At 53.3% G+C, this 114528-nt stretch carries 117 protein-coding genes, 3 tRNA genes, 1 other RNA gene and 1 other annotated feature (2 of these 122 running past the window's edge); of the genes, 45 read left to right on the top strand and 76 right to left on the bottom strand.

Going from position 1 to position 114528, the window contains the following annotated elements:
• Both NHG65_RS11850 and NHG65_RS11845 read right to left on the bottom strand, forming a co-directional pair.
• On the bottom strand, positions 1–52 hold the beginning of the coding sequence (locus NHG65_RS11850; RefSeq protein WP_499183367.1) for a prolyl oligopeptidase family serine peptidase. It extends 2039 nt beyond the left edge of the window; 52 of the gene's 2091 nt are visible here — the first part of the coding sequence; the start codon lies at positions 50–52; the stop codon falls past the left edge of the window.
• A gap of 164 nt (positions 53–216) precedes the next feature.
• Complete coding sequence (locus tag NHG65_RS11845) at positions 217–780, bottom strand: helix-turn-helix domain-containing protein (RefSeq protein ID WP_099061843.1); 564 nt, start codon at positions 778–780, stop codon at positions 217–219.
• 113 nt (positions 781–893) lie between these two features.
• On the opposite strand from NHG65_RS11845, the gene NHG65_RS11840 reads away from it, so the two are divergent.
• From NHG65_RS11840 to NHG65_RS11830, 3 genes are all read left to right on the top strand, one after another.
• The gene (locus NHG65_RS11840) at positions 894–2075 is read left to right on the top strand and encodes a benzoate/H(+) symporter BenE family transporter (RefSeq protein ID WP_261426743.1); all 1182 of its coding nucleotides are present in this window, start codon (positions 894–896) and stop codon (positions 2073–2075) included.
• Positions 2076–2191: 116 nt separating this feature from the next.
• Positions 2192–2671 carry an MEKHLA domain-containing protein gene (locus NHG65_RS11835; RefSeq protein WP_499183366.1) on the top strand — a complete coding sequence of 160 codons (480 nt, stop codon included), beginning with the start codon at positions 2192–2194 and terminating at the stop codon, positions 2669–2671.
• 70 nt (positions 2672–2741) lie between these two features.
• Positions 2742–3242 (top strand): cupin domain-containing protein, encoded by a 501-nt coding sequence (locus NHG65_RS11830; protein WP_207977080.1) that lies wholly within the window; start codon positions 2742–2744, stop codon positions 3240–3242.
• Here NHG65_RS11830 and NHG65_RS11825 read toward each other — a convergent pair.
• Positions 3207–4061 carry an aminoglycoside phosphotransferase family protein gene (locus tag NHG65_RS11825; protein ID WP_499183365.1) on the bottom strand — a complete coding sequence of 285 codons (855 nt, stop codon included), beginning with the start codon at positions 4059–4061 and terminating at the stop codon, positions 3207–3209. The two genes, NHG65_RS11830 and NHG65_RS11825, sit on opposite strands and share 36 nt — an antisense overlap.
• Positions 4062–4204: 143 nt before the next feature.
• Here NHG65_RS11825 and NHG65_RS11820 point away from each other — a divergent pair, with 143 nt between their 5' ends.
• Entirely contained in the window at positions 4205–4582 is a 378-nt protein-coding gene (locus tag NHG65_RS11820; protein WP_099061838.1) for a RidA family protein, read from the top strand.
• A 114-nt stretch (positions 4583–4696) separates the two neighbouring features.
• A complete protein-coding gene (locus NHG65_RS11815; RefSeq protein ID WP_176979215.1) occupies positions 4697–4966 on the top strand; it encodes a hypothetical protein in 270 nt (89 codons plus the stop codon).
• Here NHG65_RS11815 and NHG65_RS11810 read toward each other — a convergent pair.
• Positions 4963–5358, bottom strand: a complete 396-nt coding sequence (locus tag NHG65_RS11810; protein ID WP_099061836.1) for a nuclear transport factor 2 family protein — start codon at positions 5356–5358, stop codon at positions 4963–4965. The genes NHG65_RS11815 and NHG65_RS11810 overlap by 4 nt on opposite strands.
• 233 nt (positions 5359–5591) lie before the next feature.
• Here NHG65_RS11810 and NHG65_RS11805 point away from each other — a divergent pair, with 233 nt between their 5' ends.
• The 4 genes from NHG65_RS11805 (at position 5592) to gstA (ending at position 8408) form a co-directional block, all read left to right on the top strand.
• The gene (locus tag NHG65_RS11805) at positions 5592–6257 is read left to right on the top strand and encodes an HD domain-containing protein (RefSeq protein ID WP_099061835.1); all 666 of its coding nucleotides are present in this window, start codon (positions 5592–5594) and stop codon (positions 6255–6257) included.
• Between the two features lie 97 nt (positions 6258–6354).
• Positions 6355–6621 (top strand): DUF3811 domain-containing protein, encoded by a 267-nt coding sequence (gene yjbD, locus NHG65_RS11800; RefSeq protein ID WP_085116604.1) that lies wholly within the window; start codon positions 6355–6357, stop codon positions 6619–6621.
• Between the two features lie 204 nt (positions 6622–6825).
• Positions 6826–7710: a 4-hydroxy-tetrahydrodipicolinate synthase gene (gene dapA / locus NHG65_RS11795; RefSeq protein ID WP_129934808.1), complete on the top strand. Its 885-nt coding sequence runs from the start codon at positions 6826–6828 to the stop codon at positions 7708–7710.
• Positions 7711–7802: 92 nt separating this feature from the next.
• Entirely contained in the window at positions 7803–8408 is a 606-nt protein-coding gene (gene gstA, locus NHG65_RS11790) for a glutathione transferase GstA (protein ID WP_112347504.1), read from the top strand.
• Between the two features lie 51 nt (positions 8409–8459).
• On the opposite strand, the gene pdxY is transcribed toward gstA, so the two are convergent.
• The 5 genes from pdxY to anmK all read right to left on the bottom strand — a co-directional run bounded on the left by pdxY (position 8460) and on the right by anmK (position 13010).
• Positions 8460–9320 (bottom strand): pyridoxal kinase PdxY, encoded by an 861-nt coding sequence (gene pdxY / locus NHG65_RS11785; RefSeq protein ID WP_207977082.1) that lies wholly within the window; start codon positions 9318–9320, stop codon positions 8460–8462.
• A gap of 65 nt (positions 9321–9385) precedes the next feature.
• Positions 9386–10660: a tyrosine--tRNA ligase gene (gene tyrS / locus NHG65_RS11780; RefSeq protein ID WP_261284452.1), complete on the bottom strand. Its 1275-nt coding sequence runs from the start codon at positions 10658–10660 to the stop codon at positions 9386–9388.
• Positions 10661–10799: 139 nt separating this feature from the next.
• Positions 10800–11453 carry a pyridoxamine 5'-phosphate oxidase gene (pdxH, locus tag NHG65_RS11775; RefSeq protein WP_099061829.1) on the bottom strand — a complete coding sequence of 218 codons (654 nt, stop codon included), beginning with the start codon at positions 11451–11453 and terminating at the stop codon, positions 10800–10802.
• An 87-nt stretch (positions 11454–11540) separates the two neighbouring features.
• Complete coding sequence (locus tag NHG65_RS11770; protein ID WP_099061828.1) at positions 11541–11843, bottom strand: MliC family protein; 303 nt, start codon at positions 11841–11843, stop codon at positions 11541–11543.
• Between the two features lie 45 nt (positions 11844–11888).
• Positions 11889–13010 (bottom strand): anhydro-N-acetylmuramic acid kinase, encoded by a 1122-nt coding sequence (anmK, locus tag NHG65_RS11765; RefSeq protein ID WP_499183364.1) that lies wholly within the window; start codon positions 13008–13010, stop codon positions 11889–11891.
• A 367-nt stretch (positions 13011–13377) separates the two neighbouring features.
• On the opposite strand from anmK, the gene NHG65_RS11760 reads away from it, so the two are divergent.
• Positions 13378–13842 (top strand): outer membrane lipoprotein, encoded by a 465-nt coding sequence (locus tag NHG65_RS11760; RefSeq protein ID WP_099062075.1) that lies wholly within the window; start codon positions 13378–13380, stop codon positions 13840–13842.
• 86 nt (positions 13843–13928) lie between these two features.
• On the opposite strand, the gene slyA is transcribed toward NHG65_RS11760, so the two are convergent.
• Positions 13929–14363 carry a transcriptional regulator SlyA gene (gene slyA, locus NHG65_RS11755; protein WP_099061826.1) on the bottom strand — a complete coding sequence of 145 codons (435 nt, stop codon included), beginning with the start codon at positions 14361–14363 and terminating at the stop codon, positions 13929–13931.
• A gap of 180 nt (positions 14364–14543) precedes the next feature.
• Between slyA and NHG65_RS11750 the strand changes: the two genes are divergently transcribed.
• Genes NHG65_RS11750 through NHG65_RS11740 form a run of 3 tightly spaced genes read left to right on the top strand, consistent with a single transcriptional unit; the run spans position 14544 to position 17684 of the window.
• Positions 14544–14780, top strand: a complete 237-nt coding sequence (locus NHG65_RS11750) for a DUF1656 domain-containing protein (protein ID WP_170925021.1) — start codon at positions 14544–14546, stop codon at positions 14778–14780.
• A 3-nt stretch (positions 14781–14783) separates the two neighbouring features.
• Positions 14784–15641 carry an efflux RND transporter periplasmic adaptor subunit gene (locus NHG65_RS11745; RefSeq protein ID WP_099061825.1) on the top strand — a complete coding sequence of 286 codons (858 nt, stop codon included), beginning with the start codon at positions 14784–14786 and terminating at the stop codon, positions 15639–15641.
• Positions 15642–15650: 9 nt separating this feature from the next.
• Positions 15651–17684 (top strand): FUSC family protein, encoded by a 2034-nt coding sequence (locus NHG65_RS11740; RefSeq protein ID WP_099061824.1) that lies wholly within the window; start codon positions 15651–15653, stop codon positions 17682–17684.
• A 9-nt stretch (positions 17685–17693) separates the two neighbouring features.
• Here NHG65_RS11740 and sodC read toward each other — a convergent pair whose 3' ends face one another.
• Positions 17694–18215: a superoxide dismutase [Cu-Zn] SodC gene (gene sodC / locus NHG65_RS11735; protein ID WP_261417586.1), complete on the bottom strand. Its 522-nt coding sequence runs from the start codon at positions 18213–18215 to the stop codon at positions 17694–17696.
• A 240-nt stretch (positions 18216–18455) separates the two neighbouring features.
• On the opposite strand from sodC, the gene NHG65_RS11730 reads away from it, so the two are divergent.
• Positions 18456–20303, top strand: coding sequence for a polyurethane esterase (locus NHG65_RS11730; protein WP_499183363.1), 1848 nt, complete (start codon positions 18456–18458; stop codon positions 20301–20303).
• Positions 20304–20343: 40 nt separating this feature from the next.
• Here NHG65_RS11730 and NHG65_RS11725 read toward each other — a convergent pair whose 3' ends face one another.
• The 3 genes from NHG65_RS11725 to NHG65_RS11715 form a co-directional block, all read right to left on the bottom strand.
• A complete protein-coding gene (locus NHG65_RS11725) occupies positions 20344–21240 on the bottom strand; it encodes an aldo/keto reductase (RefSeq protein WP_099065742.1) in 897 nt (298 codons plus the stop codon).
• Positions 21241–21339: 99 nt separating this feature from the next.
• Positions 21340–21579, bottom strand: a complete 240-nt coding sequence (locus tag NHG65_RS11720; protein WP_099065741.1) for a DUF1289 domain-containing protein — start codon at positions 21577–21579, stop codon at positions 21340–21342.
• A 21-nt stretch (positions 21580–21600) separates the two neighbouring features.
• Complete coding sequence (locus NHG65_RS11715) at positions 21601–22530, bottom strand: LysR substrate-binding domain-containing protein (protein WP_198642483.1); 930 nt, start codon at positions 22528–22530, stop codon at positions 21601–21603.
• 141 nt (positions 22531–22671) lie between these two features.
• On the opposite strand from NHG65_RS11715, the gene NHG65_RS11710 reads away from it, so the two are divergent.
• From NHG65_RS11710 to NHG65_RS11695, 4 genes are all read left to right on the top strand, one after another.
• Entirely contained in the window at positions 22672–23313 is a 642-nt protein-coding gene (locus NHG65_RS11710) for an NAD(P)-dependent oxidoreductase (RefSeq protein ID WP_112347518.1), read from the top strand.
• Positions 23314–23460: 147 nt separating this feature from the next.
• Entirely contained in the window at positions 23461–25098 is a 1638-nt protein-coding gene (eptA, locus tag NHG65_RS11705; RefSeq protein ID WP_099065738.1) for a phosphoethanolamine transferase EptA, read from the top strand.
• 103 nt (positions 25099–25201) lie between these two features.
• Positions 25202–25822, top strand: coding sequence for a TetR/AcrR family transcriptional regulator (locus NHG65_RS11700; RefSeq protein WP_112347520.1), 621 nt, complete (start codon positions 25202–25204; stop codon positions 25820–25822).
• An 86-nt stretch (positions 25823–25908) separates the two neighbouring features.
• Positions 25909–27006, top strand: coding sequence for an alkene reductase (locus NHG65_RS11695; RefSeq protein WP_099065736.1), 1098 nt, complete (start codon positions 25909–25911; stop codon positions 27004–27006).
• Between the two features lie 67 nt (positions 27007–27073).
• Here NHG65_RS11695 and idi read toward each other — a convergent pair whose 3' ends face one another.
• Entirely contained in the window at positions 27074–27613 is a 540-nt protein-coding gene (gene idi, locus NHG65_RS11690; protein ID WP_112347521.1) for an isopentenyl-diphosphate Delta-isomerase, read from the bottom strand.
• Between the two features lie 338 nt (positions 27614–27951).
• Here idi and gloA point away from each other — a divergent pair, with 338 nt between their 5' ends.
• Positions 27952–28359, top strand: coding sequence for a lactoylglutathione lyase (gene gloA, locus NHG65_RS11685; protein ID WP_099065734.1), 408 nt, complete (start codon positions 27952–27954; stop codon positions 28357–28359).
• 78 nt (positions 28360–28437) lie between these two features.
• Positions 28438–29118 carry a ribonuclease T gene (gene rnt / locus NHG65_RS11680; RefSeq protein WP_085116582.1) on the top strand — a complete coding sequence of 227 codons (681 nt, stop codon included), beginning with the start codon at positions 28438–28440 and terminating at the stop codon, positions 29116–29118.
• Positions 29119–29190: 72 nt separating this feature from the next.
• Here the strand turns inward: rnt and NHG65_RS11675 are convergent, their stop codons facing one another.
• Entirely contained in the window at positions 29191–29538 is a 348-nt protein-coding gene (locus NHG65_RS11675) for a Grx4 family monothiol glutaredoxin (RefSeq protein ID WP_099065646.1), read from the bottom strand.
• A 415-nt stretch (positions 29539–29953) separates the two neighbouring features.
• On the opposite strand from NHG65_RS11675, the gene NHG65_RS11670 reads away from it, so the two are divergent.
• Positions 29954–30775: a C40 family peptidase gene (locus tag NHG65_RS11670; RefSeq protein ID WP_099065645.1), complete on the top strand. Its 822-nt coding sequence runs from the start codon at positions 29954–29956 to the stop codon at positions 30773–30775.
• A 192-nt stretch (positions 30776–30967) separates the two neighbouring features.
• Entirely contained in the window at positions 30968–31546 is a 579-nt protein-coding gene (gene sodB / locus NHG65_RS11665; protein ID WP_085116580.1) for a superoxide dismutase [Fe], read from the top strand.
• Between the two features lie 56 nt (positions 31547–31602).
• On the opposite strand, the gene cydH is transcribed toward sodB, so the two are convergent.
• Positions 31603–31692, bottom strand: coding sequence for a cytochrome bd-I oxidase subunit CydH (cydH, locus tag NHG65_RS11660; RefSeq protein WP_004943739.1), 90 nt, complete (start codon positions 31690–31692; stop codon positions 31603–31605).
• Positions 31693–32015: 323 nt separating this feature from the next.
• On the opposite strand from cydH, the gene purR reads away from it, so the two are divergent.
• Positions 32016–33041 carry an HTH-type transcriptional repressor PurR gene (purR, locus tag NHG65_RS11655; protein WP_207977091.1) on the top strand — a complete coding sequence of 342 codons (1026 nt, stop codon included), beginning with the start codon at positions 32016–32018 and terminating at the stop codon, positions 33039–33041.
• Here purR and punR read toward each other — a convergent pair.
• Positions 33038–33982 carry a DNA-binding transcriptional activator PunR gene (gene punR / locus NHG65_RS11650; RefSeq protein WP_099065643.1) on the bottom strand — a complete coding sequence of 315 codons (945 nt, stop codon included), beginning with the start codon at positions 33980–33982 and terminating at the stop codon, positions 33038–33040. The two genes, purR and punR, sit on opposite strands and share 4 nt — an antisense overlap.
• Before the next feature lie 123 nt (positions 33983–34105).
• Between punR and punC the strand changes: the two genes are divergently transcribed.
• Positions 34106–35314 (top strand): purine nucleoside transporter PunC, encoded by a 1209-nt coding sequence (gene punC, locus NHG65_RS11645; RefSeq protein ID WP_499183362.1) that lies wholly within the window; start codon positions 34106–34108, stop codon positions 35312–35314.
• A 340-nt stretch (positions 35315–35654) separates the two neighbouring features.
• Positions 35655–36806, top strand: coding sequence for a cyclopropane fatty acyl phospholipid synthase (cfa, locus tag NHG65_RS11640; RefSeq protein ID WP_099065641.1), 1152 nt, complete (start codon positions 35655–35657; stop codon positions 36804–36806).
• A gap of 81 nt (positions 36807–36887) precedes the next feature.
• Here the strand turns inward: cfa and NHG65_RS11635 are convergent, their stop codons facing one another.
• Both NHG65_RS11635 and NHG65_RS11630 read right to left on the bottom strand, forming a co-directional pair.
• Positions 36888–37184, bottom strand: coding sequence for an I78 family peptidase inhibitor (locus NHG65_RS11635; protein WP_170925020.1), 297 nt, complete (start codon positions 37182–37184; stop codon positions 36888–36890).
• A 29-nt stretch (positions 37185–37213) separates the two neighbouring features.
• Positions 37214–37864 carry a riboflavin synthase subunit alpha gene (locus tag NHG65_RS11630; RefSeq protein WP_413501958.1) on the bottom strand — a complete coding sequence of 217 codons (651 nt, stop codon included), beginning with the start codon at positions 37862–37864 and terminating at the stop codon, positions 37214–37216.
• Positions 37865–38106: 242 nt separating this feature from the next.
• Between NHG65_RS11630 and NHG65_RS11625 the strand changes: the two genes are divergently transcribed.
• From NHG65_RS11625 to NHG65_RS11595, 7 genes are all read left to right on the top strand, one after another.
• Positions 38107–39483: an MATE family efflux transporter gene (locus NHG65_RS11625; protein WP_207977097.1), complete on the top strand. Its 1377-nt coding sequence runs from the start codon at positions 38107–38109 to the stop codon at positions 39481–39483.
• A 193-nt stretch (positions 39484–39676) separates the two neighbouring features.
• A tRNA-Val gene (locus NHG65_RS11620) sits at positions 39677–39753 on the top strand.
• Positions 39754–39774: 21 nt separating this feature from the next.
• Positions 39775–39851: transfer RNA gene (locus NHG65_RS11615), tRNA-Val, on the top strand.
• Positions 39852–39872: 21 nt separating this feature from the next.
• Positions 39873–39949, top strand: a tRNA-Val gene (locus NHG65_RS11610).
• A gap of 141 nt (positions 39950–40090) precedes the next feature.
• Positions 40091–40396, top strand: coding sequence for a cupin domain-containing protein (locus tag NHG65_RS11605; RefSeq protein ID WP_499183361.1), 306 nt, complete (start codon positions 40091–40093; stop codon positions 40394–40396).
• Between the two features lie 403 nt (positions 40397–40799).
• Positions 40800–42212, top strand: coding sequence for a pyruvate kinase PykF (gene pykF, locus NHG65_RS11600; RefSeq protein WP_207977099.1), 1413 nt, complete (start codon positions 40800–40802; stop codon positions 42210–42212).
• A gap of 308 nt (positions 42213–42520) precedes the next feature.
• The gene (locus NHG65_RS11595; protein WP_005165631.1) at positions 42521–42757 is read left to right on the top strand and encodes a major outer membrane lipoprotein; all 237 of its coding nucleotides are present in this window, start codon (positions 42521–42523) and stop codon (positions 42755–42757) included.
• 144 nt (positions 42758–42901) lie between these two features.
• Here NHG65_RS11595 and NHG65_RS11590 read toward each other — a convergent pair whose 3' ends face one another.
• The 7 genes from NHG65_RS11590 to sufA form a co-directional block, all read right to left on the bottom strand.
• The gene (locus NHG65_RS11590) at positions 42902–43915 is read right to left on the bottom strand and encodes a L,D-transpeptidase family protein (RefSeq protein WP_099065637.1); all 1014 of its coding nucleotides are present in this window, start codon (positions 43913–43915) and stop codon (positions 42902–42904) included.
• Positions 43916–44209: 294 nt separating this feature from the next.
• On the bottom strand, positions 44210–44623 hold the full coding sequence (gene sufE / locus NHG65_RS11585) for a cysteine desulfuration protein SufE (RefSeq protein WP_499183360.1): 414 nt from the start codon (positions 44621–44623) through the stop codon (positions 44210–44212).
• A 91-nt stretch (positions 44624–44714) separates the two neighbouring features.
• Positions 44715–45935, bottom strand: coding sequence for a cysteine desulfurase SufS (gene sufS / locus NHG65_RS11580; RefSeq protein ID WP_275881044.1), 1221 nt, complete (start codon positions 45933–45935; stop codon positions 44715–44717).
• Positions 45932–47218 (bottom strand): Fe-S cluster assembly protein SufD, encoded by a 1287-nt coding sequence (sufD, locus tag NHG65_RS11575; protein ID WP_413476891.1) that lies wholly within the window; start codon positions 47216–47218, stop codon positions 45932–45934. Before sufD ends, sufS begins: the two co-directional genes overlap by 4 nt.
• Positions 47193–47939 (bottom strand): Fe-S cluster assembly ATPase SufC, encoded by a 747-nt coding sequence (gene sufC / locus NHG65_RS11570; protein WP_207977107.1) that lies wholly within the window; start codon positions 47937–47939, stop codon positions 47193–47195. Before sufC ends, sufD begins: the two co-directional genes overlap by 26 nt.
• 42 nt (positions 47940–47981) lie before the next feature.
• Positions 47982–49478, bottom strand: coding sequence for a Fe-S cluster assembly protein SufB (gene sufB, locus NHG65_RS11565; RefSeq protein WP_085116564.1), 1497 nt, complete (start codon positions 49476–49478; stop codon positions 47982–47984).
• A gap of 14 nt (positions 49479–49492) precedes the next feature.
• Positions 49493–49864, bottom strand: a complete 372-nt coding sequence (gene sufA / locus NHG65_RS11560) for a Fe-S cluster assembly scaffold SufA (protein ID WP_085116563.1) — start codon at positions 49862–49864, stop codon at positions 49493–49495.
• A gap of 555 nt (positions 49865–50419) precedes the next feature.
• Here sufA and NHG65_RS11555 point away from each other — a divergent pair.
• The gene (locus NHG65_RS11555; RefSeq protein WP_085116573.1) at positions 50420–50824 is read left to right on the top strand and encodes a hypothetical protein; all 405 of its coding nucleotides are present in this window, start codon (positions 50420–50422) and stop codon (positions 50822–50824) included.
• A gap of 54 nt (positions 50825–50878) precedes the next feature.
• Here NHG65_RS11555 and menI read toward each other — a convergent pair whose 3' ends face one another.
• A complete protein-coding gene (gene menI / locus NHG65_RS11550; RefSeq protein WP_085116562.1) occupies positions 50879–51295 on the bottom strand; it encodes a 1,4-dihydroxy-2-naphthoyl-CoA hydrolase in 417 nt (138 codons plus the stop codon).
• A complete protein-coding gene (gene ydiJ, locus NHG65_RS11545) occupies positions 51292–54348 on the bottom strand; it encodes a D-2-hydroxyglutarate dehydrogenase YdiJ (RefSeq protein WP_099065632.1) in 3057 nt (1018 codons plus the stop codon). The genes menI and ydiJ overlap by 4 nt, the downstream gene beginning before the upstream one ends.
• A gap of 252 nt (positions 54349–54600) precedes the next feature.
• Here ydiJ and ydiK point away from each other — a divergent pair, with 252 nt between their 5' ends.
• Both ydiK and rprA read left to right on the top strand, forming a co-directional pair.
• On the top strand, positions 54601–55701 hold the full coding sequence (gene ydiK, locus NHG65_RS11540) for an AI-2E family transporter YdiK (RefSeq protein WP_099065631.1): 1101 nt from the start codon (positions 54601–54603) through the stop codon (positions 55699–55701).
• Between the two features lie 248 nt (positions 55702–55949).
• Positions 55950–56060: antisense sRNA RprA (gene rprA, locus NHG65_RS11535), an RNA gene on the top strand.
• Between the two features lie 112 nt (positions 56061–56172).
• On the opposite strand, the gene ppsA is transcribed toward rprA, so the two are convergent.
• Complete coding sequence (gene ppsA, locus NHG65_RS11530) at positions 56173–58551, bottom strand: phosphoenolpyruvate synthase (protein WP_099065558.1); 2379 nt, start codon at positions 58549–58551, stop codon at positions 56173–56175.
• Positions 58552–59085: 534 nt separating this feature from the next.
• On the opposite strand from ppsA, the gene ppsR reads away from it, so the two are divergent.
• The 9 genes from ppsR (at position 59086) to NHG65_RS11485 (ending at position 67978) form a co-directional block, all read left to right on the top strand.
• On the top strand, positions 59086–59907 hold the full coding sequence (ppsR, locus tag NHG65_RS11525; protein ID WP_085116558.1) for a posphoenolpyruvate synthetase regulatory kinase/phosphorylase PpsR: 822 nt from the start codon (positions 59086–59088) through the stop codon (positions 59905–59907).
• Positions 59908–60104: 197 nt separating this feature from the next.
• On the top strand, positions 60105–61151 hold the full coding sequence (locus NHG65_RS11520) for a 3-deoxy-7-phosphoheptulonate synthase (RefSeq protein ID WP_135316322.1): 1047 nt from the start codon (positions 60105–60107) through the stop codon (positions 61149–61151).
• Positions 61152–61255: 104 nt separating this feature from the next.
• Positions 61256–61741: a glutathione peroxidase gene (locus NHG65_RS11515; RefSeq protein ID WP_099065557.1), complete on the top strand. Its 486-nt coding sequence runs from the start codon at positions 61256–61258 to the stop codon at positions 61739–61741.
• A 162-nt stretch (positions 61742–61903) separates the two neighbouring features.
• A complete protein-coding gene (hemP, locus tag NHG65_RS11510) occupies positions 61904–62095 on the top strand; it encodes a hemin uptake protein HemP (RefSeq protein ID WP_369804786.1) in 192 nt (63 codons plus the stop codon).
• 94 nt (positions 62096–62189) lie between these two features.
• Positions 62190–64271, top strand: coding sequence for a TonB-dependent hemoglobin/transferrin/lactoferrin family receptor (locus tag NHG65_RS11505; RefSeq protein WP_283603108.1), 2082 nt, complete (start codon positions 62190–62192; stop codon positions 64269–64271).
• A gap of 63 nt (positions 64272–64334) precedes the next feature.
• A complete protein-coding gene (locus NHG65_RS11500; RefSeq protein ID WP_283603107.1) occupies positions 64335–65369 on the top strand; it encodes a hemin-degrading factor in 1035 nt (344 codons plus the stop codon).
• Positions 65366–66196, top strand: coding sequence for a heme/hemin ABC transporter substrate-binding protein (locus NHG65_RS11495; protein ID WP_283603105.1), 831 nt, complete (start codon positions 65366–65368; stop codon positions 66194–66196). The genes NHG65_RS11500 and NHG65_RS11495 overlap by 4 nt, the downstream gene beginning before the upstream one ends.
• Positions 66196–67200 (top strand): FecCD family ABC transporter permease, encoded by a 1005-nt coding sequence (locus tag NHG65_RS11490; protein ID WP_099065552.1) that lies wholly within the window; start codon positions 66196–66198, stop codon positions 67198–67200. The genes NHG65_RS11495 and NHG65_RS11490 overlap by 1 nt, the downstream gene beginning before the upstream one ends.
• Entirely contained in the window at positions 67193–67978 is a 786-nt protein-coding gene (locus NHG65_RS11485) for a heme ABC transporter ATP-binding protein (RefSeq protein WP_099065551.1), read from the top strand. The genes NHG65_RS11490 and NHG65_RS11485 overlap by 8 nt, the downstream gene beginning before the upstream one ends.
• Positions 67979–68025: 47 nt before the next feature.
• On the opposite strand, the gene NHG65_RS11480 is transcribed toward NHG65_RS11485, so the two are convergent.
• From NHG65_RS11480 to NHG65_RS11320, 33 genes are all read right to left on the bottom strand, one after another.
• The gene (locus NHG65_RS11480) at positions 68026–69468 is read right to left on the bottom strand and encodes a protein adenylyltransferase SelO (protein WP_099065550.1); all 1443 of its coding nucleotides are present in this window, start codon (positions 69466–69468) and stop codon (positions 68026–68028) included.
• Positions 69469–69720: 252 nt separating this feature from the next.
• On the bottom strand, positions 69721–70458 hold the full coding sequence (locus NHG65_RS11475; protein ID WP_099065549.1) for an EAL domain-containing protein: 738 nt from the start codon (positions 70456–70458) through the stop codon (positions 69721–69723).
• Positions 70459–71011: 553 nt separating this feature from the next.
• Positions 71012–72025 (bottom strand): lipoate--protein ligase, encoded by a 1014-nt coding sequence (gene lplA / locus NHG65_RS11470; protein WP_219016042.1) that lies wholly within the window; start codon positions 72023–72025, stop codon positions 71012–71014.
• A gap of 57 nt (positions 72026–72082) precedes the next feature.
• Positions 72083–72547: an NlpC/P60 family protein gene (locus tag NHG65_RS11465; RefSeq protein ID WP_099065547.1), complete on the bottom strand. Its 465-nt coding sequence runs from the start codon at positions 72545–72547 to the stop codon at positions 72083–72085.
• 172 nt (positions 72548–72719) lie between these two features.
• Positions 72720–73112 (bottom strand): 4-amino-4-deoxy-L-arabinose-phosphoundecaprenol flippase subunit ArnF, encoded by a 393-nt coding sequence (arnF, locus tag NHG65_RS11460; RefSeq protein ID WP_112347550.1) that lies wholly within the window; start codon positions 73110–73112, stop codon positions 72720–72722.
• Positions 73109–73456 (bottom strand): 4-amino-4-deoxy-L-arabinose-phosphoundecaprenol flippase subunit ArnE, encoded by a 348-nt coding sequence (arnE, locus tag NHG65_RS11455; RefSeq protein ID WP_099065545.1) that lies wholly within the window; start codon positions 73454–73456, stop codon positions 73109–73111. Before arnE ends, arnF begins: the two co-directional genes overlap by 4 nt.
• Positions 73453–75120, bottom strand: coding sequence for a lipid IV(A) 4-amino-4-deoxy-L-arabinosyltransferase (gene arnT, locus NHG65_RS11450; protein ID WP_499183359.1), 1668 nt, complete (start codon positions 75118–75120; stop codon positions 73453–73455). Before arnT ends, arnE begins: the two co-directional genes overlap by 4 nt.
• Positions 75117–76022 (bottom strand): 4-deoxy-4-formamido-L-arabinose-phosphoundecaprenol deformylase, encoded by a 906-nt coding sequence (gene arnD, locus NHG65_RS11445; protein WP_219016039.1) that lies wholly within the window; start codon positions 76020–76022, stop codon positions 75117–75119. The genes arnT and arnD overlap by 4 nt, the downstream gene beginning before the upstream one ends.
• On the bottom strand, positions 76019–78001 hold the full coding sequence (arnA, locus tag NHG65_RS11440) for a bifunctional UDP-4-amino-4-deoxy-L-arabinose formyltransferase/UDP-glucuronic acid oxidase ArnA (RefSeq protein ID WP_261426776.1): 1983 nt from the start codon (positions 77999–78001) through the stop codon (positions 76019–76021). Before arnA ends, arnD begins: the two co-directional genes overlap by 4 nt.
• A complete protein-coding gene (gene arnC / locus NHG65_RS11435; RefSeq protein WP_099065541.1) occupies positions 78001–78981 on the bottom strand; it encodes an undecaprenyl-phosphate 4-deoxy-4-formamido-L-arabinose transferase in 981 nt (326 codons plus the stop codon). Before arnC ends, arnA begins: the two co-directional genes overlap by 1 nt.
• A complete protein-coding gene (gene arnB / locus NHG65_RS11430; RefSeq protein ID WP_099065540.1) occupies positions 78968–80122 on the bottom strand; it encodes a UDP-4-amino-4-deoxy-L-arabinose aminotransferase in 1155 nt (384 codons plus the stop codon). The genes arnC and arnB overlap by 14 nt, the downstream gene beginning before the upstream one ends.
• Positions 80123–80522: 400 nt before the next feature.
• Entirely contained in the window at positions 80523–81278 is a 756-nt protein-coding gene (gene btuD, locus NHG65_RS11425; RefSeq protein ID WP_099065539.1) for a vitamin B12 ABC transporter ATP-binding protein BtuD, read from the bottom strand.
• 23 nt (positions 81279–81301) lie between these two features.
• The gene (locus tag NHG65_RS11420; protein ID WP_112347556.1) at positions 81302–81853 is read right to left on the bottom strand and encodes a glutathione peroxidase; all 552 of its coding nucleotides are present in this window, start codon (positions 81851–81853) and stop codon (positions 81302–81304) included.
• 41 nt (positions 81854–81894) lie between these two features.
• Entirely contained in the window at positions 81895–82902 is a 1008-nt protein-coding gene (btuC, locus tag NHG65_RS11415) for a vitamin B12 ABC transporter permease BtuC (RefSeq protein ID WP_099065537.1), read from the bottom strand.
• 175 nt (positions 82903–83077) lie between these two features.
• Positions 83078–83518: a DUF2502 domain-containing protein gene (locus tag NHG65_RS11410; protein ID WP_207977130.1), complete on the bottom strand. Its 441-nt coding sequence runs from the start codon at positions 83516–83518 to the stop codon at positions 83078–83080.
• A 451-nt stretch (positions 83519–83969) separates the two neighbouring features.
• Positions 83970–84098, bottom strand: coding sequence for a hypothetical protein (locus NHG65_RS11405; RefSeq protein WP_255409048.1), 129 nt, complete (start codon positions 84096–84098; stop codon positions 83970–83972).
• A 5-nt stretch (positions 84099–84103) separates the two neighbouring features.
• Positions 84104–84400 carry an integration host factor subunit alpha gene (gene ihfA / locus NHG65_RS11400; RefSeq protein ID WP_004943604.1) on the bottom strand — a complete coding sequence of 99 codons (297 nt, stop codon included), beginning with the start codon at positions 84398–84400 and terminating at the stop codon, positions 84104–84106.
• Between the two features lie 4 nt (positions 84401–84404).
• Positions 84405–86792 carry a phenylalanine--tRNA ligase subunit beta gene (gene pheT / locus NHG65_RS11395; protein WP_207977132.1) on the bottom strand — a complete coding sequence of 796 codons (2388 nt, stop codon included), beginning with the start codon at positions 86790–86792 and terminating at the stop codon, positions 84405–84407.
• Positions 86793–86806: 14 nt separating this feature from the next.
• Positions 86807–87790, bottom strand: a complete 984-nt coding sequence (gene pheS, locus NHG65_RS11390) for a phenylalanine--tRNA ligase subunit alpha (RefSeq protein ID WP_085116449.1) — start codon at positions 87788–87790, stop codon at positions 86807–86809.
• Positions 87791–87912: 122 nt separating this feature from the next.
• Positions 87913–88035: a sequence feature (Phe leader region), on the bottom strand.
• Positions 87987–88031 carry a pheST operon leader peptide PheM gene (pheM, locus tag NHG65_RS11385; RefSeq protein ID WP_106120997.1) on the bottom strand — a complete coding sequence of 15 codons (45 nt, stop codon included), beginning with the start codon at positions 88029–88031 and terminating at the stop codon, positions 87987–87989. (Overlaps the previous feature by 45 nt.)
• Before the next feature lie 115 nt (positions 88036–88150).
• Positions 88151–88507 (bottom strand): 50S ribosomal protein L20, encoded by a 357-nt coding sequence (rplT, locus tag NHG65_RS11380; RefSeq protein ID WP_004943595.1) that lies wholly within the window; start codon positions 88505–88507, stop codon positions 88151–88153.
• A gap of 43 nt (positions 88508–88550) precedes the next feature.
• Positions 88551–88748, bottom strand: coding sequence for a 50S ribosomal protein L35 (gene rpmI / locus NHG65_RS11375; RefSeq protein WP_085116448.1), 198 nt, complete (start codon positions 88746–88748; stop codon positions 88551–88553).
• Positions 88749–88846: 98 nt separating this feature from the next.
• Positions 88847–89398, bottom strand: a complete 552-nt coding sequence (infC, locus tag NHG65_RS11370) for a translation initiation factor IF-3 (protein ID WP_013812633.1) — start codon at positions 89396–89398, stop codon at positions 88847–88849.
• Between the two features lie 3 nt (positions 89399–89401).
• The gene (thrS, locus tag NHG65_RS11365) at positions 89402–91330 is read right to left on the bottom strand and encodes a threonine--tRNA ligase (RefSeq protein ID WP_112347559.1); all 1929 of its coding nucleotides are present in this window, start codon (positions 91328–91330) and stop codon (positions 89402–89404) included.
• Positions 91331–91612: 282 nt separating this feature from the next.
• Positions 91613–93565: a phage tailspike protein gene (locus NHG65_RS11360; RefSeq protein WP_499183358.1), complete on the bottom strand. Its 1953-nt coding sequence runs from the start codon at positions 93563–93565 to the stop codon at positions 91613–91615.
• 253 nt (positions 93566–93818) lie between these two features.
• Positions 93819–96452: an SGNH/GDSL hydrolase family protein gene (locus NHG65_RS11355; protein ID WP_499183357.1), complete on the bottom strand. Its 2634-nt coding sequence runs from the start codon at positions 96450–96452 to the stop codon at positions 93819–93821.
• Entirely contained in the window at positions 96453–98948 is a 2496-nt protein-coding gene (locus NHG65_RS11350) for a host specificity factor TipJ family phage tail protein (RefSeq protein WP_499183356.1), read from the bottom strand.
• Positions 98896–99327 carry an NlpC/P60 family protein gene (locus tag NHG65_RS11345; protein WP_490633971.1) on the bottom strand — a complete coding sequence of 144 codons (432 nt, stop codon included), beginning with the start codon at positions 99325–99327 and terminating at the stop codon, positions 98896–98898. Before NHG65_RS11345 ends, NHG65_RS11350 begins: the two co-directional genes overlap by 53 nt.
• Positions 99320–99790, bottom strand: coding sequence for a DUF1833 family protein (locus NHG65_RS11340; RefSeq protein WP_490633972.1), 471 nt, complete (start codon positions 99788–99790; stop codon positions 99320–99322). Before NHG65_RS11340 ends, NHG65_RS11345 begins: the two co-directional genes overlap by 8 nt.
• Positions 99791–100258: a hypothetical protein gene (locus NHG65_RS11335; protein ID WP_490633973.1), complete on the bottom strand. Its 468-nt coding sequence runs from the start codon at positions 100256–100258 to the stop codon at positions 99791–99793.
• Positions 100259–100312: 54 nt separating this feature from the next.
• Complete coding sequence (locus NHG65_RS11330; protein ID WP_499183355.1) at positions 100313–103486, bottom strand: tail protein (tape measure); 3174 nt, start codon at positions 103484–103486, stop codon at positions 100313–100315.
• Between the two features lie 64 nt (positions 103487–103550).
• Positions 103551–104690 carry a hypothetical protein gene (locus tag NHG65_RS11325; protein ID WP_499183354.1) on the bottom strand — a complete coding sequence of 380 codons (1140 nt, stop codon included), beginning with the start codon at positions 104688–104690 and terminating at the stop codon, positions 103551–103553.
• Between the two features lie 94 nt (positions 104691–104784).
• A complete protein-coding gene (locus tag NHG65_RS11320) occupies positions 104785–105126 on the bottom strand; it encodes a type II toxin-antitoxin system antitoxin (protein WP_499183353.1) in 342 nt (113 codons plus the stop codon).
• A gap of 82 nt (positions 105127–105208) precedes the next feature.
• Between NHG65_RS11320 and NHG65_RS11315 the strand changes: the two genes are divergently transcribed.
• Positions 105209–106099 carry a phage antirepressor N-terminal domain-containing protein gene (locus NHG65_RS11315; RefSeq protein WP_499183352.1) on the top strand — a complete coding sequence of 297 codons (891 nt, stop codon included), beginning with the start codon at positions 105209–105211 and terminating at the stop codon, positions 106097–106099.
• Between the two features lie 73 nt (positions 106100–106172).
• Here the strand turns inward: NHG65_RS11315 and NHG65_RS11310 are convergent, their stop codons facing one another.
• The 13 genes in view from NHG65_RS11310 to NHG65_RS11250 are tightly spaced (at most 52 nt apart) and all read right to left on the bottom strand, a layout consistent with a single transcriptional unit that may run on beyond the window.
• Positions 106173–106847, bottom strand: a complete 675-nt coding sequence (locus NHG65_RS11310) for a DUF6246 family protein (protein WP_499183351.1) — start codon at positions 106845–106847, stop codon at positions 106173–106175.
• A gap of 52 nt (positions 106848–106899) precedes the next feature.
• Entirely contained in the window at positions 106900–107652 is a 753-nt protein-coding gene (locus NHG65_RS11305) for a phage tail tube protein (RefSeq protein WP_499183350.1), read from the bottom strand.
• Positions 107653–107677: 25 nt separating this feature from the next.
• Positions 107678–108061: a phage tail termination protein gene (locus tag NHG65_RS11300; protein ID WP_499183349.1), complete on the bottom strand. Its 384-nt coding sequence runs from the start codon at positions 108059–108061 to the stop codon at positions 107678–107680.
• Positions 108058–108426, bottom strand: coding sequence for an HK97 gp10 family phage protein (locus NHG65_RS11295; RefSeq protein WP_499183348.1), 369 nt, complete (start codon positions 108424–108426; stop codon positions 108058–108060). Before NHG65_RS11295 ends, NHG65_RS11300 begins: the two co-directional genes overlap by 4 nt.
• 1 nt (position 108427) lies before the next feature.
• On the bottom strand, positions 108428–108778 hold the full coding sequence (locus tag NHG65_RS11290; RefSeq protein WP_499183347.1) for a hypothetical protein: 351 nt from the start codon (positions 108776–108778) through the stop codon (positions 108428–108430).
• A complete protein-coding gene (locus NHG65_RS11285; RefSeq protein ID WP_499183346.1) occupies positions 108775–109086 on the bottom strand; it encodes a hypothetical protein in 312 nt (103 codons plus the stop codon). Before NHG65_RS11285 ends, NHG65_RS11290 begins: the two co-directional genes overlap by 4 nt.
• Complete coding sequence (locus NHG65_RS11280; RefSeq protein ID WP_499183345.1) at positions 109086–109466, bottom strand: DUF7370 family protein; 381 nt, start codon at positions 109464–109466, stop codon at positions 109086–109088. The genes NHG65_RS11285 and NHG65_RS11280 overlap by 1 nt, the downstream gene beginning before the upstream one ends.
• 2 nt (positions 109467–109468) lie before the next feature.
• Positions 109469–109798 (bottom strand): hypothetical protein, encoded by a 330-nt coding sequence (locus tag NHG65_RS11275; RefSeq protein WP_499183344.1) that lies wholly within the window; start codon positions 109796–109798, stop codon positions 109469–109471.
• 35 nt (positions 109799–109833) lie between these two features.
• On the bottom strand, positions 109834–110865 hold the full coding sequence (locus tag NHG65_RS11270; RefSeq protein ID WP_499183343.1) for a major capsid protein: 1032 nt from the start codon (positions 110863–110865) through the stop codon (positions 109834–109836).
• 11 nt (positions 110866–110876) lie between these two features.
• Complete coding sequence (locus tag NHG65_RS11265) at positions 110877–111311, bottom strand: hypothetical protein (RefSeq protein ID WP_499183342.1); 435 nt, start codon at positions 111309–111311, stop codon at positions 110877–110879.
• Positions 111311–112684 carry a DUF2213 domain-containing protein gene (locus tag NHG65_RS11260; protein ID WP_499183341.1) on the bottom strand — a complete coding sequence of 458 codons (1374 nt, stop codon included), beginning with the start codon at positions 112682–112684 and terminating at the stop codon, positions 111311–111313. The genes NHG65_RS11265 and NHG65_RS11260 overlap by 1 nt, the downstream gene beginning before the upstream one ends.
• 40 nt (positions 112685–112724) lie before the next feature.
• Positions 112725–113747, bottom strand: coding sequence for a phage minor head protein (locus NHG65_RS11255; RefSeq protein ID WP_499183340.1), 1023 nt, complete (start codon positions 113745–113747; stop codon positions 112725–112727).
• A protein-coding gene (locus NHG65_RS11250; RefSeq protein WP_499183339.1) for an anti-CBASS protein Acb1 family protein crosses the window boundary here: on the bottom strand, positions 113692–114528 show its 3' portion. It continues 579 nt past the right edge of the window; 837 of the gene's 1416 nt are visible here — the last part of the coding sequence; the start codon falls outside the window, past its right edge; the stop codon is at positions 113692–113694. Before NHG65_RS11250 ends, NHG65_RS11255 begins: the two co-directional genes overlap by 56 nt.

Here is a 114528-nt window from a genome sequence, read left to right as displayed (position 1 = left end):
CGCCGCCTTCTGCCGCCATCGCCAGGCGGATACTGTTAGGTAATGAAGTCATTGCGAATACGGCTCCTGCGGTTTGTGCGCTGAGTTTAAGAAACTGGCGTCGATTGCGGTGGGTGATTGGCAAAATCAAGCTCCCTTTGATAGTTAATAAGAATCATTTTCAATAAAGTAGGCGTTTGGTGAGGCGGAGTCAAAGCCTGCGCCAACATCGTTAAGTCAAAATTTAGGGTAGTGGATCAAATCGTGAATACGCACCGTCTGTTGGCTGGCATTACGGTAGGCATGGGGCCGATCGGCCTGAAAGCGCATCGCCTCACCGTGGGTCAGGTGGTGCCACTCGCCGTCTACCGCCAGTTCCAGCTCACCGCTGATGACAATCACATGCTCAATCACGCCCGGCTCGTGGGCCGAAGATTCGCTTAGCGCGCCCGGCGCCAGATCGATAACGAACAGGTCAAAACCCAGTTGCCGATCGAATGGGAACAACGGCACCACCCGCATATCGGCATTGTATTGATTGAACACCGGAGCATCGCCATAGCGATGCAGTGTGGCCTGCTGTTGCAGCGGCGAGATCTCCAGAAAGGCAGAAAAAGCCACGTTAAAACCGGTAGCGATTTTCCACAAGGTAGCCACCGTCGGGCTGGACTCCCCCCGTTCGATCTGCCCCAGCATCGCCTTGCTGACACCGGTGTTTTCGGCCGCCTGCGCCAGGCTCCAGCCGCGCTGCATGCGTAGCGATCGAAGCGTTTGTGCCAGATGGCCAGACAATTCCTGCATATTTATCTCCCCTGATAATGCGGCTGATTATAGCCACTTGTGCGCTATAACGCACGGTGCTATGCTCGCCGTTCATCGTGCGTTATAACGCACAACCGTTGCCGGAGTGTGCCATGCGCCCTGCTATCTCTTTACGTCATCTGTCCCTGCCTGCCGTCATGGCTGGCTTTGTTGCGGTATTGGTCGGCTACACCAGTTCTGCCGCGATTATCTTTCAGGCTGCCGCCGCGGCCGGCGCCACGCCGTTGCAGATCGGCGGCTGGTTGAGCATGTTGGGGCTGGGGATGGGCATTACCTCGCTCGGGCTGTCGCTGTATTACCGTACGCCCATTCTGACGGCCTGGTCGACCCCCGGTGCCGCCCTGCTGGTCACCAGCCTGCCCGGCACGCCGATTAACGAAGCGATTGGCGTATTCATCTTCGCCTCCGGGCTGATCCTGCTATGCGGCGTAACCGGGCTGTTCGCCCGGCTGATGGATTATATTCCGCAGGCCATTTCGGCGGCGATGCTGGCGGGGATCCTGCTGCGCTTTGGCCTGGATGCTTTTGCCTCGCTACAGGTCAATTTCGTGCTCAGTGCCGGAATGGGCCTGGTGTATCTGGTGACACGGCGCTATCTGGCGCGTTATGCGATTGTGCTGACGCTGCTGGCCGGGCTGGCGATTGCGGCATTGCAGGGTAATATTCATCTTTCACAGCAACCACTGGCGTTCGCCGTACCGGAATTTATTACGCCGCATTTTAGCTGGTCGACACTGCTGGGCATTGGCGTACCCTTCTTTGTGGTCACCATGGCATCACAAAACGCCCCCGGCATCGCCACGTTAAAGGCGGCCGGCTACAGCGTCCCGACTTCGCCACTGATTAGCTGGACGGCGCTGATGGCGCTCCTGCTGGCGCCGTTCGGTGGCTTCTCGGTGTGTATCGCCGCCATTACCGCGGCTATCTGTATGGGGCCGGACGTGCATCCCAATCCACAACGCCGCTATATGGCTGCCGTCGCCGCCGGGGTATTTTATCTGCTGGCCGGCGTGTTCGGCGGCGTTATCGGTATGTTGTTCAGTGCATTACCCGTCGCCTTGATCCACACCATTGCCGGGCTGGCCCTGCTGGGCACTATCGCCGGTAGTCTGCAACGCGCACTGCAGGATGAAAAACAGCGCGACGCCGCGCTGATCGCCTTCCTGATCACCGCGTCCGGCGTGACGCTGCTCGGCGTCGGCTCTGCTTTTTGGGGAATTATTGGCGGCGCGGTTGCCCATATCATCCTGTCGCTGCCGCAGCGGGCAAAATAGCCCCAAACTGCGTTTAAGTCTCGGTTCACCCGGCAATATGTTCCCCCTTCGGCGATCTTCTGCTTAACTGAGAGGGGGAACGATTGTTGCCCCTCGGGACCGTTAAGGGAGCCTTTATGCCATCTTCCGCGCAGATTGACCTGATTCAACAGATAGATGTCGCGTACCAACACTGGACTGGCGAAGGCCTGCCCGGCCCACAGGCGGCTACCGTCGAACGCTTCCCCTGGCTACATCAGCAGGCCCCCTACAGCCTGCTGGCTCACACCGGCGGCGGTGACCCGGTGTTTATCTATGCCAACCACTGTGCTCACCAGTGCTTTGGCTATTCCTTCGATGAGTTTATCGCGTTGCCTTCGCGGTTAAGTGCATCCCCGGCGGACCGCGCAGAGCGCCAGCAATTACTGGATACGGTGACTCGGCAAGGTATTGCTCAAGGCTATCGCGGCCTGCGAGTCGATAAATTCGGTGACACCTTTACTATTTATGATTGCGAGGTGTGGCAGATCCCAAATGGAGGTCAGGCCGCGCTGTTCTGGCCACAACCCAAACGCCGACCGGGCTGGTATAACCACCCGGAACATGCAAATCGATAAAGGCTGGAGGCCGTGCTGCTGCCGGTTTCGCCATTGTTAACGATTAAGTGACAATGTCACGAGGATAGTCATGAATGACCCTGCCGCGCTGCTTGCCCAGCGCCTGATCCGTAACTTCGAACAGGTTGAAAAAACGCACGATTCCCGCCCGCCGCTGTATGACAGCATAGGTGCCCGTTTGGGTACCGGCACTGCCGCCAGCAAGCTGGGGGCTTCCATCGATATCGTGGCACCGGGCATGCGTTCCTGCCCTTATCACTTTCACTATGCACAGGAAGAAATGTTTATCGTACTGGAGGGAACCGGCACTTTACGGGTGGCTGGCGAACACCTGCCAATTAAAAGCGGTGACATGATTTTTATCCCGCCGGGGCCGGAATACCCACATCAGATCATCAACAGTTCTGACGCGCCGTTGAAATACCTCTCCATCAGCACCCGCGAACAGCCAGAACTGGTGGAATATCCGGACTCAGGCAAGTTTCAGGCGACGGCGCTGCATGAGGGTGAACCGGTGCGCTATGTGCAACGTCCTTCAGCCTCGCTCGATTATTGGCAGGATGAACCCTGAGTCCCCTTCCGGTAGCGGGAGGTCCAACGCGCGTGCGGCCTGTTCTGCGACACGGAAATCGATATCCGCTGCCTCTCCATCCTCCATAAACCAGGCCGCGGACAACCCGGCCCAGGCGAGGATCCACTGCAGCAGACGCTGGCGATCCAGCCCGGCCAGTTGGCAGACTTGCTCTACCCGGCGGAGAAAAATATCGGGGTCGGTAGCAATACCGTAATTGGGGTTACAGAAGATATTGGCGTAGTCGAAGGCGCGTTCGCCATACAGACGTTTAGGGTCGATCACCAACCAGCCGCGCTCGCCGAAGTCCAACACGTTGTCATGGTGAATGTCGCCATGCAGCACGCTCAGTTCACGCGGACTGGTCAGCAGCTCCGCCGCCACCGTGGCACTGAGACGCAGCATGCCGCCGTGCGCCTGCGCCGCCGGCCACAGCGAGTTAAACCACTGATCTAAAGGGATCAGCTCCGGCAAAGGCTGAGCGCGCGGCGCATGCAGACGGGCAATCACCTGACACAGGATCGCCGTCGCCTGCCGATCGTCGCCGTCTCGCACCATCTGCGGCAGTGAGAGGCCACCTTGCGCGCGCTCCAGCAAAATACCGTCGTCATGCCAGGCCAACACTCGCGCAGCGCCTTCGCCCTGCCACCAGCACATCAGTAGTCCGCCGAACTTCTCTTCCTGTTCGCGGGCAATTTTCAGCATGGCGGCGCCCCCCTGATAGCGTACCGGCATCAGCAGGCTGCTGTGAGTTTCAAATGCCGGGCCGTCGGGCTGCAACTGCCAACGTTGCATATAGGGAATTAAGACCTGATTCATTACCCTGAAACGTCCTTCACAGTTATAAATGAATGTTAGTGATATTATTTAAAAGCAATAAGTCTCGGCGTACTTCCGATGTTCACCACTCCATCCTAACCAAGTTTGTTTACTTTTTTAATTAATCTCTCGGGGTTTTTACCATGACATCATTAAAGCGCATTAATTATCCGCAATTGCCGACGCCGGGCGGACCCTATGTCCATGCGGTGCGCCATGGGGATACGCTGTATATTTCCGGACTGACGGCATTTGCCACCGAGGCTCAGGGGCAAAGCACGGCGCAACAGGCGCAGGCGATTATTGAGCAGTTGGCGACTATTGCCGCCGACGAAGGGACCAATCTCAAGGCGCTGATTAAAATAACGGTGTTTTTAACCGATATCGGCGATCTGCAGGCCGTACGACCGGTGCTGTTTGATTATTTTGATGGGGCGCTACCGGCCTGTTCACTGGTCGCGGTCAGCGCATTGTTCTCACCGCAGGTCAGCGTTGAGATCGAAGCCGTCCTGGCGTTATAAGATAAGGGCGCTATAGCCCGCCCTATGAAAACCGACCCGGCGCACGTTTGTCTTTACCACCTTCAGGAGACTTCTGTTAATTTATCCTAAGAAATTTATTACCGACGAGACGTTATGCAACAAAAGCCGGTTATGCACGAAGCCAGACAGTTAAAGCGCCTCAACGCCGCCACGCGACGGCAATCCCATATGTACAAGTGGATTGCCTTTATCGCGGCGATGGACGCGGTGCTGGTGTTTTTTTATGACCGGGATATGCGCAACATTACCTTTTCAGGCGCTGTCACACTGGTATGCGGCTATTTGTGGATCCGCGATCGCAACAAGGCACGCGCTTACCGACGGGAGTACGATCGCAAATTTGGCAAACACAGCGGCCTTTAGCCCTGCATGGCTTCCAGCACTTTTGCACTGTCAACGATTTGCACAAACTTGATGATTTTTCCGGCGCGCAACTGATAAATATGTGCAAAGGATGCGGTGAATGATTTGCCGGTCGCGCCATAGGTGCCATGGTAGAAGCCCTGGGCGATGACGTTCTCACCGGCATCATAGAAGTGATCGACTTCGGCGCGATAACCCTGCCATTCCGTTCCCAGGCGCTGATGAACATTTTTGAAGATCGCCTCTGGGCCAATATAGGTGCCAGCGTAGGGAAAGCCTGCGGCTTCGGTCCATTGCGCGTCTGGCGCCAATGCCGCCAGCAGGTTGCGGCCATTCTCTTCGGCACTGCCGCCTTCATAGGTAGCGCGTACGATTTCAAGATTCGTTGACATGGCTTTTCTCCAGTTGCATAAGCGGGATACTCCGGCCAACCCCACGGACACAGGCTTACACCAAGCGGGGATGACCGGAATAGGGACATTCTAGGTTGCTTATTCCGGTATAAAAACCGCGATTACGGCAATAGTCTGTTGCAATACAGTAAACAATCCTTTTACAGATCTGTCATAACCGCCTCATCGTCGGCTGCTATGATTTTAGGTTTGCCACCCATAAGGAGCATAGCGTGCATTTTTCAACCCTGGCACAGGAATTGCTGCAGCCGTTTTCACCTCATCAAGAATTGGCCCAGGCACTGTTGCCACTGACTCTCGATTCCGATGACGGCTCACATGACGTGGCTCATTTGCACCGCGTGTGGAAAAATACTCACACTATCAGCCAGCAGGAAGGCGGTAACCGCCGCGTGCTCTGTGCGGCCGTGCTGTTACATGATTGTGTGGCGGTGGAAAAGAACTCGCCACAGCGCCATCTGGCCTCACGCATGGCGGCGGAAAAAGCCACCCTGATGTTGACGCAACTGGGCTGGGAGCCGCAGGAGATCGCCAAAACCGCCCATGCTATCGAGGCCCACAGTTTCTCCGCCGCCATTACCCCGGAAACGCTGGAAGCCAAAATACTTCAGGATGCCGACCGCCTGGACGCCATCGGCATGATTGGCGTGGCGCGCTGTTTCTATATTGGCGGGCGTATGCGCAGCGCATTGTACGATGCTGCCGATCCGCTGGCACAGCAGCGCCAATATGACGACAAGCGTTTTTGTCTGGATCACTTCGAAACCAAACTGTTCAAGTTGCAGGAAGGTTTTCAAACCGCGACCGGCAAGAAAATGGCGCTGGAACGCACCGAGCGCATGCGGCGTTTTCTCAGCGAGTTGCAGGAAGAGATGTGACAAGCTGGCTCTCTCGGCATTTAGGTTACGGCAGCGGCATCTTCGGGCCTTTAATTGCTGTACACTGGTTGTCATCTTCACTGACCAGGCTACAACAATGAAAAAACTGACGCTGAAAGACATGACAGAAAGCGAGCAACGTGAAGTTAAAACCGAGCTGGATAAAGCACGCAAAAACCTCGGCCGTGCATTAACCAACGCCGAAAATAACAAGATCAAAGATGAAGTGGTGGCACGCATTACTGCCGCCCGAGCGAAAATTGAAAAAGCCACCCGGGCCGAGCGTAAAGCCAATCGCATCCAGCCCACCGGTGAAACCTTCAACTGGACGGCCTCGATGAACAGCACCCGCCGCCCCCGCTAAGACCGCCAGAAAACCCTGCCAAGGCGGGGTTTTTTATTTCCCTTTTTTATTAGCCAAACTCATCTGCACGACTTAATCATGAATAACCATGTTATCAAGCGGTTGTAAATTGACAGCCTCATGCAGAATATTCATTATCAGCGCATCATCTCCTCGCTTGTTTTCTTATCTGGCTTCTTATTGCTCGCACTGAAGGAACTTACTATGGCCTCATTTTCCGGTATTTGGGTGGCGCTGGTTACCCCATTTAATCATCACGCCGTCGACCTGCCTGCGACCCAACGACTGGCTCAACATCTGATCGCCTCTGGCGTCGATGGGTTGGTGGTCTGTGGCACTACCGGTGAGGCAGCCGCGTTAAGCCAGGACGAGCAGTTGGCAGTGCTCGATGCAGTGTTGGCCGTCACCCCGGCTCATCAGGTGGTTATGGGCCTGTCCGGCAATAACATGGTCGACACCTTGCAAATGCAGCAGGCGATCCAACTGCGTGATATCGCCGGCGTATTGATCCCTGCCCCTTATTATATTCGCCCATCGCAATGCGGCCTGGTGGACTACTTCACCCAGCTTGCCGATGCCTCAAGCGTGCCGGTGATCCTCTACAACATTCCGCAACGCACCGGTATTGTGATCGAGCTGGCTACCCTGCGGCAGATCGCGCGTCACCCGCAAGTGAAAGCGATCAAAGAGTGTAGCGGTAATCCTGACACCATGATGGCGCTGATTAATGACGGTGACATCGACGTACTGACCGGTGAAGATAACCTGATCCTCACTACGCTGTGCCTGGGCGGCACCGGCGCAATTTCTGCCTCTGCACACATTCACCCGCAGCGCTTTGTACAGCTGGTACAACAGGTCGCAGAGGGAGATTTGATTGCCGCCCGGGCAAATTTCTATGCCCTGCTGCCGATGATCCACCAGATGTTCAGCTTCCCTAATCCGGCACCGGTCAAAGCGGCGCTGGCACAGCAGGGGTTGATTCACAATGAGTTACGCTCACCCATGCAAGCCGTGCCGCAGGCGTTGCAACAGCAAATTGCCGATACCCTGGCGCAGTTGCAGCCGCAGGCCGAACTGATAAGTTAAATTTGTCGATTAAACCGCTGTAATTTTGACGTTATAGAGCTAGGATCACAGGTTAAGCATGCCTGTCACTCATCACTATCAAGGAGCTTTCGATGAAACTGTTCTATAAAGCCGGTGCCTGTTCTCTGTCTCCCCATATTGTTCTGCGCGAAGCGGGCCTGGATTTCACAGCGGAAAAGGTTGATCTGGCGCTGAAAAAAACCGAAAGCGGCGCGGACTACCTGGCCATCAACCCGAAAGGACAAGTGCCGGCGCTGCTGCTGGATGATGGCAGCCTGTTGACCGAAGGCGTGGCGATTGTGCAATATCTGGCGGACCGCGTGCCGGATCGCGGCCTGATCCCCGCTGCAGGTACGCTGTCGCGTTATCATGCGATTGAATGGCTGAACTATATTGCCACTGAGTTGCACAAGGGATTCAGCCCACTGTTTAACCCAAAAACGCCTGATGAATACAAAACCATCGCGCGGGAAAAACTGGACAAGCAGTTCGACTATCTGGATTCAGTGTTGGCGAAGCAGCATTTCTTGTTGGGCAACAAGTTCAGCGTGGCGGATGCCTATTTGTTCACCGTGATGCGTTGGGCCATCGCCCTGCAGTTTGATATCAAAAAGCGCACCCAGCTTTCGGCCTATTTTGATCGCGTGGCCGCACGACCAGCCGTAGATGCGACCTTGAATGCGGAAGGTTTGAAATAATATCTGCGCCCCGGCGCGACAATCCGCCGCCGGGGCACTTCGTCAGCAAAGTTACAGTTTTACCGCCTTAAACTCGCAGCCCGGCTGCACAATACGATCCTGAGCCGCGACCACCTGCAATTCATACTCACCCATGGCCTGAGTCGTCAGCATCACCTCATACACCGCCGCCGTCACGTGCTCCAGCGCTTTGTCCAACGCCTCGCCCTTCAGCAAATTAACCAACAGCAGACCGCTGGTGAGATCACCGACACCGACCGGTTGACGCTCGCCGAAATCTACCAACGGACGGCTGATGTGCCAGGCTTGGTCTGCCGTAACCAACAGCATCTCGAAACAGTCGAGATGGTAACCGGCGCGGCTAAGATGCTTGACCAGCACCACTTTCGGCCCTTTGGCGATCAACTCGCGTGCAGCACTAACCGCCTGCTCCACGTTGCTCACGGTGCGCTGGCTCAGCAATTCCAGTTCCAGCAGGTTGGGGGCAATCATGTCACTGCACGGCAACGCCTGCTGACAGTGAAACTCTGCCACACCCGGCGCTACGATACAGCCCTTTTCCGGATGACCCATCACCGGATCGCAGAAGTACCAGGCGTTCGGATTGGCCAGCTTGACCTGGCGTACAATCTCCAGGATATGGCTGCCCTGCTCCGGCGAACCGATATAACCACTCAGTACGGCATCGCAATGCTTCAGTTGGTCAATATCCGCAATGCCCTGAGCAATCTCCGTCAGATGGCTGGCCGGCATCACGCAACCGGTCCACTTGCCGTACTGGGTATGATTGGAAAACTGCACGGTGTTCAGCGACCAGACGTTAACGCCCATACGACGCATCGGAAACTCAGCCGCGCTGTTGCCTGCATGGCCAAATACCACATGGGATTGAATAGAAAGAATGTTTTTCATCAAAAACCTACTCTGAGGCCTTAAAAATAAAGGGGCCACTGAGGGCCCCTTTGCTGTAATTTTGATTACTTCCAATCGACCAGGCAGTAATGCTTTTTGCCGCGGCGCAGCAGTGTGTAGCGACCGAACAGGCGATCGGCATCGCTGAAGCCGTATTCGGCGTTGGACTGTTTCTCACCGTTGATGGTCACCGCATTGGAACCGATCATGGTGCGAGCCTGACCACGGGAAGGTACCAGTTCGGCATTCACCAGCGCCTGTTGCAGATCGGCGTCACCATCAAGCTTGATGGTCGGCATGCCGTCCTGCGCCAACTGGGCGAAGTCTGCTTCGGTCATCTCGTGCAGCGCGCCAGAGAACAGGCTCTGGGTGATACGCTTGGCCGCGGCCAAACCTTCCGCCCCGTGTACCATACCGGTCACTTCTTCTGCCAGAACATACTGGGCGCGTGGCGCTTTACCGCTGTTCTTGTCTTCTTCTTCCAGCGCGTTGATCTCGGCCAGATCCATAAAGGTGAAGAACTTCAGGAAGCGGTATACGTCGGCATCGGCCGTGTTGATCCAGAACTGGTAAAACTTGTACGGACTGGTTTTTTCTGGTGCCAGCCAGACTGCGCCGCCTTCGGTCTTACCGAATTTGGTCCCGTCGGCCTTGGTGATCAACGGTACGGTCAGGCCGAATACCTGTTGCTGGTGCATGCGGCGAGTCAGATCGATACCGGAGGTGATATTGCCCCACTGGTCGGAACCGCCGATCTGCAGTTCAACCTGATGACGGTTGTACAGTTCGGAGAAGTCATAGCCCTGCAACAGGTTGTAGGAGAACTCGGTGAAAGAAATGCCCGAGTCGTCACGGTTCAGACGCTGCTTCACCGCTTCCTTGTTGATCATCTGGTTGACGGAGAAATGCTTGCCAATATCACGCAGGAAGGTCAGTACGTTCATACCGCCGAACCAATCGTAGTTGTTGGCGGCAATTGCGCTGTTGCTGCCGCAGTCGAAATCGAGGAACGGAGAAACCTGTTTGCGGATTTTATCCACCCACTCATTCACCGTCTCGGTGGTGTTCAACTTGCGCTCAGCCGCTTTGAAGCTCGGGTCACCAATCAGACCGGTGGCACCGCCAACCAAGGCTACCGGCTTGTGCCCGGCGAGCTGGAAGCGCTTCAGGCACAACAGAGGAACCAGATGGCCCAAATGCAAGCTGTCAGCGGTCGGATCGAAACCGCAATACAGTGCAATTGGCCCTTGCGCCAGTCGCTCTGCTAACGCTTCTTCATCCGTAACCTGGGCAACGAGGCCCCGCTCTTGCAGTTGTTTAATCAAGTTGCTGCTTGCCATCAATGACTCCATGTATAAACGAATGCACCTTTGTCGGTACACGACCTTTCGCCCACTGGCGAAATATTAAATTCAGAATAACGCATAGAATAAAGCGCCGGCGACATCAGTGCCAGCGCTTAAGGGGGATTTTCGCTGTTCAGGGTGCCAGTCGGTCAATTTTCCAGTCATTCCCGTCCCGCTGATACAGGAAACGGTCATGCAGACGGTTGGCACCGCCCTGCCAGAACTCGACGGAATCGAAATTAACCCGGAATCCACCCCAGAAACTCGGCAGTGGCACTTCGCCCTGTTGGAATTTTTGCTTCAGTTCGAGGAATTTGCTCTCCAGCACGCCACGCGCTGAAATACGCGATGACTGCTGCGACACCCAGGCACCGATCTGGCTGTCTTTCGGCCGGCTGGCGAAGTATTTCATCACTTCGAACGTGGACAAGCGCTCTGCTTTACCGAGGAAAATCACCTGACGGTCGAGCATGTGCCACGGGAACAGCAGGCTGATGTGCGGGTTATTCGCCAGTTGCTGAGCTTTGCGACTCCCCAGGTTGGTGTAGAACACCAGCCCTTTGTCATCAAAATGCTTGAGCAACACAATACGCTGGTAGGGCTGGCCGTTTTCGTCCACCGTCGCCACACACATGGCGGTCGGATCGGCCAGACGGGCGTCACAGGCCTGTTTCAGCCAATGTTCGAACAGTTCCAGCGGATTGGCGGACAGATCGTTACGGCGCAGGCCGCCACGGGTATATTCGCGGCGCAGGTCCGCAACATCAAATTCATTATTTTCAATCATTCGGTTATCAACCAACTGAAAAATCGTGATTCTATTCTGCGCCAGCGGCGTCAGGATCTCAATCGCTCTGACGCCGCACCGGCCTGATCAATTCGTCAACGTACAATCGCTCATGATCACTTTGCCATTGCGCTCAAGATAGGCATTTTGGCCCTTCGACCAAAAGGTATATTTACCGTCGCTGTATTTTGCACCGGACATGGCCAGTACCTGTTTCAGCTTCAGTTGCTCACCGTCCATCAACATGCTGACGGTGCTCTCGTTACCGTCCAGTGACACCGTTAACGGCGTAGTGCCGCACTGGTAATGCAAGGTCTGGCTGTTTTGCGGCAGAACATAACTGCAGCCAGCCAGCGCCAGTACGCCAGCGGCAATGATGATTTTTTTCATGCTGTTGCTCCTTAGGGAAATCTATCGATTTCTATCCTAACAGAGCTAGCGACCCCCTAAAGGCAAAACCGGATAAATCCCACCCAGCAGGGTCTCACGGCTGGCGCCGGTGACCGAAGGCAGGTTACCGGGCTGCCCGGACAAGGTACGAAACGCCAGCCAGGCAAAGGCCAAAGCCTCCATATCATCACCGCTGATGCCGAAATCGTCTGTCAGGCACACTTCGGTACCCGGCAGCAGCGCAGACATCCGCGCCATCAGCAAGCTATTACGCGCACCGCCGCCACAGACCAGCAAACGCTCGCAGCCCCCTGCCAACTGAACCTGTTCGCAAATGGTGATTGCCGTCAGTTCTGTCAGCGTGGTTTGCACATCAACCGGGCTTATCGCCGCCAAACCCGCGAACTGACGCTCCAGCCAGGCTGCGTTAAAATATTCTCGCCCGGTGCTTTTCGGTGCCGGCAGTGCGAAGTAAGGATCGGCCAACATCTGTTGCAACAGCGGTAAGCATACGCGTCCTTCCATCGCCCAAGCGCCGTCCTTATCGTAAGGCTGCGAGTGATGACGCCATATCCAGGCATCCATCAGCATATTGCCCGGCCCGGTATCGAAGCCACGTACCGCAGCCCCCGGCAACAACATCGACAGATTGGCGATGCCGCCGATATTCAGCACCATACGACGCTCTACCGGATGCGCCAGCAGCGCCTGATGAAAGGCAGGCACTAACGGAGCCCCCTGGCCGCCGTAGGCCATGTCACGTCGGCGGAAATCACCAACGGTGGTGATATTGGTCAACGCGGCAATGCGATTATTGTCACCCAGCTGCATAGAGAAACGCGCATCCCCCTCCGGTTCGTGCCAGACCGTCTGCCCATGACAACCGATGGCAGTAATGTCGTGCGCCGCCACACCGGTTTGCTTCAGCAAGCCCAGTACGGCCTCGCCAAACAGCGTGCCAAGCTGTGCATCCAGCCGCCCCACAGCAGAAAGCGTGGTCTGCTGGCCCTGACACATCCCGAGAATATCCTGCTTCAGTTGGATTGGCATCGGATGGCTGTAACTGGCCTGTTGCGCAACCATACGTCCATCGATCGCAGCGAGCACCACGTCGACGCCATCCAGACTGGTGCCAGACATAACACCTATATAGCGGCCTGACTTCATAGCGACATCCTTTACCCTTTACGGGGAAGCAAAATTTTGACCTGACAAATAAACCAGAATTGCCACATTAACGCCATGAATTATGTTGTATTTTTTCACCTCTGTGAGCAATGTGCCTGTTTCCTGCCAGAGCCACATATTGATAACTACGGTTAAACAGTGGTTCAACCCGCAACGTATTTTCTTTCGACGCTGTTATAAAGCTAAACCACCGTTTAATATTGGTTGAACAGAGCAAAGTTAAGCTGCGTGCAGTAGCGGGTCATGGTGATGTGCGTGCGTTTAGGCCATACTTTGTCTATCATTTTTATGAATCTGGCCTGGAAAGGTTCCCCAGGTTATGGACTACTACCAACAGGAGTTTTATATGATCAAGCGTCTTCTCGTCGTTGCCATCGCCGCAGTTACGCTGGCAGGGTGTGCCAATGATTCCATGTCCGGCGACGTTTATTCCGCTTCGCAGGCCAAACAGGTGCAAACCGTGACTTATGGCACGCTGGTTTCTGTGCGCCCGGTCAAGATCCAGGGTAGTGAAACATCGAACACCATTGGCGCCATCGGCGGTGCCGTGCTGGGTGGTTTCCTCGGTAACACCGTTGGCGGCGGCACAGGCCGTAGCCTGGCAACGGCAGCCGGTGCGGTAGCGGGTGGCGTTGCCGGTAACAGTATCGGTGAAGCAGCCGGTCGTACTACAGGCTATGAGCTGGAAATCAAGACCGACCAGAAAGAGAACATCGTGGTGGTTCAGAAGGCAGGCGACACCAAGTTCAGCCCAGGGCAACGCGTTCGTATGGCTCGCACTGGCGATACCATTACCGTATCCCCGCTGTAAGCTGATTCTAGCAGGTAAACCGGAGGCTTTAGGCCTCCGGTTTCATTTCCGATGCTGTGAAATCAAATCGAAAAAAGAAGAAATTATTATTGTTTATTTTGCAGTTCAGTGATGTTTTGTTCCAACTTGCCAATCAAACCCACCAGCAGATGCACTTCATCGGTGGTAATTCCGCTCAAAATTTCACCTCGCGTAGAACTGATGACACTGTCCACTTCCCGGATAATCGGGTCGGCCGCTTCGGTCAGTTTGATACGCTTCGCACGCCGGTCATTGGCGCAGGTGTGGCGAGTAATCAACCCCTTCTCTTCCAGTTGGTCCAGCGTACGAACCAATGACGGTTGCTCAATGCCGATCGCCTTGGCCAGTTGGATCTGCGACTGCTCCGGTGGCAAACGATTGATACTGTGCAAGGTTACCCAGTGTGTTTGCGTGAGCGCCAGTGGCTTGAGCCGATGATCAATGAGCGCGCGCCATACACGAACTAATCGTGCTAAATCTGAACCTAATGTTGACTCCACTTACCCCTCCTTATAATTAGCATGCTAACATACCCTCCCAGAGCTTAGACTATTTTGAGTAACAAACATTAAAAACACAAATGTATATAATGTATATTGTGGAAATAGCCACCATTTTGATCTGTTATTGTTTATTCTCTATGCAAAGACTCAACATATTCACTCATCGGGATTGTTAATGTGAATACTTCATGGCTTCATGCCTCGTCCCCGCTACCCGATTTGGTGCTGGGCGCCTCGCTTTATTTTCCACCCATATTTAAGGCTGTGTTGCTTGGCCTGGTTTTATGGTTACTGGTACACCACCTGCTGCGAGACTGGATTTATTCCGGCGAAATTTGGCATCCCATGCTGATGGATTTGTCTATTTTCGTCATTGCCGTCAGCGGCTCCCTGTGGCTTTTAGCGAGTTGGTAACTGATGACGCATAAAACTTTAAAATATTTTTCTACGGTAATCGTCTGCGCCATTGCCATCTGTGCCGGTTGGTGGCTATGGAATTATTATATGCAATCCCCGTGGACCCGTGACGGAAAGGTGCGCGCAGAACTCGTCAATATCACGCCAGAAGTATCTGGAAGATTAGAGAAAATAACCGTTCATGACAATCAGTTCATACCTGCGGGAAGTCTGATTTTTACGATCGACCCGGTTCCATACCAGATTGCGCTCGACAATGCTGAGGCCGCGCTGGCAAAAGCGCAGTCAGATATGGCCAAGGCCGACCATGAGGCGGCACGCCGTCGCGGCCTGCCGAAAAATGTTATTTCTGCCGAAGACATGGACGAGTCAAATTTAGCGGCCCAGGCAATGAAAGCTTCGTATAAAGCCGCGCAAGCTAATCTGGAACAGGCCAAATGGAATTTAAGTAAAACTAAAATTTTCGCCCCTACCGACGGCTATATCACCAATTTACAGGCACGGGTTGGAAACTATGCCAGTGCCGGAACCCCACTGGTCGCACTGGTTGATGTGCACTCTTTTTATGTACTCGGTTATTTTGAGGAAACCAAGCTAAAACATATAAAAGAAGGCAATCAGGCGGATATCGTTTTATATAATGGCAACATCCCGCTCCAGGGCGAAGTGGAGAGCATTGGCCGAGCCATTTACGATCAAAGCGTCGACAGCAGCAGTGATTTATTAATGGACGTAAAGCCCAACGTGCCCTGGGTACGTCTGGCGCAACGCGTACCGGTGCGGATAAAACTGCTGAACGTGCCCGCCGATTTGCCCTTGGTGGCCGGCACCACCTGCACCATCTCCATTCATCAGTAAGGCTAACCAGTGAATCTGCCTTTTTTGGAATGGAACCGCACGCCCTGGGGGAAAGCCACCGGCGGGCAATGGCGCTATGCACTGCGCAATTCGCTGGCGATGTGCCTGTCACTGTGGGTGGCTTTTGTTCTCAATCTTGACGAACCCTACTGGGCGCTAACCTCGGCGGCGGTGGTCAGTTTTCCTACCGTCGGCGGCGTGATCAGTAAAAGCATCGGTCGTGTTTTCGGTAGTCTGGTCGGAGCCGCCGCCTCGGTGGCGATTGCCGGCCATTGCCTGAACGATCCCTGGTTGTTCACCCTGTTTATTGCCGCCTGGATTGGCCTGTGCACCTACATTTCCAATCATTATCAGAACAATGTCTCCTACGCCTTTGCGCTGGCGGGCTATACCGCCGCCATCATCGCCTTCAGCACGGTCAACGTGACCGACACCCAGCAAATCTTTGATATCGCCCAGGCGCGCGTTTGCGAAGTGATCACCGGTATTCTGTGCGGTGGTCTGATGATGATGATCCTGCCCAGCACCTCGGACGGTGAAGCCCTACTGACCTCACTGCGGCGCATGCACCTGCGGTTGCTGGAGCATGCCGCCATGCTGTGGCAACCGGAAATTACCGTGCAGATGCGTACGTCGCACGAAGGAGTCATCGGCCAGATCCTGACCATGAACCTGCTGCGTATTCAGGCATTCTGGAGCCACTATCGGCTGCGTAGGCAAAATAACCTGCTCAATTATATGTTGCATCAGCAGCTGCGTATTACCAGCGTGATCTCCAGCCTGCGCCGCATGCTGTTAAACTGGCCGGATCGCCCGGCCAATCTGGCGAGCGTGCTGGATCAACTGCTGAACGAGCTGCGCAGTCCTGATACCGATAAATATCGGCTGGCCCGTATTCTGCAGCAAATCGCCCCGCAGGATCCTGCCGACTACCGCCACCGCGCCTTCTGGTTGCGGCTACGGCATTTCTGCTGGCTGTATCTGAATTGCAGTCGCTGGCTGCTGCGGCTGGAAAACGCTACCCCGGTCAGCGATATCCAACCGCCGCATGTGACCTCTCTGGCACGCCACACAGATAGCTACGAAGCCGCCTATAACGGGTTACGCACCTTTTTGTGCATTGTCCTCGGCTGTGCTTACTGGATTAACACCCAATGGGAAGCCGGGAGCTCCGCTTTGACGCTGGTCGCCATCAGTTGCGTGCTCTATTCCTCCACGCCTTCGCCGATCAACAGCATCACGACTTTGCTGAAGGCGGTGACGCTGCTTTCGATCGTCTGTTTTATGGTGAAGTTTGGCCTGATGATCCAGATAGATGATTTGTGGCTGTTCTGCGCCTTCCTGTTCCCGGTGCTGGTGACCATGCAGATGCTCAAGCTGCAGAATCCCCCCTATGCCGCGCTTTGGGGGCAACTGATCGTGTTTATGGGCTCGTTTCTGTCCGTCACCAATCCACCGAGTTACGATTATCAGTCGTTTATCAATGACAGCCTTGGCAAAATTGTCGGCGTCCTGTTGGCCGGTATGGCGTTCCAAATCTTGCGGCCCAGTTCGGACAAACGCAAAAGCCGGCGCATTATCCGTGCCCTGCGACGCGACTTTATCGATCAACTGAGCAAAAAGCCGCAGCAGAGCGAGAGTCGGTTCGAATCGCTGATTTATCACCGTATCAGCCAATTGAATCAAAGCAAGGATCAAGAGGCACGCAGTTGGTTATTGCGCTGGGGCGTGGTGCTGCTCAACTGCAGCCATATCGTTTGGCAACTGCGCGACTGGCAGACCCGCTCCGATCCACTCTCGGCGGTGCGAGATGTTTGTATTCACTGCCTGCGGGGCATTATGACGGAGAAAGGCGTACAGCACAGTTCACTGGACGCCAGCTTGCAGGAACTGCAACGCATGAGTCGTGCACTGGCGCACCACCCGGAACAGGCGGCGCGCGATCTTGCCGGCTTAATTTGGCGACTTTACTGTTCGTTGCAACAGTTACAGCAGGCGATCACCCCGCCTGACAGTACAGCAGCGGTCCCCGCCTCACGCTAACCGGCTTTATCATTTAATGACACCGCAGGCGAAACGCTCCCCTCCGCCGCCCAGAGGTTTAGGCTGGTCGGAATGGTTATCACCGCCGGCGTGCACCATCAGCGCCTTACCGGTTATTTCGCTGATTTTTTTCAGCCGCGGTGCCAACACCGGATCGCTGGCCATGCCGTCATTCGTTACGTAAATTGCCGGCAGGTCTCCCAAATGGCCATCGGCATAGGGGCCAAGGTGTTTACCGGTTTTTTGCGGATCAAAATGGCCGCCCGCCGCCAATGCCGCAACCGCCTTGCCCTCTTTCATTCCCGGCTCGCAACTGCCGTTCTCGTGAACGTGAAAACCGTGCACCCCGGCTGGTAACGCTTTGAGCTGTGGCGTAAACAGCAGGCCATAAGGCGTTTCACTGATTGTCACTTTGCCAATTTCCTGACCTATTCCCTGTCCGGTCACCAGATTCATGTCAACATCCACCGTTGCCGCCTGAGCGGCTCCGCAGGCCATCAGGCCGAAGGCCGCATACCAATAATGTTTCATTAATTAATCTCCCTGAACTCACTGTGAGCATTCAAGTATAGGGGAAGCTGTAAGCCACCGCTCAAAACGCACACAATTTTGCCGATCAAATTCGCATTCTTAATAATTCATACTAATAATAATTCTACCGATGTCGGTCCTCTGACCAGCTGCCGTTCGGTATACCTTACCTACCGACACAAGCTGCAATAGCTATTCAAAGATCAACCCGGCAATGCAGCGAATTCATAAGGAACTGATATGGGAATCTTTAATTATCAAGATCTCGATGATGCGAAGTCCAAAGTATTGTTTAGTGACGCCTTGGCAATTTCTACTTACGCCTATCACAATATCGACAATGGATTTGATGAGGGCTACCACAATACCGGATTCGGTCTGGGCTTACCCCTGACGTTGGTGACAGCGCTGATTGGCAGCACGCAATCACAGGGCGGATTACCCGGTATTCCCTGGAACCCCGACTCGGAAAAAGCGGCGCTGGAAGCGGTCAATAACGCCGGTTGGTCATTAATTGGCGCTGACCAATTAGGCTACCAGGGTAAGACCGATGCCCGTGGTACCTATTATGGCGAAACTCTGGGCTACACCACCGCCCAGGCTGAAGTACTGGGGAAATATGACAGCGAAGGCAACCTCACCGGCATTGGCATTGCTTTTCGTGGTACCAGCGGGCCGCGGGAATCCCTGATTACCGATACCATCGGCGATCTGATCAATGACTTGTTGGCGGGATTTGGCCCTGCCGGTTATTCCGATAACTACAGCCTGAAGGCCTTTGGCACCCTGCTGGGCGACGTCGCTAAATTCGCCCAGTCAAACGGGCTGAGCGGCGATGACGTGACCATCAGCGGACACAGTCTCGGTGGGCTGGCGGTGAACAGCATGGCGGCACTCAGCGACGACAACTGGGGCGGTTTCTATGCGCAATCCAGCTATGTGGCATTCGCATCCCCTACGCAATACGAAACCGGCGGCAAGGTGATTAATATCGGCTATGAAAACGACCCGGTATTCCGCGCACTGGACGGCACAAACCTGACGTTGGCCTCCTTAGGGGTGCATGATGCGCCGCAGGAGTCCGCCACCAATAATATCGTTAATTTCAACGACCATTACGCCCCTGATGCCTGGAATATTCTGCCCTTCTCGATCCTGAATATTCCGACCTGGCTATCCCACCTGCCGTTCTTTTATCAGGACGGCTTGATGCGAGTATTAAATTCAGAGTTTTACTCGCTGACCAGTAAAGACTCGACGGTGATTGTCTCCAACCTCTCCGATGTGACTCGCGGCAATACCTGGGTTGAGGATCTCAATCGCAACGCCGAGCACCACAGCGGCCCAACCTTTATTGTGGGTAGCGACAGCAATGATTTAATCAAGGGCGGTGCCGGTAATGATTATCTTGAAGGCCGTGCCGGCAATGACACTTTCCGTGACAGCGGCGGTTTTAATATTATTTCCGGCGGCGAAGGCAATAACACCCTGGATCTTCAGCATACCTTGAAAAATAGCGAGGTCGCCTACGACGGTAATACGCTCTACCTGCGCGATGCCAAAGGCGGCATCACTCTGGCAAGTTCGATTAATACGCTGAAAAGCAAAGAATCAGCACTGCTGATTTTTACCAAAGACGTTGAGCACCAGGTGACCGACAGCGGATTGCGATCCGACAAAGGGTTGACCGCCTATGCCAGTTCGGCCAACGGCAGCGCTGCCGATGACACCCTGACCGCCAAGGCTTCCGGTTCCTGGCTGTTCGGTCTGGAGGGCAATGACCAACTGTTCGGTGGCAAAGGTAATGATGTCTTTGTCGGCGGTGCCGGTAACGACGTTATGCACAGTCAGGGCGGCAGCAACACCTTCCTGTTCAGTGGCGACTTTGGTCAGGACCAGATTTACGGCTATCAGGCGCAGGACAAGCTGGTGTTTATCGGGACCGATGGCAGCAGCGCGGGCGGTAACTTCCGCGATTTTGTTTCTGAAGTGAACGACAATCTGGTGTTTAACTTCGGCGGTAATACGGTCACGCTGGTCGGTCAGGGGCTGAGCAGCCTGTCTGACGGCCAGGTGGTACTGGCGTAAAAAAACCGGGCAGCCTGGGCTGCCCGGCTTCTTGGGCCGATTAAGGCACGTCGTAACCCAGTGCAGCTTTACGGATACGGAACCACTGTTGGCGGTTCAGCGTCAATTGCTGCGCCTTCAGCGCCGAACGCACGCGTTCAATCTTACCGGAGCCAATGATCGGCAACGGTGCCGACGGCAAACGCATCACCCAGGCATACACCACCTGTTCAATCGTCTCGGCACCGATTTCTTGCGCCACCGCCTGCAGCTCATCGCGCAGCGGCTGGAACTCGGCATCGTTGAACAGGCGACCGCCCCCCAGACAGGACCAGGCCATCGGCTTGATACGCAATTGCTGGCACTGATCCAGGGTGCCGTCCAGAATGGCCGGCTGATGAATTGGCGAGATCTCAAGCTGATTGGTCACCAGTGAGAACGGCAGGCGCGACTGCAACAGGGTGAACTGCGTGGTGGTGAAGTTGGAGACGCCGAAGTGGCGTACCTTGCCGCTTTTATGCAGCGCCACAAAAGCCTCGGCCACCTCATCGGCATCCATTAACGGATCCGGACGGTGGATCAACAGCAGGTCAAGATAATCGGTATGCAGATGCGCCAGCGAACGTTCCGCGCTGTAAACGATATGTTCGCGATCGGTAATGTAATGGCCGATCGGATTACCCGGTTTGGCGGTGGTGGCGATGCCGCACTTGGACACCAGTTCCATCGACTGACGCAGCGAAGGCTTCAGGCGCATCGCTTCACCAAAGGCTTGTTCGCAGGCATAGCCGCCGTAAATGTCCGCATGGTCGGCGGTGGTCACACCCAGCTCAATATGCTGCTCAATGAACGCCAGCAGCTGCTGCGGCGACATCCCCCACTCCATCAAACGCCAGTATCCGCAAATCATGCGGGAAAATTCAGGCCCCTGCGGCGCGAGTTGTATACGGTTTACCATTGTTGAAACCTCAAGACATTGTTTAATGCCAGCATACACAAGCGGATAACGCGGTGGGAAGCGAAAAGCCGCGCTTACGTGCGGCAGATCAGAAATGACTTAGAACAGAGAGGGTTGTTCCGGCAAGGGTTCGTCGGGCTGTTTATTGGCTCGTTGCAGGCGCAGGAAACGCTGGTGACACAAACGTATCACGTCTCGTTTTTGCGCATCGCTCATTTGCATCCAGCCAAAGCGTTCCTCGCGGCTGCGCAGGCAGCCACGGCAAAAACCGCGATCGTCGGCCTGACAAATGCCGCGACACGGGCTGGGGATGTCAAAAAACTCGAGCTGCTGCGCCACACGTCCTCCTGCGTTCTTTTCCTAATTGAAGACGCCATCGGCGCCGCTGGCAAGTGACTTTTCGGCATGACGGTGAAAATAGTCGCGTAAATAACGCAACGCCTGACGATTTTTCTCTGGCATTGCCCGTTCGAGCGTCATCGCATGCAGCCGCAGAGGTGCCGGTCGCCATTCAGGCATCAGTTGGATCAGTTCGCCGCGCTGCAGTTCATCTTCAATTTCATACAGCGGTTGAATCGAGATCCCCAGTCCGCTGCGGGTAAAGGCGCGCATCACGTTCATACTGTCGCTGACGATTTGCCCTTCCGCCAGGCGCAACTTTAACTGTTGCCCGCCCTGATGATGTAAATCCAGATGTGCGCCGCTGAAAGCCCCCGAGATCCACCGGTGCTGCACCAGGTCCTGCGGCGTCTCCGGCACCCCATGTTGGCTGAGATAGCGTGGTGCGGCACACAGCACCATTGGCCATTCGGCCAGCGGATGGGCGATCATATTGGCGTCGGCCAGTTGACGGTTGACTCGCAGCGCAATGTCGATCCGATGTTCAATCATATCGATAATCCGGTCGTCCGCCAGCACCCGCAGCGTCAACTTGGGATGGGCCTGCAGCAGCGGTGCCATTGCCTCCGCCAGCGGGCGGCCACCAATACCAATGGTTGTGGCGATACGCAACTCCCCTACCAGAGTGTCACGCAGTTCCGCCAGCCGCTGTTCGGCCTGCTGCGCCTGAAACAGCATCGCCTCACAGCCAGGATAGAACGCCGATCCTGCTTCGGTCAGCGCCAACCGCCGCGTCGAACGGTGCAACAACGGCACGCCGAGCGATTTTTCCAGCGACCGCATATGCTGGCTGACCGCCGACGGCGTCATGCCCAGCCGCCGGGCCGCTCCGGCAAAGGAACCTTCTGCCACCACGGTAGCGAATACCGCCATTCGATTCAGTTTATCCACGATTATGAAGTTTTACTTAATCAAGAAAGCATGAATATGGCACTAATCAGCTCTATTGTTAAGTACTACAGTGTATATAGCCGCTCAGGTCAACCAGGCCTGAGACAAAACACTGAACCTATTCCTGACAGGAGCAAACAGATGAAAGTAGCCATTATTGGAGCAACCGGTTTTGTTGGCCGCCGCGTGGTGGATGAAGCACTGGCCCGTGGCTTACAGGTCACGGCGATTGCTCGTCAGCCAAAAGACTTGCCGGACAATGCCAACCTGACCGTCGCACTGGGTGACGTCGCCGATACCGAATGGCTGGCGAAACAGCTGACCGGTCAGGACGCGGTGATCAGCACCTTTAACCCGGGTTGGGCAGAAGAGAATTTGTATGAAAAAACCACCCGTGGCTCGCAACAAATCCTGGACGCGGTGAAAAAATCCGGCGTCAAACGCCTGCTGGTGGTTGGCGGTGCCGGCAGCCTGGAAGTGGCACCGGGCGTGGAACTGGTAGATACCCCGCAGTTCCCGGAAAATATTCGCCCAGGCGCGCAGGCCGTGCGTGATTTACGCAACAAGCTGCGCAATGAATCTCAACTCGACTGGACCTATTTGTCCCCAGCTGCACTGCTGGAACCCGGCAAACGCACCGGTCAGTTCCGTCTCGGCACCACCCAATTGTTGATGAACGGCCAGGCTCCGGCCAGCATCTCGGTAGAAGACCTGTCGGTTGCTATCCTCGATGAGATCGAAAAGCCGCAGTTTATTAAAGCGCAATTTACCGCCGCCTACTAAGCCCCCCGCGCCAGACCACCCGGTCTGGCGCCTCTAACCTAAACCAAAATTAAACGCCCCCGCAACGATTCTGAATCTCTAAGGTTTTCTTAAGTTTCATCCTGTAAATTTCAGCGCATTACACAATATCAGGATTCAGATTTGGCAATGTCGTTACGTCAACGCTTACAGTGCAACAGCCTGGGTTTTATCCTCGCCAGTGCCTTATTCTTCACTCTGTTCCAGAACGCGTTATTCCTTCATAAAGCCTGGTCGTATATCACCTTTGATAACGTCCATAGCGTGATTTTCGCCGCCACCATGCCGGTGGTGATTTTCTGTGCGCTGAATATTATTTTCAGCGTGCTGACCGTGCCGTTCCTGCGCAAACCGCTGATGATTTTCTTCCTGCTCGGCAGCGCGGCCGCCAACTACTTCATGTTCAGTTACGGCGTGGTGATTGATGGCAACATGATGCAGAACGCCTTCGAAACCAATCCCCAGGAAGCGACGGCGCTGTTAACGCCGCGCATGGGGCTGTGGCTGACCCTGCTCGGTATTCTGCCTGCAGTATTGGTTTGCTTTGTCGACATCCGCAAAACTCGTCCATGGTGGTACATGGTCGGGCTGCGCGCCGCCAACGTAATGCTCTCGGTGGTGGTGATCCTGATTATCGCCGCGCTGTTTTATAAGGATTACGCCTCGCTGATCCGCAATAACAAAAGCGTGGTGAAAATGCTGACGCCGTCGAACTTCGTTTCCGGCACCATCAAATTTACCCAGCAGCGTTACTTCACCCGTAATCTGCCGCTGGTGAAAATCGGTGAAGATGCACACAAAGGGCCACTGATTACTGCGCAACAAAAGAAAACCCTGGTGATCCTGGTGGTGGGGGAAACGGCGCGCGCCGAGAACTTCTCTTTGGGTGGCTATGGGCGTGAAACCAACCCACGGCTGAAGCAGGACGACGTGGTGTACTTTAAAAATGCCAGCTCCTGCGGCACCGAAACCGCCATTTCTGTGCCTTGCATGTTCTCCAACATGCCGCGCAAAGATTACGATGCCACCCAGGCGACTCATCAGGAAGGCATGCTCGACGTAATGGCGCATGCCGGTGTCAATGTGTTGTGGCGTGAAAACGATGGCGGATGCAAAGGTGCCTGCGATCGCGTGCCGCACGTGGACATGACCAAGTTGAAACTACCGCAGGATTGCGACGGCGACGTCTGCATGGATAACGTGCTGCTGTATAAACTGAACGACTATATCAACGGCCTGAAAGACGACGGCGTGATAGTACTGCACCAGATGGGCAGCCACGGGCCGGCCTATTACCGCCGCAGCACGCCGGAATTTCAGAAATTCTCGCCGACCTGCAACAGTAATCAGATCCAGGATTGCACTCACGAGCAGTTGGTGAATACCTATGACAATTCACTGTTGTATACCGATGCCATGCTGGACGACACCATCAAGCTGTTGCAACAGCACAGCGACAAGTTCAACACCGCGCTGGTGTATCTTTCCGACCACGGTGAATCGCTGGGTGAAAATGGCATGTATCTGCACGGCACGCCTTACGTGTTTGCCCCAAGCCAGCAGACCCACGTTCCTTTCCTGATGTGGATGTCTGCGGACTATGAGCGCAACTTCAAGGTGGATCGCCAGTGCCTGAGTAACATGGCGGAAAAGGAGGATGTCTCGCAAGACAACCTGTTCCACACCCTGCTTGGCATGCTGAACGTGCAGACCCGTGAATATCAACCCCAGTTGGATATTCTGCAACGCTGCCGGGGTGCAGCCTGAGGGCTTAACTTCCCGCCTCTGTTAGGGCAAAATAAGCATCATTATAACCGGCATTTCACTGCCGGTTTTTTTATTGCTATTGACCTAGACCAATCGGTCTATTATGCTGACACCCATTATGACTAAACATGCGCATTGCCCTACAGATACTCGTGAACATTTGCTCGCTACCGGCGAGACCCTAAGCCTGCGCCTTGGTTTTACCGGCATGGGGTTGAGCGAATTGCTGAGCACGGCGGGCGTGCCGAAAGGCTCGTTCTACCACTACTTCCGTTCAAAAGAAGTGTTTGGCGAAGCGATGCTACAGCGTTATTTCGAGCACTATGATGCGGCAATGCAACAGCTGTTTACCGACGATAAAAGTGATGCACGCCACCAGTTGTTGAGTTATTACGCTCAGGCGATCAGCTACCACTGCCGCAGCGAATGCCATAACGCCTGCCTGGCGGTCAAGCTATCGGCCGAGGTGAGCGACCTGTCGGAACCCATGCGTCATGCACTGGAAACCGGCAGTGCCCGGGTGATTGGTCACCTGCAGGATACGATTGAACGCGGTATCCGCGAAGGGTCATTGTCGATAGCCATGAGCCCGGCGGCTACCGCAGAAACGCTGTATTCACTGTGGCTTGGCGCTTCACTGCGAGCCAAAATCCGCCACTCGGTCGCCCCACTGACCAGCGCGCTGGAAAGTATTGAACTGTTGTTGCGCCCGGCGCAGCGCTAAAAAACACTTTGGTTTATCAAGAATTACCCTGTTGGGCAGTTCTACATTCGCTACTAGTCGACCGGTCTATTAATATAGGATTCACTATGAAGATTGAAAAGTTGTTCTCCCCGTTGAAGGTTGGCGCTGTAACGCTGCCAAATCGCGTGTTTATGGCCCCTCTGACGCGACTGCGCAGCATTGAACCGGGCGATATCCCTACTCCGTTGATGGGTGAGTATTATGCCCAACGCGCCAGCGCGGGTCTGATCGTCACCGAAGCCACTCAGATTTCTTTCCAGGCGAAAGGTTATGCCGGCGCACCGGGGCTGCATACCCCAGAACAGATCGCCGCGTGGAAAAAGATCACTCAGGCTGTACATGATAAAAACGGCCATATCGCCGTTCAACTGTGGCACGTGGGGCGTATCTCCCACAACAGCCTGCAACCGGGCCAACAGGCACCGGTCGCCCCATCTGCGATCAACGCCGACACCCGCACCACCGTACGTGACGAAACCGGCGCCTGGGTACGAGTACCTACCTCTACCCCACGCGCACTGGAAACCGAAGAGATCCCAGGCATCATTAATGATTTCCGTCAGGCAACCGCCAACGCACGTGAGGCCGGTTTCGATTTTGTCGAACTGCACGCCGCACACGGCTATCTGCTGCACCAGTTTATGGCTCCGGCGTCTAACCAGCGCACCGACCAATATGGCGGCAGCATCGAAAACCGCACGCGCCTGACGCTGGAAGTGGTTGACGCCACCATCGCGGAATGGGGCTCAGAACACATTGGCATCCGTATTTCCCCACTGGGCCCGTTCAACGGCCTGGACAACGGTGAAGATCAAGAAGATGCCGCGCTGTATCTGGTGGAAGAACTGAACAAGCGCAACATCGCTTTCCTGCATATTTCCGAACCTGACTGGGCCGGTGGCAAGCCTTATTCCGACGCCTTCCGTGATTCGGTACGCGCCCACTTTAAAGGGGTGATTGTCGGGGCTGGCGCTTACACCGCCGAAAAAGCGGAAGAGTTGATCAATAAAGGCTTTATCGATGCCGTGGCCTTTGGCCGCAGCTATATCGCCAACCCGGATCTGGTTGAACGCTTCAAACAAAATGCTGAACTGAACGAACCTAAGCCGGAAACTTTCTACGGCGGCGGTGCTGAAGGCTATACCGACTACCCAACGCTGTAAGTAAAATACAAAAGCCCGCCGGTGTGCCTATACCGGCGGGCTTTTTGCCGTCTGGGTTATCGGTCAGTTACTTCACAGCCAACCTCGCCCAACGCTGTATTTCATTGGCATCAAGATTATTCATTATCGTGCGAAACCAAACGGTAAACTTTTCCGGGTTGCGCGTTATATCATCCGTTAATTGCTGAATATCCATCCACAACCAGCTGTGTGCTTCTTCAGGCGCCGCCTGCGGTTCACCGTCAAATAAACCGACGTAGATATGATCGAACTCGTGCTCAATTAAATCGCCGGGCACCGCAGCGTGATAGGTGAAGCTGGAAACCTGCTGCAACTCACTGCTAAACCCCATCTCTTCCTGCAATCGGCGCTGAGCCGCGGCAAGCGTTACCTCTCCCCAGCGCGGGTGGCCACAGCAACTGTTGGTCCATAGTCCGGCCGAGTGATACTTACTGAAAGCACGCTGTTGCAACAGCAGGCGGCCCTGGCTATCAAAGATAAAAATTGAAAACGCCCGGTGCAACAACCCCTGCTGATGTACCAGCGTTTTGGTTTGCGAACCAATGGAGTTATCATCGGCATCCACCAGAATGAGCATTTCATCCATTAAGCGACTCCTTCGGCAAACGCGATGTCCCCGCACTGAAAAAATAAACCGTCATATTAATCCGATCCAAATTTATACATTAACCCGGTCCAATCCGGGCTCTATATCGTTATCGTGACGCGCTGTTCCTTGCAGGGGTTATAGTACCTATTTCCAAACTGTGCACGGCGACAAAGTGTGCGGTTGCTGCTGTCTTACCCGACCATTGAGTGACAACGTCACTATAGTATTGTGCGCCCTGCCTTGGCATACATTGAAATCCCTTATGCGGCAACGCTATACTGGATTTCGCTTCAATCCATCCGCCATTGGCAACGGCACATCCAATCAGAGGAATTATGCGCTTACTCCATACCATGATCCGCGTCGGTGACCTGCAGCGCTCCATCGACTTCTATACCAAGGTATTAGGCATGCGCTTGCTGCGCACCAGCGAGAACCCGGAATACAAGTACTCGCTGGCGTTTGTAGGCTATACCGATGAAAGCGAAGGTGCAGTGATTGAACTGACCTATAACTGGGGCACCGACAGTTACGAAATGGGCACCGCGTTCGGCCACCTGGCGCTGGGGGTTGACGATGTTGCCGCCACCTGTGACAGCATCCGTAACGCCGGCGGCAAGGTCTCCCGCGAAGCCGGTCCGGTCAAGGGCGGCACCACGGTTATCGCCTTTGTTGAAGATCCGGACGGTTATAAAATCGAACTGATCGAGAACAAACACGCCGGCCATGGCCTCGGCCACTAAGGTCAATCAGGGGCGCTTTCTGCGCCCCTGTTTTTTCCGCGTGATAACCGCCTGCAACCGGGCGCAAAATTTGCCATAATGCGCGCTGTATTCGATGAAGATAAGAAACTGATGGCCGAAAAAAGTGATCTTAACGCCCTGAGTGGCCGTTTTCGTGGGTTTTACCCTGTAGTAATAGATATAGAAACCGCCGGATTTAATGCCAAGACTGACGCACTGCTGGAAATTGCCGCCGTTACGTTAAAAATGGATGAAGACGGCTGGTTACAACAGGACGAAACCCTGCATTTTCATGTGGAGCCTTTTGAAGGCGCCAACCTACAGCCGGAAGCGTTGGCCTTTAACGGTATCGACCCGAGTAATCCGCTACGCGGTGCGGTCAGTGAACACGATGCCCTGCACGCTATTTTTAAAGCGGTGCGCAAGGGGATTAAGGATCGTGGCTGTAACCGGGGGATCATTGTGGCGCATAACGCCAATTTCGATCACAGCTTCCTGATGGCTGCCGCAGAGCGCGCCAGCCTGAAACGCAACCCTTTCCACCCCTTCGCCACCTTTGATACCGCGGCGTTGAGTGGGCTGGTGCTGGGGCAGACGGTGCTGGCCAAAGCCTGCATTGCCGCCGATATCCCGTTCGATAGCGCCCAGGCGCATTCGGCGCTGTATGATACCGAGCAAACCGCTCAGTTGTTCTGCGAACTGGTTAACCGCTGGAAACGCCTTGGTGGCTGGCCATTGGCGGCCAGTAATACCGACTAAGATACAAAAAAATCGGGCGGCCCAGTATTAGCTGGCACCGCCCGATGACTTCCAACAATAGAACCGAGCCGATTAAGGCTGCTGGTCTTCCTGCTGTTTGTATTTCTCTGCCGTTTCTTTGATCAGCTGCTGCAATTCGCCGCGCTGATACATTTCCATGATGATATCACAGCCGCCAACCAGCTCACCGTCTATCCACAGCTGTGGGAACGTCGGCCAGTTAGCGTATTTCGGCAACTCGGAGCGGATGTCCGGGTTCTGCAGAATATCAACGTAAGCAAAACGTTCGCCACAGGCAGACAGCGCCTGCACAGCTTGCGCTGAGAAACCGCAGTTTGGCAATTTCGGTGAACCTTTCATATACAGCAGAATTGGGTTCTCAGTGATCTGGTGCTGAATTTTTTCAATCGTCGTCGTCATTATATTGCTTCCTCAAGCCAAATCTCATGGCTACAACATGCATCACACTGGCTATTGTAGCGGCTGGAACAGTCGCAAGAAAACGCCATCTTTTGCAGGGGCATTCCTTGGTTGTCAGTCGCGTCTCGCCGGCAAGGCCTTTCCGGTCAAAACATATGCGCAGAATAACATTTTTAATCTGGCTATTTCACTAATATATTTTTTCATCAAAACACGACGTTTAATAAATCCAGTGACGGTCATTGTTGATTTTTTATACACCAACAGTTTGATTTTTCAGCAGAAAAAATGCTATTAACGTTTTCTCACAATATGGATTATCATTTATGAGTTCTTCGCTGTTTTATATGGCGAAATTCGGGAATACTGTCATTCTTTCGATATCTGTTCCGGGGCCAAGGTTGGTAACGTCGACATGCGTTTAATTCTTACGCTTTTTGTGCTGTTGTTTACACAGCTATTCTTTAATCTGGCGCATGCTGCGCCGCAGTCTCGTGTTGCCGCCGAGCAGCGTAAGAGCCACGTAAACGAAGCCCGACCGGATGACCGCAAGAAAAAGAAAGCGGTTAAAGCCAGCAGCAAAAAAGTAAAAGTCACCACCCCACAGAAAACTGCCAAGGTTTCCAAAGCCAAAACAGAAAAAACCGCTAAAAAGATTGTTAGCGCCAAATCGAAAAACAAAACTCATAAAGTCGCCAAGATTAAAGTGACCCCGCCGAAAAAGGGTTACAAAAAAGGCTATGGCCGCCACCGCGAAGCCGGTATGGCCACCGCTAAATTGGTTCGTGACGAGAAGCCGCTGAAACTTACCCCGGCGCACAAGAAACGCTACCAGCATGCCAAGCAAACCGCGATGGCCAAGCTGATGGATCAGATGGGTAAGCCCTATCGTTGGGGCGGCACCTCACCGAGAACCGGTTTTGACTGCAGCGGCCTGATTTATTACGCCTATAAAGACGTGGTGAAAATCAAAATGCCACGTACCGCCAACGAGATGTACCACCTGCGCGACGCCGCGCCGATCAAGAAAAATGAATTGGAAAGCGGCGACCTGGTGTTCTTCCGGATTAACAACCGCGGCGTGGCAGACCATGTTGGGGTTTATCTGGGCAACGGTAAATTCATTCAGTCACCGCGTACCGGTGAAGAAATCCGCATCAGCCAACTCGACAACGATTACTGGCAAAACCACTACATTGGCGCACGTCGGGTAGTGACACCGAAAACCATTCGATAATTACCTTTGCGGCTGGCCCTGCCAGCCGCTCTCCCCTGAGCGTTTCCCCAAACTCTCGCTGCTGCAACTAATCCTTTGCCATTCCCCCTGTATTTCAGCGCGAAAATTGCTAAGCTAAATACCCACAATAAAAACAGGTCAATCTGTTGTTGGTTGTTCTGATTCAGGTTGGCACTGTAAAAGGAGAAAGCAATGTCGTTTGAACTGCCCGCATTACCCTATGAAAAAAACGCCCTCGAGCCGCACATTTCCGCAGAAACCCTGGAATACCACTATGGCAAGCACCACAACGCCTACGTGGTTAACCTGAACAATCTGTTGAAAGGCAGCAAGTTTGAAGGACTATCGCTGGAAGCGATCATTAAGGCCTCAGACGGCGGCATCTTCAACAATGCTGCACAGGTGTGGAACCACAGCTTCTATTGGCATTGTTTGTCGCCACAAGGCGGCGGTGAGCCTCAGGGCAAACTGGCAACGGCGATCAATCAGGCTTTTGGTTCTTTCGCTGCCTTCAGGGAACAATTTAGCGATGCCGCAGTGAAAAACTTTGGCGCAGGCTGGACCTGGCTGGTGAAAAAGCCGGATGGTTCACTGGCTATTGTTAACACCTCGAACGCGGCTACACCGTTGACCGGTGAAGATAAACCGCTGCTGACCGTCGACGTTTGGGAACACGCCTACTACATCGATTACCGCAATGCGCGGCCGGCCTACCTGGAAAACTTCTGGGCGCTGGTTAACTGGGCATTTGTGGAGAAAAACCTGGCGTAAAGCTGAGGGAAAGAGCAATCAGGCGCAGCGGGCTGCGCCTGTTTTACTTAAGGGGATCAGTTCAAAGCAGCGGTGAAGCTGAAAGCAATAATCACGGCCAGCGCACAGACGGTGGTGAACAGTGACATTTTCAGATCGGTATCCATTACAACTCCTTTTCAGATTGGGTTTCCCAAGGGTAAAAGGCACACAATTAATGCGTCAAACCATTTTCACACAGTTAGCCAATAAAATCTTGTTATCATTTCCCGGTTTATTATATCGATTACCTCTTCCCCTTTTGTTCAATATGGGACAAAATTCGCAGTTCACAACTGTGTACCGGCAAAATGCCCCTCCTGACCAAGCGCTGACGACTTCAACACACTAAAAACTCAGTTTTCGCTTCTTTGGAGAAGGATCTACGCAGGCAAACGATTAACATCACACTTACATGCTGCAACATGTGAGTTCAGGAGTCATTCTTTACATGGCAACGATTAAAGATGTGGCCAAACGCGCTGGCGTTTCCACCACCACCGTTTCGCACGTCATCAATAAGACTCGTTTCGTCGCCGAAGAGACAAAAACGGCCGTGGCTGCCGCGATTAAAGAGCTGCACTATTCACCCAGCGCCGTGGCGCGTAGCCTGAAGGTCAATCACACCAAATCGATTGGTTTGCTGGCGACCTCCAGCGAAGCCCCCTACTTTGCCGAAGTGATCGAGGCGGTGGAAAACAGTTGCTACAGCAAAGGCTATACGCTGATCCTGTGTAACTCGCACAACAATCTGGACAAACAGCGTGCCTATCTGGCGATGTTGGCGCAAAAACGCGTCGATGGTCTGCTGGTCATGTGTTCGGAATACCCGGACCAATTGCTCGGCATGCTGGAAGACTATCGCAACATCCCAATGATGGTGATGGACTGGGGTACCGCGCGCGGTGATTTTACCGATACCATTATCGATAATGCCTTCGAGGGTGGCTATTTGGCCGGGCGTTATCTGATCGAGCGCGGCCACCGTGATATCGGCGCCATTCCGGGTCAGTTGGCGCGTAATACCGGTGGCGGCCGCCATCAGGGCTTTTTAAAGGCCATGGAAGAAGCCAATATCGAAGTTCGCAACGAATGGATTGTCCAGGGTGACTTTGAGCCAGAATCCGGCTACAAGGCCATGCACCAGATATTGTCGCAGAAGCATCGCCCGACCGCAGTATTCTGCGGTGGCGATATCATGGCGATGGGCGCGATCTGCGCCGCCGATGAACTTGGGCTGCGCGTACCACAGGACATCTCAGTGATTGGCTACGATAACGTACGTAACGCCCGCTATTTCACCCCGGCGCTGACCACCATTCATCAACCGAAAGAGCGTTTGGGTGAGATGGCATTCACCATGTTGCTGGACCGTATCATCAGCAAGCGCGAAGAGTCGCAGGTGATTGAAGTGCATCCCAAGCTGGTTGAGCGCCGCTCGGTCGCTGACGGCCCTTTCATCGATTACCGCCGCTAGTCGTTAGCGCCGGAAGCCTCTGCGGTTTCCGGCGTCACTTCGCTTAACCATTCCTGATTCAAGGTTTCACTGTCCCCCAGGTAGTCCAACAGCCAGGCCATCGCCGGTGATGGCGTATTCTGCTGCCAGGTCAGGCAACAAGGGCTAGCCGGAAACGGCTGTTGCAACTGCAACGCCACCAGTTCCCCGCGCTGCACCAACGGCAATGCCTGATGCGCAGGCATCATGCCGACGCACAGGCCTGCACACAGGCAATCCAACGCCGAGGCCCAGTCCGGCGCCACCAGCCGCCGTTGGTTGTCCAGCGTCCAGGTGACTCGTTTGGGCAGGTTGCGTGAGGTATCTTCCAGACACAGCGATGGGAAAGGCCGAAGCTGATCGTCGTTCAGCAGCCCTTCCAGCGCCGCCAGCGGATGCTGCGGGCTGACCACGCACAACCAGCGCATATCCCCCATATCGCGAAAAGCATACCCGCCGCCGACCGGCACCGCCCGCGTCGCCCCAATCGCCATATCGGCACGCCCATCCACCAGCGCATCCCACACACCGTTAAACACCTCCGGTTGCACCATCAGTTCAACGTCGGGGAAATGGCGGTAAAAATCCAGCACCAGTTGGCGACAGCGCTGAGGTTTAACAATGATGTCCACGGCAATTTTCAACTGGCCACGCCAGCCGTTAGCCACCTGCTGACACTGTCGACGGGTGTCGAGCATTTTTTTGATGACAATGCGCGCATCCTGAACAAACAACACGCCGGCCGGGGTCAGCTCCACGTCACGATGACGGCGCTCAAACAGCGGCACCGCCAGCCATTGCTCCAGTTGTCGCACGGTATAACTTATCGCCGAGGGTACACGGTGCAATTCCTGCGCCGCTGCGCTGAAGCTGCCGGTGCGGGCGACCGCGTCTACTACATCGAGTGAATATTCAGACCACATAACCTTGCCTTCAATTTTTTTAACAGCACCTCGCAAATATTACCGTTTCACAAGCAGAGATCCAGCCGGATACACTTGCCGGCGCTAAAAACCTGCGACATTAAAATATTAACGAGAAATACCATGCGAAATTCCTTTGGTTTTATGTTCTACCTTGCCGGCCTGAGTATGCTGGGTTATCTGGCCACCGACATGTACCTGCCCGCCTTTGGCGTGATGCAGCAAGACCTGCAGATTTCCGCCGGGGCGATCAGTGCCAGCCTCAGTATCTTCCTGGCCGGCTTTGCCTTTGCTCAACTGCTCTGGGGCCCACTGTCCGATCACCTCGGCCGTAAACCGGTGTTGCTGATTGGCCTGGCGCTGTTTGCCCTGGGTTGCCTCGGTATGCTGTGGGTACAGAATGCCGTTCAACTGTGGTCACTGCGTTTTATCCAGGCGATTGGCGTGTGTTCTGCCGCCGTCACCTGGCAAGCCCTGGTGATTGACCGTTACCGTGAAGGCAAGGCTAACCGAGTCTTCGCCACCATTATGCCACTGGTCGCACTTTCGCCTGCACTGGCCCCCCTGGTCGGTGCCTGGTTGTTGAACCACATGGGCTGGCGTGCCATTTTCGCCGTGCTGCTGGGCATCACGGTGATTTTGTTGCTGCCAACGCTGCTGTTGAAAGAAAGCGCCAAGGCCGCGCCTTCTGCCGAGAAGAAAAACACCCTGACCTTCTTGCAACTGCTTAAGTCCCCGGCCTTCAGCGGCAACGTCACCATCTTTGCCGCCTGCTCCGCCGGCTTCTTCGCCTGGCTGACCGGTTCACCCTTTATTCTTGGTGATATGGGCTACAGCCCAAATGATATCGGCCTGAGCTATGTGCCGCAGACCCTGGCATTCTTATTAGGGGGTTACGGCTGTCGCACCGCGTTAAATCGCATGAATGGTAACACCTTGCTACCGTGGCTACTGGTAGCTTATGGCATCAGTATGGTGGCGTTATATCTGGTTGCCACGCTGACCGAGCCAACGCTCACCACGCTGCTGATCCCGTTCTGCGTGATGGCACTGGTCAACGGTGCCACCTACCCAATCGTAGTGGCAAATGCGTTAACCCCGTTCCCGGAAGGTACCGGCAAAGCTGCAGCCTTGCAAAACACCCTGCAGTTGGGCCTGTGTTTTGTCGCCAGTATGCTGGTGTCGGCCTTTATCGGCCAGCCGCTGTTGGCAACGGTAACGGTGATGGTTTCTACGGTGGTGTTGGCCGCATTGGGCTATATGCTGCAACGGGGAAAAGTGATGGATGATCAGCAGGCTGCAAGGCAGGAACATGCTAACTCTGCGTCATAATTGTATGCATTAATAATCACTTAAAGAATATTTTTGCCGAGTGCGATTTACAGTTGAGTAAGCGCCTCGGCAAGCCTATACTCAAAACGACCTTTTAAAATAACACTTTTATAATTTCTTTATCACAAATTGCTGTTGTGTACGCGTATGGCGTCACACTTTTTTAAGGATTGTCTTTCCCGCGTTTCTTGCGCAGGAACCTTCTTAAAATTTTCCTCTGTTCATAGTCGGATATCAGACGCCACGGGACTTTTTACCGTAGGTAAACGTATGCACCCGCAGAATTTGTCTAAGCTATTTTTTGGCGGGTCATAAGTCAGAAGAAGGTGATGGAGAAGCTATGAGTTCATCGTGTATAGAAGATCTGAGCATTCAGGATAACCAATGGTATCGCATCGCCCATGAAATGCTCAGCATGGCCGGTATTGAAGTTAACGGCACGCGCCCATTCGATATTCAGGTTAAAAATCCCGATTTTTTTAAACGCGTGCTGCAGGAAGGCTCCCTTGGCCTGGGCGAAAGCTATATGGACGGCTGGTGGGAATGTGAACGGCTGGATATATTCTTTCAACACGTAGTCCGTGCCGGTCTGGAAAAGAAACTCCCCCGCCATCTAAAAGATACCCTGCGTATTGCCGCCGCGCGACTCACCAATTTGCAATCGAAGAAACGCGCCTGGATAGTCGGTAAAGAACATTACGATCTGGGAAACGATCTGTTTACGCAGATGCTCGACCCTTATATGCAATATTCTTGCGCTTACTGGAAAGAAGCCACCACGCTGGAAGAAGCGCAAGAAGCCAAGCTGCGGATGATTTGCGACAAACTGCAGCTGCAGCCGGGCATGAACTTGCTGGATATTGGCTGTGGCTGGGGCGGACTTTCCGCCTATGCGGCGAAAAATTACGGTGTTTCGGTAGTGGGCGTGACCATTTCTGCCGAACAGCAAAAACTGGCACAGGAAAACTGCGCCGGGCTGGACGTCGAAATCCGCTTGCAAGACTACCGCGATTTAGACCTGCAGTTTGACCGTATTGTTTCTGTCGGCATGTTCGAGCACGTTGGTCCGAAAAACTACCCCACCTACTTCAAAGTGGTGGAGCGTAATTTAAAACCGGACGGCCTGTTCCTGCTGCACACCATTGGCTCGAATCGGACAGATATGAATGTTGACCCGTGGATCAATAAATATATCTTCCCGAATGGCTGTCTGCCGTCGATATCACATATTGCCCAGGCCAGTGAGGGGCGTTTTGTGATGGAAGATTGGCATAATATTGGCGCCGATTATGATCGCACCCTGATGGCCTGGTACGAACGCTTCAAACAGGCTTGGCCACAACTCGCCCAACGTTATTCGGATCGTTTCGAACGCATGTTCAGCTATTATCTGAACGCCTGCGCCGGAGCGTTTCGCGCACGTGATATTCAGCTTTGGCAGGTGGTATTCAGCCCGAAAGGCGTTGATGGCGGTATTCGCGTCACGCGTTAATAATCACTCAGCATAATGAAAGAACCCCGGCTAGCTTGCACTAACCGGGGTTCTTTTTATGCATTGATCAGCGCGGGTATATTAGCCGCAATACACTCGGATGATTTTATCATCGCTATCGCCGAGGAAATTCAGCCGACGCAGATTGAAGTCCATCGTGACCGCAGAGTTATACGGAATCGCGCGCACTTGCGATTCAATCTGCACGCCTTCGAGCGCTGACATCGGTTTACCGACATAGCTCTGATATTGCGCCGCACCGCAGGTGTCATTCTCTGCATCTACCGCCGGGTTGGCAGTACCCTGTTCCGGCGAGCTGCTACAAGCACTCAGCGCCAACAGCGCCGTTAACATCAACGTTTTCCCATAAAACTTCACGCGATTGCTCCTCTGTAGTTTGTCGTTCTTCAGATCTTCTGCGCCAGCGCACTCGCCGCCGCCATTGCCGCTTCACGGCTCGCCAACACCCGCTCAACGGTGTCTACCACCGCCTGCGTTTGTGGATCGATCTCAATATTCACCTTATCACCCAGACGTTTTTTGCCCAGTGTGGTGCGATCCAACGTTTCCGGGATCAAATGCACGCAAAACCGGTTATTCACCACCTCACCGATGGTCAGACTAATACCATCGATGCCAATGAAGCCTTTGTGCAGAACGTATTTCATCAGTTCCGCGTCCGGCATGCGCAGCCACACCTGACGATTATTCTCAGAGGTATAAATCTTGGCAACCTCTGCGGTGCAGATAATATGGCCGGACATCAGGTGGCCGCCAATTTCATCATTAAACTTGGCCGCTCTTTCGATATTGACCACGTCCCCCAACGCCAGCTCACCGAGGTTGGTCAGGCGCAGCGTTTCTTTGATCAAATCAAAGCTGACGCGGTTGCCCTCAACCGCTGTGACGGTCAGACAGCAGCCATTATGAGAGACCGATGCGCCAAGCTCGAGCCCAGGCAGCAGTTCAGTGGGCATGTCGATGACGTGAGTGCGGAAGTTGGATTTTTCATCAATGGCAACCAGCGGCGCGGTGCCCTGTACGATACCCGTGAACATGTGAGCCTCTTCTTTCTGAAAATGTTTAAAGCGCTTGAGGCAGTTTGCCCCAGTTGGCGAGGAAAACCAAACCTCGGGCGACAAAAAATCTGCGCCTGTGCATTTAATAACTATTTCATCACAGCATTTGCTTAACCACGCCGAGCGGGTACAATCTTTTTGACAAAATTCCGCTATTTTTAATTGTTGTCCTTTCGCGACGACCCATCCCTCCATCATAAATAAATAGAAAAGGTGTATGCGTGCAGAAGTACTTAATTGAAGCGCGTAGTTTATTGGCCCTCGCTATCCCGGTAATCATCGCGCAAATATCACAAACCGCAATGGGCGTGGTAGATACCATTATGGCCGGCGCCTACAGCGCCACGGATATGGCGGCGGTTGCCGTCGGTACCTCGATCTGGCTGCCGGCTATTCTGTTCGGCCACGGCCTGCTGCTGGCGCTAACGCCGGTGATCGCACAGCTTAATGGCGCAGGCCGACGCGATCGTATCGCTCATCAGGTTCGTCAGGGCTTTTGGCTGGCGGCCATCGTCTCACTGTTGGTGATTGTCGTGCTGTATAACAGCAAGTTCGTCATCGACATGATGCACAATATCGACCCGCAACTGGCGGATAAAGCCGTGGGGTATTTGCATGCCATCATGTGGGGCGCACCGGGCTATCTGTTCTTCCAGGTGCTGCGTGGTCAGTGTGAAGGGCTATCGAAAACCAAACCGGGCATGGTGATTGGTTTTCTCGGCCTGCTGGTGAATATCCCGATTAACTATATCTTTATCTACGGCAAGTTCGGCATGCCGGAGCTGGGCGGCGTCGGTTGCGGCGTGGCAACCGGCAGCGTCTACTGGTTTATGTTCCTGGCGATGCGCTGGTATGTTAAACGCGCCCCGTCACAGCGCGATATTCTGCCGCATGAAGGCAGCAGCAAAGGCCCCGACTGGCCGGCAATGAAACGTCTGTTCGGCATTGGCCTGCCGGTGGCACTGGCGCTGTTCTTTGAAGTCACGCTGTTCGCCGTCGTCGCCCTGCTGGTTTCGCCGCTGGGCATTGTTTCCGTGGCCGGGCACCAGATTGCACTTAACTTCAGCGCACTGATGTTCGTCTTGCCATTGTCACTGGGCGTCAGCGCGACTATCCGCGTCGGCTATCGGTTGGGCGAAGGCTCGGTCGAAGGGGCGCGAATTGCCGCCTACGCAGCTATTGCCGTCGGCATCGCCATGGCCTGTTGCACTGCGCTGTTTACCGCCACCTTCCGGGAACAGATCGCCCTGCTGTATAACGACAGCCCGGCGGTGGTTGCCATGGCATCGCACCTGATGTTGTTGGCGGCCATTTACCAGATATCCGATTCTATTCAGGTGATCGGCAGCGGTATTCTGCGTGGCTATAAAGATACTCGCTCGATCTTCTTCATCACCTTTGTCGCTTATTGGATCCTGGGTCTGCCGAGCGGTTATCTGCTGGCGCTGACCGACGTCGTGGTACCGGCGATGGGGCCAAGCGGATTCTGGATTGGCTTTATCATTGGCCTGACTTTCGCCGCCATCATGATGGCCATGCGCATGCGTTGGCTGCAAAAACAGCCGGCGGCGCTGATCCTGCAGCGTTCTGCCCGCTAACTGTTGTTGTCGACCGGGAAGTTAACCCGGTCGACAACTTCATCACCCTTGTTTGCAGAAAAAACCACCGCACTGCACACAAGCGCAGCAATCGCGTGAAATACCGGATAAAATTACGTTTTTCTCCTTGCCAGCACGCGGGTAGCTCGTTAATATTCGTCCCCGCTGTCAGCCATGACAGACAGGAAAAGATGCGTCCGTAGCTCAGTTGGTTAGAGCACCACCTTGACATGGTGGGGGTCGGTGGTTCGAGTCCACTCGGACGCACCAAATTCCTAACAGCAGTACAGTGCGTCCGTAGCTCAGTTGGTTAGAGCACCACCTTGACATGGTGGGGGTCGGTGGTTCGAGTCCACTCGGACGCACCAAATTTCTAAAAGCAGTGCAGTGCGTCCGTAGCTCAGTTGGTTAGAGCACCACCTTGACATGGTGGGGGTCGGTGGTTCGAGTCCACTCGGACGCACCAAATCATTGTTTCCTCAGCTCCACCCTATCGAATCACACTTTCTCTACCGTTAACTCGCCAGTCCGATCCCGTAGCTTTGCTCCTGTCACCGCAAGCCGTATCAGGTATCATCAAGGCGAATATCTTATCAGGACCGATCCCATGCTGACATTTACCGCAGAGACCCCGTTTGAGAAACTCGACAACGGCCTCATCCGCCGACAAGGCGTCATGAGCAACGGTGCCCGTGTCACGGAAGTGAAGTTTGACGCCGGTACCTTTGGCCAGTTGCAAAAGCGCGATTATGCTCTGCAAACGCAAGTGGTCTCCGGTGAGTTTGAATTCACCGTAGGTAACGACAGCCAGGTGGTGGTCGCCGGTGAAACCATCGCGATCCCCGCTAACACCGCCAGCGGCTGTTTCTGTCTGACGGCTGGTACGCTGTGGGAAATCGTCACCACAAACTGACCGCGCAATACACGCATTCGTAAAAAGGTTACTTGCGCAACAAACACCCGCTGCGGGTTTGCATTTGCGCCCTATTTGCTGCTGATTTGACGGAACCGAGGTTTTGCATCGGTTTTTTATTTTGTTTCCCGCCGCTTAGCCTTTATAATGCGCAACGTCTTTCAGTTGAATGGTTTCAGCCCTTGATCTGCGAAAACGCAATAACAACACATTTTCATCTCATCACGTTGCGCAGCATCCCCGCATCCCGGCGCGGGCTGAATTTTTCCGCCCCATTTCGACTCTGGTCACCTATCCTTAACTGTGTTTTGCATCACCAGGCGCGACTCAAATCCCTTATCAGTGGCCTGACCGCTGGTTTTATTCGTTTTATTATCCATCACAACTTGTAGAAAAATCCGTCATGAAAAAGACCAAAATTGTTTGTACCATCGGTCCAAAAACCGAATCGGAAGAAATGCTGACCAACCTGCTGAATGCAGGCATGAACGTAATGCGCCTTAACTTCTCCCACGGCGATTACCAAGAGCACGGCAACCGCATCAAGAACATGCGCGCCGTGATGGCGAAAACCGGTCAGAACGCCGGTATCCTGCTGGATACCAAAGGCCCGGAAATCCGCACCATGAAACTGGAAGGCGGCAAAGACGCTGCGCTGGTTGCCGGCCAGACCTTCACTTTCACCACCGATCAGAGCGTTATCGGCAACAACGAACGTGTTGCAGTAACCTACGCCGGCTTTAGCGCTGACCTGAAAATCGGTAACACCGTATTGGTAGATGACGGCCTGATCGGCATGGAAGTCACCAACGTCACCGAAAGCGAAGTGGTTTGTAAGGTGCTGAACAGCGGCGACCTGGGCGAAAACAAAGGCGTTAACCTGCCGGGTGTTTCCATTCAACTGCCTGCACTGGCTGAAAAAGACAAACGCGACCTGATTTTCGGCTGCGAACAGGGTGTGGACTTCGTTGCCGCTTCCTTCATCCGCAAGCGTTCTGACGTGCTGGAAATTCGTGAGCACCTGAAAGCCCACGGCGGCGCACAGATCCAAATCATCTCCAAAATCGAAAACCAGGAAGGTCTGAACAACTTCGACGAGATCCTCGAAGCTTCTGACGGCATCATGGTTGCTCGTGGCGATCTGGGCGTTGAAATCCCGGTAGAAGAAGTGATCTTCGCTCAGAAGATGATGATCGAAAAATGTAACCGTGCACGTAAAGTGGTGATCACCGCCACCCAAATGCTCGATTCCATGATCAAGAACCCGCGCCCTACTCGTGCAGAAGCCGGCGACGTGGCTAACGCCATTCTGGACGGTACCGACGCCGTCATGCTATCTGGCGAGAGCGCCAAGGGCAAATACCCGCTGGAAGCCGTTACTATCATGGCGACCATCTGTGAGCGCACCGATCGCGTGATGCCAAGCCGTATCGACAGCCTGCATGACAACCGCAAGCTGCGCATCACCGAAGCCGTATGCCGTGGTGCGGTTGAAACCGCAGAGAAACTGGATGCGCCACTGATCGTGGTTGCCACCAGCGGCGGCAAGTCAGCCAAGTCTGTGCGTAAATATTTCCCTAACGCGGTGATCCTGGCGCTGACCACCAACGAAACTACCGCTCATCAGCTGATCCTGACCAAGGGCGTGATCCCACAGATGGTCAAGGAAATTGCCTCTACCGACGACTTCTATCGCATCGGAAAAGAAGCGGCACTGGCCAGTGGTTTGGCACAAAAAGGCGACGTTGTGGTGATGGTTTCTGGTGCTCTGGTACCAAGCGGCACAACCAATACTGCCTCGGTTCACGTGCTTTAATATAAAACGTGACATAATTATTTTGACAAAAACGCCGCTTAGCGGCGTTTTTTTTAACACTAGTAAACTGTTTTCTCAAAAACGCAACCGTGGATTGCTCATTATTTAGCTAATTACAAATCGGAGTTGTCCCATGGAATCCGGCTGTTTTCCCTACATTTTTTAACTATTTTTCAAAAGAAGATGCAAGTTTGAGCGAACGATCAAAATAAAGCACTCCAATCCAAAAAAATTATTCTCTTTCGAAAAAAGTTTGTGTAATACTTGTAACGCTACATGGAGATTAACTCAATCTAGAGGGTGTTATAATGAATCGTACTAAACTGGTACTGGGCGCGGTAATCCTGGCTTCCACTATGCTGGCAGGCTGTTCAAGCAATGCTAAAATCGATCAACTGTCTTCTGACGTTCAGACTCTGAACGCTAAAGTTGACCAGCTGAGCAACGACGTGAACGCAATCCGTTCTGACGTTCAAGCAGCTAAAGACGACGCAGCACGTGCTAACCAGCGCCTGGACAACCAAGCACACGCTTACAAAAAGTAAGTTTGCTTCGGTTAATGAAAACGGCGCACACTGTGCGCCGTTTTTTTTTGTCTGCAAATCCCCCCTACTTCTCCCCCTTGCCACCAGGCGAAAAAAAAGGGCTCAGCACGCTGAACCCCTCAGAATCATCCATTAATCGCGTTTTTAATTCACCGAACTGATGGGCGCGCTCTTGAATAGGCCTTTATTCGCTTCCTGCGGGGCTACAGGCGTTAAACTGACTTCAGACGGGCTCTGCCCCAGGTTAACCAGCACCGGCATGCCAGAGCGGCGTACAACCGCACTGTCGAACACCGCCTTATCGGTCTGCGCATCACCCACAAAAGCTTTCTCGGCTTTCGACAAGGTGATCGGCATGGTCTGCGGATCGTCACTCTCCACTCTAGACAGTGGCTGATGCACCTCTACGTAGCGCTTACCGTCCGGCTCAACAGAGATTTTTACCGGATCGTTAATCACCTGCACGCGAGTCCCGCGCGGTACCATATTGAACAGTGCCTCGATATCCGTTGGACGCAGGCGGATACAGCCGGAGCTGACGCGCATACCGATACCAAAGTTGGCGTTAGTACCGTGGATCAGATATTCACCGTGCCCCATGGCCAGACGCATGGCGAACAGGCCCATTGGGTTTTCAGGACCGGCCGGCACCACCCCTGGCAGTTTCACCCCTTTTTCCAGGTAGCGTTTACGGATATTGGCCGTTGGCGTCCAGGTCGGGTTCGGGATTTTTTGGCTGACGGAAGTGACCTGCAGCGGAGTGTGCATCCCGGTCTGGCCGATACCGATAGGATAAACGATCACCTTGTTCTCACCTTTCGGGTAATAGTACAGGCGCAGTTCGGCCAGGTTGACCACGATACCTTCACGCTTGGTGTCCGGCAGCAGCATTTGGGTCGGGATAGTTAATACCGAACCTGGCTTGGGCAGGAACGGGTCTGTGCCAGGGTTGGCCTCAAGCATGCCCAACAGACCGATTTGATAGTCGGCGGCAATGGCCTCCAGCGGACGCCCATCGTTTGGAACGGTATGGGTGGTATTCTCGCCAATCAGACGGCTGTCCGGCGGCGGCAGCGGATATTCGCTCGCACTGGCGGCTTGGGTGCCAGTCAGTACGGTGGCAAATAGCATGCCCATTAAACTCAACGCACGTTTCATTATCATCCCTATTATGCTTATTACGGTTCGGCCACAAGGCTAACGGGCACTTGGCGGCGGGTAAATCAGACAAGACCTGATTAATACTAGCAATGCTGACGTTAAAGGCAATAAGTCCTCTAAAAATCAACATGTTATAACGTAATCGCTTTATAGATTTGTCAATGCAACGTCAAGGGGTAAGCTGCTGATATGTCACTGATTTGCAGAGCGGATGGCGAGGCTTGCCGGGCTTTGTAAAGACTCATTGACACAGCGAATACCAGCACTGTATCAATGAGTCATACCACTATGTCAGAGCTTGGCAGCCTGACTGCGGATAGCGCGGATCATCGCCTCTAACCCTTGCGAACGCGAAGGCGTCAGGTGTTGGCTCAACGCCAATTCTGCAAAGAAGGGACGAACATCCAATTCGATGATCTGCTGTGGCGTCATTTGGTGATAAAGAATAAACACCACGGCCAGCAGTCCTTTGACGATCGCCGCATCGCTGTCGCCGTGAAACTCGACCTGCCCTTGTTCGCCCAGCCGCATCACAATCCACACCTGGCTCTGACAGCCGGAAATCAGATTGCCCGCCTGGCGTTCGCTATCGTCAAGCGCCGGCAGCTTGGCGCCCAGTTCGATGACATACAGATACTTGTCTTCCCAGTTCAGGCAACGGGAGAAATTACGTACTAACTTTTCTTTGTCCGGCAAGTTCGCCATGAGGATCCTTTCAATCATTCAGGGGCCGGCATGCCGACCCCATATCACTGACTACAGGTATTTATTCACCCGGAGGGATTAACCCCCGGTCTTATCCCAGCAGTTTTTGGATGCGCTGCAACCCGGCCACCAGCCGGTCTACTTCATCGCGCGTGTTATATAACGCCAATGAAGCGCGGCACATGCTCGGCACATTATAGAACGCCATCAGCGGCATCGCGCAATGGTGGCCGGTGCGAATAGCAATGCCGTACTGATCCAGGAAACTGCCGACATCATACGCGTGGTGCTCACCCAGGTTAAAGGCAATCACACCCGCGCGCTCCGCCGGGCCGTAGATTTTAAGCCGGGGCACCTGTTGCAACGCTTCCAGCGCGTAATGCATCAGCGATTGCTCGTAGTCACCAATTGCCTCCAGCCCCAGCGCATTCACATAGTCAATTGCCGCCCCCAGCCCCATCATACCGGCGGTGTTGGGCGAACCCGCCTCAAAGCGCCATGGCGGCGCGGCGTAGGTGGTGCCGTGAGTCAGGCTGACCTGTTGGATCATCGAGCCACCCCCTTCCCAGGGTGGCATTTGCTGCAACAGCGCCTGACGACCGTAAAGAATACCGATGCCGGAAGGCCCATACAGCTTATGACCGGAGAACACGTAGAAATCGCAATCCAGCGCCTGAACATCCACCCGCTGGTGCATCACCGCCTGAGCACCATCGATCAGCACTTTCAGACCGGCGGCCTTCGCCTGCGCCGTAATTTCCTGCACCGGGTTCACCGTGCCCAGCACGTTGGATACCTGGGTCAGGGCCAGCAGTTTGGTGGACGCGTCGATCAGCCCAGGCAACTGGGCCAAATCCAGCGTACCGTCTGGCTGTAGCGGCCAGACGCGCAGGTTCAGCCCGCGTTCCTGCGCCAGCATCTGCCAGGGCACGATATTGGCATGGTGCTCCATCTCGGTGATGATAATGCTGTCACCGGGCTGCAGGAAATGGCGGCCAAAACTGTTGGCCACCAGGTTGATGCCTTCGGTGGTGCCCTTGACGAACACAATCTCTTCGGCCGAACCGGCATTGATAAACGCCGCCACCTTTTCACGCACCGCTTCCATTTCCTGCGTCGCTTCGGCGCTCAGGGTGTGGATGCCACGGTGCACCGCCGCGTAGCCATGACGGTAGAAATCCAGTTCGCGATCGATGACTGCCTGCGGTTTCTGAGCGCTGGCAGCGCTGTCGAGGTAAGCCAGCGGCTGGCCATTGACCTCACGCGCCAACAGAGGAAAGTCACTGCGTACCCGTTCAATCGGAAAACTCATGCTGCCTCCCCCGGCAGGCGCCTTGCAATACGCGCCAGCACCGATTCGCGGATGGTCTCGTTGCCGATGCCCTCGGTCAGTTCAGCGGCAAAGGCAAAGATAATCATCTGCTGCGCCGCATGCTTGTCGATGCCACGCGATTGCAGATAAAACAGCTGCTCTTCATCAATGCGCCCAACGGTCGCGCCATGACTGCACTTCACGTCATCGGCGTAGATTTCCAGTTGTGGCTTGGTATCCACTTCCGCCACCTTGCCCAACAGCAGGTTGTGGTTGGTCATCTGGCCATCGGTTTTAATCGCGTGTTTGGCCACCTTGATCATGCCGTTAAACACCGCTTTGGCGCGATCGCTAACCACCACTTTGTGCAGTTGGCGGCTCTCGCAGTAACCCTTGTTATGCTCCAGATAAGTGCGGGTATCGCAGATTTCTTTTCCGACCGGCAGCACCAGGCTGTTGATCGTCAGGTTGGAGCCTTCACCGTTGAGCTGCGCGCTGGTGTTATGTCGCGTCAGCCCCGCGCCAAGCAGGAAGCTGTCGCTCTTGACCCGCGCATCGCGGCCAATCACCAGATCGTTATGGGCGAAGTGGTAACTCGGCTGACTTTCAAACGCCAGTTTGCAGTGATGCAGTTGAGCATTGTCGCCCACGTTGGCGGTCAGGCGTGCCCCGGTGAAATGTGCGGCATCGTTCAGGCTGACATAATGTTCGATCACCTCAGCCTGGGCATTACGCGCAATTTCAAGGTGATGACGGTGATGAACGGTATTCACTTCACCTTCAGCACCGCGTCCACTGCTGATATGCAGCAGATACAACGGCCGCTGCGCAATCTTGCCGGCCGCAACGCGGATAAAGCTGGTTTCTTGCGCCAGACTCTCGGTCAGATGCAGGAAGATTTCGGCCTGGATCGGTTCCGGCAGCGCCTGTAGCGTCCCGTAAGGCGCCACGTCAAACTGGTAATCGCCCAGTTCGTTGTCGCTCAACGCCGCGCAGAAGCGTCCGTCGATAAACACCAACCGGTAAGCGTCAATATCCAGCGCCAGTGCATCCCGCTGAGCGGCCGTGACCGGCTCCGGTTGCGGTTCCAGGAACTGTTGTTCCAGCAAGCCTTCCAACGGGGTGTATTTCCAGTTTTCATGCTTGCGGGTCGGCCAGCCCAGGCGTAAAGCCTGTTGCCAGTGAGCCAGCGCATGGGCGGAATGCTCACCGCCGCGGGCTTCAAACAGGCTGTAAAGCTGCTGCAGCGCGCGTGAATTATTGTTCGTCGGTAAGCCAGCCATAGCCCTGCTCCTCCAACTGTTTCACCAGGGAGAAATCGCCGGATTTAACGATGCGGCCCTGGGAAAGAACATGGACGTAATCCGGTTTGATGTAATCCAGGATACGCTGGTAGTGCGTGACGATAATGAACGAGCGCTTGCCGTCCCGCAGTGAGTTAACCCCATTGGCGACGATCTTCAGCGCATCGATATCCAGACCGGAGTCGGTTTCATCCAGAATGCACAGGTCCGGCTCCAGCGCGGCCATCTGCAGGATGTCATTGCGCTTTTTTTCACCGCCGGAGAAGCCAACGTTAACCGAACGGGTCAGCAGATCGGGCGGCATGTTCAGCAGTTCAATTTTCTCTTCGATAAAATCAGCGAAATCGAAACGATCGAGCGGCTCCTGCTGGCGGTATTTACGCACCGCATTAACCGAAGTCTGCAGGAAGAAATGGTTGCTGACGCCGGGGATCTCCACCGGATACTGGAACGCCAGGAACACTCCTTCACCGGCACGATCTTCCGGGGCCAGTTCGAGCAGGTCCTTGCCTTTGAAGGTCACTTCGCCCGCGGTCACTTCGTACTCTTCGCGCCCGGCCAGGGTGGCTGAAAGCGTGCTCTTGCCCGAGCCGTTCGGCCCCATGATGGCATGCACTTCACCCGGTTTGATCTCCAGATCCAGGCCCTTGAGGATCTCGTTGCCTTCCGCGCTGACTTTTAAATTCTTGATACTTAACATGCAGTGTCCTTAGGTCGCGCTGTCGCGCTGTAAATCCGGCATTTAGCCCACGCTGTGTTCCAGGCTGATGGCCAATAACTTCTGTGCCTCAACGGCGAACTCCAGCGGCAGCTCTGAGAACACGTCCTTACAGAATCCGTTGACGATCATCGAAATGGCATTGTCTTCACTGATGCCGCGCTGCAGACAATAAAACAGCTGGTCATCACCAATTTTTGAGGTGGTAGCCTCGTGTTCCAGCTGCGCGCTGTTGTTACGCGCTTCAACATACGGGAAGGTGTGGGCGCCGCTATCCGGCCCAATCAGCATCGAGTCACACTGCGTAAAGTTACGCGCGTTTTCCGCCCCAGGCAGGATCTTCACCAGACCGCGGTAGGTATTCTCACTGTGCCCGGCAGAAATGCCTTTGGCGATGATGGTCGAACGGGTGTTCTTGCCGATGTGGATCATCTTGGTGCCGGTGTCCGCCTGCTGATGACCACTTGTCAGCGCCACCGAGAAGAACTCACCGATAGAGTTGTCGCCCTGCAGGATCACACTCGGGTATTTCCAGGTGATCGCCGAGCCGGTTTCCGACTGGGTCCAGGACATTTTCGAGCCCGCGCCTTCACACAGCGCACGCTTGGTAACAAAGTTGAGGATACCGCCCTTGCTGTCGCCGCCGGAGAACCAGTTCTGCACCGTCGAATATTTCACTTCGGCGTCTTTGTGCAGGATCACTTCCACCACCGCCGCATGCAGCTGATAGCTGTCGCGCACCGGGGCCGAGCAGCCTTCGATGTAGCTGACATAGCTGCCTTCATCGGCGATCAGGATAGTGCGCTCGAACTGGCCGGTTTTGGCGGCGTTGATGCGGAAATAGGTCGACAGCTCCATCGGACAGCGCACGCCCTTCGGCACGTAGACGAAGGTCCCGTCGGAGGCCACCGCCGCATTCAATGCAGCAAAGAAGTTGTCGTTAGAAGGCACCACGCGGCCGAGGTATTTACGCACCAGGTCCGGGTATTCATGGATCGCTTCACCGAACGAGCAGAAAATCACCCCACTCTCCGCCAGCTTTTCCCGGTAAGTGGTCGACACCGAGACCGAGTCAAAGATGGCGTCTACCGCCACTTCGCTGCCTTCACGCACCGGGACGCCGAGCTGGTTAAACGCCAGTTCAACCTCGCTGGTCAGGTAGTTGTTGTCCGTCGGTGCACCAGGTTGCTGTTCTGCGCCGGGCTGTGAGCCGCAGGCGTCATCGCAGCTGCCGCAGGACGGCGCCGAGTAATAGCTGTAATCCTGATAGTTCAGGCGGTCGTAGTTCGCTTTCAGCCAGTGCGGCTCTTCCATTTGCAGCCAGGCACGGTAGGCCTCGAGGCGGAACTCCAGCATCCACTCAGGTTCATTACGCTTGGCCGAGATAGCACGCACCACGTCTTCGTTGATGCCCATCGCTAACTCATCGGTAGCCAACTGGGTAAAAAAACCTTCTTTGTAGCGACCTTCGCTGACCCAAGCCTGCACTTCATTAGGCATTTCTACATTGCTTCGTGTCATGTTGATTGCATCGCTCAAACGCCAAAACTCTCGCCGCACCCGCAGGCATGCTGAGCTTTAGGGTTATTAAATTTGAAGATCTGATTCAGCCCTTCACGGACAAAATCCACCGTGGTGCCATCGATAAACGGCATGGCTTTCAACGGCACATACAGCCTGGCGCCATCGCGCTCAAACAGCAGGTCGTCGTCGGCAGGCGCACGGGTGAGATCCAACACATAGGCAAACCCGGCGCAGCCTGATTGCTTCACCCCGAGTTGCAGCCCTTTCACCTGTGGATCCTGCTGCATTAATTTACTGATTTGTTGTACGGCATTGTCACTGAGCAAAATGCCTTGCCAGACATTTTCGTCCAGAGAAAAAGTGCCGACATTTTCCGTTTGCATATGGCCTACCTCACACTCGTGTTTTACCACAGCCAATCTGGGTTGCTACTATGTTAGTGATAACGATTATCACTTCAACCGTTTGTTTTACAGGGGTATCCGCGAAAAGCCCGGATTTTCACTTCGGCATGCGGCAAGCGCGCGGGACAGTCAGCGCGTCAGACGCTGCCGGTCGGAAATGGAATCATTTTATCCTTATGAATTTACTGCACATCCTGTATCACCATTACGCTTGCCCATTGGCTCGAACGCTTTACAGGGCCGGACTTTTTCTGTCGATTTAAACATTCATAGAAAATACCTATTTCTGCATTTTGTCTGTCTTAAAAATGCGTTTATCGACAATAAGGCGCATTTCACGCCATTCCGCTCACCCGACTGAGCCAACAGAAACGGCAACCTCTGATTAAAGTTTAGTCGTTACTGGCTATATTGGGTTGTCCCTGCCCCAATCCATCCCCTGCCGGCAATAAATATTTCAACAGAATGATTGATCACCAACGCGTCAATAAATATGATAATGATTATCATTCAATTCACATTGAGCGCGGGCAAATGAATATCTCGATGAATGCGTGGCTGCTGGGCAAAATTGATGACTACAAATTCAGCGTACGCGACGCCACGGTAGATTTCTACATGGCGGAAGCATCGCTTCGACGGCCGGAGTGCAACGTCAATCACCTGAAACGCTATAACAACGTCAGCCTGAATATGGCTAACCTGTGTCTGGAGAATGGCGATGATGAAAGCTACCTGCATGCGCTGAGCAAACTGCATAATCGGCTGATCGTGGAAATCAATAATCCACAGCGCTGCCAGCTGTTCCGGGTTCAGAGCTATCATTTTGCCCGCCATACCCTGACCTTGATTTGTCAGAAATATGCGATGGAAGGCACCTGGGAGAAGGCCAATGCCTTCCAGAAGGACTTCGTCAAGCGGGTGCCTTTTCAGCTGTAACCCGGTTGAACGACAAAAATACCCGCAGACAGAGCTGCCTGCGGGGTAAAACGCTTAATCGATGACGGCGGTAGTCAGGCGTGAGGTGCAGCACAGACGATCGCGCGAATCGAAGATTTCGATCTGCCAAACCTGATGACGGCGGCCAATATGCAGCGCACGACACACGCCGCGGACTTCGCCTTCAAATGCGGCTCGCAAATGGTTGGCGTTGATTTCCAACCCCACCACTTTCTGCTCGCCTTCACAGCACAGGTAACCGGCCATCGATCCCATCGACTCCGCCAGCACAACCGATGCCCCGCCGTGCAGCAGGCCAAACGGCTGCCGGGTGCGCTGGTCGACCGGCATGGTCGCCTCGAGGTAATCTTCTTCCAGCCGGGTAAAGCGGATCCCGACATGGCTGACCATGCAGCCTTCACCGGCCTGGTTTAATTGTTCCAGCGTTGTTTCTCTTTTCCACAGTTTCACTCAATCATCTCCAGAAGTGCCTGTAATGGGTGTCGTACACCGTTACCCTCAATGCGTTTGACCTGGCTGCGGCAGGAATAGCCGGTTGCCAGGCAACGTTGCCGCGGCAAACGTTGCAGCGCCTGGTGCCATGATAGCTCATAAATGCCGAGCGAATTCTGCAGGTTCTTCACTTCATGGCCGTAAGTCCCCGCCATGCCGCAGCAACCGACGCTGACATTTTCCAGCCTGGCGCCAAAGCGTGCAAAGATCGACGTCCAATGTTGGCCACTGGTCGGTAACGCCGTGGTTTCGGTACAGTGGCCAAACAGGTACCAGGCTTCACCGGTCGCCGGCTGTTCCGCACGCTCGGCCAGCAGTTGCTGCAACCATTCGTGCACCAACTGCACCTGGAAGTCGCCACGAGTTTCCCCGAGGATCTCGTTATATTCATCGCGGTAACACAGCACCAGGGCGGGATCGACCCCCACCAGCGGCATGCCGAGCTTGGCCACCCGGTTGAGAAAATCGGCGGTCTTGCGCGCAGTACGGGCAAAACGCGTCAGGAAGCCTTTGATATGCTGCGCCTTGCCGTTGGGTGAGAACGGCAGCAGCACCGGGCGGTAACCTAACTTTTCCACCAGCCGTACAAAGTCCGCCACCACTTTGGCATCGTAATAGCTGGTAAAGGGATCCTGCACGATCAACACATGTTGTTCACGCTGTTCCGAGCTCAACGCTTCCAGCTGTTCCAGCGTCATGGTTAACGCACCGTGGCCGGAAAGCTGTTGGCGCAACGTCGGGCTGGAGAGCATCGGCAAATCGACCATGCCGATACTGCTGCGGCTCAGCTCACGTACCCAGGGCTGGCGGAAGAAGAAGTTGAACACCTTCGGCGCTTTCGCCATCAGCGGGGTGTAACTCTCCACGCCGGCGACCATATAGTCACGCGCCGGCCGCAGATAGCGGGTGTGGTAAAGCTGCAGGAAACGTGAACGGAAGCCCGGCACGTCAATTTTAATCGGACACTGGGTGGAGCAGGCTTTACAGGCCAGGCAGCCGGACATCGCCTCTTTCACCTCGTGCGAGAAATCATATTCGCCTTTACCGGCATACCAGCTATTGCGGGTTTTCTCGATCAGGGTACGGAAGCTGAGGCGCTGCTGCGGCAATTGCTTTTCCAGCACCAGCGGATCGACGCCCTGCTCGGACAGCAGGCGCAGCCATTCACGCACCAGCGCCGCCCGGCCTTTTGGCGAGTGAATGCGGTTGCCGGTGATCTTCATCGACGGGCACATTGGGCTGCGCACATCAAAATTGAAGCACAAGCCGTTGCCGTTACATTCCATGGCTCCGCGGAACGAGGTGCGCACTTCGACCGGGATCCGACGATCGAGCGTACCGCGTTTGGCGGCGTCCACTTTCATCATCGGCGCATCGACGCCTAACGGCGGGCAGATTTTACCGGGGTTGAGCCGGTTGTTCGGATCGAACACCGCCTTGATACGGCGCAGTTCCTGGTACAGTTGCTCACCGAAGAACTCCGGGCTGTATTCGGCGCGGAACCCTTTGCCATGTTCCCCCCACAGCAAGCCGCCATACTTGGCGGTCAGCGCCACCACCTGGTCAGAAAGCTGCTTCATCAGCACTTCCTGTTGGGGATCGCACATGTCGAGCGCCGGACGCACGTGCAAGACGCCGGCATCCACATGGCCAAACATACCGTAGCTGAGGTTATGACTGTCCAGCAGTTGGCGGAACTCGACAATGTAATCGGCCAGATGCTGCGGCGGCACGCAGGTATCTTCAGCAAACGGGATCGGTTTGGCACGCCCTTTGGCGTTACCCAATAACCCGACCGCTTTTTTACGCATGTTATAAATTCTTTCGATGCCGACCAGATCGCCACAGATCTGATAGCCGATCACCCCGCCCTGTTGCCCGGAGATCAACTCATCCAGCCGCAGGCACAGACTCTCCATCTGTTGGTCGATCAGCTCCTTGTCATCGCCGGCAAACTCGACGATGTTCAAACCCAGCATCTCTTTATCCGGCACGTTGGTGATCAGTTCATTGACCGAATGCCAGACGATGTCTTCACGCGCCAGGTTCAATACCTTGGAGTCAATGGTCTCGACCGACAGTGCCTTGGCTTCCACCATAAAGGGGGCGTTGCGCAGGGCGGAATCAAAGGAGTCGTATTTGACATTCACCAGTCGGCGCACCTTCGGCAGCGGCGTGATATCCAGCCGCGCTTCGGTGATAAACGCCAGCGTCCCTTCGGCGCCGGTCAAAATGCGCGTCAGATCAAAGGTTTGCATATCATCGCTGAACACATGGCGCAGATCGTAACCAGTCAGGAAGCGATTAAGCTTGGGGAATTTTTCCAGGATCAACCCGCGCTGATCGCGACAACTGTTGAGCACCTGGTTATAGATACGCCCTTCAACGGTCTCTTCGCAGGCAATCGTTTCCGCCAGCGGTGTCGGCATGGCGCGGGTGTCAATCATATCGCCGCCCAGCAGCACCGCCCGCAGGCCCAACACGTGATCCGAGGTTTTGCCGTACACCAGCGAACCCTGACCGGAGGCGTCGGTGTTGATCATACCGCCAAGCGTGGCGCGGTTACTGGTGGACAGTTCCGGCGAGAAGAAATAACCGAACGGCCGCAGATACTGGTTTAGCTGGTCCTTGATCACCCCGGCCTCAACCTTGACCCAGCCCTGCTCGACGTTGATTTCAAGAATGCGGTTCATGTGGCGCGACATATCCACCACGATACCGGTATTGAGCGACTGACCGTTGGTGCCGGTACCGCCGCCGCGCGGGCTGAAGGTCAGCGCAGTGAAACGCTCTTCGGCTGCCAGGCGAGCTATCAGCGCCACATCAGCGGTGGAACGGGGAAACACTACCGCGTCAGGCAGCAACTGATAGATACTGTTGTCGGTGGCCATCGTCAGCCGGTCGGCGTAGCTGGTGGCGATATCACCGTTGAATCCGTTTTGCTTTAACGCTTCCAAAAAGTCGAGCACCCGTTGAACGAGGCCGGGTGCCTGAGAAATTTGTGGGATCATTCGATTTTTGACCCTGTCTGTCTAATTTTTATGCGCTGATGAACGCTGAATCAGGCCTTTATTCAGGCCCACCCTGTTTTTTATCAGGGATAAAAACTAACATACTCGTTTAGTGAAGGCATGCAGATTATTGCAATTGCCCTGCCGCAGTTTGGCCCGCAACAAAAGGTGTGCCGCCCTGTCGTTTTTCACCAACATGCACCATGATTAAACGGCCCCAAGGAGTTAACTTACCAGAATGAGAACCCATTCATGACAATCCCGAAATCCCGATATGATTTGCCACGGCTCATTTTTGGCGTGATGTTTATCGTCATTATGATCGTCGCCTGTTTTTGGGTCGTTCAACCTTTTATACTCGGCTTTGCCTGGGCCGGCATGGTGGTCATCGCCACCTGGCCGCTGCTGATTAAACTGCAAAGAATACTGTGGGGACGGCGTTCGCTGGCGGTGATCGTGATGACGTTGCTGCTGATCCTGCTGTTCATCCTGCCAATCTCTCTTCTGGTCAGCAGCGTAGTGGACAACAGCGCGCCAATCGTTGCCTGGGCCAGTACGCCTGGCAAACTGCATATTCCCGATCTGGCCTGGCTGCAATCGATCCCGATGATCGGCGACAAGATCTACACCAGCTATCATACGCTGGTGAACGCCGGCGGAACCGCACTGGTGGCGAAGGTACAGCCTTACTTCGGCCAGACCGCCACCTGGTTTGTAGCACAGGCCGCACATATTGGCCGCCTGCTGTTGCATTGCACGCTGATGCTGTTATTTAGCGTGTTGCTGTATGCACGCGGTGAGCAAGTGGCTCTGGGCATTCGTCACTTTGCAACCCGCCTGGGTGCCGAAAGAGGCGACGCGGCGGTGGTGCTCGGCGGTCAGGCGATCCGCGCCGTGGCGCTGGGTGTGGTAGTCACCGCGCTGGTGCAATCGGTACTGGGCGGTATTGGCCTGGCCGTAACCGGCATTCCCGCCGCCACCCTGCTAACGGTACTGATCTTTATCTGCTGCGTGGCGCAATTGGGGCCGTTACTGGTGCTGGTGCCGGCCATTATCTGGCTGTACTGGAGTGGCGATACCACCTGGGGCACCGTGTTGCTGGTCTGGAGCTGCGTGGTGGCCACGCTGGATAACGTGCTGCGGCCAGTGCTGATCCGCATGGGCGCCGATCTGCCGATGATCCTGATCCTGTCCGGCGTTATCGGTGGCCTGCTGGCCTTCGGCATGATTGGCTTGTTTATCGGCCCGGTGGTCCTGGCGGTGTCTTATCGTTTGCTCACCGCCTGGATGAACGAAGCCCCCGAGCCGACCACCGATCTGGAAGACGTCGCAAAAGAACTGGAACAGATGTAATCCCCCGTTCCTGTCCGGGCTGCCGGGCAGGAACCTCCTGCTCCATTTTGTTTTTTGAATTCTCCCGCCACGATTATCAAACTCGCCGCTGTGACGTCCCCTATGAACATTAATTAAACATACTGAGTAAATGCATCTTTTTAGAGACAGATAAAATTGAGTTCCCTTTAGAATAAATTCTAATACAGAACTTGATTAGGACGATTCTTAATGACTGGCGACGCTTAAATATTTAGTATTATTGCCATCTATTGCTTCAAATACCTGATTTAAAGCAAGATTTCCAAACAATGTAATGCCATACATGTGAATTGCTGTGTGTAGTCTTTGCCCGTCTTCTATGATGGGCTTTTTTTTATTCTTTTTTTGACCATTATTATTCCCAGCGCCAATTCTATTTACATTCAGAAATAAAAAAGCCGTAACCTGAGTTACGGCTTTAAGATCCGTGGTTAATTCGTTACCCGAGAATTACTTTCTCTTCGACAGATTAACCCAGGTTTGCACTACGGTGTCCGGGTTGAGCGACAGGCTGTCTATGCCCTGATCCATCAGCCATTCGGCAAAGTCTTCATGGTCGGACGGACCCTGACCGCAAATGCCGACGTATTTCCCCTGGCGCTTGGCCGCCTGAATCGCCATCGACAGCAGAATTTTCACCGCTTCGTTACGCTCATCAAACAGCTCAGATACCACGCCCGAGTCACGATCCAGCCCCAGGGTTAACTGGGTCATGTCGTTGGAGCCGATAGAGAAGCCATCAAAGTGTTCGAGGAACTGATCCGCCAACAACGCATTGGACGGGATCTCGCACATCATGATCACTTTCAGGCCGTTCTCGCCGCGCTTCAGGCCCTGGCGTGCCAACTCGGCAACCACCGCTTCCGCCTGTTCCACCGTGCGAACAAACGGCACCATGATTTCGACGTTGGTCAGACCCATTTCGTTACGTACGCGTTTTACCGCGTCACATTCCATCGCGAAACAGTCACGGAAGTTGTCAGACACATAGCGACCGGCGCCACGGAAGCCCAGCATTGGGTTCTCTTCGTGCGGTTCATACTTCTCGCCACCGACCAGGTTGGCATACTCATTGGACTTGAAGTCGGACAGGCGCACGATCACCCGCTTCGGCCAGAACGCCGCACCGAGCGTAGCGATCCCTTCTGTCAGACGGCCAACATAGAACTCGACCGGATGGTCATAGCCCTGCATCAACGCCTTGATTTCCGTTTGCAGCTCTGGGGTCTGCTGATCAAACTCCAGCAACGCCTTCGGATGCACGCCAATCATACGGTTGATGATAAATTCCAGACGGGCCAGGCCCACACCTTCATTCGGCAAACGCGCGAAATCGAAGGCACGGTCAGGGTTACCGACGTTCATCATGATTTTCAGCGGCAGATCCGGCAGTTCGGTTACTTCGGAACTCTGCACGTTAAAATCGAGGATATCGCTGTAAACGAAGCCGGTATCACCTTCTGCACAAGAAACGGTGACCTGCTGGCCTTCTTTCAGCAGATCGGTCGCGTTACCGCAGCCCACCACCGCCGGAATACCCAGTTCACGCGCGATGATCGCTGCGTGGCAAGTACGGCCGCCACGGTTGGTGACGATCGCCGCGGCTTTCTTCATGATCGGTTCCCAATCCGGGTCGGTCATGTCAGTCACCAACACATCGCCCGGCTGAATACGATCCATCTCGCTGATGTTATGGATGACCTTCACCGGGCCTGCGCCAATGCGATGGCCGATGGCACGCCCTTCCACCAGCACCGGGCTGGTGGCGTTAAGCTGATAGCGCTCCATGGTTTGCTCGTTAGAGCGCACGGTTTCCGGACGGGCCTGTACGATCAGCAATTTGCCGGTATGACCGTCTTTTGCCCACTCGATGTCCATCGGACGACCGTAGTGTTTTTCGATCAGGATCGCCTGGTGTGCCAGCCCCTGCACTTCTTCGTCGGTCAGAGAGAAACGATTGCGTTGCTGCTCTGGCACATCTTCAATTTGTACCTGCTTGCCGTGATCCTGCGATGGCGCATACACCATGCGGATTTTCTTCGACCCCAGGTTGCGACGTACGATAGCCGGGTTGCCTCTCAGCAGCGTCGGTTTATGCACATAAAACTCGTCAGGGTTGACCGCGCCCTGCACCACCATTTCACCCAAGCCGAAGGCGGAAGTGATAAACACCACCTGGTCAAAACCGGATTCGGTATCGATGGTGAACATCACACCCGAAGACGCGAGGTCAGAACGCACCATACGCTGCACACCGGCCGACAACGCCACGCCGCGGTGATCGTAACCCTGATGCACGCGGTAGGAGATGGCACGGTCGTTAAACAGTGAGGCAAACACGTGCTTGATCGCTACCATAACGGCGTCGATACCCTGCACGTTAAGGAAGGTTTCCTGCTGACCGGCAAAGGAAGCATCCGGCATGTCTTCTGCGGTGGCAGACGAACGCACGGCGAATGACGCTTCCGGCTCGCCATCGGCCAGTTGCTGGTAAGCCAGGTTAATTTCACGCTCGAATTCCGCATGGAACGGCGTGTCGATGACCCATTGGCGAATTTGCGCGCCAGCCTTGGTCAATTGAGCAATGTCGTCAACGTCAGTTTGATCCAGTAACTGATAGATGCGCTGGTTAACACCGCTTTGCTCGAGGAAATCGTTAAACGCCTGCGCGGTGGTGGCAAAACCGTTTGGCACGGCAACGCCCAAATCGGAAAGATTGGTGATCATTTCACCGAGGGAGGCATTTTTGCCGCCGACACGGTCAACGTCGTGCATGCCGAGCTGGTTGTACCAAAGCACATTACGCAAGTCTGGGCCATTGTTGGACATCGAGACAATCCTTATTGCTATCAGTAGGGTATAGACGGATTTAATTCGCTTGCTTTCTCAGCGCCGCTAAAACGGTGCCGAATCAGACTAGCACAATGATCCATAAGAAATGGAAAGGTGAATCGATCAACCCGGCGAAGAAAGTGGATTTTAGGAAAACTTCCTGAAACGGGAAACCTAGCTGGAATCGTTCCCTTTCGCACTAATAGCTTAAATCTCAACAAATTAAGTATTTTTTAAACTTCAGCTTTAAAAAACCCTGTAATTTATCCTGTCTTTGGTGAAAATATCACCACCCTGCCGAATAATTCCTCATTAGCAATAAATCCGCATTTTTCATAAAAATTAAAATAGCGTTTTAGCCCGGTATTTTCATGACGGTCGGTTATACTCTGACCGCCGCAATTGATCATCGACTCTGCCTGCATTATCACAATTTTTTCGCCCGCCCCTTTACCGCAGGTAAATCTGCAGCCCATGATAAGGACAGGCAAACGTGATAATGACGTCACCGTTTCAGGTAAGGAGCCCAGGGTGGAAAGAAGCGTTTTTTATATTTCGGACGGTACGGCGATCACCGCCGAGGTTTTGGGCCACGCGGTGTTGTCGCAATTTCCGGTAAAGGCCACCACCTTTACGCTGCCCTTTGTGGAAACCGAAGCGCGGGCCCGCGGGGTTTGTCAGCAAATTAACGATATTTATCGTGAGACCGGCGTGCGGCCGCTGGTGTTTTACTCGATCATTTCGCCGGAAGTGCGCAATGTCATTACCCAGAGCGAAGGTTTCTGCCAGGATATCGTGCAGGCGCTGGTCGGCCCGTTACAGGGTGAACTGGAAGTGGAACCGACCCCGGTGCCTAACCGTACCCACGGATTGACCGCCAGCAACCTCGGCAAATATGACGCCCGTATCGCCGCCATTGACTACACGTTAGCGCATGATGACGGTATTTCGCTGCGTAATCTCGATCAGGCGCAGGTGATTTTGCTCGGCGTTTCGCGCTGCGGCAAGACCCCCACCAGCCTGTATCTGGCGATGCAGTTCGGTATCCGCGCAGCCAACTACCCGTTTACCGCCGACGATATGGACAATTTGCACCTTCCCGTGGCGCTGAAGCCGTTTCAGCACAAGCTTTTCGGCCTGACCATCGACCCGGAACGCTTGGCCGCCATCCGCGAAGAACGTCGAGAAAACAGCCGTTATGCCTCAATTCGCCAGTGCCGGATGGAGCTTGCAGAAGTCGAGGCGCTGTTTCGTAAAAACCAGATCCGTTATCTGAACACCACCAATTATTCGGTGGAAGAGATCTCGACCAAAATCCTGGATATTCTGGGCATGAGCCGCCGTATGTTCTGATGATAAGATGGCGGGAAAGAAGCGCCCTGCCATCTGTTGTTTATTTCCCCACGGGCCACGTTTTTTGTGCTTTTTTTAGCGGTTTTGATCAACAGAACACAGTTTCTCCGGTTGAATTCATCGGTTTTTACGTTATTGTGATCGCCATCACTTCCCGGCACTCCTGCCGCAGCGAAGAAAAGTCTTTAGAGAAAATCATGCACAAAACAGATGAACTGCGGACCGCGCGCATCGACAGCCTCGTCACGCCGCAAGAACTGGCGGAGAAGTTGCCAATCTCGGCGGAAATCGCGGACAACGTGACTGCCTCACGGCAGCGAATTGAGAAGATCCTGACCGGCGAAGACCGTCGCCTGCTGGTGGTGATCGGCCCTTGCTCTATCCACGATCTGGACGCCGCCGTCGACTATGCCGGCCGTCTGAATGCGCTGCGCATTCGTTACCAGGATCGCCTGGAAATCGTGATGCGCACCTATTTTGAAAAACCGCGCACCGTGGTCGGCTGGAAAGGCCTGATCTCCGATCCGGCACTGGATGGCACCTTCCAGGTCAATCGGGGCATCGAAATGGCGCGTCGGCTGCTGCTGGAAGTGAACCAGCTCGGCCTGCCAACTGCCACCGAGTTCCTCGACATGGTGGTTGGTCAGTACATTGCCGACTTAATCAGTTGGGGCGCGATTGGCGCACGCACTACCGAAAGCCAGATCCACCGTGAAATGGCCTCCGCGCTTTCCTGCCCGGTGGGCTTCAAGAACGGCACTGACGGCAACACCCGTATCGCGATTGACGCCATCCGTGCGGCACGGGCCGGACATATGTTCCTGTCACCGGACAAACACGGGCAGATGACAATCTATCAGACCAGCGGCAACCCTTATGGCCATATCATCATGCGTGGCGGCAAGACGCCAAACTACCACGCTACCGATGTGGTCGCCGCCTGCGACAGCCTGCGCGAATTCGATTTGCCGGAGCAGCTGGTGATCGACTTCAGCCACGGTAACTGCCAGAAATTGCATCGTCGCCAGTTGGAAGTAGCCGAAAATGTCTGCCAGCAAATCCGCGCCGGTTCCGTCGCCGTCGCCGGTGTAATGGCAGAAAGTTTCCTGGTGGAAGGCACCCAGAAAATCGTTGCCGGTCAGCCGCTGACCTATGGTCAGTCCATCACCGATCCTTGCCTGAGCTGGTCCGACAGCGAACAACTGCTGGCGATGCTGGCCGATGCGGTGGACACCCGCTTCTGATCCCATGGCCGGGGCGCCCGCCCCGGCTTTTCTGCCCGCCACTCACTCATCTATACTGGTAGCAATTCTCGCAGTTCCCCATGGAACGGATTTGGAGCCAAGGCATGATCCACTCACTGTTATCTATCCCCTGCGTCACACTGCAAGGGGAGCACAAAACCCTGGGCGACTTCCCTGCCCGGGCTTACCTGGTGGTCAACACCGCCAGCAAATGCGGGTTTACACCTCAGTACCACGGGTTGGAAAATCTGTGGCAGTATTATCGCGATCGCGGCCTGATGGTGTTGGGTTTCCCCTGCAATCAGTTCGGTGCACAAGAACCCGGCGATCCACTGGAGATCGCCAACTTTTGCACGCTGAACTATGGTGTCAGCTTCCCGCTGTTCAGCAAGGTTGAAGTTAATGGCCCGGGCGCGCATCCCCTGTTCAACGAATTAAAACGTCTGGCACCCGGCGTGCTGGGCAGTCAACGTATCAAATGGAACTTCACCAAGTTCTTGCTGACCGCCGACGGCCAGCGGGTGAAACGCTACGCGCCCATCACCAAACCCGAACGTCTGTTTGACCGCATCGAAACCCTGCTGAAATAACCCCGATTTTTACGGGCTGAGTCGTCTCAGCCCGTCTCACATCACCTTCCTGCAAAAAGCTTCCGTCGGTAAGAAAATTTTCCTTGATGTAACCTTTCGTTCACATGATAATGATTATCACTTTGATATTAATTACTATTTAACGGTCTGTTTTATAAACACATGACGATGGATAATTATAACCGCACCCCGCCTGCCCAAGCAGCTCACCCCGCTGAAAGCGGCCTGGTTTCGCCTCCTTGCTATGACAGCGCGCAGCTGCTTGATGCCGACGGCGTGGCAATCATCATCCATCAGGGCCAGCGCTATCAGCTGCGGCAGACCAAAGCCGGGAAATTGATCCTGACCAAATAACGCCTTCCCCCTCAACGCCAGCCACCCCGATCGTTTTTGATCCAGGCAGCCAGCAAATCTATTGATATGTTTAAAACATACGGAGAGTTGCGACATGCCTCTGACCTATTCCACCCGGCTGCGTTTATCCGCATTGAGTCTGGCGATTGCCTGTGCTCTGCCGACGGTGACTTTTGCACAAACCAGCAGTACCCCTGTTTCTTCAACGACGACGCCGGTAAAAAAGGATAAAACCAGCGACGAAACCCTGACCGTCGCCGCCACCGGCAACGCTCGCAGCAGCTTTGAAGCACCGATGATGGTTACGGTGATCGAGGGCCATACGCCTGAAAGCCAAACCGCCACCAGCGCCGCCGATATGCTACGCCGTGTGCCAGGCATTACCGTCAATGGTACCGGCCGCAGCAATGGACAGGATGTTTTCATGCGTGGCTACGGTAAAAATGGCGTGCTAACGCTGGTCGATGGCATCCGCCAGGGCACCGACACCGGGCACCTTGGTGCTACCTTCCTCGATCCGGCTCTGGTGAAACGCATTGAAGTGGTGCGCGGCCCTTCTGCCCTGTTGTACGGCAGTGGCGCACTGGGTGGTGTAATCGCCTATGAAACCGTGGATGCCGCCGATCTGCTGTTACCCGGCCATAATAGCGGCTACCGGGTTTACGGCACCGCCGGCAGCGGCGATCACAGCCTGGGTATGGGCGCCAGCGCCTACGGCAGGACAGACAATCTCGACGGTCTGCTATCATTTGGTACCCGCAACGTCGGCAATCTGCGCCAGGGCAACGGCTTTGATGCACCCAACGATGAAACCATCAGTAATCTGCTGGCCAAGGGCACCTGGGCTCTCGATGAAAATCAATCGTTGAGCGGTGATCTGCGTTACTACAATAACCGAGCTCAGGAGCCGAAGAACCCACAGGAATCAGCCAGCAGCAGTGGCAACCTGATGACTGACCGCTCAACCATCCAGCGCGACGGCCAGCTCAGCTACAAACTGAACCCTGTGGGGCAGGACTGGCTCGATGCCGAAGCCAAAGTCTATTACTCTGAAGTAGAGATCAACGCCCACACCAACGGTAGCGAAGACGAAGCACGCAAGCAGACCACCCGTGGTGCCAAATTGGAAAACCGCACCCGATTGTTTGCCGATACCTTCGCTTCTCACCTGTTTACCTATGGCAGCGAAGCTTACAAGCAAGAACAGACACCGGGTGGTGCGACCGAAAGCTTCCCACAGGCGAAAATCAATTTTGCTTCGGGCTGGTTGCAGGATGAAATTACCCTGCGCGACCTGCCAGTCACCCTGCTTGCCGGGACGCGTTACGATAACTACAAGGGCTCCAGCGATGGCTATGCCGATGTTGACGCCGACAAATGGTCGTCGCGCGGTGCCGTCAGCATTACGCCAACCGACTGGTTGATGCTGTTCGGCTCTTATTCCCAGGCTTTCCGCGCGCCTACCATGGGCGAGATGTACAACGACTCCAAGCACTTCTCTATCCCCATGGGGCCCACCACCATTACCAACAACTGGGTGCCTAACCCGAATCTGAAGCCGGAAACCAATGCCACCCAGGAATACGGCTTCGGGCTGCGTTTTGACGACCTGTTGCTGGCTGATGACAGCCTGCAATTCAAAGCCAGTTACTTCGATACCAAAGCCAGGGACTACATCACCACGGATGTCACCATGGAGCTGGGCCGTGGCCCTCGTGGTCCCTATTGCATCAGTTGCACCACTTTCTCGACCAATATCGATCGCGCAAAAATATGGGGCTGGGACGCCACGTTGAGCTACAAAACCGCTATTTTTGGTTGGGACCTGGCGTACAACCGGACTCGCGGCAAGAACGAAAGCAGCGGTGAATGGTTAAACAGCATCAATCCGGACACCATGACCAGCACACTGGACGTTCCCTTGGGTGAAACAGGCCTGTCGACCGGCTGGGTTGCCACGCTGGCACAACGCGCCTCCCGTGTGGAGACCGGCACGGCGGAGCAAGGCGGCTATGGCGTCAACGATTTCTACCTCAGCTTTAAAGGCCGTGAGCGCCTGCAAGGCGTCACCACCACGGTGGTGCTTGGCAACGCCTTTGATAAAGAATACTACTCGCCACAGGGCATTCCGCAGGATGGGCGTAATGCCAAACTGCTGGTCAGCTATCAGTGGTAACGTTTTGAATCCGGCGGGCAAGCTGATTGCCCGTCGATTGAACCTCACGCAGGAGAACACCCTATGAGCAATACCCTATACGCACGCTACCAACAGGCAAAAATCGATAACCCGGGCAAATATGCGCGCGATCTGGCTGAGCTGCTTGGCGTCAGCGAAGCGGAACTGACCCATGCCCGCGTCGGTCAGGATACCCGTCGCCTGCAGGCAGACGCCCGTACCCTGCTGACCGAACTTGAGCAGGTTGGCGTGACCAAATCCATCACCCGCAACAGCTACGCGGTGCACGAGCAAATGGGCCGTTACCGCAACCAGCACCTGAACGGCCACGCCGGGCTGATCCTCAATCCGCGTGAGCTGGATCTGCGCCTGTTCCTCAATCAGTGGGCCAGCGCTTTCGCCATGAGCGAAACCAATAAGCGCGGCGTACGTCACAGCATTCAGTTCTTCGATCATCAGGGTGACGCACTGCATAAGGTGTACACCACCGATGAAACCGATCTGCCGGCCTGGATGGCGCTGGTTGAACGCCACCTGAACGCAGAAAACCCAGAGCTGGCGCTGCAACCGGCAGACGCCACGGTCAATACTACATCGCCGGATGCCGACAAGATCGACCAGGAATGGCGTGCAATGACCGACGTTCACCAGTTCTTCCAGTTGCTGGGCCGCAATAAACTGACGCGTCAGCAAGCCTTCCGCGCCGTCGGTAACGATTTGGCCTATCGGGTCGATAACAGCGCCCTGAACCAATTGCTTAACGCCGCGATGGGCCTGCAGAACGAGATCATGATTTTTGTCGGCAACCGCGGCTGCGTGCAGATCTTCACCGGCCAGATTGAACGTCTGATGCCGCAGGAAGGCTGGATCAACGTGTTTAACCGCCGTTTCACCCTGCACCTGATCGAAGACGCGATCGCCGAAAGCTGGATCACCCGCAAGCCGACCAAAGACGGCTTTGTCACCAGCCTGGAACTGTTCGCCGCCGACGGCACACAGATCGCCCAGCTCTATGGCCAACGCACCGAAGGGCAGCCGGAACAAACCCAGTGGCGTGAGCAGGTCGCCGCGCTTGAACCCAAGGACATTGCCGCATGAAACCCTCATTGACCCGTCGTCTGGCGTTTTGCATAACGCTGGCGTTGCCGTTCACCGCTGCGGCGGCGGAACGTATTGTCTCGATAGGCGGTGACGTCACCGAAATTGCCTTCGCTCTGGGCGCGGGCGATGAAGTGATAGCACGAGACAGCACCAGCCTGCAGCCGCAAGCGGTTAAAAAGTTGCCGGATGTCGGTTACATGCGCCAGCTCAATGCCGAAGGTATTCTGGCGCTGAAACCCACGTTGGTGCTGACCACCGAGTTGGCCGAACCGGCGCTGGTGCTCAAACAGCTGGAAGAAAGCGGCGTTAAAGTGGTGCGCATTCCCGGCGATACTACCTTGCAGAGCGTGCCGGAAAAAATCGGCGTGATCGCCAATGCGTTACAGCGAGTCGACCAGGGGAAGCAGTTAAGCACCCGCTACCAGCAGCAACTGGCGGCAGTGAAAACCGATGCGCTGCCGGTCAGGGTATTGTTCGTCATGAGTCACGGCGGTCTTACACCGATGGCCGCCGGGCAACATACCGCCGCCGATGCGATCATTACCGCGGCGGGTCTGAAGAATGCCATGCAAGGGTTCAGCCGCTATCGCCCACTGTCGCAGGAAGGCGTGATCGCCAGCGCGCCCGACCTGCTGTTGATCACTACTGACGGCATGAAAACTCTCGGCGGCCCGCAGCAGCTGTGGAAATTGCCGGGTATCGCACTCACCCCGGCGGGCAAACAGCAGCGCGTACTGGTGGTTGACGATATGGCGTTGCTGGGCTTTGGGCTGGAAACTCCGGCCGCGCTGGCCGCACTGCGTCATGCGGCGGAGCAAAAGTAATGCGCAGTCGCACCTCCCCCCGTCTGGCAATCACCGGTCTGCTGGTGCTGCTGATGTTGTTGGCGCTGGGCGCCGCCAATCTGGGTGCGCTGACACTGTCGTTCCGCACCCTGTGGCAACAGCCCTTTAGCGACACAGCCTGGCATATTTGGCTGAACATCCGCCTGCCGCGCGTACTGCTGGCGGTGGTGATAGGCTGTGCGTTGGCGGTGTCTGGTGCCGTGATGCAAGGGTTGTTTCGTAACCCATTGGCCGATCCCAGCCTGCTGGGTATCAGCAGCGGCGGCGCGCTGTTTGTTGCGCTGATTATCGTTATGCCACTGGCCCTGCCACCGGTGATCGCTTTGTATGGCCATATGCTGGCGGCGTTCCTCGGCAGCATGTTGGTATCGCTGTTGATCTACGGCATCAGCCGCAGCGGTCACGGCAGCCTGTCACGCCTGTTGCTGGCAGGTATCGCCATCAACGCCCTGTGCATGGCGGCGATTGGCGTGTTGTCTTATCTCAGTAGCGACCAGCAACTGCGCCAGTTTTCACTGTGGATGATGGGCAGTCTGAGCCAATCCCAGTGGCCAACGTTGGTGGTTTCCGCCTCGCTGATCCTGCCGGCCACCCTGCTGACGCTATTACAGGCGCGCCGCCTGAACCTGCTGCAACTGGGCGATGAAGAGGCGCACTACCTGGGGGTGAATGTTCAGCGGGCCAAGCTGCAACTGCTGCTGTTAAGCGCATTGTTGATTGGTGCGGCAGTGGCGATGAGCGGCGTGATTGGTTTTATCGGGCTGGTGGTGCCACATCTGGTACGTATGCGCCTCGGTGGCGACCATCGCTGGCTGCTGCCCTGCTCTGCACTCGGTGGCGCCTGTCTGCTGTTGGTCAGCGATACGCTGGCGCGCACCCTGGTGGCACCGGCAGAAATGCCGGTCGGCTTGATGACCAGCCTGATCGGCGGGCCTTACTTTTTATGGCTGGTGATGCGCCAGCGGGAGCGCATGGGTGGATAACTCATCAAGCCTGACGGCGCAGCAATTACGCTACAGCCTGGGTTCACGTCGGCTGATCAGTGACGTGTCACTCAGTATCGCCAGCGGCGAAATGGTGGCAATTATCGGGCCGAACGGCGCGGGCAAGTCGACGTTACTGCGTCTGTTAACCGGTTATCTTCAGCCGGGCTGTGGTGAATGCCAGTTGCTTGGCCGACCGCTGGAACAGTGGCAGCCGCAACAGTTGGCGAAAGTGCGCGCGGTAATGCGCCAGCACAGCGATCTGGCCTTTCCCTTTACCGTCGAGGAAGTGGTCAGTATGGGTCGCGCGCCCCACGGTAAGCGCGACGCACAGCAGGCGGTGCAGCAAGTGATGGCGCAAACCGACTGTCTCGAATTGGCCCAGCGCGATTATCGGCAACTTTCCGGTGGCGAACAACAACGGGTACAGCTTGCCCGCGTGCTGGCACAGCTTTGGCAACCGCAGCCCACTCCGGCCTGGCTGTTTCTCGACGAACCGACCTCGGCGCTGGATCTTTACCACCAGCAACATACGCTGAGGCTGCTGCGCACGCTGACGCGGCAACAGCCAATTGCGGTGTGCTGTGTATTGCACGATCTCAATCTGGCCGCACTGTACGCGGACCGTATTTTATTGCTGCATCAGGGGCAATTGGTCGCTACGGGCACGCCGCAGGAAGTGTTGCAGGCGGATATTCTCACCCGTTGGTATCAGGCGGATCTGGGAGTGGTTCACCACCCGGAAGTGGCGCTGCCGCAGGTGTATTTGCGTCAATAGGACTATAGCGGGTGCGGCAGGCCGCACCCGTCATCTTCTATCACCTATCAGCTCGAACAGGAGATCTCCAGATGTTTGCCCCAATCCGGCGGCAACGCGGCGAGATCGTCATACTCCGGTTTGTCGGCAAACGGCGTCAGCAATGCCTGATGCAGGCGAGCCAGCTTACTGACATCATCCTGTTCGGCGCTTTCAATCGCCTGTTGCGCCAGATAGTTGCGCAGGATCAGCTTCGGGTTCACCGCCTTCATCGCCTGTTGCCGTTCGGCATCACTCACCTGCTCTTGCTGCAAGCGCTGACGGTACTGCTGGTACCAGCCGTCAAACGCGGCGCGATCAATAAATTCATCCCGCAACGGTGACTGCGCCTGTTGCTGCTCCGTCTGGCTCAGCAGACGGAAGGTGCGGCTGTAGTCTCGTCCCTCTTGCGCCATCAGGCTCAACAACCCGGTCAGCAGGCTGTTATCTTGCGAAGACTGAGTGAAGAAACCGAGCTTGGCACGCATCTGTTCGCCATAAGCCTGCATCAGGGCCGGTTCATAGGCCGCCAGCGCGTTCTGCAGCTGTTCGGTACTCATCAGCCCGGACAGGGTCTGCGCCAGCCGGTGGAGGTTCCACAGCGCCACCGCCGGCTGATTATCATAGGCGTAACGCCCCTGGTGATCCGAATGGTTGCAGATGTAGTCGGGTTTGTAGTCGTCGAGGAAACCGTACGGGCCGTAGTCGATGGTAATACCCAGGATCGACATGTTATCGGTGTTCATTACGCCATGAGCAAAACCAACGGTCTGCCAATGAGCAATCAACCGCGCGGTGCGTTCAACCACGTCGGTAAACCACTGCAGATAGCCATCACTCTGATCTTGAAACTGCGGCCAGTGGCGGGCAATAACAAAATCGGCCAACTGCTGAACCTGTTCCGGCTGCTTACGGTAGTAAAAATGTTCAAAATGGCCGAAGCGCACGTGGCTTTCCGCTACGCGCAATAGCATTGCACCGCGCTCCGGTTGTTCACGGTAGACAGGTTGCTCACTGGTGACGATGGTCAGCGCGCGCGTAGTTGGAATACCCAGATGATGCAGTGCCTCGGAGGCCAGGAACTCGCGGATCACCGAGCGCAGGACCGCACGGCCGTCGCCCATACGCGAATACGGCGTCAGGCCTGCGCCTTTCAGGTGCCAGTCCATGCTGCGGCCATCGGCCAGTCGTTGTTCACCCAGCAGAATGCCGCGACCGTCACCCAATTGCCCGGCCCAGACGCCGAACTGGTGGCCACTGTACACCTGGGCCAGCGGGCGCATGCCCGGCAGCAGCGTTTCACCCGCCCAAATCGGGGTTTTATCCTGGGTAAACCAGCTTTCGTCCAACCCCAGTTCTCGGGCCAGCGGCTCGCTGTGATACAGCAGCCGGGTGCCCTGCAGCGGCGTGGGGTTCAATTCGGTATAAAAACCGGTTAACTGTTGGTGGTAAGCGTTTTCAAACTGCGGCATAGGCCCTCCGTTCCACCTAGTGTAGAGCTTGGGCGTGGCGATTAACACAGAGGAAATGCAGGGAGAACGCATCTGCCTGAAACCAGGACAGATGCGCATGATTCAACGTTTATGCCGATATGGCTTAAAAGCCCTTTTGCGCTGATAGATAAAATACTTTATCAGCGAGAAAATCATGATGAATAACAGCGCAGGAATCACAGCAAACATCATCCAGTCCATTATTGGCCCCATTGTGTGTAGTAAGTACTGTCAATTATTGTTATTGAACTCATCGGGCGTTACCCGTAACACCGCCAGATTATCCACACCAACGCTGGGCCATAAAAAACCTTGCAGACCAAAAACGCCGGCGTGTCTGAGCTTATTAAAATATTCCTCCTTCTCTATTCCTTCGACGATCACCCCCTTGCACAGCAGATTGATATTCTTTAATAGCGAGTCGAACACTACGTCATAACCCTGATGGTTAAACAACTGCCAGTAAAAACGCTTATCGATTTTCACGTAGTCGAATAATCCATCATACAATGCGGTCAGGGTCGCCTGGCCGGAACCAAAGTCATCCAGCCACAGTGAGAACATCTCGCTAAGCTGACGGATCTTTGCATTGTTTTTTCCTGCTGAAAGATTCGGAAAACCTTCGCTGATTTCAAAGGCAATAAATGACCACTGTCTGATGCGCTCACACAATTGAGCGTCAGAGAGAATCAAATCGACCAGGGATTCTTCAACATTAAGGGTCAACAGCACGCCATTCTCGACAAACCAGGCGGCGTTCTGTTCTGCCAAACTCAATTGCTCATTAAATAACTCAATCCTTTGCTCGGGGGTCAATAAATTGATCCCAATGTCAGCCGGCATCGCCAAATCACCGTCCAGACTATTAAAACGGTTCAAAATTTCCACCGCCAACAGCCTGCCCTCCATTGAGTAAACAGGTTGAAAAACATAGCTACTAATAAAGTCAGCTTCGAATTGGATTTTCATTTCAGTGCCATAGGCTGAATGGCGAACATCTCATCGTATATCAATATATTTTATCGATCAATCCCTGTGGGATTAATCGGAAATATCAATGCAGCCAGTGATAATTTATCATTTAATTGATAGATTAAAGCTATATTGACCAGACAGAACGCAGCGTCAAAAACGATTTGGCTTAAGGCAAAAAATAGAGTGCCAGGCATGAATTTAAGTCATATTTAGCTTATGGAATAGGGTAATTCTGAAAATTTGACTTATCGCCATTGTTTTAATTAAAGAAATTCCTATTGGATGATAAATATCAAATCCTCACCCCGAACTCATGTACGATGAAGTGGTCTCAACTGATTAAATTTAATAACGCATCAATTCTTCGCGTTATTCTTTGCATTGAATCAGTAAAAAAATGCTCACCTTGCTTTTTGGGGAAGTTATGCTACCTCGGTGTTTTCACTGCATTTTTTACACAAAAGGATAACGTCAGGAAAGAAGGAGCAAACTCGTGGCATAAAAAAGGGATGAGTCACCTCATCCCGGAACATTCAGGATCCGAACGTTATTTGATCGTTTCAAGCAGCCATTGCCGTAGTTCGGTTAATTCAGCGGCCTGTTCTGGGAACTGCGCAATCAAGGTGTCGCAGCAATTAGCCAGCGTCTCACTGCGATAGGCACAACCCACCAGCATCTCGGCCAACCGTTGCAACGGCGCCGGACTGAGACTGTCGGTGAAAATCTGTGCCCGACAGATCAAGCCCTTCTCTACGTCAAAGAAGATATCCACCCCACCCCAGACAAACCGCTCATTCAGCAAATGACTGAATGCCGGTGCCTTACCGAAATTCCATTCCCAGCTGCTTTGTTTGGCGAACTGAGTGGCAAAATCCGGCAGATCCGGGTAAACATCCGGAGAAATGATTTCCGCTTTGGCGGTTTCACCATAGTGCTCAAAGAACGCCTGAGTCACCGCGTCGCACACCTGTTGGTGGCTGATATCGGGTTTAAACTCCGCCAGATTGGCAACCCGCGACCGCACCGAAGTAATGCCCTTGGCCTGCAACTTTTTTGGGTCCGGATTAAGGTAATCCGCCAGACGGTTGAGATCGGCGTTCAACAATAGTGTGCCATGGTGGAATCCGCGATCCTGGGTTTCCCGGTAGGCCGAGCCGGAAATTTTACGCACGCCCTCTGCGGTATCAATCACCAGATCATTGCGTCCCGATGCGGTGGCCGTAATGCCCAGTTGAGCCAGCGCTTGCAGAATGATGCCGGTGGAGACGGTTTTATCGTAACCGGGTTTGCCCGCCATAAAGGTAAAACAGGTATTACCGAGATCGTGAAATACCGCTCCACCGCCGCTGCTGCGCCGCGCCAGGCGAATACCGTCCTGCTCCATCCGGCGGGTGTTGCACTCTTTCCACGGGTTTTGTGACTGACCAATCACCACGGTTTCGGCATTGCGCCATAAGAACAGAATTTTCTGCGTGGTCATTTCGCGGAAGATGCACTCTTCCACGGCCAGATTGAACCAGGGATCGTAGGAGTCGGAAATCAGTAGGCGTAAGTTATTCATGGCGGTCACCGTTAAGGACGTGATGCCGCCATGATACACCAAATCAAAGGGTTAAGACTAAATGCGGCGCGCCTGCCAGTAGACCTTCTTCCAGTAGACGTTATTCAGTGAAGAGCGCATCACCCCACGGCTGGTTGAGGCGTGGATAAACTGATCGTTGGTGTCATAAATGCCCACATGCAAACCGTTCTCACCGCCACCGGTTTTGAAAAACACCAGGTCGCCGGGCATTAACTCATCGCGCGACACTTTGGTCCCCAGCGAGGTTTGCGCCTCCGTGGAACGTGGCAATTGCATATCGAAACGATCGCTGAAGGTGCGATAAACGAATCCGGAACAGTCGACGCCGCCGCGATCCAAGCCGCCATAGCGATAGGGAGCACCGTACCATTGACGCAGTTGCTCATTTAATTGTGCGACAACCACGATAGAGTCCGACAATCGGCCGCTTGGCGGTGGCGCATGGCTGCTGCAACCGGCAAGAATTAAACTGGCTAATAAAAACCAAATACGCATCCGCATAATATCCCTTCATTGAACAGATTGCCGCATCATGCCGTCCGGTAAGCTTACCGCCTGCGAGGCAAAGCCGGCACCAAATAAGGTGAGCGCTATTTTGGGCTAATTTATCCCCCAGCGGGGGAAAAAGGCAAGCGTGCTGAAGGAGATAATCGAATTGACGCCGGTTTTTGCACTATTCGGGCGTTTTTACCTTGGCCTGACTGTTAATCAGCCACACGCCAAACAGGATAAACAGCGTACCCAACGTTTTCAGCAACGTGGCGGATTCGTTAAACCAGGGCAGGATCACCGCCGCCAGGTACACCAGCGCATAACTCACGCTCAGCAACGGATAAGCCCGGTTGAGTGGTAAATGGTGCAGCGCGAAGAACCAGCACAGCATGGACAACGCGTAACCGAAAATACCGCCGCTGACCGTCAGTAAGGGCAACCAGTACTGGATAAACAGGTTAAGCGTGACGTCGGCAAACGACATCAATGGGATCTGGGCCATGCCCCACTTCATCAGTAACTGCGCCAACGTGACCAACAGCACGCTGGCCGCGCCCCAGGCGTAACCTCTCATGGATTGATACTCATCAACAGGATCCCCAGCATGATCGAAGCCACTCCACACCAGTGACGTGCGGTAGTGGGTTCTTTAAACAGCCAACGGGCAGCGAGCGTCACCAGCACAAAATTTATGCTGAGCGTCGGGTAGGCCAGGCTAAGAGGCAAACGCTGCAGCACATTGAGCCACACCGCCATGCCCAGCCCCAACAGCAATACGGCCAGCGCTAACCAACGCAGCGTTACCCCACGTCTGACGTCGGGGGGTAACTGCCAGCTCTGGGCCGCCTGTTTCTGGCACAGCTGCCCACCACAGGTGAGCAGGCTGACCACAATCACCAACAAATAGCCGATAATCATGGCTGCTGAGAGTACCAGAACAATGCCAGACGGTTCATCACTTGCACCTTATCCGCTGCCGGCAAGTCTTGCTGATCGATACTTTCGCCACGCGACAGCTGCAATACCAGTGAGACATCACCCTGTTTGCGTGCCTGGGCCAGCCACTGCGGGAAATCGCCGTCGCTGATGAAATGGCTACGAGCATCCGGATACTCCAAACCATAGGACACCTCCCCCTTCTGGTTAAACATCAGTACGTCGCTGCGTTTCAATTCCCAGGCCAACCCCGCGGCAACGCCCACGCTGTCGGTCAGCACATAGCGACTGTGATTTAACTCGGCCATATTCACCCGAATAAAGTTTTGCGGCAGTTTGGAGTCGGTCACCTGTTGTGGGATAGCGTAACCGATCAGCAAACACAGCAACAACGGACAAGCCGCCGCCCAGCGCCAACGCTGCCCATGATTACGCACCGAGACCACGGCAAACAACAACCAGCCGGCAAAGGCGATAATACCGATAACAATTTTCGGCCATTCCTGCGAGCTAAACAAGTGCACCTTTGGTAGCAACCCTGCGCCAATAACCAACAGTGCCACCACGCCGATCAGACCAAACAGGCCATTTAATACTGCGTTAACCTTGAATACCTTGCTGCGCAGCGCCGTCGCATAATCCTCGGCGTAAACCGCCATCAACAATGCCAACGGTGCCATGCACGGCAAGATATAAGTCGGTAGCTTACCCTTGGCAATGCTAAAGAAGATCAGTGGCATCACCACCCAACTCAGCAGGAAAAATAACTCCGGCCGTTGCACGCGCTCACGCCAGCCCTTCACCAATGCGCCCGGCAACAGTGCCAACCATGGCAATACCGCCGCCATCAGAATCGGGATGTAATACCAGAACGGCTCTTTGTGTTGTGCATTATCCTCGGCGAAACGTTGAATGTGCTCCACCCAGAAGAAGTAGTTCCAGAAATCCGGCTCACGTTGTGCAATGGCAAGCGCCCACGGCAAACTCAGCAGCACCGCCACCAGGATCGCTACCGGGCCGTAGATCAGCAAGTCCTTGATGCGTCGCTGCTGAATGACAATCGGGAGCACCGCAATCACCGGCACCGCCAGCGCCAGAAATCCCTTGGTCATAAAGCCCATACCGCAGGCCAGCCCCAACAGCACGTAGCCGCCAAGTTTGCCTTTGGCCGTGGTGGCTTTCAGCGTCAGGTAATAGCTGACCATCGCAGCGGCCAACCACAACGAGATCATCGGGTCCAATACGCTGTAGGTGCCGATGCTGAATACCAGCACCATCGACAGGAAAATCAACACAGCCAGGCAGGCACGGTTGGCATTGCGCCACATCAGCATCGCCAGTGCAAACACCAGCAGCGCCGTCATGCCGGTGCTGAATACCGAACCAAAGCGCACCGCAAAGTTGGTATCACCAAACAGCCATTGGCTGATGTTGTTGATCCAATAACCGGCGACCGGTTTTTCGAAATAGCGCAGGCCAAGCAAGTTCGGCACCACCCAGTCGCCGCGTTGCAGCATTTCTCGGCTAATCTCGGCGTAGCGAGTTTCGTCCGGTTGCCACAGCAGGCGACCGTTAAGTGGGATCAGGTAAACCAGAGCAAAAAAAATGGCCAACAAGATGGCCCAGGATCCTTTTAGCGCCTTCATGAATCGTCCTTCACATCGGTTTGACAACCCAGCCAACCTTCGCGGCCAGGGAAAGGAGCACGCTCGACGCGGCCCAATGGCAATGACGCCAAATCTTGAGGCAACAAAGCGCTTAACGGGCAGAATTCTATGCCCTGCCGTTGCGCACGTTGCAGTAACTGTTCAAACATAGCGGCCTGTGACATCCCTTCCACTTCTGTGTGAATGGTGTACACCGGCACGCCGCGATCGTTTTCAATCGCCCGCAGAATGTAATCGTTGAAGTCAGCCATACTGACTTCACTGCCAATCACCTCATCAAAGGTGGGTAACGTGACCGGGATCTGCACGGTGCCCAGACGACCATCGCTTAACAGCGGACGGAAAGGATGGGTACCACGACAGTCGCTGTTGTAGTGAAAACCAAAACGCTGCTTCACCTCCAACACCCGCGTATCGGCACGCCAACCGGCAACCGCCGAGCATTTGACCGGCTGGCCGGTACTGGCTGACAACGCATCCACCCCAAGCTGAACCTGTTGCGTCAGCTGCGCCTCAGACCACCGGCCGACCTTGGCCTGCCACCCCTGATGATCCCAGGCGTGCAGCCCTACCTCATGCCCGGCCTGCGCAGTGAGCTTCATCAACGGCCCCAGAGTGCGGGAAATATTGCGCCCCGGCCAGGCGGTGCCGGCCAGCAGAATATCCCAGCCATACAGCGATGCGGCATTCGAGCGCAGCATTTTCCACAGGAATTTCGGACGCAAAAGGCGCCACAGATGGCGCCCCATATTGTCCGGTCCTACGCTGAAGAAGAAACTGGCCTGAATATTGTACTTGTCAAACAGCTCCAGCAACTGCGGCACCCCTTCCCGGGTACCGCTGAAGGTATCTACATCAACTCGCAGACCGACTTTCTTCATGCACCATCGCCTTCCTGAACGGTAGTGCGCAGGAAGTAATCCAGCGTGTCGGCAACGGTTTGCTGCATCGCGATGGTCGGCTGCCAATCCAGCAGGCGGCGGGCATTCTTGATGCTTGGCGTACGGTGCTCGACGTCCTGATAACCTTTGCCGTAGTAGCTACTGCTTTCAACATCCTTAAAGCCGGCAAACGGCGGGAAGCGATCGCGCAGCGGATGGTTATTGAAGCTTTCGAGCAGCATTTCCGCCAGTTCACGGATGCTGGCCTCGTTGGTCGGGTTACCGATGTTGACGATCTGGCCATCGCACAGGCCGTCACGGTTTTCGATAATGCGGAACAGCGCCTCGATACCGTCGTTGATATCGGTAAAGCAGCGTTTTTGCGCCCCACCGTCCATCAGTTTGATCGGCGAGCCTTCCACCAGGTTGAGGATCAGCTGGGTGATGGCACGGGAAGAACCGATACGCGCGGCGTCCAGGTTATCCAGACGTGGGCCCATCCAGTTAAACGGACGGAACAGGGTAAACTTCAGCCCTTCCTTGGCACCGTAGGCCCAGATCACCCGGTCCAGCAACTGCTTGGACACCGAGTAAATCCAGCGCTGTTTGTTGATCGGCCCGACGATCAGGCGTGAGTGATCTTCGTCGAATTCCTTGTCGTCACACATGCCGTACACTTCGGAAGTGGACGGGAAGATAATGCGCTTGTTGTATTTCACGCAGTCACGAACGATTTTCAGGTTTTCTTCGAAATCCAGCTCGAACACGCGCAGTGGGTTGCGGGTGTATTCGATCGGCGTGGCAATAGCTACCAGCGGCAGGATCACGTCGCATTTCTTGATGTGATACTCGATCCACTCGGAGTGAATGCTGATATCCCCTTCCACAAAGTGGAAGCGCGGGTTACCCAGGAAACGGCTGATGGCATCAGAGCCGATATCCAGACCGTAGATATCGTAACGGTCATCACGCAGCAGGCGTTCGGTCAGGTGGTTACCGATAAAGCCGTTCACACCGAGGATCAGTACGCGGGTTCTGCGTTTCATCACTGCGTTAGGTTTAGCGGCCAAACGGACATCGGTAACGATGCCCATTTCCTGCGCCAGACGGCTGCCTTGCACATACAGGCCGACATCGTTTTGGCCGGCAACAATTTCCAGTGCACCTTCACCACAGGCAATGATCAGCGGAGAGGTGCTGAGCACGGTACCCGGCTGCTTGTCATGCTGGGTATCCAGCACACGAGCGCGCCAGACGATCAGTTTACGCTGACCCAGGTAGCTGAAAGCACCAGGGTAAGGTTCGGTCACTGCGCGGATCAGGTTGTTAATTTCCTGCGCGGATTTATGCCACAGGATTTCACCGTCAGCCGCGGTGCGACGACCAAAATAGCTGGCATCGGCTTCGTTTTGCGCCGTGAAAGAGGCGGTGCCGTTTTTCAGCTTTGGCAATTCCTGCTTCAGCAACACCTGCGCCGCTTCCAGCACTTTTTTGTGCAGCGTCAGCGCGGTGTCGCCGGCAGCTATCGCCACCTTTTGCTGGCCAACAATATCGCCGGCATCCGGGCGTTTGACCATTTTATGCAGCGTGGCACCGGTTTCGGTTTCGCCATTCACCAGCGCCCAGTTCACCGGTGCGCGACCACGGTAACGCGGCAACAGTGAGCCATGCAGGTTAAAGCCGCCTTTCGGTGCCAGGGACAGCAGCTCTTCGCTCAGCAGGTTACGGTAATAGAATGAGAAGATAACGTCCGGCTGCATCTGGCGAATACGCTCGATCCACAGCGGATGGTTAACGTCTTCCGGCGCATAGACCGGTAACTCCAATTCTGCACCCAGACGGGCCACAGAGGAGAAAAAGTTGTTCTCACCAGGATCGTCGGTATGCGTGAATACCGCCTGAACATCATAGCCCGCGTCAGTCAACGCTTTCAGACCCGCGCAGCCAATATCATGGTAAGCAAATACGATAGCTTTCATTATTCTTCTTCCTGAGTATTGTGATTCGGTTGTTCACCGACCACTTTCTGAACAAAATAACGGGGACGAGCACGCACGTCGGTGTAGATGCGACCGATGTACTCTCCCAACAGGCCCATGCCGACAAACTGAGCACCGATAAAAGTAAATAACACGGCAAACAGGGTGAATACCCCGCCGCCCGACCATTCAGGCCCCATAATCAAACGCAGGGCGATCAACAGCACCGCCAGCACAAAGCCGGAAAGCGCCACCACGCTGCCCACCACGCTGAGCAAACGCAACGGCGTCGTGGTCAGGCAGGTGATCAGGTCATACATCAGATTAATCAGCTTCATCAGGCTATATTTGGAATCACCAAACTCACGTTCGGCGTGCAGCACGTCAATTTCAGTGGTGCGGCGGGCGAAGGTATTCGCCAGGATCGGAATAAAGGTGCTGCGTTCGTGACAGTTCAGCATCGCCTCAATAATGTGACGACGATAGGCGCGCAACATGCAGCCGTAATCCCCCATCGATTTACCGGTGGCGCGTTGGATCATCATATTAATGATGCGCGAGGCGCTTTTACGGAACCAGGAGTCCTGACGATTGGCACGCACGGTACCCACCACGTCATAACCCTCTTCCGCCACCTGGACCAGACGCGGGATCTCTTCCGGCGGGTTTTGTAAATCGGCATCCAGCGTAATCACCAGATCGCCGCTCACCTGATTGAAGCCCGCCATGATTGCCGAGTGCTGGCCATAATTGCGGTTCAGCAACACGGCAATCACACAGCTACCCGGCTGTTCGGCGGCGGCGGTCAGCATATCGGCAGAATTGTCGCTGCTGCCGTCATCGACCAGGATAATTTCATAAGCTTGGGTCAGTTTTTTACAGGCGGCGGTGGTACGTTCAAGCAAGGCAGGCAAACTTTCCTGCTCGTTGTATACCGGGATCACCACCGAAACTTTTTTTATCGGTTCAACGCGAGACACGTAGCGACTCCACAACAGAAGACAAGGCTTTAACCACGCGATCAACATCGGCGTCGGTCATATCAGGGAACAGCGGCAAGGTGCACAGGCGCGCCGAGTTCCATTCGGTATTGGGCAAGGACAACTGCGGATAGCGCTCACGGTAATATTTCTGGGTATGGGCGGCGCGGAAATGCAGGCCGGTACCGATGCCCACTTCTTTCAGGCGCTCCATCAGTTGGTCACGATCGATGCCACAGCGTTCGGCGTCGACGCGTACCATAAACAGATGCCAGGCATGGTCATGCGGGTAATCAGGCAGCCCCAGCGGCAGGAAAGGTGACCCTTCCAGAGCGCGGAGGTAACGCTCAGCCAGCACCTTGCGGCGAGCGTTAAGCTGCGGCAGACGGCCCAGTTGCACCACGGCGATGGCCGCATGGATATCGGAGAGATTGTATTTGTAGCCTGGCTCCACCACTTCGGCCTGCGGCTTACGCCCCAGTTGCTGGCGGTCAAAGGCATCAACGGCCAGGCCGTGGAACTTCAGACAACGCAGGCGATCGGCCAGTTCGTCGTCGTCGGTAGCAATCAGGCCGCCTTCGGCACAGGTCAGGTTTTTAATCGCGTGGAATGAGAAAATTGCCGTGCCGCGCGCGCCCACCCACTCACCGTTGTAACGGGAGCCTACCGCATGAGCAGCATCTTCAATCAGGGGAAGGTTGTGGCGTGTAGCCACTTCACGCAATGCATCCATCTGCAGTGGCGCGCCGGCATAATGCACCGGGACAATGGCTTTGGTTTTGGCAGTGATAGCGGCTTCAACATCGCTGGCGCTGACCATCAACGTATCACGGTCAACGTCAATCATCACCGGCGTTGCGCCAAGCAATTCGATCATGTTGAGGGTAGAAACCCAGGTTTGTGAAGGGGTGATCACTTCGTCACCCGGGCCAATGTTCAGTGCCATCAGGGTAATATGCATACCCGCAGTAGCGGAACAGACGGCAATGGCGTGTTTACAACCGAAGGTGGCGCAGAACTCACTTTCCAACTGCTGATTTTGCGGCCCGGTGGTGATCCAACCTGAGCGCAATACCTTTTCTACCGCCGCGATTTCTTCATCGCCAATCGCCGGGCGTGAGAAAGGTAAAAATTGATCCATAGTTAACCCCAAACGTATCAAATTTCTTTAATGACACTGTAGATCTCTTTTATTTAACGAATATTAAACGCCAGAGAGAATCGTTCCTGGTGGATTAACTGCCAATGTACGGCCGCAAGCTTAACTAAACCTTAAGGTGTGATTAATTATCAGCTAACTGCCTGATCTGCGGGGGCCATCATCATTAAATTAAATTGATTATAGAATCAATTAGTTATAGCTATATGTAATTATTTACTTATTATGTTTGAACTAAATTAGCGTAGCACGTCAGCGACGGTTTTCAAGATTGATAGGAGGGTTTTGAGGAAAGGTGGGAAATAAAGCCGGTGCTTACCCGGCTATTTATATCAGGTCCGTTTAATTTTCGTTTATAGTGCATTTTCAATGCACTAACCCATCATGCCGTTTTGGTCATAATCCAGCGTTGGTCGCCCACCGCCTGCAGGTGAAAATCCACGTCATAAATCTGTGAAAGCAGTACCGGCTCCATCACTTCCCTGGTGGTTCCCTGCGCAACCAGCCGCCCGGCATGCAGTAACCAAACCCGATCGGCCTGCTGTAAGGTATGGTTAAGGTCGTGCGCGCAAACCAATGCGCTACGTCCACTCTGACAAAACTCTCGCAACAGCCGATCCAGCGCCACCTTCTGCGCCACATCCAGGCTATTGGTCGGTTCATCCAGCAGCAACAGTTGGCTATGGGGGTTGACCGTCGGCCAAACCTGCAGCAATACCGCCGCCAGCCGTACCCGTTGCCATTCACCGCCGGACAACTGCGTCAACATACGCGACAGCTTGTCCGTCAGTTTCAAGCGCTGGCACAAATACACAATGGTGCTCTCCAGCGCCTGCTCAGTGGCCCCTGCAGGCCGGTGCAGCTCCAGATACTGGAAAACCGGCATCAGCGCCACCGGCGGCTGTTGCTGGCAGAGATAGGCACGGCGCAGCGCCAGTTCATTGCCCTGGTAACCCCCCAACGGCTGCCCGGCCAGCAGGATCTCTCCCGTACCGGGCAATATGCCCGCCAGCCGCGCCAACAGTGTACTTTTACCGGCACCGTTCGGACCAATAAGGTGAAACTGCAACCCAGCATCGACCTGTGCTGAAAATGGGGCCAGACGCCCTTCTACCCCAACCTGACTGAGTTGCAGCATTATGGATCACCGCTCCTTGTTTATTATTCGGCCAACGCCTGTTTGACGGCGGCCACCAGTGCAGGATCTTCCGGCGTGGTGTCCGGAGAGAAACGTTGGATCACCTTGCCATCACGGCCGATCAGGAACTTTTCAAAGTTCCACAGAATGTCGCCGGTTTGCTTCGGTGCCCGGCCCTTGCTGCTCATGCGCGTCAGGAACTCACTGCCCTGCGGGGCCACGGCTTGCGGCTCGGCGGCAATCAACGCCTGATATAACGGATGGCGGTTCTCGCTGTTCACTTCAAGCTTGGCAAACATCGGGAATTCAACGCCAAAGGTACCGCGGCAAAATGCCAGGATCTCCTCGTTGCTGCCCGGCTCCTGCCCGAGGAATTCGTTGGACGGAAAGCCCAGCACTTCAAACCCTTGCCCACGGTAGGTTTCGTATAAGGCTTCCAGCCCTTCATATTGCTTGGTCAGACCGCACTCCGAAGCCACATTCACCACCAGCAACACGCTGCCTTTATATTTGCCCAGCGTGGTGGATTGGTTCTCGATAGTGTCCAGCGGAATGTCATAAATCGCTTGAGTCATGGAGCTTATCCTCTTGTTTTACTTGCAGGTGAACAGAGAAACTACCTTACGCTTTTTACCCGGGTCAGTAACCAGATAAATAGCGGTGCCCCCAGCGTGGCGGTGACCACCCCAATGGGTAATTCAGCCGACAATAGTGTAATACGCGCCACCACATCGGCCGCCAGCAACACACCGGCACCGGCCAGTGCACAGCCGGGCAATAAATAACGCTGATTCGTCAGGCCACTGAGGCGCAGCATATGCGGAATCACCAGCCCGACAAAGCCGATCACCCCCGCCAGGGCCACACTCACCCCCACCAGCCAGCCGATCGCCAGCACCAGGAGATTACGCCACAGATGCAGTGAAAGCCCAAGCTGACGCGCCTGTACCTCGCCCAATGCCATAAAGTTTAGCGCCTTGCCCTGACAACACAGCCACAGCAATACCGGTAACAGCGCCAGTACCAGCCATTTTTGCCGCCAGTCAACCCCGCCAAAACCGCCCATCATCCAGTACATCAGTTGGCGCAGATCCAGGCTGGAACTGAAGTACACCGCCCAGGTCATTACCGCGCTGCACACGATGCCCAAGGCAACCCCTACCAACAGTAGACGTGCATTGGTCAGGCGCTTACGGCGGGCAAAACTCAGCAGCAAGAAGGTCATGAGCAATGCGCCCGCAATGGCGCTCAGGCTCATCAGCGCCACCGGCAGCAGGCCGTTGCCCAGCAGTACCGTGAGCACCAACGCCACCCCGGCCCCGTTTGCCACACCCAGCAAGCCCGGTTCGGCCAACGGATTTTCAAACAATGCCTGCATCACTGCCCCGGCCACCGCCAGGCTGGCCCCCACCAACATTACCGCCAGCGCACGTGGCAGGCGTAATTGCCAGACAAACAGCTGCGCCGCTTCACTCGACCACTGTGATGGCCAAAGCCAAATGTCGCCCGCGCTGAGGCTGAAAACAAATGCCACGGCAACGCCCAGCGTTAACAACAGCAGATGCCGTTTATCGCGATGGCGTTGTTTGTGCAGCAATAAGGTAAAGGTCTGGCTGGCTGGCATAGGCGTGGAGATCCCCTGCGGGCCGTGATCAGCGGCCGAATATTGACGTCTGGGTCGAATATTAGGGGGTTAACGCCCGAAGGGAAAGCATTGCATCAGGAGAATCGCGGGAAAACAGCAGCTGATCTTGCCAGTCACCCGTAAGTGATGGCAAAACCAGCCGCCGTTGAATCAATTATCGACGCTGGTCATTACCCTTTTGCGGATAGGGTTTACCCTGACCATTGTCATTGCCGCGCCCCTTGTCATGGTCACGTCCATTGTCGCGGCCGCCGTTGTCATGATGGTTGCCGTCGTTACGATTATCGCGCTCACCGTGGAAAGGGTTGCCGCCGCGATCCGGGCCACCGTGTTCGTTACCCCGCGGTGGCGAAGATTGCCAACGGCCACCATCCCAGTACATGCCACGATTATTGCGTTCACCCTTGCCGCGCCCCTGGTGCTCATGCCACCACTGCGGCGGACGCCAGTCATAGCCATCCCAATAATAACCCCGTCGGTCCTGATCCCCCAGATGCACCGCAACACCCGGCACGTTGATATCAATCGAGACATCCGCCTGCGCCGCTACTGGCAGCAGCAGCGGTAAACACACCAGCAACAGGATCTTTTTCATTTTTCGCTCCTACTTTATTTTCTCGCTGAGGGGGGTTATATCAGTGTGTTTATTTTGCGCCTATCTCACTAATGCCTATTTTCAGATCGTTTTCATCTCTCTTACACATTCCATACATTCTATTTTTATTGCTTGAATAAAATAGCCGCTAACAACCGTTAACGAATCGCTGACATACCGCAAGCCTTGTTGGTCTTTATAATTAATCTGCAACCCATCAGAGAGATACTATTATGATTAAACGCATTGGACTTTTTTTGACCGTCACCCTACTGTCCGTGGCGCTCAGCGCCTGCTGCTTCGGGCCTCACGGTGGTGGTCACCGTGGCGGTGGCGGACCGGGCCACTACTACAATCATTATTAGTCAACAGGGGCCTCGGCCTCTGTTTTATTTCTATCGCCGTCAGAAAATAAATAGCCATAAGAATAATCCGTAAGAAATAGATTATTTTAATGTGCATTACAGGCATCAATATTATTGAGTGAATTATCTATTCTTCCGCCGTTTAAGAATAAACCGAAATTTACCTCTAACGTTAAAAAGAAAAAGGCCGCAAAAGCGGCCTTTTTTGGTTTCATGCAACTTACTCTTTCGGGCTTGCGTTCTCTACCCGACTTTTCAGCTTTTGCCCTGGACGGAAAGTGACCACGCGGCGCGCCGTAATCGGAATGTCCTCGCCGGTCTTCGGGTTACGCCCCGGACGTTGGTTCTTGTCACGCAAATCAAAATTGCCAAAACCTGACAGTTTAACCTGCTCACCGTTTTCAAGAGCACGACGAACCTCTTCGAAAAACAGTTCTACCAGGTCTTTGGCATCCCGTTTGCTAAGCCCAAGCTTTTCAAACAGGTGTTCTGACATTTCAGCTTTAGTAAGCGCCATAGGTTCAATCCCTCAAGGATGCTTGGAATCGCTGTTTTAGAGCCTCTACACATTTTGCAACGGTAACGGCTATCTCCTCTTCTTCCAGTGTACGAGCGGTATCCTGCAATACCAGACTGATAGCCAGGCTCTTATAACCCTCTGCCACGCCCTTGCCACGGTACACATCAAACAAGTTTACGCCAACTACCTGATTTGCGCCAACTTTCTTACACTCTGCCAAAATATCTTCTGCGGGGACGTTTTCAGCCACCACAACAGCGATATCGCGACGGTTTGCCGGGAAGCGAGAAATCTCCCGCGCCTGAGGCACGGCGCGGCTTGCGACCTTGTCCCACTCCAGTTCGAACACCACTGTGCGGCCGTTAAGATCCAGTTTACGCTCAAGTTCCGGATGAACCACACCGATGAAACCGACACGTTGGCCCTGGAAATAAATGGCTGCACTTTGCCCTGGGTGCAAGGCCGGATTAGCCTCTGCCTTGAACTGAATTTCGGATAATTTACCGGTCAGTTCCAGGACAGACTCCAGATCCCCTTTTAAATCATAGAAGTCGACTGGCTTACGCGCCAGATCCCAATGTTCTTCATGCGTATGGCCCGCAATCACCCCTGCCAGCATGACGTCCTGACGGATACCCAGATTTGCCGCAGTATCAGGGACAAAGCGCAGGCCGCTTTCAAACAGGCGCAGACGAGTCTGCTGACGATTCTGGTTATAAACCACGGCGGACAACAAGCCGGTCCACAGTGACAGACGCATCGCAGACATCTCTACCGAGATTGGGCTTGGCAGGATCAGCACTTCTTCACCCGGGTGCAGCAAGGCCTGTACCTTAGGATCAACGAAACTGTAGGTGATGGCTTCCTGGTAACCGTGATCGACCAGCATGGTTTTCACACGCTTCAGCGTCAGATCCGCTTCGCGATGCTTGGTCATGATCAGATCCGCACGGACCGGCACGTCAGGAATGTTGTTGTAGCCGTAAACACGCGCCACTTCTTCCACCAGATCTTCTTCGATTTCCATATCGAAACGCCAGCTCGGCGCAACCGCCAGCCAGTTATCGCCCTGCTCGGTGACCTGGCAGCCCAGACGACGCAGAATGTCGCTGACCTGCTCGCTTGGCACCACGTGGCCAATCAGGCGATCCAGCTTTTCACGACGCAAAGTAATAGTGGCACGCTTTGGCAACTCACTTTCGGCGGTCACATCGATAACCGGGCCGGCCTGACCGCCACAGATATCAATCAACAGGCGAGTCGCACGCTCCATGGCTTTATACTGCAGCGCAGGATCAACACCGCGCTCGTAACGGTGGGAAGCATCCGTATGCAGACCTTGACGGCGTGCACGGCCGGTAATCGCCAGCGGGCTGAAGAAAGCACATTCCAGCAGCACGTCCTGGGTGGATTCATTCACACCGGAGTGTTCGCCACCGAAGATACCGCCCATCGCCAAAGCTTTCTGGTGATCGGCAATCACTAAAGTATCAGCATTCAATTTGGCTTCGTTGCCGTCCAGCAGCGTCAGGGTTTCACCTTCGCTCGCCATACGCACCACGATACCGCCTTCGATACGGTTCAGGTCGAAGGCATGCATCGGCTGGCCCAGTTCCAGCAACACGTAGTTGGTAACATCCACTACCGCATCAATAGAACGGATACCGCAACGACGCAGCTTCTCACGCATCCACAGCGGGCTGGCCGCCTTGACGTCGATGCCTTTCACTACGCGACCAAGGTAACGCGGGCACGCCTGAGGCGCATCGACGCGGATCGGCAGCGTATCATTAATGGTGGCCGCCACCGGGCTCATGTCCGGCTCGGTCAGAGCAACCTGATTCAATACCCCAACATCGCGCGCCACGCCGATAATACCCAGGCAGTCGGCACGGTTCGGCGTTACGCTGATTTCGATCGCGTTGTCATCCAGCTTCAGATATTCACGGATATCGGTGCCAATCGGCGCGTCTTCCGGCAGCTCAATGATACCGTCGTGATCATCAGAAATACCCAGCTCGGAGAACGAGCAAAGCATCCCTTCTGAAGGCTCACCGCGCAGTTTCGCCGCTTTGATTTTGAAATCGCCTGGCAGCACTGCGCCGACGGTAGCAACGGCTACCTTCAGACCGGTGCGGCAGTTTGGTGCGCCACAGACGATATCCAGCAGGCGATCGCCGCCCACGTTGATCTTGGTCACACGCAGTTTGTCGGCATTCGGGTGCTGGCCGCACTCAACAACATGGCCCACAACTACGCCGTTAAAAGCACCGGCTACCGGTTCCACCCCGTCCACTTCCAGGCCGGCCATGGTGATTTGATCGGATAATGCTTCGCTGCTGATGGCCGGGTTTACCCACTCGCGCAACCAGAGTTCACTGAATTTCATGTGATATTCCCGCCTTACTTAAACTGTTTGAGGAAACGCAGATCGTTTTCGAAGAATGCACGCAGGTCGGTGACGCCGTAACGCAGCATCGTCAGACGCTCCATACCCATACCGAAAGCGAAGCCGGAGTAAATTTCCGGATCGATACCCACATTGCGCAGCACGTTCGGGTGAACCATGCCGCAGCCCAGCACTTCCAGCCACTTGCCGTTTTTGCCCATCACATCCACTTCAGCGGAAGGTTCGGTAAACGGGAAGTAAGAAGGACGGAAACGAACCTGCAAATCTTCTTCAAAGAAGTTATTCAGGAAATCATGCAACGTGCCCTTCAGGTTGGTGAAGCTGATGTCTTTGTCGACAATCAGGCCTTCCATCTGATGGAACATTGGGGTGTGCGTCTGATCGTAGTCGTTACGGTAAACGCGGCCAGGCGCAATAATACGGATTGGCGGCTGCTGGTTCTTCATGGTGCGGATCTGCACGCCAGAAGTCTGGGTGCGCAGCAAACGCGTGGCGTCGAACCAGAAGGTATCGTGATCGGCGCGCGCCGGGTGGTGGCCCGGAATATTCAGCGCATCGAAGTTATGATAGTCGTCTTCAATCTCAGGCCCGGTCTCTACGGAGAAACCCAGTTCGCCGAAGAAGGCTTCGATACGGTCGATGGTGCGGGTCACCGGATGCAGCCCACCGTTTTCCATACGACGGCCCGGCAGGGAAACGTCGATGGTTTCCGCGGCCAGACGCTCATTCAGCGCGGCAGACTCCAGCGTGTTCTTACGCGCGTTCAGCGCATCCTGCACCGCCTGTTTTGCCTGGTTGATCACCGCTCCGGCTGCCGGGCGATCTTCCGCCGGCACTTCACGCAGCGATTGCATCTGCAAGGTAAAATGGCCTTTCTTGCCTAAATATTCGACGCGTACCAAATCTAACGCGGCAACATCCTGGGCATCTTCTACGGCTGCCTTGGCATTGGCAACCAGCTCTGCGAGATGTGGCATTGCTTTCCTCTTCCTCTGGCCGATATGGCTCTAAGTAATTGTTATCTATTATTCGAACACGCCTTCAGCGCATCTCCAAAGCATTTTAAGTTATAGCCCGGCAATGACTGGAGATGGCCAAAAACAAAAAAGCCTCCACAGGGGAGGCTTAGGCGCTACTTTTCGTTTCTTTTCTTACGCGCAAAGCCTCCTGAGTTCAGGCGCTAAAGTAAAAAAAGAAACGAAAAATAGCAGCGTTCATGATTGCGTTACCTTGTCGATGATTGTCCACCAGTGATACGGCGGCGGTCAATAAAAGTCAATATTCGTAGCTGAAAACAAAGATTAAAGAGGGAGCAAGCTCCCTCTTTAATAACTGACTTACGCCAGTGCTGCTTTCGCTTTCTCGACCAGTGCGCCAAAGGCCACTTTGTCGAAGACTGCGATGTCAGCCAGGATCTTACGGTCAATTTCAATAGAAGCTTTTTTCAAGCCGTTAATGAATTTGCTGTAAGACAGGCCGTTCACACGAGCAGCTGCGTTGATACGTGCAATCCACAGCTGACGGAACTGACGCTTACGTTGACGACGGTCACGGTAAGCATACTGACCTGCTTTGATTACTGCCTGGAAGGCAACACGATAAACGCGCGAACGGGCACCGTAGTAACCTTTCGCTTGTTTTAAAATTTTCTTGTGACGTGCGCGTGCAATTACACCACGTTTTACGCGAGCCATATGCTCTCTCCTAAAGTCTTATTCTAGATTCAAAAAAAATGGCTTATGCGTACGGAAGGCACGCAATAACCAGGCCAAGATCGTTTTGTGACACCATGCCTTTCGGACGCAGGTGACGTTTACGCTTGGTTGCTTTTTTGGTCAGAATATGACGCAGGTTAGCATGCTTGCGCTTAAAACCACCGCTGCCGGTTTTTTTGAAGCGCTTGGCTGCACCACGTACAGTTTTAATCTTTGGCATTTTAATTAAATCCACTTCGCATTGTTAAACAACGAATCAGTGAGGCGAATAAAGCCCACACAACGCAAGCGCTGCGTGGGTTCTATTACTTGGAAGCCTTACTGCCTCTTCTTCGGTGCGAGCACCATGATCATCTGACGGCCTTCGATCCTCGTAGGGAAGGATTCGACAATGGCCAGATCAGAATCTTCACACAGGTCTTTACGGACGCGGTTAAGCACTTCCATACCGATCTGTTGGTGCGCCATCTCACGCCCACGGAAACGCAGGGTGATTTTGGCTTTATCGCCATCTTCCAGAAAGCGAATCAGGTTGCGTAGTTTGACCTGATAGTCGCCATCATCGGTACCAGGACGGAATTTGATTTCCTTGACCTGAATAACTTTTTGCTTCTTCTTCTGTTCTTTTGTCGACTTGCTCTTCTCGTAGAGGAATTTGCCGTAATCCATGATTCGACAAACTGGCGGTTCGGCATTTGGGCTGATTTCTACTAAATCAACGCCCGCTTCCTCAGCTTTTTCAAGAGCTTCATTCAGACTGACAATACCAATCTGCTCGCCATCGACGCCGGTTAGGCGAACTTCTTGCGCGCGAATTTCTCTGTTAATGCGATTAGGACGCGCCGGTTGAACTCGTTTTCCGCCTTTAATACTTTATTCCTCCAGTTGATGAAGACTACGGCTGCGAATCTCTTTTAGCAGCTTGTCTACGACTTCGTTTACGTCCAGGCTTCCCAGGTCTTTGCCACGGCGGGTACGAACGGCAACTTTGCCTGATTCGACCTCTTTATCACCGCACACCAACATGTATGGAACCCGTCGTAAAGTATGTTCGCGAATTTTAAAGCCAATCTTCTCATTTCTCAAGTCCGCTTTAACGCGAATACCTGCGTCCTGCAATTTTTTGGTCAATTGTTGGACATAATCAGACTGGCTGTCGGTGATATTCATCACCACCACCTGTACCGGAGCAATCCAGGTTGGGTAGAACCCTGCGTATTCTTCGGTAAGGATACCGATGAAACGCTCCATGGAGCCCAAAATAGCACGGTGAATCATTACAGGGACCACGCGATCGTTGTTTTCGCCAACATACGATGCGCCTAAACGGCCCGGTAAGAAGAAATCGAGCTGCACGGTACCACATTGCCATGCACGATCCAAACAATCATGCAGAGTAAATTCAATTTTTGGTCCGTAGAAGGCACCCTCACCCGGCTGATATTCAAACGGAATCCCGTTTTCAGTCAGCGCCGCAGCCAGATCCTCTTCCGCACGAGTCCACATATCGTCAGTACCAATGCGCTTCTCAGGACGGGTGGACAGTTTCACCGCAATCTTGTCGAAGCCAAAGGTGCCGTACACATCATAGACCATTCTGATGCATTCGTTCACTTCAGCACGCACCTGCTCTTCAGTACAGAAGATATGGGCGTCATCCTGAGTGAAACCACGCACGCGCATCAGGCCATGCAGAGAACCCGAAGGCTCGTTACGGTGGCAACTGCCGAACTCACCCATACGCAGCGGTAAATCGCGGTAAGACTTCAGGCCCTGGTTGAAGATCTGCACGTGACCCGGGCAGTTCATTGGCTTGATGCAATACTCGCGGTTTTCCGACGAGGTAGTGAACATGGCGTCTTTATAGTTTTCCCAGTGGCCGGTTTTTTCCCACAGCACACGGTCCATCATAAATGGCCCTTTCACTTCCTGATACTGGTACTCTTTGAGCTTCATGCGCACAAAGGCTTCCAGCTCGCGGAAAATAGTCCAGCCGTCGTTGTGCCAGAACACCATGCCCGGCGCTTCTTCCTGCATATGGTACAGGTCGAGCTGCTTGCCGATCTTGCGGTGGTCGCGCTTGGCGGCCTCTTCCAGACGCTGCAGGTAGGCATTCAGCTGTTTCTTGTCTGCCCAGGCAGTACCGTAGATACGCTGCAGCATTTTGTTCTTGCTGTCGCCGCGCCAGTAAGCGCCCGACGTTTTCTGCAGCTTGAAGTGATGACAGAAACGCATGTTCGGTACGTGCGGACCGCGGCACATGTCGACATATTCTTCATGGTGATACAGGCCAGGACGGTCGTCATGGCTGATGTTTTCATCCAGAATCGCCACTTTGTAGTTTTCACCACGCGCAGCAAAGGTATCGCGAGCTTCTTGCCAGCTCACCTTTTTCTTGATGACATCGTAATCTTTGTCGGCCAACTCGTGCATCCGCTTTTCCAGCAGATCCAGGTCTTCCTGCGTCAGGGTACGGTCAATATCAACGTCATAGTAGAAACCGTTGTCGATCACTGGGCCGATGGCCATTTTGGTGTCTGGCCACAGTTGTTTGATCGCATGGCCCAACAGGTGCGCACAAGAGTGGCGCATGATTTCCAGGCCTTCGGCGTCCTTGATGGTGATGATCGCCAATTGCGCATCTGATTCGATCAGATCGCCGGCATCAACCAATTCGCCGTTCACACGGCCGGCAATACAGGCTTTCGCCAGACCAGGGCCGATATCAAGGGCAACATCGAGGGGGGAAACAGGGTTTTCGAAATGACGCTGACTTCCATCAGGAAGAGTAATAACAGGCATTAATAATTCCTTATCTACAGTGGTGACCCACACGACAGATCACATGAAGAAATACAATAATGTTTAACTACATGAGGTTATCGACGCTATCCAGCTTTACCCTGCCAGATATGTACACTCATATGTACACAATTTAAAATGTACTATGTTGTTACGCCATAACTGAGCACTCAGTGTATCAGCTACCATTACTCCATGACCATCCCCGCAGTGACACAATGGGCAGCATCTAAATTCCCAAGTTAAATAGCCGGGGTCCATCCCGGCATAGAGTTCAGCGAGTTAAATCCGCTCGAACTGGAACACCACAAAAATACTTGGCTGAGAGGATTGAACGGCGCGTAACGTAAAACCTGATACGCTAAGAGTTACCGGTGTAATGGTGTTACCCACTATCTCAATATCGGTTGTACTCACGTACACCAGCGCCTGGCCGCTGGCAGATACTGAAGCTGATGGAGACTTGACGGTAACCCGATACAAATTACGAACGTTAAGGCCACCGCTAGCTCCTTCTTCGTCATTTTTGTACGTAAAAGTACGCACGTTTGTGACAGTGGCATTATTTAGCGTAACATTATTCCCTGCCACTCTAAGACGGTTTGCACCGACATCCAAATCTTTGGTCAGGATAACTCGACCCTGTGTAGATTCAAGAATACTGCCGAGGTACACATCCTCTAAAACAGTGGAACTTCCGGTACTGCGGATCCGTAACCCATTAATAATGGTAGTGTACGCAGTTGCAGAGTTGTACCAACGCAACGTTGAAGTGTTAAACAACCCACCAACGATCCCCCCGCAATATGACAACTGAATGTCGCACTTACCGAATGGACTGCCGGTAAACCCATGAATAACGTCAGGGAAAAAACCATCTGTTGCCGGACGCCGCACAGCCGTTACGGTCGCCGAGTATTCCCCGATGGTAATGGTGTCTCCTACGCTGAAGCCGGTAGGATTGGCTGTGTCGGACATATTCACAGGCTCAATACAAATAACACGGGTCGTATTACCGGAGTAAACGTAATAATCCAACAATTCACGTGAGTTCACGCCATTGCTGAACGATTTTTCCCGTACTACTGAGGCATTGAATGGAGTATCAACCGTGTATTCGCATAGGAATCGGCCGTTGAAGTCAGTCCCTATACCTTGGCTAGAGAAGTATTGCGCACCGTTAAAGAGCTGGATGGCACCGTACAGACAGCCCTGAATAAATCCACCGTATAACTTGTGGCCTTCAGTGATGTAAGTGTTATTAGCACGACGAATACGCACGCCAAAATAACCGGTAGCTGCATAAGCGATGCGGATAGTGTTATCAGCCGAGTTATACAGATTGGATTTGGTGTTCTCGTAGACGCCGCAGAAATCACGCGCACGGCCAACTTCGAAATAACAACTGCCGCAACCCATACCTTTCAGCTGGAACAGACTTGCACGCTTGTCCCTGCCATAGAAATAACCAATGATAGCTCGCAGGCCCACCTGCGAGCCGTTAGAGTGTTCGCCGACAATAACGGCGCCGTCTGATTCTTTCCAACTTGCAGGGATTTTCCAGCCTGTGCTAATAATCAGACCGCCGAGAGAAAGCTCAAAACCTTCCGCCATATCATCTATGTGAATAGGACTTGAGACAGAATAAACCCCCTTGCCAAATACTTTCGATATTCTGTTCACGCGAGCATAGTTAATAGCAGCCTGAATTGCGACCACATTACCGTCAGCCGCTTCATCATGCGAATTTTCAACTTCAGCAGGAATAGCGCCAAACATTTCCGGCGTTATAAAGCCCATTGCATCCTGCATATTACCACGATATTTATTGCCAACCAGAGCGGCGCCAGTAGGGTTATTGATGTCGTCAATAAATTGTGCGACTTCCGTTCGCAGCTGAGCCGGGTCGTATTGCAAGACGTTTGGATAATAGAATTGTCGCACACCGGAGGTGTCGTACACGGCCATACTGTGCCCCTCATGGGTCACAAACCTGGCAATCTGACCGTTATAAATCGGATAGCCGCCGGCATTGATGTTCAATGGCTGTGGGACAGGGACCGTAGTGCCGTCAACATTTTCTAGATATACCTGAATCTGATTCCCGGCGATGCTTGGATCAGTATTAATTTTCCCGATATAAATCTTTCCGTCAGCGGCAGCTGCAAATGAACTGGCTAATGTAAAAATCGAGGATGGCATTGAGACAGCGACATTGGCGTTAATATTAGACATTTCTTACACTCCTAATGGCTACGATAAGTCACAGTAGTATAGCGATGCAAAGATATGGGGTATGATCTTTACCTTATCGTTCATCTATCACACAACATAACATTAATATATTTTTAAATTTATATGATTATTAACACCATCACTTTTAGTGATATAAGAAGCTTCTAGAACATCTCCAATGCCCGGGGTTTTTATTAGTAGCAAAAGATAGTTTTGATGAATATCCGGGGTCCCTCCCAGCAGCGGTTACGACTTACAGAGGTAATAAAATAGCCCGTGAAATAGCCGCAGCTATGGCATAACCTCCGGTTTCAGGGTCCGGATGAATACCGTCTGCAACCATCCATGGTCTGGCACTTCCAAACGCGTAGTCACTTGGTTTTTCGCCAAATGATTGCTGCAAGTTAAGAAATGCAATATCCCTATCGTCTCTTGCGATTTCATACATTGCCTGCGCGTACATCGACATCGGAATTGCATTACCGCCTGGCCTGTTGTTCTCTGCTGGGGCGATAAGCATGATGTCAGCCGTCGGCCGCGCTGTTCTTACTCTGTCAATCATCGTGATTATATTTGCTTTGAATGTAGATGGTGCCATCCCTGCGCCCTGGTCATTCGTACCCAGCATAATAGCAACGAAGTCAGGGCTTAACTGAGTGAATGCTGATTGCCAGCGGGTAGCGTCAACACCAATCCAGTTTGCAGATGATGAGCCAGACCCCCCCAGTTTATGTACAGTTACTCCGGACGCGGCAGTATTAATAATATTCACACCGTACATTTTAACTGTTCCAGAGACGACCGTAATTGTCGTCGTACCTGTTCCCGTTGTCGGTAGCGTTAGTGTTGCCCACCGCATCCCAACGCTGGAAGCCGACAGATCTATCGTGGTTGGTGACCCCATCCCAGTGGCCTGATAACTGATAACACCAGAACCACCCTCGAAAAACAGCGTAGTAGTAAACCCGAGGCTGTAATCACTGGGCCACGAAATTGTTGCCCCTGCCGTAGAACTTGATACAGAAGAAATATCTGGGCCAGCTCCACTGTTATAGGCACATGTAAATCCAGTTTGAGTAACCAGCGTTCCTACAATATCCGAGTTATCACTACTAGAGTCATATCCGAAAGACATATAACCATAGCCTATAGGGGGGATATTGGTATTTATGTCAGTTCCATGGAATGTCTTCCATAATTTCTGTGCCAACTTCAGCGCATACCTTGCCTGCCATCTTGTGTAACTATCGCCGATTAATGCAACGTTAAGCTTTACTGGCTCGCCATGAGTAAGTTTATTCATTCTCATGTGAGTCTCTGGTAACCTTTCAAGACCATAGTAGTCAGGGGTGCCTTCATTATAAGATGAGGATATTACTATCGGCGTTCCGTTGCTAAGTGTTGGTTTTATCTTTAAATAAAAATCTTCATAACTTGTTATAGCCAACCCTTTTTCAAGTTGGAATGCACTTGAATTTGCGATGGAAATTGACAGCTTGACGAATTTTGCACTGTTCGGGGAACTGAATGAAGTCACGCTAACCAGGGTATTCATGAATGCTTTATTAGCATCATAAAAACTAGCAAACCGCATGGACTTGTTTGAAACATATGCTGAACTTGACTCAATTGAAATGAACTCTGATAGTTTATATGTTGAACCGTCTGGATTATAAAAACCAAACTCATCCACGAATCCATTGACCATCGTGTGGGGGTTAAGTAGGTTTTTACCCGGTTCAAAAACTCCAATATTTTCCGTATCAATATTTTGCTTCGGATACGAAACAGGAGAACCATCCAACGCAGGCGCAGGTTCGATGCCATATTGTACAAAATCAGTGGCATAACGGCCGCCTTCTACTTGCGCATAATTTATACGTGTCAGGAAGATGGTTACCCGCATGAAATATGCATTAATCGGAGCAGTAAAGTAGCCGGTAACATCAAGCGAGCCTGAAATAAAAGCCTTATTGTTATCGTAAAAAACAATAGAGCGTAAGTGCTGATTTGCCCTGTAATCATTACCTGAAACTATCTCTATGTAATCAGATGCGCACGACGTAGCGGACTGAGTGAGAACCCCTGATGCACTAATGAAGATACCCTGCATTGCTGTTATAGGATTAAACAAATTTTTCCCGTTTATATACCCCATAGCTTCACGCAAAGAGACTATTGCACCGTCATTATTTTCCGTTCTGAGATTATCAGTGTAGGGCTCATATGTTGAACGCCCTCCGCCCAATTCCATTTGCACAAGGCTTTTAGAAACAAGCGGAACAGTAATGCGTACAAATTTAACATTTTCAGGAATGGTAAATTCCAACTGGTTCTGAACATACCCAACGTATGACTGACCCTCATCAAAGAAAGATACAAACCTCAATGAATAGTTTGAAAAATACCCAACACCCTCTTTGACAAGTATATATGCGGACAGAGAATAATCACTATTATCTGAAACAACACCAGATTCATTAATGTACTTCCCATCATCAGATGTTTTGTAGTTGTACAGATTTTTACCTGATTCAAATATTCCCAAACGATATGTAGAGACTACATCAAGAGATGGCTGATACTCTGCCTTATTCCATACTGTTCCATTCCAATAATAAAATATCCCAGTAGATGTATCCTGAGCCAATACGTTAGCGGTGGATGGTGTAAATGCAATTAACTCCACCTCTGTAGCAAAGGCCATAGCCGCGCCAGATGTTCTTGTTTGGTATTCGACGCCCGCCCATGTATATCTAACCACACCAAATCTGTCTGTATAATTTAGCTCTGGTGATGAAACTATTTGGTCGATTTTACCGGTATTAAATTTTAAATCCCTTACATTTTCGCTCGGGATAGGATCTTGTGTTGGTGTGGTAGCCATTTATTCAGTTACCTCGTAATTATGCATTTCATCGTTATATTCAGACATGGTTAACGAGGTTGTCCCGTCGCCATTGGGTTTCTTTGCGGTGATCGTCCACTTGGTCGCATCCATCTCTAATTGCGTAGCAATGACGTAACGAGAGGGGGACTGGACGTTGTAGCCGTCAAAGATGTTGAGGGTTATTGCTGGTACTTCTGCGGTAAATCCAAATATCGTGTCGTTTCGAGGAAATGCCTGGACTCTCGTGGTAGGGGATCCATTTGCATCGGTGACGATGACAAACATGTCTCCCTGCCATTCAATGCGTTCGCTTGTGTCAAAATTGTTTCCATTCCTGGCAACGATATACCCATCCTGTTGATTGGCGTCGTAGATGTCAGGCACTTGCACCATTTGCCCTACGTTTACCCATTCCCCATCTGACAAGGCCCTTCTCGACATCGTTTGTCGGGAGTAGATTAAGCGCCTAACTTCTTTTAAGGCTCTATCACGCGCCTGGTAAGAGTTCCGCACATACAGCATGCTGAACTTCTTCGGCTTAACCGCCGCGCCCTCCTCTATCCGATCACCAACAATCCGATATCGAATGAATGCCTGTTTATTTGTTACCTGGTCTTTATAAGTGACCTCGACGCCGTCAAACCCACCTGGCAACGTCATGTCATAGGAAAGGCTGTAATCCTCTGCCTTGGTGTTGGCGCGATTAAACACAGTCACTGCATAAGGTTTGCGTTCATCCCTTGTAAACGACAATACGCCGTCATCCCAGAACGCCGTAACAGTGGCCGCGTCGCAAATGGTCTGCACCCTGGCCCCGAGCGATATGTCTTCATCGTCAAACGTGTAGTCGAAGTACCCCAGTCGTGGATCCGGCAATGAAGCTGCAATGGAATACAGTTCGTAAATATCGATACTGGACTCTGCCTGTCCGCCCATTTTTAACCAGGTGTGCAGCACTGCGTCTGCAAACGAGCGTGACGGCCTCTCGGTGTAATCTACAGTCTGGGTTGCAAGGTCATAACTGATAACGTGACGGGTGATGAGCGCGTTGTATTTCCGCTCCCTTGCGCTCGTGGCCCTTTCGGTGGCTGTTACAGTGACGGTAACGAGTGTGTCATTCGGGTACACGACATTACTGCGCGTCCTGACAATGTGGACAGCCTCAACCTTCAGTACCGAATGATCGTTGCTGTTATTCGACCGAATGAACGAAACAGCATACCGGCCACTACCTGCCGCGGGTGTGAACTTAAAAGTTTCGTATTTGGTATCGGTGTTTTCATCGTCGTTATTTAAACCAACGTTATAGCTCTCAAGCGTGCCGGGGATCTGGTTATTGTCGTCATCGACTTTGTAGAAAGTAACGTTGGTTCTGGCGTAATCCCCATGGCCAAGCTGAGCTTGCAGGTGAATCCAGAGCTGTGTTCCCTCTACGGGTGAAAACGAAGGCCCGATAACTAGCGGCTCGTTATCGTTCAGCGTGAAGACCGTGGTATTGATAACCGCATCACCTGGTATCTGACCAATGTCATTGCCGCCCAGGTTTGAAAAAGTAAACTCATAGAAATGTTGCGGATCTACCGGTGCACCATCATCGGTAGTCGTAGCATTGGTTAGGTCAGCAAACACGGTGATGTCCCGCGTTACTGGGTCAGATACCGTGTTGTATGTGACGTTAACCACGAATGACACTGAGTGCGGTTTCGGCAGATCATAGAAGTAGTCGAAGTCACTATTTTGCTTAATCTTCACCTTGGCCTGACCGGCAACAAACTCACCAGAAACCATATCCGTGGTCGTCGTTGCTGTTTCAGCAGGAAAGTCTTCGCTCTCGTTTGGCCCTGGCAATTCCTGACCGTCGATGTCGTCGAACGCAAATCCCTCGTTGATGAGCGGTATATTTTGCCCAGGCTGGAAGATCTGGTACGAGGCACCTGCTAGAGCACCAAGATTCGACTCTGAGTAGCGAACAGACGTCACGTCATACTTGCCCAGACCAAAGTTCATCCATTCGGTCACCTTTTTGATGTTATTGGTGTACTCGAATAGAGACTCCTGGATCAGGTCTGGAAACGCCCTCACCTGGCCGTAATTATCCGGCTTAGCCTCACCGTTACGGGCAATGTTGGTCTGTCCTTTCAGGCTATTATTCGGTGAGGTTTTGGAATTGTTTGTGGCTGCGTTAGCGCTCGGCTGGCTGATGAGCGACGAAAGGATTTTTTGGGTAAATTTTATCGGGTTGAAATGCTCTAACGGGTTGAGAAGTGTCCCTGCAATACCGCTTTTAGGCTGGTCAAACACGCTGATAACATCGCCCTGATTCAGCGGAAAGTTAAGTTCATCATCAGGTTTTACCTTAACTCCGTTCCTCAGTATCTCAACATCGTGGTGCAAGTTGGCTGTTTTCAGCCAGGGGTAAAACATGCTGCCGGCTGAGAGGTTATGTCGCTCTTTCGGTATCCCCGGCACGCGCTGAACTTCGATCAACGGCATAGTCGTAAAACTCCACTTTGGTGAATACTTTTTCTAACGTCCGAAGCTTGTCGAAACGCACCTGACCAGACTCGCCACGGCTATGGAATGCTTGCCCATTCACCACCAAACCAACATGCTTTGGCTCAGCGCCGTAATACGCGATAAAGATGCTACTGTCGGCGGGCTTGTCGGCCCGTTGCCAAAACACAACATCACCGGCAAAGCACGTCAGGAAGTCGCTACCGGCTTCGTAGTCCGGCGTTTGGTGAATCTCAATACCAAGCACATGGCGGTAATACATGACCACCAGCCCCCAGCAGTCCACGGCATCAAACGAGCACGCTCTATCGCGCCACGACTTACCCTCCATAGCGGCTACAAAGTCAGCTTTATGCATTGGCTAGTCCTGGGAAGTCGGTTGTGTTGTATAGGAAAGCGATGTTGTTATTCAGCGGGTTCTGTAGTGTCAGTGAGCACGTGACGTCACTCTCATCCATGGATACGTCCTTCACGTAGAGCGTCCACGGCTTTAGTGGCGTGTTCATGTCGGCGGAATCAAAGCGCTGGTAGGTGGCAGATATTGGCGTTATCCGCGAATAGGTGCGCCACAATTTCAACTGCTGCTTAAAGTCCTGCGCCAGGCGGCCAAACTTCACTGTGGCGTTGATTACCGGCGTGTTGCTCTGCTGGCTCTCCGACACTTCCATCCGGCAAGGCGTGTAAATCTGCCCCGCAAACGTCTTGGGGTAAATCTGCCGGTTCACCAGGCGGATATAACCGAAGGTCGAGTGATAGAACGTCATGGTGTCGTACAGGATGCGGTTTGGCCGCTGAGACTGAAATTCGCGTAACGTTGGCATTTAATACTCCGGCATGTCGCGATTAACCACTTCATCAATGATCCCCCACTGGTTCGGTGGAAGCTCAACAATGACATCTGAGAACTCATCATCCGGGTTATAAACCTTTCTGGTGATAACGCTGCCCGTCCAGGTTGTCGTATTGCCGTTGATGCTCGTCTGCACCGGTGGAGCCACAAAATGCAGCTCCTGCAGTTGCAGTCCTGAGCCACCCAGGTTGCACAGCATGGTGAACCACTGGTTTCCGTTATCGAGATAGCGCGGGCTTCGGTACCACTGCTCAAACGCCCGATCTTCTGGCAGCGTGAAAATCCAGTTCAACGACCAAGTGGTTTTGAGGTCATCAGTAAACCGCTGAAAGATTGGCGCACCCACTGCCGGTTGATCAGAACGAAACCCGGTATCAATTGTGCGGCTCTTGTTGGCCTTCTGAGGAAGGGATAGCCAGTCGGGATAAGGTATTGCCACGGTTTTCTCCCGGTAATAAAAAACCCGCCGGAGCGGGTTATAGGTTGTGTGCTGCTATTCAGTAGCCCTGCGCGGGGCTTGGTGGTTCCTGGCAACTGATTGACTCATTGGCCCACCGTTATCCATGTCTGCCATGAAAGCATCAACGGTTAGCGTATTGCCTGACTGTGATGCTTGGTAATCATAAGTATGCGAGCCTGACGAATAGTCATTGAAGTTAACCACGACATTCATTCCCCCACCCTGCATGTCCTTGTTGCTGACCACCTTCCCGTTATCACCAGGGATCATGTACTGACTACCGTTAGAGGCCTGGTAGATTTCAGGCATGCCGCCTTCACCTACCTGATACATGCTTCCAGCAGACACTGGGCCGCCATTCTTGCGTTTACCGGATAATGTCTTGGATAGAGCAAAGGCACCTACCAGCGCAGCACCACCAATGATTGCCGCCGCACCGAATGAGCCAACAGAAGCCACCAGCGCAGCCGGTAACCATGCGGCCATTGTCGTACCCGCAGAAGCTACGCTTGTCGCCGTTGTCGTCGCTGTAGAAGCTACCTGTGCCGTCGTCACGGCGGATATGGCAGTCTGTTGAGCAGCGGCCCCCATTATGGCTGACCTAGCCTGCTGAATACCCATATCAACAAAGGTCTGAATAACACTGCTCAGAACGGTATCAGCAAGCCCTCTCATAGCATCAGAAGCTGATTGCGTGCCAGTGATGATGCCGGATAGTGCGGAGCTGGCCCCTTGCCCGAACGAGTCAACAGCAGCGCCCAAAGCCTCATAACCAATACTCTGCTGAGTAAACAGCGCCCACTGCGCATCGGTGCGTGCCTTTTCATACTCCATATTGGCAGCATTCATTAACGCTAACCCGTTCGCTGTTAAAATCCCTTTTTGCGTTTCAAACTGCTGAATCAGTGCTAGCTTTTTGGCATGCTCATTAGCGAGCGCCTGCACAGGATCCACACTGCCTTGAGCCTCCTGCATTGGCGTTACTGCTTGCCCAGCACGTATTTGGGCCAAGGCAACCTGATGCTGCTGTTCGAGTTGTTCAGAGGTAGTGTTGTATTGCTCCTGGGTGATTTTCTTCGCAGCGAGAGCAGTATTTAAATCCTTCACATCCTGCGTATAACTGGCTTTTTCTTTGGTTTCAGGCAGTAGTTTTTCAGCCGCTGCTTGCGCCTTGATGGCGTTTGCTGTGTCCCACTTTTTCGCCGCATATTCACCGGCCAGGGAGATCTGCGTTTGCGTTGCGCCTTTACCAAGTGATTGCTGAGCATTGAGGATGGCTTGTGCCCTGCTTAGCTCGCTGGTCGATTCGGCGGCAGGAGCAGCCTGCTGCTTAAGATTTGCCAGCTTCTGAGTAACGCTTTCAGCTGCATTAGCATCACGTTTTGCAGATGACCTATCAGAAGTGTCTTTTTTCTTCTGGTCGGAAAGTTTCTTGGTTAGTTCAAATTCTTCCTTTTTGGCATCCACGTACATTTTTGTCTGTTCAGGATCAAGGCCTTTATTCGCGGCAGCTATTGTCGCCCGATATTCAATGGCGGCTTCTTTCCCCCTTACCATTTCGAGGCGTAGGGCAGCGATATTTTGCTCTACAGACTTAAGCTCTTGCTCAAATGTAAGTTCTGTCTTTTGCCCAAGAGCTGCCTTTAATTTCGCAACCTGCTTTTCGGTTTCATCAGCTGAAACCCCTGTTTCAGCAAGAGCCTTGCGAAGACTATTTTCGGCAGCCATTTCCTCAGCAGCAGCCAAACTTCCATGTATCGCCTTTTCCAATATTTCATTGGACTCTATGACTCCCTTCATGGACTTGTCATAAACTTCATTGGCAATGGCTGTGGCTGTAGTGGCGTCACCAGCTTTACGTGATTGCTGAGTGAATTTCTCAATACGATCATTTGCGACGCGCACTGAATCGGCTAGCTCAGATGCACTCTCTTTGGCGAGTGTTAAACTCTTCTCTAAATCAGCTATATATTTTGTTGAGCCACTAATTGATTTTATGGTGTTGATTGAGTTTTTAATCGCTTCAACATCTGCTTCAGCTCCCTTCAGTGATTCCTGATCTATATCAAGCCGTATTTTTGTTTTCGCTGCAGCTGCATCAGCCTGCACTTTGGTGAGGTATTCAGTGCGCTTTGCTGCGTCATCTATTTCTTGCTTATATTTTTCAATTTTTGACGTGTCATTCATCGCCTGGTAGAGAGAATAAACACCTGCAGCGGCCAACAACAAAATGCCAGAAGGGCCTCCAAGTAAAGCTAGAGCACCTCTAGCCCCTGATACAGCCACAGCCTGAACCTTTGAGGCAGTTGTCAGTCTTTCTGTTGCAATGGTTGCAGCATCATTAGCTTTTGCAACAGTCGTTACTGCAATAGTCTCTAAAGCCACGGACTGTGTTAATTTTTCACTGGCTGTTGCTGAGGCGAGTTTCGCGGCTTTAACCCTATCCTCGGCGGCAGTAACTTCTTTTACAGCCTGATTGGACTGCTTAATGATTTTTGCTTGCGTAGTCTCAACTGCATTCCTATCTCTCAGTGCCTGGGCTACAGCTTTCTCTGAGTTGGTTATTTCAAGGTTTGCTTCTGATTGGCGCAAAGACTCTTTCTGCCGCACCAGTAACGCCTCAAGCGAGGTTATATCTGCTTCTTTCCGAGCAAAGACTGCCTCAGCTACTTTTAACTCCGATGTCGCTGTATTGGTTGCCTCTTCCGCAAGTTTCTTCTCTGCAGCCGCTTTCGTGACAAGTTGAGACGCTGATTCTTGTAACGCCATTGCTTCTTTTTTAGCTGCTACCGCGTTTTCTAATTGCGCATTTGTAGCTGCGATTGCTTCTTTCGCATGCTTGATTAAGGCTGAGGTGGCAGAGCCAACGTTAGATACATACCCGGCCCCCAACTGGCTTGCAACCGTGCTTAATGCGCCGTGGAACTTGTTTTGCGAATCAGTAGCTACAGCAGCAGATTCAGACGACGCGCCAATTTTCCCAGAAAGCTGAGCTAACTGGGTAGAGAGCTTATTTACCTCGGGCATTGCGAGTGCTGATGCTACCCCCTTAGCCCCCTTGCTTAGCTTTTCGAATCCCGGAGCAGTATCATTGGCCGCATCACCCAATGATGCTAATTCAGCCTTGGCTTTGTTGCTGCCACTCAGAAGCGGGGCAACATCTATATCAACTTCATAAACCAACTTACCGCCATCTTGCTCTGCCATTCACTTTTCTCCAGGCAATAAAAAACCCACCATATGGTGGGTTGGTTTTAAATTATCTAATCCTCTATAACGAACTGCTTTTTTGGTTATCTTCTTCTTTTAAACATGCATCAATGTTTTTAAAATTGTATTGAAGATAAACCCGACCAGCATCGCTGCTTGCGGCTCTCGCTTGAATTACAACCGACAATAAATCGCTCTTTAGTGGCTGTTCCTTTGATCCTTTCCATTCAGAACCAAAATATCGCTCTTCTTTAAGTAACCCCATCATCCAGTCTTGCGGATCCTTCCATATAGACCCAGGCAACAAAACATCAGTAGCCTTTCCATTACCATAAACAGATGTAAGTGATTCTGAAATACCTTCAACTCTAGCCTTTAGCGTAAGACCATGACTGTCTGTATTTATGTCCCTGCTGATAGCACGAATCTGACACAAACCAACTTCAGGAGATATTACTAAACCGTAATTTTCAAAATCAGCATTTTTTTTAGGAACAGAATCAGTTGCATAAAGGTTAAAACTGTCTGGCACCATCTTTAACTCAACTCCGGTCATATCTTCAATATTCTTTTTAGTTAACCCAATTTGTAGCCCTAGCGGCCCAGAACCTGGAGGAAGCAATGCTTCTTTTGCTCCATGATCTTGAGCGACAACTGATTTTTGGGATATAGACGTTGACGCAGGAGTTGCTGAGTTACTAGTCGAAGGTAGTGATAATCCATATTTTGCCGACAACAATCTCTGCTGTAACATCGCCTGACTTTGCTCCTGGGTGGCGATTGTTGCCATTTTTATCGACCCGATTAGGCCACCATTATATTGTTCTGCATCTTTTTTTGCTGCAGATATCTCATGCGAAATGCTTTCTAATTCAGATGCCAACTCACCGGCCAGTTTAGGGTCTGGGTTAACGCCACTTGTGACGACCTCAATTTTCGCCCCAGACTCTATCGCATTTATTCTTTGTTGAATAAGAGCCTTGTTGGTTTTCAGGATTTCAAGTCGTGCTTTTACTAGGGACTTTATCAGCCCGCCGCTTAACATTTCATCCTGTTTGGCAGCATTTTCAATATCGTTATCAGTTGTAGTTAGTTCGGTTTTTAAACTCGTGATTTGTTGCACCTGTTCAGGCGAAAGTTCTTTTTGACCGCACCCAGAGATCAAAATACTCAGCAATGTAGCAATGACTACCTTTTTCATTTAGTCCATTTCCCATAGACAAGTAACAAGTCGTTACATGGTAGCAGAGGGTGCGGCGGTGGCAACGAAAAAACCCGCAGCTAAGTGGGCTTTATCATTTCTTTTCTCTGTCCAGCTTTAGGGCTCTTTCAGCCGCTCTGTTAGCAATTTCTTCAAGAATTTCACTTGGAAGCACGAACTCTTTAGCTCGCATTAGAAAGCCATCTGGGCCATCCATCGGAGAAATATTATGCCTGCGAACTGCATCGAGCAGAACGGCGACAATCTCAGCGTTAACCGAACGCTTGTTATCGGCAGCCATTTCGTGAACGGCGTCCTTCAAATCTTGAGGTAGTCGAACATTAATTTGTGGATCACGGCTCATGGCAATCACCTGAGTAAAAACGATGTTGACATAGTAGCCAACTGCTATTACATTTTCAAGCAAGGTAGCCATTGGCTACCAATGAAATAGCGAAGCCCCAACTGCGGGAACAGTCAGGGCTTCTAATTTGTCAGCAACCTTGTGAGAAACCGACATGAACAGTATATCAATTCTTGAGGCAGTTAACACTTCGTCCGTCCAGTTCCATGGGCAACCGCTCATTACAGCAATGGTAACTGGCGTGGCGTATGTTGCCATGAGGCCTATCGTAGAGAATATCGGGATAGACTGGGCTGGGCAGACCGTAAAGCTTAAGAAACAAAAAGAAAAGTTCGGGTGTTGTGATATCGCAACACCTTCTAAAGGCGGCGTACAATCTATGCTTTTCCTTCCTTTGAAAAAGTTAAATGGTTGGCTTTTCAGCATCAACCCTGAGCGGGTTCGCGCCGACATCCGCGACAAGCTGATCGCCTACCAGGAAGAATGCTTTACCGTTCTTCATGACTATTGGACGAAAGGATCAGCCTTACGTAAGCCAGCAACAACCGTTGACGACCGCACCCCACTACGCGACGCGGTCAACATGCTGGTTAGCAAAAAGCACCTGATGTACCCAGAAGCCTATTCAATCATCCACCAGCGTTTCGCCGTAGAGAGCATAGAGGACTTAACCCCCGAGCAGATCCCACAGGCTATCGAATACGTGCACCGCTTTGTGCTGGACGGTGAATACCTGGGTAAGCAGATGGAACTGCAAACACCTTCCAGGCAATTTACTGATGAGGAACTTTGCCACCTCTGCTGGCTATGGAAATACTCTGCCCGAATGGTTGAGCTTATCGTCGATATAACCCCACTGCTTCGGGTGGCGGAACATAGACTGCTCGGCGCATATGCTGGCGCGTCCCATGAGTACCCTATGCATATCAATAAAGTTCGCAGAATTCTTGATAGAGAAACCGCCCACATTGAGTGCAGCCAATTCCGATCTGACAACTGGAGAATTCTTAGACAACTAAGGATTGAACACCCATCCATTAGATGATGGGGCACCCCCTAAGGAATTAAATTAATCGGCGCAAGGACGCGCCATAAAGCAAAAATCCCACCTAAGTGGGCTACTTCCCTTTCGCCAATCGCCGTGCCTTCTTCTTCATGTACTCATCAGCCACAGCGTCATACTCTTCGGCAGTGAAGCCTTTCTGTTCTGGATACTTAGCGTTTATCAAAAGCTGAAACTCGGTCATTGTCAGTTGCTCGGCTTCTGCTCGTGGCATGCTGAAGTGGTTACGAGCTGCGCTGATGTACTCGAAAGCGCTGAACTCTGCCACGTAGGCGTTTGTTTCATGGCGCTGTAGCTTACGCACTTTCGCCTTACCGATGATGCCGTGGGTGATCAGGGACTGTGCAAGAACGATAATGTCGCTTGGTGGCATACTGCCGCGACGGAACACAAACGCTCTCTTCCCTCTCTTGCTTGGCCTTAACTCCCCCACCAGCGAACTAATATCCTCTTTGCAGCACGCCTGCATGACGATCATACCCGCATAGATGGCATCACTACTGAATGATGGGGCATTGATATGAGCAAGTAACCACCCAGGAATCTCTCCATATGCCACTATGGCAGCCTCAAGCAATCTCGGTGCGTCACTGGTATGTAGCTCAGCGAAGCGCTCTACAATCGCCGTTGGCGAGCCGATACGGGTCATGTTGGCGAAAGATGGCCGGAAGAAATAATCGTGTTGGGCATCTGAGATAAGCATCTCGCCGATTTCAGTCATTGGGATCATATTGGCCTCGAATAATTATCATCAAGGGCACATAGCATGCCCTTTGTGATAGTTACGCGGTGACAGTGGCCGCGTATGTCGCCGTTTTGCTGCCATCTGTGGTGGTGACAACAATGTTAGCGGTGCCGGTCGCTACACCAGTGACAGTAACTGTACCGCCAGATAGTGTTGCGGTTGCTTTCGTTGGTGCGGATGACGTAACGGTAAACGTCTTGTCTGTGGCATCAGTTGGCACGACGTTGACGGTAAAGGTTGTTGTTGCCCCAGCCGCCACGCTACCGCTGGTTGGCGTGACTGTAACTCCTGTTACAGCAACATCAGGTTCAACCTTCGTTACTTTTACCGTACTGGCGTCTGACACTTTAAATTCAACAGAGAAGGTCACGATATCATTCGTGCCACCATCTGCTGGCGTCAGATTGCTGATAACCATATAGCCGACAAACTCAATTGGGCCGACCTCCATGCGCACCCACATTGTAGGTTGCCGCATGGCTTTCATTTCCTCTGAGTAATAAACCATCAGGTTGCCAAACCCAAACTGGTCTAATTTGTCATTTTTTCTCACTTCACCTTCAAAACTTACCGTGGCGTCAGAACTGGTTGTTAATGTTTCTACCCATCCGGCGGTGTCGTCCGCATCTGAAGTGGTGGTGTTTGGTGCGAAGTCCAAACCCTTAGATGTGCCAGCCGCTAAAGACTTAAACTCAGCTTCTGTTGGCTCAACATCAGGACAGCCAAGAGCCACTTCAAGCACAACGGCTCGACCGAACAACTTGCTGTTGTCAGTTGCGCAACCTTGCATATTTGCTTACCTCTTTGATTATTGATTACTCGCCATACAGGCAAGCGAATTGCAGGCGATAGACTAATCGCCCTTCAGTTGTTGAAACTGGTGATGGGATACCGCCGAAATTCTCGATATGACCGATGCAGTCATTTGGCATGGGGTTAGCCTGGATATGGTTGATAATTGCCTGAACTGCGTTATCTGCTGCCTCATCCTCTTTATCCGCGCCAATTACATCGACCAGAATGTAATACTCACTGCCAAGCTCATTTCGTATGGGGCTACCGCCGTTTGGCCGGAAAACAATAAATTGGTCGGACAAATCCTTTGTATCCCGCCACCGCAGCATTTGAGCGATAAAGCCTGTAGTGAGACCAGCATCTACAAAGTAATCGCGCACCCGGTGATGCATAGCAGGCGTCATAGCTGCATCTCCTTTTTAATGGCTCGTTCGATCTGCGCTTTGGTGTCTTCGAAGCCTTTGGTCAGAAACTCTTTCTGAGCAGTAGCGCGGCGGAATTTTTGCGGGTTATTCGGGTCATGCACGTAGACGGCGTAATTAGCCGAATAGCCAACCCTTCCTGTCACCCTGGAACCATTGACTGATATTTCGCGGTACTGGCTATTGAGAAGAGTAGATGTGTCGATTGGGGTATACAGGGCCGCCTGGCTGCCACCAATCAACAGAGCGGACTGAATCGCCCGCACAACCTTCCTGCCTTGAATATCACCGATCAGCCGATCCAGATTGGCCTGGGCCTCACGGATACCTTTCACCTTCACAGCCATATCAAACCCCAGTAATGATTGCCCAATCGTCAGCTATGCGGTCGAACGTGTCAGCGTAACGGATGATATGGCGAACCTCGTCAGCACCTTCGACCTTGGTCGGGTCAAGCGCCGCAGATGTACCTATCAGGATGTAATCGCCCTGCTCGGCTAGAGCGTATTCAGTCCAGTGAGTGTTTTTGACGACAAACTCCAAACCGATGTCACCCAGCCGCGCTGTAGCGTCACCGCCGTAGTCGCACATGATGGAAATCGGAGCTAACCACTTCTGCTTTCCGTATTCATCCGGTGGGCCATCCTTTCTCCATACGGTAGCCACTGCCGTATAGCTCCAGTTAGCAGCGGCACTCATGAGAGATAGTCCTCATACTGATAGGGCTCACACTCCTTACATCCAACCACAGTGAACCCCACCAGTTGCTTGTCATCACTGTAATTAGCGGCCACTCGTCCACTGTAGGGCGAAGCCATCGCGTTGAGAAAGCCAACAATCCCAATGCTGATCACACCGTTACCGCTCCGGGAGCATACGAATGGGATGTCAGACGCCAAAAAGGCCTCATTGCATTCAACGCGATGATTAACGAGCGCTTCTGCTGCTGCTGCATCCAGGGTGAAAAGCTTGTTCAGTAGGTCAGCAATTTGCTTGCTTTCAACCATCAGCAACCTCCCGAAACGAAGAAGAACCCCACGCTGTTACCGGCACTGATTGGCAGACTGGCAGTACAACCACTGGTATCGAGTTGTGATAGAGAGGTACGCAGCCAGGATAGCGCGTCTTCGCCGTATTCGAATGAGCGGCTCGCACCCGATGGCGCACTCTGTGATTTGATCTTCCTGGCCCCGGACGAGGCGGACATTAACGCCACAGCGTAGAGTTTAATCAACTCCTTGGTGCATTCGTCATAACCCGCCCCGTCCAAGCACTCATCAATGCCATTTACACGGCACAGAATCGGCGTCAGCACCGCGTCTGGAATGGAGTACCCCAGCTCAGCCAGAAATGCTTTAACCTGCTCCTTGGTGATTGGGGTCGCCATAGTTACTTACCTTTAGCCGGTTTCATCAATTCAGCGATCTGGCCTTTTGCCGTTTCCAGCTCGGCAGACAGCTCTGTATTTTTGTCCGCCAGCTCGTCACGTTCAGTGGTCAATGCCGCGTTGATATCAGTCAGCTTTTTTACGTCACCGTTAGCTGCTTCCAGCTCGGCAGACAGCTTTTCAAACACTGCATTGGGCGTTGCCACTTCAAACGACTGATCGGCGATTGGTGTTGCTTTACCCACCAGCCAAAGTGGCAATTTGTCACCTTCAAAAAAATCACCTTTTGCCAACTTGTGGCTGTCGTGAGTCACTATCCATTTCTGGGCCATAAATACTCCAGTAAGAGGGGCCAAAGCCCCATCAGTTATGCTTTAGTGAGTTGAACGTAACCAGCCTGGCCGTTAGCGTCATGCTTGAACTGCGGAGCAGCAGCAGCCAGCACAGTGAAGACATAATCGTCTTCAGGGTTTTGGCGGGCTTTTGGTCGCATGGTCATCGGCATACCGTTGAGGATCTGAACCACGTCAGTGCGTTTAACAACGCCAAGCAGCTCATTGACTGGCACTTTTGAACCAGGAACCAAAGCCGCCACACCAGGGATTTCCATAAGTCGGGACAGAATGGTCTTCGGATAGTTTGCCGCATAGTCGTTCACTGAGGCATAGAACCAGTCTTTGTAGTTCAGGTAGATAGTTACTGGCGCATAGAAGTTTTTATTGTGGAGCAAGTTAATCAGATCGGAGATCGCCTCAACCCACTGCGCTCCGGTTGCACCATTCAGGTCTAAAGCATGCGTCCCGGTGCTACGATTTGGCGCTGTTCGCAGGCCGTAAATAGTCGAGCCGCCGACGTTAATGGCTGGGTCGCCGTTAAGAACCATGTCTTCCAGCTTCTCTGCTACTTTGCGCTGATGGTTCGAAATGGCGTCACTATCCAGTGAGTAGCCCTCGGTCTGAGCTGCCAGCATTTGCCGCCAGCCGAAAACTAGCTCACTGTCGATGATTGGCAGTGGTGTACCTTCATACGCCATTACCGGCTGATCACCCTTCGCTTTACCGCGACCATCCAGGCTAATATTTACATCGCCAGAATCGGACAAAGTCATGAAGTAATGTACGATTTTACCCAAGGCCATTGGGCGAGAAACAGTGGCCGCCAGGTCGTTAAATACCGCCAGCACATCACGCTGCACGGTAATTGCCGAGCGATCCCACTCACCCCATACGTCTTTAGGCAGCACAGAGGCATTACCTACCAGGTCATCATATGCAATGAATTGACCGTTGGCGTCGTTAACAGAAAAACCATGCTGCACTGCCATGTTTCGCTGCATCAGATCCCAGCGGCGACGCGCATTAATAATCAGCGCCTGCTGTTGCTTGGTAAACTTTAACATTCGTTTTTTCCTTATGCCTTGGCGTACGGAGTGGAAAGGATCGCCACGTCAGCGAAACCTTCCGCCGCCAGAGTGCGCCCTGCTTTTTCGTCGAAAGTCGCAATGACCTGATCACCTGTGGCGGCCGCTTTAAAAATGCCGCTTGCGCCAATGGTAAGTTCCTGTCCAACGGTGTAAGCCGCTGCTGCCAGACGCACGTAATACTCCTGCTCACCTTCTACGCGATAAGCCACACCGGTTTCATTTGCCGCATACGCGGTATTGATGTCCTGGCCGATAAAGCGGCGATTGCCGAGAATGAACCAGCGACCAGTAGTATCCGTTGCTACAGCCAGTTTCCCAGAAGCGACTTTCACCGCTACGCCAGGGTTAAGAGCAGCAGCAACCTGAATGTTCAACGTTTCCGGCTCACGTTCTACTGGGCCGCGATAAATGACGTTCGCCATTATTTATTCTCCTGTTCCATACCTGCGTTCAGGTCATAATCCTTCCACTGATCATTCTCAGCGTTAGGCTGATACTGGAAGCCTGGATTCAAGCCCTCAGTGGTTTGGCATTGCGCGTAGAAACTGTCCAGGGCGTTACCCTGCAGATCGTTAACAGCAGCGTCGTCCAGTTTGAATTTAGCTTTCACAGCCTCACGCTTGGTTTTCAGATCTTTGTCGGCATTTACGGACATCTGCTGCTTGATAGACGTCAACTCGGCAGTTAATGGGCCAAGTGCCGCATTTACCGCAGCAGTAATGGCTTCAGCATTATTGGCTGGCAGAGTCGGCGCAGGTAGGTTCTGGTTGTAGGCATCAAAGACTTGATCGTCGGTCAGCCCCTCGGTTTTAACGCCTTTCGCATTGAGCGCGGCGATCATCTTTTCTTTAAACATCGAGTTTCGTTCTCCGTTGGTTTTAACTTCGTCGTATTCGACTTTCTTCACTACTTCGATGGGTTCGCCAACCAGTTGGGCTGTTTGCGATTCGTCGATCAGGTAGGACTGTTTGTATTTCTTGCCCTGGTCTTCATAGATGAAGTAGGACGGATAAATGGAGTCGATCCAGCGGCGCTGCTCCATATCGCTGTTGCCGTTAAGCGTGTCGCTGATACGTTGGTAAATTTCATCAAAAGAAAGCTGAGAATTGCCGCTTAAAAAGAATTTTGTTTTATTCAGCATCCCCTCTTTTGTCAGGTCTGACGCGTCGGAGAGATTGACCTCTTCAATGTCGATCTTGTCACCGGATGAATTAACGAAAATGCCGACACCTTCGCTTGGGGTTCCTGCTCCTGGCTCATCAAGCAAAATAGCCGTATGGTCAAATGCTAAATTTCGCGCTATCCATGAATGCCGCTTTCCTTTGGATTTCCCTGCGTTTTGCTCTCGCTGCAGCAGCAAGCCGGTGGATACATGAATGGGTTCAACGTTATCGCCGTTTGTCATTGCGTCCAGGCGGTCGATCAGTCGCTTGCCCTTCTCCGTGGCCCCGGCGTAACGCTTATTGATATACATGTCCATTGCGACGCGGCCACCGTCCTTGCGGACGTTTTCTTGCCATGCGCCAATATGAAATTGATTTACCGCTCGCGGGTTATCGGCTGAAACGTACTCATTGCCGATCATTGGGTGCCCAGCAGGCATCTTCTTCCCTTCGAGCGTTTTATAACTTTTGTTAATTTCCGCCGCCGGGTATAGGCCTCCGTTCATCACGATGTCATCAACGATCGGCACGACGCCGCGAATAACATAATGTTCTTCGCCGTCGATGGTTTCGGTTGATATGTTGGAGGCGTTAATGGCGAGGGATTTAACGTGGATGCTGGATAGCTTCACGCTTAGTCCTCTGGTAGATTTCAGGCGATAAAAAAGCCGCTTACGCAGCCTCTTGTTGTTTCCAGGCTTCCCGCTCTTTTGCTAAGCGTTCTGCCAGTCCAATGTTAATCACGTTGTCTTTGTCGTCCACAACTGCAGGGATCTGACTGCAGTAACAGTTAAAACGGTTGCCATCCTTGGCGTACCACTCCCGAACCTCTTCAACCGTGTACAGCTTCCCGTGGCGCGATGCATGCCAAGGTCGCGTGGTTGGCTTCAATGCCGACAGGTGCAACAGTTTGGTACGGATCCCCAGCCTATCCTGCGTCCACGTTGTTTCATTCCATTGAGCCTCGCGCAGAGCTCCGACTTGCTCAGTCTGTGCAATCGTCTTTGCCTTGGACATGGACACATCAAGGCGCTTGCTAATCACCTTCATGGTTTCGCGGGGGTTAACGCCACGCCCTATCGCGTCAGCGACTATGTTAGCCAGGTCGGTTCGTGCAGCGTCGCTAATACCCTTCCAATCGCTGTACGTGGACACATACGCTGCAGCAACCTGATTCTGATACGCGGGCGATGATAGGAGAGCTCCAAGTGTGGTTTGCGAGGCATAGACCGGTGATTGTACAGCCAGGTTGGTGTAAGCATTCAACGTACCGCGTTGGTACTCATCCGCTATGTACTGTAGCGCCCATATATCCTGTCCATTACCCGCTAATAGGTAGTCATCCAGAATCGTCTGTATCACCTCCAGAAGGTCAGCTAACTGCTGAGCACTCATGTCATAGATAAACGTTCCTGCATTGACCTGGTAAAGCGTAGCGGGCTGGTCGGTATCGTTTTTAAATAACAGGTACCACGAATGGTTGTTCTCTTGGGTTTCGCGCCCCTTCAGCACCCGATCAAGCAACTCTCTCAGCCGAAGCTTAATTTGGTAGTAGCGCTCCTCAATATCCCTCGCCATCCTGTTGACTGCGCGATAGGACATTGTTGGGTCGGCTTTATTTCGGGGGATTACCGGACTTTTAGGTCTCTTTGTCATCAGTGAGAGGGTCAGGTCGATTTTGTTTGTTGCCATCATCTCCGCCTGAGTCAAATCCAGGAATAGCTTGCATCTCGCCAGCTGCCCTAATCTCGTTCTCTGTTACAGCCGAACGCCCGAATGCATTCTGTGTCTTAACCGCTACATCAGCCTTTTTATCCATGTTAGCGATCTTTTCAGCCTCACTCGGCGCAAGTAAATCTGACCATTCCACGGTTATTTCATCAGAGACAGGTGGGTCTATAACGCCGATAGTCCAGAGGCGAGTAACAATTTCTGTGATTGTGTCTGCCAGAAAGCCATTTCGTCTGGTCATCCTGGTGCGGGCCCAGTCCTTATTGTCTTCTGTAGATGAACGCTCCCCGGTAATTTGCCCAATCAGCACCTTTACGGGGATCGGCACGGTAGAACAGAATGCGCTGAGCGCTGTTCTCCACGTTGGCTCAGGGTCTGAAGCAGTTACAGATAGCACCTCGGCAGTACCAGCTTGCATAAAGCTAGCCGCGTCAGTGTTATTATTTAAACGTCTTGCTTGCTCATCAAGAGCATCAGCAAGCTTGTCGTCAGCCACCCCTAGTGCTTTAGCCAATGCCGAAAAATTGGTTTTTTCGCTGAAGCTGTAATTCAACTGCCGACTGGCATTCTTCAGAAAACCCTCTGATGAACCACCGCTAACTTTTTCGATGTCCAATAGGTTGTTGAACCCAGGCTCAAGTAACGATGTCCCAGAGCCGAGATTCTCATCGTCAGCTCCTTCAGCCAGGATGATCACACGATCGGGATGGACGTTGATTATCCGCCCTGGCTTGGCGTCACGTTG

The organism is Serratia myotis (genome assembly GCF_027474885.1).
In the GTDB taxonomy this organism is placed as follows: Bacteria; Pseudomonadota; Gammaproteobacteria; order Enterobacterales; family Enterobacteriaceae; genus Serratia; species Serratia proteamaculans.
Note: the sequence above shows the minus strand (reverse complement) of the source record. Positions and strands in the feature narration are given on the sequence as shown.

Bases quoted from the DNA above. Each gene is read 5' to 3' on its own strand.
- NHG65_RS11555 (WP_085116573.1), top strand. From the start codon at position 50,420: ATGAATATCTCGATGAATGCGTGGCTGCTGGGCAAAATTGATGACTAC.
- rplT (WP_004943595.1), bottom strand. From the start codon at position 88,507: ATGGCTCGCGTAAAACGTGGTGTAATTGCACGCGCACGTCACAAGAAA.
- arnT (WP_499183359.1), bottom strand. From the start codon at position 75,120: ATGAAGGCGCTAAAAGGATCCTGGGCCATCTTGTTGGCCATTTTTTTT.
- NHG65_RS11605 (WP_499183361.1), top strand. From the start codon at position 40,091: ATGCTGACATTTACCGCAGAGACCCCGTTTGAGAAACTCGACAACGGC.
- hemP (WP_369804786.1), top strand. From the start codon at position 61,904: ATGACGATGGATAATTATAACCGCACCCCGCCTGCCCAAGCAGCTCAC.
- NHG65_RS11670 (WP_099065645.1), top strand. From the start codon at position 29,954: ATGCGTTTAATTCTTACGCTTTTTGTGCTGTTGTTTACACAGCTATTC.
- gstA (WP_112347504.1), top strand. From the start codon at position 7,803: ATGAAACTGTTCTATAAAGCCGGTGCCTGTTCTCTGTCTCCCCATATT.
- NHG65_RS11295 (WP_499183348.1), bottom strand. From the start codon at position 108,426: ATGGCTGTGAAGGTGAAAGGTATCCGTGAGGCCCAGGCCAATCTGGAT.
- NHG65_RS11830 (WP_207977080.1), top strand. From the start codon at position 2,742: ATGAATGACCCTGCCGCGCTGCTTGCCCAGCGCCTGATCCGTAACTTC.
- arnF (WP_112347550.1), bottom strand. From the start codon at position 73,112: ATGAGAGGTTACGCCTGGGGCGCGGCCAGCGTGCTGTTGGTCACGTTG.
- NHG65_RS11710 (WP_112347518.1), top strand. From the start codon at position 22,672: ATGAAAGTAGCCATTATTGGAGCAACCGGTTTTGTTGGCCGCCGCGTG.
- NHG65_RS11310 (WP_499183351.1), bottom strand. From the start codon at position 106,847: ATGATCCCAATGACTGAAATCGGCGAGATGCTTATCTCAGATGCCCAA.
- pheS (WP_085116449.1), bottom strand. From the start codon at position 87,790: ATGCCACATCTCGCAGAGCTGGTTGCCAATGCCAAGGCAGCCGTAGAA.
- cfa (WP_099065641.1), top strand. From the start codon at position 35,655: ATGAGTTCATCGTGTATAGAAGATCTGAGCATTCAGGATAACCAATGG.
- NHG65_RS11420 (WP_112347556.1), bottom strand. From the start codon at position 81,853: ATGACTCAAGCGATTTATGACATTCCGCTGGACACTATCGAGAACCAA.
- NHG65_RS11505 (WP_283603108.1), top strand. From the start codon at position 62,190: ATGCCTCTGACCTATTCCACCCGGCTGCGTTTATCCGCATTGAGTCTG.
- NHG65_RS11340 (WP_490633972.1), bottom strand. From the start codon at position 99,790: ATGCCAACGTTACGCGAATTTCAGTCTCAGCGGCCAAACCGCATCCTG.
- sufC (WP_207977107.1), bottom strand. From the start codon at position 47,939: ATGTTAAGTATCAAGAATTTAAAAGTCAGCGCGGAAGGCAACGAGATC.
- NHG65_RS11270 (WP_499183343.1), bottom strand. From the start codon at position 110,865: ATGTTAAAGTTTACCAAGCAACAGCAGGCGCTGATTATTAATGCGCGT.
- anmK (WP_499183364.1), bottom strand. From the start codon at position 13,010: ATGAAGTCAGGCCGCTATATAGGTGTTATGTCTGGCACCAGTCTGGAT.
- NHG65_RS11840 (WP_261426743.1), top strand. From the start codon at position 894: ATGCGCCCTGCTATCTCTTTACGTCATCTGTCCCTGCCTGCCGTCATG.
- NHG65_RS11835 (WP_499183366.1), top strand. From the start codon at position 2,192: ATGCCATCTTCCGCGCAGATTGACCTGATTCAACAGATAGATGTCGCG.
- arnE (WP_099065545.1), bottom strand. From the start codon at position 73,456: ATGATTATCGGCTATTTGTTGGTGATTGTGGTCAGCCTGCTCACCTGT.
- NHG65_RS11320 (WP_499183353.1), bottom strand. From the start codon at position 105,126: ATGGCTACCTTGCTTGAAAATGTAATAGCAGTTGGCTACTATGTCAAC.
- NHG65_RS11700 (WP_112347520.1), top strand. From the start codon at position 25,202: ATGCTGACACCCATTATGACTAAACATGCGCATTGCCCTACAGATACT.
- rnt (WP_085116582.1), top strand. From the start codon at position 28,438: ATGCGCGCTGTATTCGATGAAGATAAGAAACTGATGGCCGAAAAAAGT.
- NHG65_RS11350 (WP_499183356.1), bottom strand. From the start codon at position 98,948: ATGCCGTTGATCGAAGTTCAGCGCGTGCCGGGGATACCGAAAGAGCGA.
- ppsA (WP_099065558.1), bottom strand. From the start codon at position 58,551: ATGTCCAACAATGGCCCAGACTTGCGTAATGTGCTTTGGTACAACCAG.
- NHG65_RS11495 (WP_283603105.1), top strand. From the start codon at position 65,366: ATGAAACCCTCATTGACCCGTCGTCTGGCGTTTTGCATAACGCTGGCG.
- pykF (WP_207977099.1), top strand. From the start codon at position 40,800: ATGAAAAAGACCAAAATTGTTTGTACCATCGGTCCAAAAACCGAATCG.
- NHG65_RS11515 (WP_099065557.1), top strand. From the start codon at position 61,256: ATGATCCACTCACTGTTATCTATCCCCTGCGTCACACTGCAAGGGGAG.
- NHG65_RS11815 (WP_176979215.1), top strand. From the start codon at position 4,697: ATGCAACAAAAGCCGGTTATGCACGAAGCCAGACAGTTAAAGCGCCTC.
- NHG65_RS11845 (WP_099061843.1), bottom strand. From the start codon at position 780: ATGCAGGAATTGTCTGGCCATCTGGCACAAACGCTTCGATCGCTACGC.
- NHG65_RS11825 (WP_499183365.1), bottom strand. From the start codon at position 4,061: ATGAATCAGGTCTTAATTCCCTATATGCAACGTTGGCAGTTGCAGCCC.
- sufD (WP_413476891.1), bottom strand. From the start codon at position 47,218: ATGGCTGGCTTACCGACGAACAATAATTCACGCGCGCTGCAGCAGCTT.
- NHG65_RS11265 (WP_499183342.1), bottom strand. From the start codon at position 111,311: ATGGCGAACGTCATTTATCGCGGCCCAGTAGAACGTGAGCCGGAAACG.
- ydiK (WP_099065631.1), top strand. From the start codon at position 54,601: ATGACAATCCCGAAATCCCGATATGATTTGCCACGGCTCATTTTTGGC.
- NHG65_RS11595 (WP_005165631.1), top strand. From the start codon at position 42,521: ATGAATCGTACTAAACTGGTACTGGGCGCGGTAATCCTGGCTTCCACT.
- NHG65_RS11675 (WP_099065646.1), bottom strand. From the start codon at position 29,538: ATGACGACGACGATTGAAAAAATTCAGCACCAGATCACTGAGAACCCA.
- btuD (WP_099065539.1), bottom strand. From the start codon at position 81,278: ATGCTGCAACTCAGTCAGGTTGGGGTAGAAGGGCGTCTGGCCCCATTT.
- arnA (WP_261426776.1), bottom strand. From the start codon at position 78,001: ATGAAAGCTATCGTATTTGCTTACCATGATATTGGCTGCGCGGGTCTG.
- NHG65_RS11300 (WP_499183349.1), bottom strand. From the start codon at position 108,061: ATGACGCCTGCTATGCATCACCGGGTGCGCGATTACTTTGTAGATGCT.
- NHG65_RS11315 (WP_499183352.1), top strand. From the start codon at position 105,209: ATGAACAGTATATCAATTCTTGAGGCAGTTAACACTTCGTCCGTCCAG.
- sodB (WP_085116580.1), top strand. From the start codon at position 30,968: ATGTCGTTTGAACTGCCCGCATTACCCTATGAAAAAAACGCCCTCGAG.
- arnD (WP_219016039.1), bottom strand. From the start codon at position 76,022: ATGAAGAAAGTCGGTCTGCGAGTTGATGTAGATACCTTCAGCGGTACC.
- NHG65_RS11285 (WP_499183346.1), bottom strand. From the start codon at position 109,086: ATGGTTGAAAGCAAGCAAATTGCTGACCTACTGAACAAGCTTTTCACC.
- NHG65_RS11465 (WP_099065547.1), bottom strand. From the start codon at position 72,547: ATGCGGATGCGTATTTGGTTTTTATTAGCCAGTTTAATTCTTGCCGGT.
- NHG65_RS11355 (WP_499183357.1), bottom strand. From the start codon at position 96,452: ATGGCTACCACACCAACACAAGATCCTATCCCGAGCGAAAATGTAAGG.
- sufA (WP_085116563.1), bottom strand. From the start codon at position 49,864: ATGCAAACGGAAAATGTCGGCACTTTTTCTCTGGACGAAAATGTCTGG.
- eptA (WP_099065738.1), top strand. From the start codon at position 23,461: ATGTCGTTACGTCAACGCTTACAGTGCAACAGCCTGGGTTTTATCCTC.
- sodC (WP_261417586.1), bottom strand. From the start codon at position 18,215: ATGAAACATTATTGGTATGCGGCCTTCGGCCTGATGGCCTGCGGAGCC.
- punR (WP_099065643.1), bottom strand. From the start codon at position 33,982: ATGTGGTCTGAATATTCACTCGATGTAGTAGACGCGGTCGCCCGCACC.
- lplA (WP_219016042.1), bottom strand. From the start codon at position 72,025: ATGAATAACTTACGCCTACTGATTTCCGACTCCTACGATCCCTGGTTC.
- punC (WP_499183362.1), top strand. From the start codon at position 34,106: ATGCGAAATTCCTTTGGTTTTATGTTCTACCTTGCCGGCCTGAGTATG.
- NHG65_RS11275 (WP_499183344.1), bottom strand. From the start codon at position 109,798: ATGGCCCAGAAATGGATAGTGACTCACGACAGCCACAAGTTGGCAAAA.
- btuC (WP_099065537.1), bottom strand. From the start codon at position 82,902: ATGCCAGCCAGCCAGACCTTTACCTTATTGCTGCACAAACAACGCCAT.
- arnB (WP_099065540.1), bottom strand. From the start codon at position 80,122: ATGGATCAATTTTTACCTTTCTCACGCCCGGCGATTGGCGATGAAGAA.
- NHG65_RS11305 (WP_499183350.1), bottom strand. From the start codon at position 107,652: ATGCAAGGTTGCGCAACTGACAACAGCAAGTTGTTCGGTCGAGCCGTT.
- dapA (WP_129934808.1), top strand. From the start codon at position 6,826: ATGGCCTCATTTTCCGGTATTTGGGTGGCGCTGGTTACCCCATTTAAT.
- cydH (WP_004943739.1), bottom strand. From the start codon at position 31,692: ATGGATACCGATCTGAAAATGTCACTGTTCACCACCGTCTGTGCGCTG.
- NHG65_RS11290 (WP_499183347.1), bottom strand. From the start codon at position 108,778: ATGAGTGCCGCTGCTAACTGGAGCTATACGGCAGTGGCTACCGTATGG.
- NHG65_RS11810 (WP_099061836.1), bottom strand. From the start codon at position 5,358: ATGTCAACGAATCTTGAAATCGTACGCGCTACCTATGAAGGCGGCAGT.
- purR (WP_207977091.1), top strand. From the start codon at position 32,016: ATGGCAACGATTAAAGATGTGGCCAAACGCGCTGGCGTTTCCACCACC.
- NHG65_RS11500 (WP_283603107.1), top strand. From the start codon at position 64,335: ATGAGCAATACCCTATACGCACGCTACCAACAGGCAAAAATCGATAAC.
- NHG65_RS11475 (WP_099065549.1), bottom strand. From the start codon at position 70,458: ATGAAAATCCAATTCGAAGCTGACTTTATTAGTAGCTATGTTTTTCAA.
- NHG65_RS11770 (WP_099061828.1), bottom strand. From the start codon at position 11,843: ATGAAAAAAATCATCATTGCCGCTGGCGTACTGGCGCTGGCTGGCTGC.
- sufE (WP_499183360.1), bottom strand. From the start codon at position 44,623: ATGGCGAACTTGCCGGACAAAGAAAAGTTAGTACGTAATTTCTCCCGT.
- NHG65_RS11255 (WP_499183340.1), bottom strand. From the start codon at position 113,747: ATGATGGCAACAAACAAAATCGACCTGACCCTCTCACTGATGACAAAG.
- NHG65_RS11360 (WP_499183358.1), bottom strand. From the start codon at position 93,565: ATGTCTAATATTAACGCCAATGTCGCTGTCTCAATGCCATCCTCGATT.
- rpmI (WP_085116448.1), bottom strand. From the start codon at position 88,748: ATGCCAAAGATTAAAACTGTACGTGGTGCAGCCAAGCGCTTCAAAAAA.
- sufS (WP_275881044.1), bottom strand. From the start codon at position 45,935: ATGAGTTTTCCGATTGAACGGGTACGCAGTGACTTTCCTCTGTTGGCG.
- ihfA (WP_004943604.1), bottom strand. From the start codon at position 84,400: ATGGCGCTTACTAAAGCTGAAATGTCAGAACACCTGTTTGAAAAGCTT.
- yjbD (WP_085116604.1), top strand. From the start codon at position 6,355: ATGAAAAAACTGACGCTGAAAGACATGACAGAAAGCGAGCAACGTGAA.
- pheT (WP_207977132.1), bottom strand. From the start codon at position 86,792: ATGAAATTCAGTGAACTCTGGTTGCGCGAGTGGGTAAACCCGGCCATC.
- NHG65_RS11520 (WP_135316322.1), top strand. From the start codon at position 60,105: ATGCACAAAACAGATGAACTGCGGACCGCGCGCATCGACAGCCTCGTC.
- sufB (WP_085116564.1), bottom strand. From the start codon at position 49,478: ATGACACGAAGCAATGTAGAAATGCCTAATGAAGTGCAGGCTTGGGTC.
- NHG65_RS11410 (WP_207977130.1), bottom strand. From the start codon at position 83,518: ATGAAAAAGATCCTGTTGCTGGTGTGTTTACCGCTGCTGCTGCCAGTA.
- pdxY (WP_207977082.1), bottom strand. From the start codon at position 9,320: ATGAAAAACATTCTTTCTATTCAATCCCATGTGGTATTTGGCCATGCA.
- NHG65_RS11280 (WP_499183345.1), bottom strand. From the start codon at position 109,466: ATGGCGACCCCAATCACCAAGGAGCAGGTTAAAGCATTTCTGGCTGAG.
- NHG65_RS11480 (WP_099065550.1), bottom strand. From the start codon at position 69,468: ATGCCGCAGTTTGAAAACGCTTACCACCAACAGTTAACCGGTTTTTAT.
- pdxH (WP_099061829.1), bottom strand. From the start codon at position 11,453: ATGATTGAAAATAATGAATTTGATGTTGCGGACCTGCGCCGCGAATAT.
- NHG65_RS11745 (WP_099061825.1), top strand. From the start codon at position 14,784: ATGACGCATAAAACTTTAAAATATTTTTCTACGGTAATCGTCTGCGCC.
- NHG65_RS11820 (WP_099061838.1), top strand. From the start codon at position 4,205: ATGACATCATTAAAGCGCATTAATTATCCGCAATTGCCGACGCCGGGC.
- tyrS (WP_261284452.1), bottom strand. From the start codon at position 10,660: ATGGCAAGCAGCAACTTGATTAAACAACTGCAAGAGCGGGGCCTCGTT.
- NHG65_RS11695 (WP_099065736.1), top strand. From the start codon at position 25,909: ATGAAGATTGAAAAGTTGTTCTCCCCGTTGAAGGTTGGCGCTGTAACG.
- thrS (WP_112347559.1), bottom strand. From the start codon at position 91,330: ATGCCTGTTATTACTCTTCCTGATGGAAGTCAGCGTCATTTCGAAAAC.
- NHG65_RS11330 (WP_499183355.1), bottom strand. From the start codon at position 103,486: ATGGCAGAGCAAGATGGCGGTAAGTTGGTTTATGAAGTTGATATAGAT.
- NHG65_RS11490 (WP_099065552.1), top strand. From the start codon at position 66,196: ATGCGCAGTCGCACCTCCCCCCGTCTGGCAATCACCGGTCTGCTGGTG.
- gloA (WP_099065734.1), top strand. From the start codon at position 27,952: ATGCGCTTACTCCATACCATGATCCGCGTCGGTGACCTGCAGCGCTCC.
- NHG65_RS11760 (WP_099062075.1), top strand. From the start codon at position 13,378: ATGATCAAGCGTCTTCTCGTCGTTGCCATCGCCGCAGTTACGCTGGCA.
- NHG65_RS11630 (WP_413501958.1), bottom strand. From the start codon at position 37,864: ATGTTCACGGGTATCGTACAGGGCACCGCGCCGCTGGTTGCCATTGAT.
- idi (WP_112347521.1), bottom strand. From the start codon at position 27,613: ATGGATGAAATGCTCATTCTGGTGGATGCCGATGATAACTCCATTGGT.
- NHG65_RS11725 (WP_099065742.1), bottom strand. From the start codon at position 21,240: ATGGTAAACCGTATACAACTCGCGCCGCAGGGGCCTGAATTTTCCCGC.
- NHG65_RS11730 (WP_499183363.1), top strand. From the start codon at position 18,456: ATGGGAATCTTTAATTATCAAGATCTCGATGATGCGAAGTCCAAAGTA.
- NHG65_RS11345 (WP_490633971.1), bottom strand. From the start codon at position 99,327: ATGCATAAAGCTGACTTTGTAGCCGCTATGGAGGGTAAGTCGTGGCGC.
- NHG65_RS11590 (WP_099065637.1), bottom strand. From the start codon at position 43,915: ATGAAACGTGCGTTGAGTTTAATGGGCATGCTATTTGCCACCGTACTG.
- ydiJ (WP_099065632.1), bottom strand. From the start codon at position 54,348: ATGATCCCACAAATTTCTCAGGCACCCGGCCTCGTTCAACGGGTGCTC.
- NHG65_RS11325 (WP_499183354.1), bottom strand. From the start codon at position 104,690: ATGAAAAAGGTAGTCATTGCTACATTGCTGAGTATTTTGATCTCTGGG.
- NHG65_RS11405 (WP_255409048.1), bottom strand. From the start codon at position 84,098: ATGAAACCAAAAAAGGCCGCTTTTGCGGCCTTTTTCTTTTTAACGTTA.